Source organism: Pseudarthrobacter sp. NPDC092419 (assembly GCF_044755045.1).
GTDB lineage: Bacteria > Actinomycetota > Actinomycetes > Actinomycetales > Micrococcaceae > Arthrobacter.
The window spans coordinates 164472-256931 of record NZ_JBIVQF010000005.1 but is presented as its reverse complement, the minus strand read 5'-3'; the positions used below and the strand labels follow the sequence as shown (position 1 = coordinate 256931).

The window sequence follows — 92460 nt, the reverse complement described above, 5'->3', positions numbered from 1 at the left end:
GTCGATGACCACCACCTCGTGGCCGGCTTCCTGCAGGGAAAGAACAGTGTGGGAACCGATGTAACCGGTGCCCCCGGTAACCAGAATCTTCATGGACTTCCTTTGGTTGAACGGAGACTCCCCGCCGGTCCCATGATTAGTGGTACGGACCGGCGGGGCAGCCGCGGAGGATGCGGAGGCTAGAGTGCCGTGAACTTCAGCAGCAGCGCGTGTTCCGGGTTGAGGATGGGCATGGAGAGTCCTACCTCGGCCAGGAACTTACCGCCGGCGGTTGCGCCCTCGGCAGGCCAGGCCGGCGGCTGGGTCTGCGTGAAGGTGTGGCTGTAGTCGGTGTCGCCAGCGGTGGGGAAGACGGCCTCCACCCGGTAGTGCCGGTCCGGTTCCAGGCCCGGAATGCCAATCCGCCCCGGTTCCTCGGCTGCCGACGTGCGCGTGCTCACCAGGGCGAACAGCGCCGCCGTCGTCCCGGCCGCGGCAGGGGCGCCGGCCACCACGCCGTGCAGCAGCAGCGAGTCGTCGGACACGTCCGCGTGCACCCGGCGGCCGCTGTGGATGAGGTCCCGGTGCTCCTTGTACAGGGCCACCAGGCGCCGGAGTTCCTCGCGGTCCCTGCCCTGCACCTTCCGGACGTCCCATTCCATGCCGAAGTGACCGAACATCGCTGTGATGCCGCGGAAGGACAGGTCGTGGGTGCGGGCGGTGGTGTGGGAGGTGGTGGGCCCGATGTGGCTGCCCACGAGCTCGGGCGGTACCACGGCACCGGTCCAACGCTGGATGGTCTGCCGTTCCAGGGCGTCGTTGCAGTCCGACCCCCAGATCCGGTCCGTCCGTTCCAGGATGCCCAGGTCCACGCGCGCACCGCCGGAGGAGCAGCTCTCAATTTCGACGCCGGGATGCGCCTTGCGGAGCTCGTCGAACAGCCGGTAGGCGGCCAGGGTCTGCTCATGCACTGAGGACCGGCCCCCGTGGCCGTGCTCCAGCAGGTCGCGGTTCTGGTCCCATTTCAGGTAGCTGATGTTGTTGCCGGCCAGGAGCGCGTCGATGCGGTCGTAGATGTACTGCCAGGCTTCGGGGTTCACCAGGTCGATGACGTGCTGGTTGCGCCACTTCAGGGGCAGACGGCCGCCGTCTTTGTGCGCCACGGCGGACGGGCCCACAATCCATTCAGGATGCGCCCGGGCGATGTCCGAATCCAGGTTGACCATCTCCGGTTCCACCCACAGGCCAAACTCCATCCCGCGGGACGTGACGGCTTCGATGAGCGGGGTCAAACCGCCCGGCCACAGGGTCTCGTCCACGTACCAGTCGCCCAGGCCGGCATTGTCGCTCCGGCGGCCGCGGAACCAGCCGTCGTCGAGCACGAAGCGCTCCACGCCCAGGTCCGCCGCAGAATCAGCCAGCTCGATCAGGGTGTCCAGGTTGTGGTCGAAATACACGGCCTCCCAGGTGTTGAGCACCACGGGACGCGCCTTGCCGGCGGGCAGGCCGGTGGCGGTGGCAGGCAGCACATGGTGCGGCCTGGACCGGAACCAGCTGTAGAACGCCTCGGTGATGCCGTCCAGGCCGCGGTCCGAGTAGGCCGCGAACAGGGCTGGGGTGGTGTAGCTGCCGCCCGGGGCGAGGATAACCTCGGCAGGACCCAGGAGCTCGGAGCCGCCGATCATGGTGCGGCCGTCGCCGAGGGTATCGGCGAACTGTTCGTGGTTGCCGCTCCAGGCCAGGTGCGTTGCCCACACTTTTCCGTGACGGTTGCCGAAACCGGCCGTTCCGGCGGCAAACAGGAGGGAGGAATCGTGTCCGGTCCGGCCGTGCCGGCCGGTACGGACCCAGGTGCCCTGCTGGATGGGCCGTCGCTGCGGATGGCGTTCCCGGCACCAGCGGCCGGTCAGGTCCAGGAGTTCGACGGCGTCCGGCGCCACCGGCAGGACGGTTGCGAGTTCGTCCACCTGGAAGGGGGCAGTGCCGTCGTTGGTGATGGTGTGGCGCAGTTCCAGCAGGCCGCCGTCGTGAAGCGTCAGCGAGGATTCGACGCTGATGCCGGTGTCGTCGTCGGCCTGGACGATCGTGGCGGTGGTGCCGTCAGCCGTCACGGACGTGGTGCGGAGGCGGGAGGAGAAGTCGAGCCCGGCGGCACCGTCGGTGATCCGGTGGCCGCGCAGCCCCGGCCGGCCGCGCCAGGAGGAGGAAGCCTGCGGCAGCAGGCCGGCGGGGACGCGGGCGTCGATGGCCGAGTGCGGGACGGGTGCGGTGAGGATGGCCAGGTCCGGCAGCGTGGCGCCCAGGTCCGCGCCCCAGTGGATGACCTCAGCCTCCCCGCTGTCGAAGCTGATCACCAGGCTGGTGCCGGCGGAACGGAGGTGCAGGGGATCCATAGCTACTCCTACGAGGATGCCGAATGTGACGGCGGTTTTACCGGAAACAAGGTCACCATCCCCGCACCCGGCGGGGACGGTGACCTTTTTGGTGAGGGAGATAATCCCTTGTGGAGGTTCCCTTTAATTATTCCTTGACGGGGATCGACTGCGACTTGAGGGAGTCGATGGTCTTCTTTTCGCCGTTCTTGAGGGCGTCCAGGAGCGTGCCCTCGCCTCCGGAGGCCTTGCCGAATCCGTCCGAAACATCGGTGTAGGTCTGCGTCATGGTGGGACCCCAGGTGAAGTTCGGGTCGACGTTGGCTGATGCTTCGGCGAATACCTCATAGATCTTCTGGCCGCCGAAGTAGTCAACCCCGCCGGTGAATGCCTCAAGTTCCGTGGCCGACTTGGCTGCCGGGTAAAGCCCGCCCAACTTGTTGGCCAGAGCCAGGGCCTCAGGATCGGTATTCAGCCACAGCGCGAACTTCGCGGCTTCAAAGGGGTGCTTGGAACCCTTCAGCACTGCAGTGGAAGAACCACCCCAGTTGCCTGCCGTCTTGCCGCCGTCTTCCCACTGCGGCATGGGTGCCACGGCCCATTTTCCGGCGGTGTCGGGAGCGCCGCTGGCCAGGGTGGAAGCACCCCACACCGCGGAGACCCAGGTCCACTGCTGGCCCTTGTTGAAGGAAGCGTTCCATTCATCGGAGAAGGAAGGCAGTGTTGAGACCTGCTTCTTGTCCAGAAGGTCCTGCCAGTAATTGGCCACCTTTTCGGACTCCCCGCCTGCGAGATTCACTTCCCATTGATCGTTCTCGCTTGAGAACCACTGCCCGCCCGCCTGCCAGACGTTGCCGGCGAACCAGTTGACATCGCTGCGCGGGAAGTTCGTGATGTAGGAACCGCGGGCCTTGATCTGCTCTGCGGCTGCGGCGTATTCATCCCAGGTGGTGGGGACTTTGATGCCTGCTTCCTTGAAGAGGTCCGCGCGGTAGAACATTGCCATGGGTCCGCTGTCCTGGGGAATGGCGTAAACGGCGTCTTCCTCCCCAAAGGTGACCTGGCCCCAGGTCCAGTCAACGAACTTATCCTTGCCGTCAGCCACGCCTTCGCAGGCGGCGATGTTTTCGAGGCCGTCCTGTACCCGGAAGTTGGGGAGCGCGTCGTACTCGATCTGTCCGAGGTCCGGGGCATTGCCGGCCTGCAACTGGTTAAAGAAGTTCTGGTAGGTGCCCGAGTTACCGTTGGGGCCTGTCTGAACCTTCACCTGGATGTTTTCGTTTTCCTTGTTCCAGAGATCCACTACCTTGTCCATGCCCGGAACCCAGGTGGTGAAGGTCAGCTCGACCGGACCGGAGGACGGTTCACAGGTTGAGGTGGCTTCGGCTTCTGCGGTTCCGCCTCCGCTTGAGCATCCCGCGAGGGCCAGCGCTGAAGCGATGGCAAAGGCTGCAGTGGCTTTTCCGTAATGCGCGCGCATTTCTGTTCCTATCAAATGGGGTGGTGTCCCGGGCGGGTGCCGCGGAACGGTGAGTGAGGCAGCGGAAGAGGCTATTTGACGCTTCCGGCGCCCAACCCGCTGCTCCAGAAGCGCTGAAGTGCCAGGAACGTTCCGATGAGCGGGAGGATTGAGACGAGCGCTCCGACAATCACCAGGATGCGGAGCTCGGGGATTTGGCTGATCTGGCTGTTCCAGGCATACAGCCCGAGGGTTACGGGGAAGAGCACCTGATCGCGAAGCATGATGAGGGGCAGGAAGAAGTTGTTCCAGATCGCCACAAACTGGAACAGGAAGATTGTCACGAGCGCAGGTGCCATGAGCCGGGTGGAAACAGTAAAGAACGTCCGGACTTCCGAGGAACCGTCGAGCCGGGCGGCCTCCAGCAGTTCCGTGGGCACGCTTGCCGCAGCGTAAATACGTGCCAGATAGACGCCGAAGGGGCTGACCAGGCTGGGCAGGAAGACGGCCCATAGTGTGTTGGTCAGCTTAACTTCGCTGAAAATCAGGAACAGGGGGAGGGCAAGGGCTGTAGCGGGGACCAGTACGCCGCTCAGCACGACATTGAAGATTGCTTCCCGGCCGCGGAACTCGTACTTGGCCAAGGCGTAGCCGCACATGGCTGCTATGACGGTGCCCAGCAGGGCACCGAGCCCGGCGTAGAGCGCACTGTTCGCCAGCCATCGTCCAAAGACGCCATCGTTGTAGGTGAAGAGGTTTCCCAGGTTGGCGAAGAACGTGGAGACGGACTCCGCTGTGAACCACAGCGGGGCCGTGCCTGTGATCTGTCCGCCGGTCTTGGTGGAGGACACCAGGAGCCACCAGATGGGGGTGAGAAAGTACAGCGTAAAGACACCCATGACGAGCATGGCAGCTCCGCGGGACATGATGCTGTGCCGGGGTCCGCGGGAAGTGGCCTGTTCGAAACTCTGTGTCTTTGAAGTAGTCATTGCCGTGCTCATTGGGTGACCTTCCGCTGGGTTGCCTTGAGGAAGACGAAGGACAGGACGAACGTTGCCAGCGCCAGCACCACGGAGAACGCAGCGGCAAGGTTGTAGTTGGGGACAGACGCGGTGGTGTACACCGCCAAGTTGGGCGTAAACGTGCTGCTGATGGCGGAGCTGAAGCTGCGCAGGGTCTGCGGTTCAGCCAGGAGCTGGAGCGTTCCGATAATCGAAAACACGCCGGTGAGGATGATGGCAGGAGTGACGAGTGGAATCTTGATGCGCCACGCGATCTGGAAGTTGCTGGCCCCGTCCAACCGGGCCGCTTCATAGATTTCAGTGGGGATCGCCAGGAGGGATGAATAGATGATCAGCATGTTGTAGCCCACGTAGACCCAAGTGACGATGTTGGCCACAGCCCAGAGGACCAGTTCTGCCGAGAGGAAGTTGACTCCTGAGGTGACGGCCTCAAACGGGGAGAGCGTCGGCGAGTACAGGAACCCCCACATGATCGCGGCGATGACGCCGGGCACGGCATAGGGGGCGAAGAATGCGAGCCTGAAAAATTTCTTGCCTTTCAGCAGCGGGGAATCGAGCAGAAGGGCGAAGAGGAGGGCGAGGCCCAGCATGATGGGGACCTGAACCACACCGAAGAGGAGGACGCGGCCCACGGATTCCCAGAATTCTGTGTTCTGGAATACCTGTTGGTACTGCGCCAGCCCGCCGAAGACCTGCTGCGGGCGCCCGAAAGTTCCCTTGCGTTCCACGGTCAGCAGCGACTGCACCACGGCGAAGGTGATGGGGACTGCATAGAAAGCCAGGAAGAGAATGGCGAAAGGCGCGATAAAAAGGAAAACCGAGCGGCGCTGCGCGCCGGTTGTCTTCGGTTTCCGGCTTCGGGGCAACCCCGGCGCCGGGGCCGGAGCAATGGTTGGTTTAGTCACTTTCATCATCCTTTTGACCGGTGCGAAGGCCATGGGTTGGGGATTCGGGATTGGCAGTGCGGACAACCCGTACGGCGCCCGCAGGGATGGCGACGACGTGGGAGACGTCCTCGCCCGTAATGAGCTCGTGGCCGTGCACCGCGTACTTGTGCTCCTCATCAGAATGGTTGATGAGGAAGACATAGCCGTCGTCCGTGCTGGAGCGGACAACAACCTCGAGCCCTTGCGGAGAGTCCAATACTGAGATTCCCGACTCACCCGCGGCCTCGGCGACAACCTCGCGGATGCCGGCCGGATCAAGGGCGGTACCGATGTACCAGGCGGTTCCGGCACCATAGCGGTTGCGGGTAACAGCCGGCGTCCCTGCCCGGTGGCCCTCGCTGAACGACGCCCTGGCTTCCGCGCCCTCGAGGCGGGTGGCTTCTGTCCAAAGGGATGCGGTGGATCCGTTGTCCAGGGCCAGCGTCTGGCCCGGTGTCAGCGGATAGAACTCTTCGGACCGGATGCCCAGCAGGTTCCGGAACGCGCCCGGATATCCGCCAGTAAGGACCTTCTCGTTCTCGTCCACGATGCCGCTGAAGTACGTGACGACGGCGTGCCCGCCACTCCGCACGTACATCTCCAGCGCTGAAGCCTCGTCCTCGCGGACAAGATAGAGGCCCGGGACGACTGCGAGCTTGTATCCGGAGAGATCAGCACCGGGAGCGACGATGTCGACGGTGACCCCGGTCTCCCAGAGGGCCTTGTACAGGGCGTGGACCTGGTCCAGATAGCGCACGTCCGAGGACGGGTGTGATTCCTGGTCGTAGGCCCACCATGCCTCCCAGCTGAAGATCAGGGCGGCCTCTGATTGCACTTTGGTGCCAGCGACTTCCTTGAGCTTCGCCAGGATGCTGCCCAGTTCCAAGACCTCCCGCCAGATCCTTGAATCGGTTCCGGTGTGGGGCAACATGGCCGAGTGGAACTTTTCGCTGCCCTGGACGGAAGCGCGCCATTGGAAGAAACAGAGCCCGTCGGCCCCGCGGGCAAGGTGTGCAAGGGAGTTCCGGAGCATCTCGCCCGGGACTTTGGCGATGTTGCGGGGCTGCCAGTTCACGGCCGAGGTGGAATGTTCCATCAGCAGCCACGGCTGGCCCTGGGCAAGTCCGCGGGTGGCATCGGCGGCGAAGGCCAGCTCCACTATGGGGGAGTCGAGACGGTGGTCAAGGTAGTGATCGTTGGCAATGACATCCATGTGGGGCGCCCAGGACCAGTAGTCCAGGTTGCGGATGTGCGCCGTCACCATGAAGTTCGTGGTGACCGGAACCGTGCTGTGCTCTCTCAGGATCTCCGCCTCAGACCGGTAGTAGCCAAGGAGCTCATCAGAACTAAACCGGTGAAAGTCGAGCACCTGCGTGGGGTTGTTGGTGGAGACCGTGGTTCTCGGAGGCAGGATCTGGTCCCAGGCGGAGTAGCGCTGGGACCAGAACGCTGTGCCCCAGGCGCTGTTGAGTGCATCCAGGGTGCCGTAACGGGCGGCCAGCCAGTCGCGGAAAGCGGCGGCGGAGACGTCGCAGTAGCAGAGGGCGTTGTGGCATCCCAATTCGTTTGAAACATGCCATAGCCGCACTGCAGGATGCGAGCCATACCGCCGTACTACTTCGCCCACCAGCCGGAGGGCGTGTTCCCGGTACCGCGGTGAGCTGGGGCACCACGCCTGGCGCCCGCCGGGCCATGCCCGTACCCCTGCGGCCGACTCCGGGAGGATTTCCGGATGAAGGGTAGTCAGCCACGCAGGGGTGGACGAGGTGCCGGTGCCAAGGTTGACGCCGATTCCGTGTGCGTGGAGCAAATCCAGTACCTGGTCAAGACGGTCAAAGGAGTAGGTCCCGGGGGAGGACTCCAGTTCGGCCCAACCAAAAATGTTTACCGCAACGAGGTTGACTCCTGCCTCTTTCATGAGGCGGACGTCCTCCTGCCAGACGGCGGGATCCCACTGTTCAGGGTTGTAGTCGCAGCCGTAAACGAGCTGCCCGTTCCCGGAAAGCTCGGCAACTGACGTGTTGGTGGGGTTCAACCCTGCTCCTTCGGCTTGCGACGGACGCGCAAGACGGGGAAGCCCTGGTCTTGGACGCTGTTGTCTCAACGAACTCTGTGAACGCTCCCAGACCGACGCAAAAGTTGTGATGCGCATCATCTGGGAACGTTCCCAGAGTACGGTGCCACCTGAGGCCATGTCAATGCCGGCGGCCGGACATTCACCGTCCCGACTCCGCTAAAGTACAAATATGTCGCTGACACGCACCCGTGCCCGCCGCGCCACCATCAACGATGTCGCGGACGCCGCCGGTCTTTCCAGGGGGACCGTTTCACGGGTCATGAACGGGGAGAAGTACGTCTCCGATGAAGCCAAGCAGGCCGTGGAAGAAGCTATTGCACGGGTTGGATATGTCCGCAATAGCGCCGCACGCAACCTGGTTACCCAGGAATCCCGGGCCATTGGGCTGATTATTCACGAACCCCACTCGCTGCTGTTCGAAGACCCCAACATCGGCTCCATCCTGCTGGGCGCCAATGAGGTGCTGTCGAAGGCTGATTACCAGCTGGTTTCGCTCATTATTGATTCCGACCGGGACAGCCGGAGGGTGGCGGATTACCTGCGCGGTGGCCTGGTTGACGGTGCAGTCATCATCTCGGCGCGCGCTTCAGATCCCATTGCGGCAGCCATAGCGGAGATTGGTTTGCCCGCGGCGTTTGTCGGCCACCCGGAGGGAACTCCCGCGCTGCCATACGCAGCCATTGACAACGTTGAGGCCGCCCGCAGCATCACCAACAGGCTGCTGGAAACAGGGCGGGAACAGGTCGGCATGATCGCCAGTGCCTTGGACCGTGACTCGGGAAAGGACCGTCTTGCCGGCTTCCGGGTGGCGATGGGCGACCGCTTTGACCCGAACCTGGTGGTGGAATACCCCTTGTACACCTATGCCGCCGGTCTGGAAGGAATGCAGGAGCTGCTGAGGCGGGCCCCCCGCCTCGATGGGGTTTTCGCGGCGTCAGATGCCGTAGCGGCCGGCGCCATGACGGCATTACAGGAGGCGGGGCGGCGGGTTCCGGAGGATATAGGAATTGTGGGTTTCGACGACAGCAGTTGGGCCCTTCGCTGCAGGCCTCAGCTGTCCACCGTCCGCCAGCCGGCTGACCTCCTGGGGAGTACTGCCGCTGAACTGGTCCTGGCGCAGCTTCATGGGTTGCCGGGGACGCCCCGCGTCCTGGAGACGACCATCATGTGGCGGGGATCAGCATAACCGCGCCTAAGCGGGCACCACACGCAGCTTCGCCCGTTCGCCAACGACGCGCCGGGCTTCGGCGCTGAGCCCGGCATCGCTGATCACCTCGTCCACGTCGTCCAGGGCTGCGATGGTGCTGATCCCCAGCATGCCCCACTTGGTGTGGTCGGCCAGGACCACGGTCCGCCGGGCAGCGGCCATGAAGGCGCGGTCCGTCTCCGCCTCGAGCAGGTTGGGTGTGGTGAAGCCGGCACCGGCATCCATGCCGTGGACACCCAGGAACAACAGGTCAAGGTGAAGCTGCCTTAGCGCACCCGTCGCGATGGGACCAACCAGGGCGTCCGACGGCGTGCGTTCGCCACCTATCAGGATCACGGCAGATCCGCCGGGGTGGAAGAGATCGGCGATCCTCATCGAGTTGGTGACCACCGTGATGCGCGGCCCGCCCACCAGTTCCCGGGCCAGCGCCCACGTAGTGGTGCCCGCGCTCAGGCCGACGGCCATCCCTTCCTGCACAAGGGCGGCTGCGGCCACCGCAATAGCCCGCTTTTCGGCGGTCAATCGGGTGGATTTCAGCTCAAACCCGGGCTCGTGCGCGCTGGCGTCCCCGGGAAGTTTCGCACCGCCGTGGATGCGCTCAAGCTTCCCGTCCTCTTCCAGTTGCTCAATGTCGCGCCGCACCGTCATCAGCGACACGCCCAGCTGGGCAGCCAGATCCGAAATCCGCACCACCCGCTCCCGCTGGACAGCATCCACAATGGCCTGATGTCGGGCTGCTGCAAGCATGTGACCGGGTTCCTTAGGGCAGAGGCAGGGGCTGGTCCCAGTCTAGGGCCACCCAAACGCGAAGGAGTGGCAGTTATCCGGAAGCGTGCGTCAAAGGCAAGGAACGAGCCAGTACGCGTAGGATGACTGCCACTCGGCAGCCCCTACTTCCGCAGGGACGCCGCTATCTGGGACATGATGGTCGGGTCCGAGAGGGTGGTGGCGTCGCCGGGGTCGCGGCCTTCGGCGACGTCCTTGAGGAGGCGGCGCATGATCTTGCCGGAGCGGGTCTTGGGAAGTTCCGGCACCACCAGGATGTTCTTGGGCTTGGCGATGGGGCCGATTTCCTTGCCCACGTGGTTGCGCAGTTCCTGCACGGTGGCGTCGCCGTTGTTGACGGCGTCACCGCGGAGGATAACGAACGCGACGACGGCCTGGCCGGTGGTTTCGTCCGCGGCACCCACCACGGCTGCCTCGGCCACGGACGGGTGCGAGACCAGCGCGGACTCGATTTCCGTGGTGGAGAGCCGGTGGCCGGAGACGTTCATGACGTCGTCCACCCGGCCGAGCAGCCAGATGTCGCCGTCTTCGTCCTTCTTGGCGCCGTCGCCGGCGAAGTACATGTTCTCGAACCGGGACCAGTAGGTGTCCTTGAACCGTTCCGGGTCGCCCCAGATGCCGCGGAGCATGGCCGGCCACGGTTCGCGGATCACCAGGAAACCGCCGTGGCCGTCGGGTACGGACTCGCCGTTCTCGTCCACCACGTCCACGGCGATGCCGGGCAGCGGAACCTGCGCGGAGCCGGGCTTGGTGGCGGTGACACCGGGCAGCGGGGCGACCATCTGCGCGCCGGTTTCGGTCTGCCACCAGGTGTCCACGATGGGGGTCCGGTCTGCGCCGATGACCTTGCGGTACCACATCCAGGCTTCGGGGTTGATGGATTCACCCACGGAGCCCAGGACGCGCAGGGAGGAGAGGTCGTACTTGTCCGGAATCTCCCGGCCCCACTTCATGAAGGTCCGGATGGCGGTGGGGGCAGTGTAGAGAATGGAGACCTTGTACTTCTCCACGATCTCCCACCAGCGGCCCTGGTGCGGGGAATCGGGGGTGCCCTCGTACATGACCTGGGTGGCGCCGTTGATGAGCGGCGCGTAGGTAACGTAGGAGTGGCCGGTGACCCAGCCGACGTCGGCCGTGCACCAGTAGACATCCGTTTCGGGGTGGAGGTCGAAGACTGCCCTGTGGGTGTAGGCGCCCTGGGTGAGGTACCCGCCGGTGGTGTGCAGGATGCCCTTGGGCTTGCCGGTGGTGCCGGAGGTGTAAAGGATGAACAGCGGGTGCTCGGAGTCATGGCCAACGGCGGTGTGCTCGGTGGAGGCGGCATCGACGGTGTCCGCCCACCAGTGGTCCCGGCCCTCGGTCCAGTCCACGTCCTGCCCGTTGCGCTTGACCACCACCACGTTCTGCACGGTGTGGCCGGCGGCGGCGAGGGCCTCGTCTACGGCAGGCTTCAGGGCGCTGGGCTTGCCGCGGCGGTAGGTGCCGTCCGCGGTGACCACGAGCTTCGCTTCGGCGTCGTCGATCCGGGAACGCAGGGCATCCGCGGAGAAGCCCCCGAACACCACCGAGTGCACGGCACCGATCCGGGCACAGGCCAGGAGCGTGATGACGGCCTCGGGGATCATGGGCAGGTAGACGGCCACGCGGTCGCCCTTGGCCACGCCAAGGGATTCGAAGGCGTTGGCTGCCTTCTTGACCTCTTCGGTGAGCTGCGCGTAGGTGTAGGTGCGGGTGTCGCCGGGCTCACCCTCGAAGTAGATGGCAACCCGATCACCGCGGCCGCTTTCCACATGCCGGTCCAGGGCGTTGTATGCGGCGTTCACCTCCCCGCCGACGAACCACTTGGCGAACGGCGGGTTGGACCAGTCCAGGACCTGGTCGAAGTCCTTGCTCCAGGTCAGCAGCTCGCGGGCCTTCTTCGCCCAGAACGCGGGACGGTCCGCCGCCGCTTCCTCGTAGTCTGCGGCGGTGACGACGGCGTTCGCGGCGAACTCGGGGGACGGCGCAAAAGCCCTGGTCTCCTGCAGCAGGTTTTCGAAGGCGTCACCTTCCTGGCTGGACTGCGCCTGGACGGGAGCGGTAGCCGCGGAGCTGGTTGCGTGCTGGGACATGTGAACCTCATCATTCATCGATCTTTGCTGCGCGGACCTCCGCCATGGGCCGGGCTCCGCCGCTTGCATGGCAGGCGCCCGCCCGGCGGAATTTCCGCAAAGAGCTGTTCCGGGTTCAAGGGTAATGGCTGCAGCGGCCTGCGTGTGTGCCGTGTCACAAGGCAGCCCGTGAGCGGCGTTTATTAAGCGGTGAATGGTCCGCCGGGGGCTTCGGCGCAGCTTTCGGCCAGAGCAGCCGGGCGCCCGTTCAGCTAGTGATCATGCAGGCTCTTGGCTAGGGTGAAATGGAATTGTGACTTTACTTCGGACCGGCTGGGCCAGGAACCACGAATTCCTGGGACGGCCGGATCCGCTGTACGACGGCACAGTTTGACGGGGCCAAACAGCCCCGGTGCCGCCACGCTAAGGAGAGCAGAATGGACCAGCAGAGCCACGGCCGGACAACGGCCCCGGATACGGACGCAGTGTCTGATCCCGCAGCGTCGGATCCCGCCGCGTCGATCCCCGCAAAGTCCGGAGAGCCCGGAACGGCGACCCAGGGCGCGGAAGGCGCGCGCGGCAACAACTCCACAGCGGACGGTGTGCAGCAGGCTGTCCTCGGTCCTTTCACCGTCCGGGACCTGGCGGTTTTCGCCGCGACCCTCATCCTGTTCGCCGCCTCCCTGCTGCCCCTCTTCGGTGGCCGGTACAACCTGTGGAACCTTAACAACCAGTTCTTCCTGGGCCTCGGCATCATCCTGCCGCTGACAGTCTCCGCGCTGTTCGCGGCGCGCAGGCTGGCGCCGCAGACGAAGATCCGGATCGGTTCACTCTCAATCGACCAGTTCGCTTCCGTGACCGCATCGTTTGGGCTCGCCTTCTTCTTCCTGGCCACCGCAGCTGCGTTCAGCGCCAGCTTCCTGGTAGGCCTGATCGGTGCCGTGGTCCTCTTCGCCGCCACCGTCCTGGGCCGCTTCCTGCCCTACCTTTCCGCCGACTTCCAGGGCCGCGCCGAGGTGCCGGCCCATGTGGTGGCCCGCGAAGCGGCGGTGCCGTTGCGTAAGCCGCGTCCTCCGAAGGCACCCCGGCCCGCCACAGCGGGTGCCGGTGCTGGCGCCGGGAAATCGCCGCTGGGCGGCCGGCTCCTGGGTGGTCATACCGCAGGGTCGTCTGCGGTGAAGCCGGGTGCCCCTGCCGCCGGAGGTGCTGCGACCGGAAGTGCTGCCGCAGGCGCGTCCGCAGCACCCGTCTCCACCGCGCCCGAAGTTTTCGAGTGGACCGCCCAAGGGGCGCAGCTCCCGGCAACCCAGGCCACCGCCGTCGTACGTCCTGCCAACGCACCGGCCGAGGAACAGACCCAACTGGGCGACGCCGTCGCCCCCGCCGCGGCACCCGAAGCAGCGCACGACGGCGGCGCGCAGCAGGGTGCCCCCGCCGCCCAGGCTGCCCCGCGCGCGGCGGAGCCTCCGACGGCCACTGCCGTCCATCCTCAGGTCAGGACAGAGCAGCAGATCGGCGCCACCGTGGACCCTGCCAGCCGCCCGGACGACTCCGGCGAGCAGCCCGTCCCCGAGGCGTTCTGGTTCGCCGTGGCGCAGCACCGCACCGCCGTCGACCCGGAGACCGGTGCCCCGGCGTTCGTGATCGAGCCAGGCGGCTGGGTCCTGGCGCTTGAGGACCGTGGCCACGAATTCCTGGTCCAGCACACCGACGGACGGCTTGGAGTCCTGCGGGACCTCAGCAACATCGAACGCGGCTAGCCTGCCATGGTGGCGGTGAGTTCGGAGTCGGCCCTTGCGCTGAAGCGGCGGGCGCGGCGCATCAACCGGATCCTGGCGGAGAAGTACCCGTACGCGCATGCGGAGCTGGACTTCACCAACCCGTACGAGCTGCTGGTTGCCACCGTTTTGTCCGCGCAGACCACGGACGTCACGGTCAATCTGATCTCACCGCTGCTCTTCCGCACCTACCCTGACCCGCGCGCGCTGGCAGAGGCCGAGCCCGCGCGGCTTGAGGAAATCATCAAGCCCACCGGCTTCTTCCGCGCCAAGGCCCGGAATCTCATCGCCCTCGCCACGCGCCTCGTGGATGAGTACGACGGCGTGGTCCCCGGACGGCTGGAGGACCTCGTCACGCTCCCGGGAGTGGGACGAAAAACGGCGAACGTGGTGCTGGGCAACGCTTTCGGCGTGCCTGGCATCACCGTGGACACCCATTTCGGCCGGCTGGCCCGGCGTTTCGGCTGGACCCTGTCCGAGGACCCCGTGCAGATTGAGTCCGATGTGGCCGAGCTGTTCGAACCGCGCGACTGGACCATGCTTTCTCACCGGGTGGTTTTCCACGGCCGGAGGGTGTGCCATTCACGGAAGCCGGCCTGCGGGGCGTGCCCGGTGGCCAACCTCTGCCCGAGCTATGGCCTGGGCGAGACGGACCCGGCCAAGGCGGCCAAACTGCTCAAGTACGAGCTCGCGCCCGGCAGCGAGGAACTGCTGGCCCGGCTGCTGGCGGAGACGCACCGGGCCGCGGAAATCAGGATGGAATCCCGGCGGGCTGCCCCGTGAGCGCGCGGGGTGACCTGCAGGAGTTGGTCCGCAGGAACCAGGAGGGGATGGCGGGCGAGCCTGATCCGCTGTGGGCCGCACTCACCGTGGATGCCGCCACCGCCCGCAAGGCTGCAGTGTTGATGCTGTTCGGGGCGCTGGACCATGTTCCAGCGGCGTCGGAGAAGCCGCTCGCACCTGCTGATCTGGACGTGCTGCTGCTGGAGCGGGCGCATACGCTCGGTTCGCATCCGGGCCAGGTGGCGTTTCCGGGCGGACGGATCGATCCCGGCGAAACCGCGGTGGAGGCGGCGCTGCGGGAGGCCGAGGAGGAGACCGGGCTGGATGCCGGTGGAGTGGAGGTGCTGGGCACGCTCCAGGAACTCGGGTTGGCCCACAGCAATTTCCTGGTGACGCCGGTGCTGGGCTGGTGGCAGTCGCCGTCGCCCGTCCGGGTGGTGGACTACGGGGAATCCGCGCAGGTCTTCCGGGTGCCCGTGCGGGACCTGCTGGATCCGGACAACCGGGTCATGGCCACGGTGCGGCGCGTAGGGCGCACTTTCGACAGTCCCGCGTTCACCGTAAAAGGCGTGCTGGTGTGGGGTTTTACCGGGATCGTGCTGAACGGGCTGTTCGAGCAGCTCGGCTGGGCCGTCCCCTGGGACCGGACCCGGAAACATAAAGTGGGGGTGTAGGGCCTGGTTTATCAGGCCGGCCCTGTCAGGCCTGCTGTTGGCGCAGGTCCACCACGATCCCCGTGGCGGCGTTTTCGCGCACTGCCTTCACGCCTTCGCGCAGCGTGTGCAGGGACTTGAATCTTGGTGAGACGGCCACCGTGTTGCCGTCGGAGTCGGTGAGGCGGAGCCGATAGTCCTCGTCCCCCACCCGGTGAATCTCAAATCTGCCCGCCATACGGACCTCCCCTGAAATGCGTCGTTGCATCAAGTCATTATGGACCGGTCTGCATCAGTCGCAGTTATGACTGTAACGGCCATCACAGAAGGCCGTCGAGCTACCGTCGGGTAGGTTACTTTCCTTGAAGTAGCAGGCTTATTTGGCGTTGTCGTAGGAATCCACGACGGCGACGCTCACCGGGAACTCCACCGGAATCGGGCCGAACAGGAGCTCCTTCGCCGCATTGGCTGCCTCTTCAATGGCGCTGACGCAGGCGCCCACGGCATCCGCCGGGGCATGGACCATCACTTCGTCGTGGAGGAAGAAGACCAGCTCGGCAGGGGTGCCTGCGGCACGCAGGGTGCGGAGCCGCCGTCGTAATTCCGCCAGCCAGCACGCTGCCCAGTCCGCCGCAGAACCCTGCACCACGAAGTTCCGCGTAAAGCGCCCCCGCGCGCGTGCGATGGATTCGGCGCGGCGCTGTTCCTCAGCAGTCGCCGAGCGCTGACTCTGGTACCACCGGTCCGACGGCGGCGGGCTGCTGCGGCCCAGCCTGGTGGTGACTGTTCCGCCCTTCTCCCCGGCCCGCGCCGCCTGCTCCACGAAGTCCACCGCGCGGGGATAGGTGCGTGCCAGCTGGGGCATCAGCCGCCCGGCCTCCCCGGAGGTGGCTCCATACATCGCTCCGAGGAGGGCCATCTTCGCCTTGGCGCGGTCGCCGCCGAACCCCTTCGCCGCGATGCCCGCGTACAGGTCCTGGTCCCGGGCTGCCTCGGCCATGACGGTGTCCTGCGCCAAGGCCACCAGGACCCGGGGTTCGAGCTGCGACGCGTCCGCCACAATGAGTTTGTTGCCCGGAACCGCGTGCACAGCCCCGCGGACCTGCCGGGGAATCTGCAGCGCGCCGCCGCCCCGAGAGGCCCAGCGCCCGGACACCACGCCGCCCACCACGTATTCCGGCCGGAACCGGCCGCCGGCTACCCAGGCATCCAGCCAGGCCCAGCCGTTCGCGGTATGCAGCCGGGAGAGCCTTTTGTACTCCAGCAGGGGCACAATGGCCGGGTGACTGGATTCCCGCAGCTCCCACTTGCGGGTGCTTTTGACTTCGATGCCGTTCCGGTGGAGGGCGCGCATGAGTTCCTGGGGCGAGTCCGGATTCAGCCCTGGGGTATTCAGGAGGAGGCGCAGTTCGGCGGCCAGCGCCTCGAGTTTTTCGGGGCGCCGGCCGGCCGGAGGGCGGGGACCGAGATGGTCGGCGAGGATCCGTTCGTGCAGGTCTTCGCGCCATGGGACGCCGGCGTGCTGCATCTCCGCCGCGACCATGGCGGCCGCCGACTCGGCCGCCAGCAGCAGCTGCAGGCGGCCGCGCCGGTTCCCGCCGGGCTCCACCGCGGTCAGCGCAGCCTGTTGCGCGGCGAACTCGGCGCGGAGCTCCTCGGGTGTGAACCGCGGCGCGGGCCCGGAGGCATCAAACAGGGCCGCTTGCTCCGCCGGGGGAGCAGGCGGAAGGAGCGCCTTGGGAGGCAGGAGGTCTTCGTCGCTGGCCGTGACCACGGCGCTTTTGGCGTAGTCCGTTTGGGCCGAGAACTGTGAGTTCGCCAGGATGGTGCCGCACAGCGAGAGGTCATAGCAGCGTTCCAGCTCCACCCCCGCTGCCAGCAGATCCGGGTACCAGTCGCGGGTGCGGTGCCAGATCCAGCGCGGCGCCTGGCCTTCGGTGCGGCCGGCTTCCAAGCGGCGCACGACGGCGGGAAGTTCCGCTGCGCTGGCCAGCCGCGGTTCCGGGTTTGCGGGGAAGGGATGGCCCGACTGGGTCAGCTGCTGCAACACCGCACCGTCAGGGTGGGCGGCCAGCAGCAGGTACATGGTTCAATTGTGCCTTCTTTCCACAGCCGGACTTTTCCACATAGGGAAGGCTGCCCCTTACCGGCGGTCCTTGCCGCCGCAAGAGTTGGGCCATGAGCAGGCATGAGCTGACCCCGTCCCCGCCGACCGGCACGGCACCTCCGGCGAGGGAGGGCGGGGCATGGCTGCCGGACATGACACCTCCGGGTGCGCCGGCTTCCGGTGCATCACCTCGCGGGGCGCCGCGGGGCGAAGGGGGTGCCGGCGACGTGCTGCTGGTGACCGCCTCGACGGTCCTGCGCGGTGAGGTGGAACGGATCGTCGCCGCTGCAGGAGCCGGTCTTGTCGTAGCAGGCGACGCCGGAACCGCGGCCGGCTACTGGGACGAAGCCGCCGCGGTGCTCGTGGGCAGTGATGTGCGGGAGCTGCCGCCGCGCCGTCGGGCGCCCGCCGTGGTGGTGGGGCTGGACGGGGAGGGCGACAGTCTCTGGCATCTGGCCGCCGTTCTGGGAGCTGAACGGGTGGCCGTGCTGCCTGATGCGGCCGCGTGGCTGGCCGACCATCTAAGCCGCTCGCGGTCGCCCGACCCGGGGGGACTCGTCCTTGGTGTCACCGGCGGCTGCGGGGGAGCGGGTGCCACCACCGCGGCCGTGTGGATCGCCCAGGCGGCGGCCGGCCTCGGCGTACGGGTGCTGCTGGTGGACGGCGATCCATGGGGCGGCGGGCTTGAATTGGCGCTCGCCGCGGAGGAGGATCCCGGACTGCGGTGGCCGGACCTGTCCGGGGCAAGCGGCAGCGTCGACCCCCTGCAGCTGGCTGACTCCCTGCCTGTGGCCGGCGGTTTCTCCTTCCTGTCCTGGCCAGCCAGCCGTGACCAGCCCGTCTCCGTCCCCGCGGTGGCCACGGCGGCAGTGCTGGATGCTGCCCGACGCGGTTATGAGCTGGTGGTGGTGGATATCGGCAGGAGCGCCGAACAGCTGGCCACCCTCGGCTGGGACTGCGACCGGGTCCTGGTGGTTGTCCCTGCTCAGCTGAAGGCGGCCGTGGCCGCGGCCCGGCTCCTGAAGGAATTCCCGCCCGTGGAAGCGGGGCTCCTGGTGCGAGGAGGGACCGGAGCCGCCCTGGACGGGCCGCTGATCGCGGAAGCGGTCGGACTTCCCATAGAGGGACGAATGCCGGAACTGCGGAGCGTGGCAGCGGCCATGGAGGCCGGGCGCCTCCTGGAGCTTGGCAAGCGGCGGGCCGTGCGGCATTTCGCGGCGTCGGTACTGGATGCGTTGGGTGACGTGATGGCCGGCGGAGAGGTCGCATGAGCGGGGCGGGCGGACGCATGAGCGGGCCGGGCGGTTGGTCGGCCGGATGGCAGGGCCGGACCGCCGAAGGCGTACCCGGCGCGGATGACGCAGATGGCGGCGCTCTCAAGCGCCGGGATCTGCGTGCGGGGCAGCCAACCATGTCCCGTGGTGCCGGACAGCGAAGGACCGGGGCGCACGGCGCCATGGACGCTGGACTCCTCGAATCAGTGCGCGAATCGGTGCTGGCGGACGCAGGACAGGTGACGCCGTCCAGGGTTGCGGCAGCCGTCCAGGCGACCGGCAGGCTGCTGGGGACCGCCGGCTCACTTGCCGCCGTGGAGCGGATCAGCGCAGAACTGAACGGGCTTGGTCCGCTTCAGGAACTGACCAAGGACCCGGCCGTGACGGACATCTTCGTCAATGCCCCGGGCTCGGTGTGGCTGGACCGCGGGCGGGGGATCGAGCCCGCCCCAGTGGAGTTCGACAGCGAACCCCAGCTCCGTTCCCTTGCCTGCCGGTTGATCGCCGCTGGCGGGCGGCGGCTGGACGATGGATCACCCTGCGTGGACGTCCGGCTTCCCGGCGGTTACCGGGTTCACGCGGTGCTGCCGCCGGTGTCCACCGCCGGGACGCTGCTGAGCATCAGAATCCGGCGCGAGGGCGTGTTCACGATGTCCGATCTGGAAGAGAGCGGAATGTTCGGGCCCGACATCCGGCAGGTCCTGGAGCGGCTGATGGCGGGACGCCTGAGTTTCCTGGTCAGCGGCGCAACCGGCTCGGGAAAGACCACTTTGCTGTCCACGCTGCTGGGTCTTTGTGCCGAACAGGAGCGGCTGGTCCTCATCGAGGATGCGTCCGAACTCAACCCGGTCCATCCGCACATCGTGTCGCTCGAGTCGCGGCACGGCAACCTCGAAGGCGGCGGGGCGGTGGACCTCGGCGAGCTCGTCCGGCAGGCGCTGCGCATGCGGCCGGACCGGCTGGTGGTGGGCGAGTGCCGCGGCGCCGAGGTGCGGGAACTGTTGACGGCGCTGAACACCGGACACAGCGGCGGTGGCGGCACCATCCATGCCAACACCGCGGCCGCAGTACCTGCCCGCCTTGCCGCCCTGGGTGCCCTTGCGGGAATGGGGCCGGAAGCCGTCAGGCTGCAGGCCGCCAGCGCCCTCGACGCCGTCGTCCACGTTGAACGCACTCCCCTCGGGCGACGGGTCACGTGTATTGGTGTGATGGTAGACGTCGGGCATGGGCTCGCGGTGCGCCCGGCAGTCGAGTCCGGTCCGGCCGGCGTGCTCCGGCGGGGACCAGGTTGGGCGGCTCTGGCCGGTCGGCTCGGGCTGGAAACGGGCAGCACAGGATGACCGCCTTGACTGCTTTCCTCCTAGGCTTGGCCGCAGTCCTGGCTTTCGGCCATGCCCCGGGTGCCGCGGCGAGGCTCCGCAGGGCGGGCTTCAGGGCGGCAGCTGCTGCCGGACGGCCCCAGCAGAACGGGCCGCCCGGACCGTTCCCACGCCGCGGTGCGGGAGCTGCCGGCCTGGTGCGTTCCGGCCTGTCATGGACAAAGAGGGCGGGCCGGGACGGGAACGAAGGTGTCTCCCTCACCCTCGTGGCGCAGCAGCTGGCGGCACTTTTGAAGGGTGGTCGTTCCCCCGGGCGGCTGTGGGAGGAGTTGTGGCTCCTGTACGGCAGGCCCGTCGTCGGACATGGAGCAGAGCCGGTCGCGGGGAGCCTCCACCCGGCGTCCGTGGAGGTTCTCGCCGCCGCCCGGGCTGCGGCCGCCAACGGCATTCCCGTGTCGGCTGCGATCCGAAGGGTACTGTCCGGCGGGGGAGCAGGCAGGGCTTCGTGGCGGCACCGCGACTCGCGGGTCTGGGCCGACCTTGCGGCGTGTTTCGATATCGCAGAGGCCAGCGGCTGCCCGCTCGCAGACGTTCTCACCCGCTTCGCCGCCCAGCTCGAAGTCGAAGACGACGCCGACGCCGCCCGACAGACAGCGCTCGCGGGCCCCAAAGCCACAGTTGCGCTGCTCACCTGGCTCCCGGTCCTGGGGCTGGGCCTCGGGGCTGTCCTTGGCGTTGACCCCCTCGCTGTCCTGCTCGGAACGCCGCTGGGCCTGGCCGCGCTCGCCGCAGGGGCCGGACTCACGGTGGCAGGGCGCATCTGGTCCGCGAAGCTCGTGGCAGCGGCGGCCGCCGCCGGCATGCCATGACGGAAGCATGGCCAAGTCCGGCCGTGGCGTCCGCGGTGCAGCTGTTTGCCCTGCTTGCTGCGGCCGTGGTTCTCGCCTTGGCCGGCCTCTCCAACTCTGCCAAGAGACTCCGGTCCCTGGTACGGCAGGCGCCCGGAAACGAACAGAAGACTTCGGACCCTGCCGGGGACGCCCCGGGACTGCGGGACACCGCCATGATGCTCGAACTGGTGGCAGCCATGCTGAACGCCGGCGCGGGAATCGGCCGTTCCCTTGAACTGGTGGCGGCCGCTTCCTCGCCGCGGTACCGGGATACCCTGACCCCAGTGGTTTCGGCCTTAGCCATGGGTGCCGACTGGGAAACTGCCTGGCGCAGCTCGGCCGTGCGGCATCCCGGGATCCTGGAACTGCGCGACGCGCTGGCTTTCGCTGCGCTGACGGGCGCCCCCTCGTCCGCGATTCTCTACGCCCAGGCTGCCCGGCTCCGCCGGGAGCGGTTCAGGGCGGCGGAGAAAAGGGCAGCATCGCTGGGCGTGAAGCTTGTGGTGCCCTTGGGTCTTTGCTCGCTTCCCGCCTTCATCTGCCTGGGCGTAGTGCCCGTCCTGCTGGCACTGGTACCGGGGTAAGCCTGGACAGTGCCTTCCGGGACAGCTGGACACGTCATGTCGCGGCGTCCGGGCAGCTGTCTTGTCCTCCACAGCTGCCCGGTCTGGGTGGGTTGTCCACTTACACGCACAGCTGGCTTACCGCTGGGTGTTCTGGCCGGAAGAGTCAAGTCAGCCGGCAATCCAGGCCGGTCCAACGAAAGGAACCAGCACATGTACGCCCGTCATTACAGCCACCGCATTAGGGGCGCCGGAGCGCCGGCCGCCCCTCCGCATGCGGCCCGCACACAGGGTGCTCTCAACCCTGAGCGTTCAACGGATGCCGCCTGTCCTCCCGTCCTCCGGCTGGTGCCGCCCCTCGAAGAGGCACCAACTGGTGCCCCGTACCCTGCGGCCGGACCGGTGACCGCTCTTCCGGTCCGGCGCGTGGAGAGGCATCCCGCAGCGGAAGCCGGTATGGCCACCGCAGAATATGCCATCGCGACTCTGGCCGCCGTAGGGTTCGCCGGGCTGCTGGTATTCATCCTCCGGAGTGATGAAGTCCGTGGCTTCCTCCTGACGCTGATCCGTACGGCGCTGGCACTCCCATGAGCAGGCCGGCCGTGACTCCTTCCCCGGCTACGGGTGCCGTGACGGCGGAATTTGCCGTGACGCTCCCCGCCGTTCTGCTGCTCCTGGCCATGCTGCTTTCTGCTGCGGCCGCCGGTATCACGCAGGTACGGCTCGAAGAAGGAGCACGTGCCGGCGCCCGCGCCCTGGCCCGCGGCGAGGATCCCGCCGCTGTCCAGGACATCGTTGCCCGCCTCTCCGGCAGTACGGCAGCCGCGGTGATCTCGGCCGATGGGGGCTGGCTGGACGTGACGGTCACCGACAGAGTTGGTGGGCCGCTGGGGGCATCCATTCCGTGGACGCTTACCGCCCGGGCTTCCACGCGGAGCGAGGCATCCGAATGAGCCCCTCCGATATGCCGCGGGGTTCCGGAATTCAGCGCTCCAGCCATGGAGAGCGGGGCGCCGGAACAATCCTGGCGGTGGGGTTGGCGCTGACGGTCCTGATGCTTATGGCCGGGGCGCTCCTGTTCGCGCAGGCCGCCGTCTTTGCGGGCAGGGCAGCGTCAGCCGCGGACCTGGCGGCGCTGGCAGCAGCGGACGCCTTGCGGGGACTCACTGAAGGGGACCCGTGCACCGTGGCCCTCGAGGTGGCCACCCGGCATGGAGCAACCGTGGTCAGCTGTGTCGAAGGCACCGGCCAGACGGTGGAAGTCCGGACGGAACTCGTGGAGCGGACAGTGGCGGGTCCGGCCCGAGGCCATTCCCGTGCCGGACCACCGCCATAGCCTGCTACAGCCCGGCCGAAGAGCCAGCCGGAGTGGGGGCCGGGGCTGTGGCTGCGGCCGGGCTGTCAGTTGCGTGCCGCAGCAGGACATCCAGGAGTGTGACCGCCGCTGCTTTGTCCAAGGGGTTGTTCTTGTTGCCGCACTTGGGGGACTGGACGCAGGAGGGGCAGCCTGAGTCGCATTCGCAGGCCTTGATGGCGTCCCGCGTGGCCGCGAGCCAGACCTTGGCCTTATCGAACCCGCGCTCGGCAAAACCGGCCCCGCCGGGATGCCCGTCGTAGACAAAGATCGTCGGCACTCCGGTGTCCGCGTGGAGGGCAGTGGAAACGCCGCCGATGTCCCACCGGTCGCTGGAGGCCACCAGCGGAAGCAATCCGATGGCGGCATGTTCGGCCGCGTGCAGGGCACCTGGGAACTGGGCTTCGATGAGCCCGGCTCCCGTCAGGGAACGGTTGTCCACCACGAACCACACGGCTTTGGTGAACAGGTCCCGCGCACCAAGGTCCAGCGGTTCTTCCCCCAAAACCTCGTTGGAAATCAGCGCTTTCCGTTGAAAGGAGACAACTTGTGTGGTCACTTTGACGTCGCCGAAGTGCACGGTGACGCCGCCCCACTGCATGGTGCGCTGGGTTTCGAGCACCTCGATCTGGGTCACGTCCCGGGCCGTCGTGTAGTAGTCGGGATTCGCCCGGCGCACCATCACGCAGTGATCGTCCTCGTTCAGGTCCTCCACCACATAGGTGTCGCCCTGATGGACATACACTGCACCGGTGTGCGCCTGGTAATGCGTCTGCGGCGAATCCATCGTCCCCAACAGGGAACCGGTCTCGGCGTCCACGATGCTTACCGGACCGCCGCCATCCGCCCGCAGGTTCACCATCCCCGCCGCGCTCTGCGAATGCGTCCAGAACCACCCCGCGGGCCGGCGCCTCAGGTATCCCTGCGCCACCAGTCGGTCCAGCAGACTCTCCGCCGTGGAACCGAACAGGTCCAGTTCCGCAGGTCCCAGCGGGAGTTCCGCCGCGGCCGCACAAAGATGCGGGCCCAGCACATAAGGGTTCGCCGGGTCGAAGACCGTGGCTTCCACCGAGACGTCGAAGATGGCTTCCGGATGGTTGACCAGGTAGGTGTCCAGTGGGTCGTCGCTGGCCACGAAGGCGGCCACGGCGTCCTGGCCCGCCCGGCCCGCCCGGCCTATTTGCTGGAATAGGGATGCCCTGGTCCCGGGCCAGCCCGCAACGAGCACCGCGTCCAGGCCCGAGATGTCGATCCCCAGTTCCAGTGCCGAGGTGCTGGAGACCCCCAGAAGCTCCCCCGCACGCAGCGACCGTTCCACCTGGCGCCGTTCTTCGGGAAGATAACCTGAGCGGTAGGCAGCCACGCGCTGGGGCAGGCTGGGATCCACTTCGTCCAGCAGGCGCTTGGTTATCGAGGAGATTGTCTCCGCGCCCCGCCTGGACTTGATGAACGCGATGGTGCGGATCCGGGCGGAGACCAGGTTCGCGAGCAGGTCTGCGGTTTCCGCGACTGCCGTCCGGCGCTGTGGGGCGCCATTCTCTCCCCGGGCTTCCGTCAGGGCAGGCTCCCAAAAGGCGACGGTGGTGGAGCCGTGCGGCGAGCAGTCATGCGAAACGGCGGTGACCGGAGCGCCGATGAGGCGGGAGAAGGAGACATCGGGCTCGGATGCGGTGGCGGAAGCGGCGATGAAGACCGGCTCGGGGAACGTCCGACCCGCCCCGTAATACGCGCAGATCCGGCGCAGCCGGCGCATCAGGTTGGCCACGTGCGATCCGAACACGCCCCGGTAGCTGTGCGCTTCATCGACGATGACGTACCGCAACCGGCGGAAGAACGACGCCCACCAGGCATGGTTGGGGAGGATGCCGAAGTGGAGCATGTCCGGGTTGGCCAGGATGAAGTTGGCATGGTCACGGATCCAGCGGCGCGCCGCGGGGTCGGTGTCGCCGTCGTACGTTTCCGCACGGACGGTGGGGAGCTGCAGCGCCCGAATGGCGTTGAGCTGGTCGGCAGCCAGCGCCTTGGTGGGGGAAAGATAGAGAGTGACGGCCCCGTCGTCGTGGATCTTGCCCGGTTCGGCGAGGACACGAAGTTCAGAGCGGTGGATAGCGTCAAGTGCAGGCAGCTGGTACGCAAGCGATTTTCCGGAGGCCGTGCCGGTGGCCACGACGGTATGGATACCGCGGTGGGCAAGATCCGCGGCGTCGACCTGGTGCCGGAAAGGCTCATGGATGCCGAGCGACCCGTAAGCGGCAACCAGATCCGGGTGCACCCAGTCAGGCCACGGGCTGTGGACCGCATGGCGTGCCGGGATGGTGTGGACATGACGGAGCTGTTCCGGATCCGGACCGCGGCCCAGCAGGGAAATCAGGGAGTCATGGGGGTTCACCCCAATATTGTTTCACCCGGCGAAGACAGGCGCGGCCCGGTTCGCCGTGGGGATAACCGTCTCCGGTCAGGCAACCCGGTTCGGGCAGGAGCGGTTCAGCTCAGGGAGAGGTCGGCGCCGTCCTGCGAGGAAGAAAGCATCAGCACACGCGAGACCGTGTTCCAGCCGAGGTGGGAATACAGTTTCTGGCCGTCCACCGAAGCCAGGAGCAGGCCGCTCTGGACATCGTGCTCAAAAGCCTGCGCCGCCAGGGCCCGCATGATGAAACTGCCCAGGCCACGGCGCTGGAAGGCCGGTTCGGTGATGATCTTGTCGAAAACCGCGGTCTCGCCCACCACGAACACGCGTCCGCTGGCGGCCAGGGTGTCTCCGGAACGGACCTCCGCGAAGTGGACGCCGTTCTCGGTGGTGGCGGTCAGCGCGAGGTCATCATCCGAAAGCCATGGGTCCTCGGCGTCCTGCGTTTCCATGTCGACAATCATCATGGTCTGGGTGTCCGAGGTGACGTTCAGGCCGTGGCGGGCGGCGAGCGCCGCATACCGCGCGGGGTCGTTCGTGAGGATCGTCAAGCCACGGGCTGGTACCTCTGCGGTCTTGGCTGCCAGCGCCGCGAACTCGTCATCGGCAGGGTCCGAGGCGAAGTATTCCCACTCGCCGGTGGTATCCGACCGGAGCGCGGAAGGGAACCGCCCTTCCTTGGCCGTCTGGTACCCGCGACAGCCTGCCCAGCCGGCCACCCATACTTCGAGAAGGCCAGTGATGTCTTCAACCATGGTTTCCGGACTCATGGATTGAGACTATTCCAGCGCGCGCATCAGGAACAGGGCCCGGAAGAGAGCTTATGCAATTGTGATCCGGTCTCAGGGGTGCCGGTACCCTTAAACACGTGGCTTTGAACCGAATCGTGCTCTTTTACGGCTTTACCCCCATCGCGGATCCCGAAGCGATCCGCCTCTGGCAGCGTGCCCTGTGCGAGAAGCTGGGCCTGACCGGGCGCATCCTGATCTCCAAGGACGGCATCAACGCCACCGTGGGCGGCGAAATCGGCGCCGTGAAGCAGTACGTGAAGACCACCCGCGAATACAAGGGCTTCCACGGCATCGACGTTAAGTGGTCCGACGGCGGCGCAGACGACTTCCCGCGGCTCAGCGTCAAGGTGCGTGACGAGATCGTTTCCTTCGGCGCCCCGGGCGAGCTCAAAGTGGACGGCAATGGCGTGGTGGGCGGCGGAACCCACCTCAAGCCGGAGGAACTCCACGAAATGGTGGATGCCAAGAAGAAGAACGGCGAGGACGTGGTGTTCTTCGACGGCCGCAACGCGTTTGAGGCCCAGATCGGCAAGTTCAAGGACGCCGTGGTGCCGGACGTTGCCACCACCCATGACTTCATCAAGGAACTTGAGTCAGGCAAGTACGACGGGCTCAAGGACAAACCCGTTGTCACCTACTGCACCGGCGGCATCCGTTGCGAGGTGCTCTCCAGCCTCATGGTGAACCGCGGGTTCAAAGAGGTCTACCAGCTGGACGGCGGGATCGTCCGCTATGGCGAAACATTCAAGGACCAGGGACTTTGGGAAGGCTCCCTCTACGTCTTCGACAAGCGGATGCACCTGGAGTTCAGTGACGAAGCCAAGACCATCGGCCAATGCACCCGCTGCTCTGCGCCCACCAGCAAATTCGAGAACTGCTCCAACCCCAGCTGCCGGACCCTCACGCTCTATTGCGCCGATTGCGCCGCCAGTCCGGAAACGCTCCGCTGCCCCGACGGGTGTGCAGCCTGACGTTCCAAATCCCTGGAGTGAGAGCTTCCGTACCCGGTAGGCGTAGTTTGCTTCCGCCGACGCCTCCACCCGGACTTCCAGCGCGGTGTCTGCCGGCAGGTAGATGACGTTCTCGCGCGTGATGCCGCACCGCAGGCCCAGGTCCACCAGCGCCAACGTGTCGCTGCGGACAGTGAAATTCACCGGTTCCGTGCTCCGGCAGGCCAGCGAGAGCACATAGGAGCCGGGCGATAATGCCGGTGTGGTAGCCGTAGCAGTCTCCCCCGCCGCCAGCAACCCGGCGTCTACCTGCAACGCGGGCGGATCCGTTCCGGGCAGGGCCTCCACCACCCAGGCCCCCAGTGACTCCGCCGGGACCGCTTCCAGCGGCGGGTTCCGCGTGAACGCCGGACCCGGCGCGGCGGTGGCGTCTGGGCTGCTCCAGCCCCGGCCGTCGTCGTACGTATATTCGCAGCCGGCCACGGCGGCGGCCGCAATGAAGGCACTAAGGGCGACGACGGCGCCCGCCTTGGTTCCCCGGCCGGCCTTGCGGGACCGTCGCCCGGGCGGTGGGAGCTCCGGACCGCTGCGGTCCGTGGCGCCCGGGGAGGCGGCCATACTTCGACTCTAGGCCTGGCGGCCGCACGGGGCCAGCGCCCGCGCGCCACAGTTGTGGCTATCCTGCGGGCACTATGTGGTAGGCGTACAGGACGGGCGCGTCCACGCTGGAAATGCTGAATTCCAGGGGCCCGTCCGTGGCAAGGGTGACTTTCGCGCGCTCGGGCGTGCCGTAGCAGGCAGCTCCGAGGTCGGCCACATCCTTCTCGCCTGACCTGACGGCCAGGAAGGCCTTGCCGCCGCCCTCGCAGACCAGTGTCACGGCGTAGGCACCGGCCGGCAGCTCCTCCGTGCGGTCAACCGGCTCGGCGGAGAGAAGCTTGCCTGACTTTTCGGCCACCACACCGGCGGCGGATGGCATCGCCGTGGCCTGCCAGGCCGGAACGTCGGCGTCCTCCACGGAGAGCCGGGGCGCGCATCCAGTGCCGGCCAGGACGGCGGCGACTGCGGCGGCGGCCAGGGCGCGCGGGAATGAGGTGAAGGGTAGGGCCATGCCTCCAATTTACCGGGGCCAGTGGGGCCTCCTGTGCCCACCCTAGACTTGAGCCGTGCCTACCTCCTACGAATTCACCGCCGGCAACACCCCCGACGCCCCCCGCAGCGACCTTCCCCAGCAGCTTGCCGCCCTTGCCGCGGACCTGCGCGCGGTGGACTACACGCTGGACGGCGTGGCCGGCCTCCTCGGTGAGTCCGCCTACACCGCGCTCGACCGCGACCAGACGATCCCCGCCCTGCTGGCTACCGAAAGTGCGGCCCGCGGCGAGGGGCCCGCAGCGGCGCTTGCCGCCGTCGTGCGCCTGTGGCTGCTGGCCGAACCGCAGGAAGGTGAAACGCTCGACGCCGCCCTCCCGGGCATCCGTACCGAAGGCCTGGTGGAGCTGGGGCTGCTGCAGCCCGTGCCCGGCACCGGGAAATTCACGGCCCGGGCGGACCTGCGGCCTTACGGCTGGGACAAGAACGAGGACGGCAGCGGCGGGGCCGAACTGTGGGTGGCCAGCGACCTCGCCGCGCACCAGCAGGCCGGGATCCTGCGGCATGACCACGTGCTGGGCATCGGGCAGGCCTCCACTACGCTGGTCCAGGCCACCATCCGCCGCCACACGGAACGGGCGCTGGACCTGGGCACCGGCTGCGGCATCCAGACTTTCCATCTGCTGCACCATTGCCAGCACGTCACTGCGACGGACATTTCCGAACGCGCCCTGGCCTTCACGCGGTTCAACATCCTGCTTAACGCAGAGGCCCTGTCCGTGGACCCGGAACGGCTCTCGGAGCGGGTGAGCCTGCGGTGCGGGTCCATGCTGGAGCCCGTGGCAGGCGAGGAGTTCGGGCTGGTTGTCTCCAACCCGCCGTTCGTGATCACCCCGCGCACCGCCGGGGAGGACGCGGCGGGACAGTTCACGTACCGCGATGGCGGGCTGCCGGGGGACCAGATCGTGTCGTCGCTGATCCAGGACCTGCCGTCCGTGCTGGAACCGGCCGGAACAGCCCAGCTGTTGGGCAACTGGGAGGTGCCTGCGGGGATGGAATGGCAGGAGGGGCCGCAGAAGTGGGCCAGTCCGGACACCGACGCCTGGTTCATCCAGCGCGAGCAGGTCACCCCGGAGCAGTACGCGGAGACATGGCTGCGCGACGCTTCCGAAGGCCGCGACCGTGAACATTACCGGGACGCCTACGCCGCCTACCTCGCCGATTTCGCCTCCCGCAAGGTGGAAGGGATCGGCTTCGGGATGGTGTGGCTGCGGCGGCCGGCGGAACGGGGCGGGACACGCATCCGGCGGTTCGAGGAGATCACCTACCCCATCGAACAGCCCATCGGCCCCCATCTGGGCGCCCTGGTGGAGCGCGCCGACTGGCTTGCCGCGCACAGCATCGAGGACGCACACCTGCTCGTGGCCGGGGACGTCACCGAGGAAAGGCACCAGCGGCCCGGCGCGGAACATCCAGGGGTGATCCTGCTGCGGCAGGGCGCAGGGCTGCGCCGGACGAACCTGCTCAGCACGGAGCTGGCCGGCTTTGTGTCCGCATGCGACGGCGACCTGACCGCCGGGCAGATCGCCGGAGCCCTGGAAGCGCTGCTCGGCGGGGGAGAGGACTTCAACGCGGCGACGTTCCGGACGGGGCTGCTGGCCGAGGTGGAAAACCTGGTCCGTGACGGGTTCCTCATCCCCGCCGCCTGAGCGCCGGGAGGCCTTTCCACAAGCCCGCGCTTTTCCACAGGAATGCGCACAATCGGCCAAAATATGGTGAACTAGGCAAATATGGGCTCATCTGCCCGAGCAACCCTTTTCCGTAGGAGCACCGTGCCAAGCAAGGCCAAAACCGGCAAGAAACTCGTGATCGTGGAGTCTCCGGCCAAGAGCAAGACCATCGCCAAGTACCTCGGCGAGGGTTTCATTGTGGAGGCCTCCATCGGTCACATCCGTGACCTGCCCCAGCCGTCCGAGCTGCCTGCGGAACTGAAGAAGACCCCGGTGGGCAAGTTCGCCGTCGACATTGAAAACGGCTTCAAGCCCTACTACGTGGTCTCGCCGGACAAGAAGAAAAAGGTCACCGAACTCAAAGCGGCGCTCAAAGACGCCGACGAACTCTACCTCGCAACCGATGGGGACCGCGAGGGCGAGGCCATCGCGTGGCACCTGCTCGAAGTGCTCAAGCCCAAGGTCCCGGTGTACCGGATGACGTTCGGTGAAATCACCAAGGAAGCCATCCAGCGCGCCATGGGCAACCTGCGCGACGTCGATTCAGCCCTGGTGGATGCGCAGGAGACCCGCCGTGTGCTGGACCGTCTTTACGGGTACGAAATTTCTCCGGTCCTGTGGCGCAAGGTCGCCCGTGGCCTCTCCGCCGGCCGCGTGCAGTCCGTGGTCACCCGCATGGTGGTGGACCGCGAACGCGAGCGCATGGCGTTCAAGGCGGCGTCTTACTGGGACCTGACCGGGCAGTTCGGCGCGGGTTCGGCCTCGTTCAAGGCCAAACTTGCCGCGGTGGACGGCGCCAAGGTCGCCACCGGCCGCGATTTCAACGACGACGGCGAACTGACCTCGCGCAACGTGGCGCACCTTAATGAGGAACTCGCTGCGTCGCTGGCGGCAGGGCTGCAGGAGGCCTCCTTCGCGGTCCGCTCCGTTGACACCAAGCCGTACACCCGCCGGCCGGCTGCACCGTTCACCACGTCCACGCTGCAGCAGGAAGCCGGCCGCAAGCTGCGGTTCTCCTCGAAGAGCACCATGCAGATCGCCCAGCGGCTGTATGAAAACGGCTACATCACCTATATGCGTACGGACTCTTCGGCACTGAGCGATGAGGCCCTGACAGCTGCCCGCCGGCAGGCTTCGGAACTGTACGGCCCCGAGTACGTCCCGGGGTCGCCCCGGGTCTATTCCAACAAGGCCGCGAACGCGCAGGAAGCCCACGAGGCCATCCGTCCCGCCGGTGACTCCTTCCGCACTCCGGCCCAGGTGGCGTCGCAGCTGTCGGGCGATGAGTTCCGCCTCTACGAACTGATTTGGAAGCGCACGGTCGCGTCCCAGATGGCGGATGCCAAGGGCTCGACGGCCACCATCCGCCTGGGCGCCGTTGCCGCCGACGGCCGGGACGCCGAGTTCTCCGCGTCCGGCACCGTGATCACCTTCCCCGGCTTCCTGGCCGCCTATGAAGAGGGCAAGGACGAGACCCGCGGCGACGACGACTCGGATGAGGCCCGCCGTTTGCCCAACGTTGCCAAGGGTGACGCCCTGACGGCTTCGGACATTGTCGCCGTCGGGCACGAGACCTCCCCGCCGCCGCGGTACACGGAAGCGTCGCTGACCGCCGAACTGGAAAAGAAGGGCATCGGGCGCCCGTCCACGTACGCGTCCACCATTTCCACAATCCAGGACCGCGGCTACGTCCGGAAGCAGGGTTCCGCGCTGGTGCCCAGCTGGATCGCTTTCTCCGTGGTCCGCCTGCTGGAACAGCACTTCCACGACTACGTGGACTACGAGTTCACGGCTGACATGGAAGGCGACCTGGACAAGATCGCTAACGGCCAGGAGGTGGGCGCCGCCTGGCTGAAGCACTTCTACTTCGGTGAAGACTCTGACCCCGGCCTGCTGAGCATCGTGAACAACCTGGGCGAGATCGACGCGCGGGAGATCAACTCGGTGCCGATCACGGACGGTATCACGCTCCGCGTGGGCAAGTTCGGCCCCTACCTGGAGAGCACCGTGCCCACCGTTGACGCCAAGACCGGCGAGGTGGTGGAGAACGCCCGGGCCAACGTGCCCGAGGACCTGGCTCCGGATGAGCTCACTGCCGAGAAGGCCGTCGAGCTGATGGAGACGGCGGCGCCGGACGAACGCGTGCTGGGCGCCGATCCGCACACCGGCCACACGGTGGTGGCCAAGAACGGCCGGTACGGCGCTTACGTCACCGAGGTCATTCCCGAGATGACCGAGGAAGAGATCGCCAACCAGCCGGTGGAGTACTACAAGAACGGCAAGCCGAAGCCGCCCAAGAAACCGGTCAAAGCCAAGCCGCGCACAGGTTCGCTCTTCAAGTCCATGACCGTGGACTCGGTCACGCTGGACGAGGCGCTGCAGCTCATGAGCCTGCCGCGCGTGCTCGGCCAGGACGGGGAGGGCAACCCCATCACGGTCCAGAACGGGCGCTTCGGTCCGTACCTGAAGAAGGGCACGGACTCCCGGTCCATCGGGTCCGAAGAGGAGATTTTCACCATCACGCTGGAACAGGCCCTGGAGATCTACTCGCAGCCCAAGCAGCGCGGTGCGCGCGCAGCTGTGCCCCCGCTGGCCGAGTTCGGCCCGGATCCGGTGTCGGAGAAGAACATCGTGGTGAAGGAAGGCCGGTTCGGGCCGTATATTACCGACGGGATCACCAACATCACTGTGCCGAGGTCCACGTCCCTGGAGGAACTCACCCGCGAACAGGCAGTGGAGCTCCTCGCGGAGAAGCGCGCCAAGGGCCCGGTCAAGCGGACCGCCACCCGCAAGGCTCCGGCCAAGAAGAAGGCAGCCGCGAAGAAGTAGGGCGTTTGCGGTGCCGGGCGGTGCATGATCAGGTAGGTATATGACTGAACAGCCCGGCATTGCCGACACCACTCCGCTGAACGACCTCGAGGAGAAGCTCGCCAAGGGCGGACAGCCCGATGCCAGCCCTGTGGATGTGATCCTCTCGTTCCTGAACAACGAGGTCTACATCGTCAGCCCGGACGGGATCGAGGGCGAGGACTCCCAGGTGGAGCCCCTGGTTCTTGCCAACGCCGACGGCGACCCCGTCCTTGCCGTCTTCTCCCACCCCAGCCGCGTGGACGCCCAGTACCTCGAGGCGGCCCCGAACGTGCTGGGCACCCAGGGCGCCGCCATCATCGCCAACATCGGCGACGAACTGGGCATGGTGATAAACCCGGGCGCGGCCTACGGCTTCGAAATCAATCCCGAAGGCGTTGCCAACATCAAGCGCGACTTCAAGCGGGCCGACGAGCAATAATGGCTCCATGCGGCTAGGCGTCCTCGATATCGGGTCCAATACTGTCCATCTCCTGCTGGTGGACGCCCACCCGGGCGCGCGCCCGGTGCCGTTCGCCTCGCACAAACGGCCGCTGTCCCTGGTCCAGTACCTGGAGCCGGACGGCAGCATCAACGACGCCGGCCAGCACGAACTCACCGAATTCGTGCTGGAGGCGTGGGAATTCGCGGCGAGGCACAAGGCAGAAGACCTGCTGGCGTTCTGTACGTCCGCGATCCGGGAGGCCACCAACGGTCCGGAGGTCCTGGCCCGGGTGAAACATGAAACCACGGTCACCCTCCAGGAACTGACCGGCAGCGAAGAGGCGTCCATGACCTTCTTTGCGGTCCGGCGCTGGCACGGCTGGGGCGCCGGACCTATCCTGAACCTGGATATCGGCGGCGGGTCTTTCGAAATGGCCTTCGGCCAGGACGAGTTGCCGGAGGTGGCCACGTCCGTGCCGCTGGGAGCCAGCCGCCTGACACGGGATTGGCTGGCCGAGGACCCGCCCACGGCCAAGAGCGTCAAGGACCTGCGGCGCTATATCCGCGACACGCTCAAGCCCGCCGTCCGTGAGTTTGACGGGCTGGGCCGGGCCAATGTGGTGGCAGGGACCTCGAAGACCTTCCGCTCGCTGGCACGGATCGCCGGGGCGGCTCCCAGCGCAGCCGGGCCTTACGTCAAGCGCGAGCTACGGGCTACGGACCTGGGGGTGTGGGCACAGCGCATCTCCGCCATGAAATCTGAGGACCGGCTGCACCTTCCCGGCGTTTCGGAGGCCCGGGCCCGCCAACTGCTGGCCGGTGCGCTCGTAGCGGAGGCCGCGCTGGAGCTTTTCGAGTTCAAGAAGCTGAGGATCTGCCCCTGGGCGCTGCGGGAGGGCCTGATCCTGCGCCGCCTGGACCAGCTGGTATTTGCCGGGCCGCTGGAGCCGGCGCCGCACGTGGTTGCCCGCGTCTAGCTGGCGCATCGTGCACCGTGGGTTAAATGCGGGAGCACCGGGGTCCGGAGCCGGGAAAATGGGGGAAAACCCGGCAGGGACCTCCGGTGCCCCGGCAGACATCCCCATGCCTGCCGCATCACTCGCACCCTCAATGAGGTAGTTACTACGCTAGGACCCCAACTTGTGAGCAGCCTGCGTCCAACATGGGAGCGACCTGTGAATCGCTTTGTCGCCTGTAAGACCTGCACCGTTAACGCCGAACTGCAATGATGGAGCCATGAGCAACCGAATCGCATTCCTTGGCTGTGGGTCCATGAACGAAGCCATCCTGGCGGGGCTGGTGGAAGCCGGCACGGACCCGGCGGATATTGTGGCCACCGTCCGGCGGGCCGAGCGCGCCGCGGAACTGGCCGAGCGCCACCACGGAATCACCGCCATCGCCGGTGAGGAGGAACCCGACAACAACAGACAGGCCACCAAGGGATCCGCCGTCGTCGTGCTTGGTGTCAAACCCGTGGGAATCGTAGACCTGGCCCGCGAGATCAGTAGCTCCCTCTCCCCGGACACCGTGGTGGTCAGCGTCGCCGCCGCCGTCTCCATTGCGCAGCTTGAGGCGGCGCTGCCCGCCGGCCAGCCTGTGATCCGCTCGATGCCCAACACGCCCGCGAAGCTGGGCCGCGGCGTGGTGTCGGTATCACCGGGAACCAATTGCAGCCCCGAGCAGCTGCAGAAGGTGAAGGAGATCCTCAAGGGGGCAGGCACCGTGGTGGAGGTACCCGAAGGGCAGGTGGATGCGCTGTCGGCCATCAGCGGCTCCGGCCCGGCCTACGCGTTCTACCTGGCGGAAGCCATGGCCGCCGCGGGCGTCGAACTGGGGCTTGACGCCGAACTTTCCCTGCTGCTGGCCCGCGAAACCGTGGCCGGCGCAGGCTTCATGCTGGCCGAGCCCGGCGCGGACCCGGCGGCGCTCCGCAAGGCCGTAACCAGCCCCAACGGAACCACCGAACGGGCCATCGCCACGTTCGACGAGCAGGGCATCCCCGCCATCATCGCCGCCGGTGCGCGGGCCGCGGCGGACCGGGCGGCGCAGATCACCCGCCAACTGGGCTGATTTTGGGAACCACGGGTGCGCTGAGGGACTAGGGGCGGGCGGCGAAACGCTCCAGCAGGTCCACGTGGCCGGAGACGATCAGCATGTCGCGCGAGGACACCTTGGTCTCCGGCCGGGCGTAGGTGAAGTCCTCGCCCGGGGACTTCACGCCAACAATCGTCACGCCGTACTTGGAGCGCACCTTGGATTCGTCCAGCGTGAAGCCCACGGTCTCGCGCGGCGGGTACATCTTGACGATCGCAAAGTCGTCGTCGAACTCGATGAAGTCCAGCATTCGGCCGGATACCAGGTGGGCCGCGCGCACGCCGGCGTCCGCCTCCGGGTAAATGACGTGGTTGGCACCGATTCGGGTGAGGATCTTGCCATGCGAGGGGGTGATCGCTTTCACCCACAGGTGCTCGATGCCCAGGTCCACCAGGTTGACGGTGATGAGCACCGAGGATTCGATGGACGTCCCAACGCCCACGACGGCGGAGCTGAACTCCTGCGCCCCGAGCTGGCGGAGGGCGTCGATATTCGTGGCATCGGCTTCCACCACGTGCGTCAGCAAGGGTGCCCATTTCTGGACCAGGGACCGGTCGCGTTCGATGGCCAGGACCTCTCGGCCCTGCTTGACCAGCTGTTCCGCGGTGGAGGAACCGAACCGGCCCAGCCCGATGACCAGCACCGGGGCGTTATGGGCAGGGCGCCGGGGAGCGTCTGAGGAACTAGCCAATGATGGGCCTCTCTTCGGGGTAGTGGTACAGCTGGCTGCGCTGGCGCAGGGCCAGCGCGGCGGCGAGGGTGACGGTACCGACGCGGCCGGCGAACATCAGGGCCGTCAGGACATACTTGCCCGCAGGCGCCACCTCGGCGCTCAGGTTGGTGCTGAGGCCGCAGGTGGCGAAGGCGGAAATTGTTTCAAAGAGTACCCGGTCCAGTGATTCCCCGCTGATGTGGAGCAGGAGGAAAGCTCCCAGGGAAACGAGTGTTGCGCCGGCCACGATCACCGAGATGGCAACGCGCATGGCGCCCTCCGGGATGGTCCTGCCGTAGATCTTGACGTCGGTGTCGCCCCGGGCCTCCGCCATGATGGCCAGGAACATGATGGCGATGGTGGTTACCTTGATGCCGCCGGCCGTCGACGCCGAGCCGCCGCCGGCGAACATGAGCGCGTCCGTCAGCAGCATGGTGGTGGATTCCATCTGGTTCTGGTCCACCAGGTTGAAGCCGCCGGAGCGCATCTGGATGGACGCGAACAACGAGTGCATGACTTTGTCGCCGGTTCCCATCCCGCCGATGGTGGAGCCGTTCTCCCACTCCATGGCCGCCCAAGACAGCGCGCCGGCCAGGAAGAGGATCAGCGAAACCTGGATGGTCAGCTTGGTGTGCAGGTTCCAGCGTTTCCAGTTCAGCCCGTTCTGCTGCAGGACCATGACCACGGGAAAGCCCAGGCTGCCCACGAACACGCCCACCATGATGGGGACCAGGATCCACAGGTCATTCTCGAACGGGATGATGCCATCCGCGTGGGCAGTAAAACCGGCGTTGTTGAACGAGGAGATGGCATAAAAGACCCCGTGCCAGAGCGCCTGGCCGGGGCTCTCGCCGATCATGAGAAATCGGGGCACCAAGATCACGGCCAGAGTCGCTTCGATGACAACCGAGGTGGTGATGACGATCCGCAGCAGCGTGCCCACCTCGCCCAGGCGGCCGGCGTTGTTCATGGACTGGGCCGCGATCAGCTTGCCGCGCACACCCAGCCTCTTGCTGACCATCAGCGCCAGCAGGGAGGCAAGGGTCAGGGTGCCCAGGCCGCCCACGAAAATCGCGATCAGGATGATCAGCTGCCCGAAGAAGGACCAGTGCGTGGCGGTGGTGACCACGGTCAACCCGGTCACGCACACCGCCGAAACTGCGGTGAACATTGCATCGTGCAGAGGGGTGGACTGGCCGTTGGCTGCGGCGGCGGGCAGGGACAGCAGGCCCGTGAACAGCAGAACCACCAAGCCGAACGCGGTCAAGGCCAAGCGTGCCGGTGAAGTGTTGGCCACCGTATCGATGAAGTCGCGGAGCCGCGTCAGGACCCAGAGCCCCGTGTGCTCGCCGGAGCCCTGCTGCCAGTCTGCCTGGGTGGCGGGCCTCGACTCGCGCTGCGTCATGTGGCTTTCCTCGGTTGAAACGGCTTCCTTCAGTAGTAAACCACTAATGCCGCGTAATGGCCGGGCAGTGCGATGGCCGTGCTCGGGTAGCCTGTGATTGATGACATACCTCCCCGGCCTCGCCCAGCCCGCGCCGCCGACCCTGGTGGTGTGGAGCCCGGACATGACGGCCTACAACTTCGGGCCAGGCCATCCGATGGCACCGGAACGCATGGACCTCACCGCCCGGCTGGCCCGCAGCCTGGGCCTCTTCGACCTGGCGCACGTCACGGTGGAGGCTCCGGACGTCGCTTCGGACCCCGAACTGGAAACGGTCCACTCGGCCGACTTCGTGGCCGCGGTCCGCCGTGTCAGCGCCGACCCGGAAGAACCTGACCTGGAACGGGGCCTGGGCACCGAGGACGACCCCGCCTTCGCCGGCATGCACGAGGCCGCTGCCCGGCTTGCCGGCGGTTCGCTTCTGGCGGCCACCAGCATCCTGGCCGGGTCGGCAGTCCACGCAGTCAATTTCGGCGGCGGCATGCACCACGCCTCCCGTGAACGCGCCAGCGGTTTCTGCATCTACAACGACGCTGCCCTGGCCATCCAGCGGCTGCTCGATGGCGGTATCCAGCGCGTGGCGTATATCGACGTCGATGCGCACCACGGCGACGGGACGGAAAGCATCTTCTGGGACGACCCCCGGGTCCTCACCATTTCGCTGCACGAGAGCGGCCTGACCCTCTTTCCCGGCACCGGATTCGCCAATGAGATCGGCGGTGGGCAGGCGGAGGGGACAGCGGTCAACGTCGCCCTTCCCGCGGGAACGGGCGACGCCGGCTGGCTGCGCGCGTTTTACGCGGTGGTGCCGCAGCTGGTCGCCGCCTTTGCTCCCGAGGTGATCGTCAGCCAGCACGGCTGCGACTCGCACCGTGATGATCCGCTCACACACCTTAACCTGAGCGTGGACGGCCAGCGGGAGGCCGCCACCGCCGTGAAGAACCTCGCGGAACGCCATTGCGGCGGCAGGTGGATCGCGACCGGCGGGGGCGGATACAGCGTGCTGGACGTGGTGCCCAGGTCCTGGAGCCATCTGGTGGCGATCGCTGCGGCGCGGCCGGTGCCGGTGCGCACCCCAGTCCCGCAGGACTGGCGGCAGTACGTCGGGGAGAAGTTCGGGACCGCCGCGCCTGCCCTGATGGGCGACGACGTGGAGCTGTGGTGGCGGTCCTGGGAGGTGGGTTTCGACCCGAACGATGCCGTGGACCGCACCGTGATGGCCACCCGCAAGGCTGTCTTCCCGCTGCACGGACTGGATCCCTGGTTCGACTGACCGGGGCCGCTCGTTTTACCGCCTGCACCCCGCGAAATAGTTGATGCCTTTCGGCGTATATGTCGCTAGGGTGGAGGCATGGTGACAGACGACGTATTTGCCGTCATTGCGGAATCGACCCGGCGGGACATCCTGGTGGCCCTGCGCGCGGGGGACAAGGCTGTTGGCGAGCTGGTGGAGGAGCTTGCGGCAAGCCAGCCCACGATTTCGAAGCACCTGAAAGTGCTCCGCGAGGCGCAGCTGGTGAGCATGCGCGCCCAGGGCCAGAAGCGCTACTACGCGCTGAACCGGGAACCGCTGGAGGGCATTTCGCACTGGCTGGAGACGTTCGACGTCGGCAGCGCAGCCGCCGCCCGCACCGCGCCGGCCGCACGGGAAACCCACGCGAAGCCCGGTGCAGGCCGTCCGTCGTCGGGAACCGCCGCCCGTTCCACTGCTGAATCGTCGGCCGGTGCGCCGGACGAGGTTGCTGCCGAGGCCGTTTCTGCTGGCGTCCTGGCGAGGGACGGTGCGGAACTGAGTCCCGCCGTCGTGATTCCCGGCGGAACTGCTGCCGCGCTGAGTGACGACACCGTGCCCCAGCAGATTGGCCGCAGCGTAGGCCGCGCCGCCACGAAGGCAGCGGACCTGCTGGCGAACCTCCCCAAGTTCGGCCGGAAGAAGTAGCCCGCGAGCCTATTTTCCTAGCAGGCGCACGTGATCCGGGGTGAGCTCGGAGATCCGGCTCGTGCCCAGCAGCGCCATGGTGCGGGCCATGTCCTTTTCGAGGATCTGCAGGGTGCGGTCCACGCCGGCCCGGCCACCGGCCATCAGCCCGTACAGATACGCCCGGCCGATCAGCGTGAAGTCCGCGCCGAGTGCCAGTGCGGCCACGATGTCAGCACCGCTCATGATGCCGGTGTCGAGCATGATCGCCGCGTCCGTGTTGTCCCTGGTAAAGGCTTCCTTGACCTCCGGAAGCAGGTGGAACGGAATCGGCGCGCGGTCCAGCTGGCGGCCGCCATGGTTCGACAGGATTACGCCGTCCGCGCCATGGTCAACAACCCGGCGGGCATCCTCGACGGTCTGGATGCCCTTGACCACGAGCTTGCCCTTCCACGTTTCACGGAGCCAGTCGAGGTCCTCGAAGGTAAGCGTGGGGTCGAACATCGAGTTGATCAGGTCCGCCACCGTGCCCGTGTAGCGGGACAGGGAAGCGAAGGTCAGCGGCTCGTGGGTCAGGAAGTTGAACCACCAGGCCGGGCGGTAGGACGCGTCCAGGACGGTCTTGAGGGTCAGTGCCGGCGGGATGGTCATGCCGTTGCGGACGTCGCGGAGCCGGGCGCCGGCCACCGCGGTATCTACCGTGACCATGAGCGTGTCGTTTCCGGCCTTGGCGGCCCGTTCGATCAGTTCCAGGGAACGGTCACGGTCTGTCCAGAGGTACAGCTGGAACCAGTTACGGCCGTTCGGCGCGGCCGCGGCGACGTCCTCGATCGAGGCAGTGCCCATCGTGGAGAGGGTGTAGGGGATGCCGGCGGCCTCCGCAGCCTGCGACCCCGCGTACTCGCCCTCAGACTGCATCATCCGGGTGAATCCGGTGGGCGCGATTCCTACGGGAAGGCGCGACGGCTTGCCGAGGATTTCCGTGCTGAGGTCGATGGTCGACACGTTCCGCAGGATCCCGGGACGGAATTCGATGTCCAGGAACGCCTCGCGTGCGCGGCGGAGCGTGATTTCGCCTTCCGCGGCGCCGTCCGTGTAGTCGAACGGTGCCTGCGGCGTGCGGCGCTTGGCGATGTCCCGGAGTTCCCAGATGGTGCTGGCGCGCTTGAGCCTGGCGTCCTTGCTGAACTCGGGCTTCTTGAACTGCATCAGCGGCGCGAGGTCCGAGTACTTGGGGATCCGGCGCTTGAGGGCGGCGGGGACCTTGGCGGCGGGACCTTTGGAGCCGGAAGCAGCGGACGACGCCGGCGCGCCAGCAGGTGCCGGCGCTGCGGGAATGTCCGTGGTTTCCGGAGCGGGGGTCGCCTCGGGGTTGCTGGGCTGGAGCGTGTGCGTCATGGCGTCCTTCGTTGGGCGTGCTGGCGTGGTCTGCCTCACACTGTACGTGATGTGGTCGGACCACATCAACCCCCGAATGTTACGGCGTGATTTTTGCCGATGGCGTGGGCCGCGGTTATCGTCTTTCCATGACTAACCGTTGGTATGCGTATTTTTCGTTGGCTCTGGAGGGGCCCGCGTCTAACTGACACGCATCCAACTACCTTCAGAGCCAACAGGGCAGAGATCACTCTCTGCCCTTCGCCGTTTCTCCGGCGGGTTCTGAATTCCGGGCCCGCTTCCCATCTGGAACAGGACCCCATCACATGAACACCGCAACAGCCCAGAACTCCACATCAAACCTGCGAGTCAGCGAATTCACCGCCCTCCCCACGCCCCAGGACCTCATCGCGGAACTGCCCCTGGACGAAAAGGCGGCAGGCGTCGTCGAACGCGGACGTGACGAAGTCCGCGCCATCATGGACGGCGTGGACGACCGCCTCCTGGTCATCGTCGGCCCCTGCTCCATCCACGATCCGCAGGCCGGGTTGGAATACGCCCGCCGGCTGGTGAGCCAGGCCGAGAAGCACAAGGAAGACCTCCTGGTGGTCATGCGCACGTACTTCGAAAAGCCGCGCACCACCGTGGGCTGGAAGGGCCTGATCAACGATCCCCGCCTGGACGGCAGCCACGACATGGTCACTGGCCTGCGCACCGCCCGGCAGTTCCTGCAGCAGGTCACCGCACTGGGCCTGCCCACCGCCACCGAATTCCTGGAGCCGATCAGCCCGCAGTACATGGCAGATTTGATCGCGTGGGGCGCCATCGGGGCCCGCACCACCGAAAGCCAGATCCACCGCCAGCTTGCCTCCGGGCTGTCCATGCCGATCGGCTTCAAGAACGGCACCGACGGCGACCTCCAGGTGGCGATCGACGCCTGCGGTGCCGCCGCCGCAGCCCAGTCGTTCCTGGGGATCGACGGCGACGGCCGGGCCGCCCTGGTGGCCACCGCCGGAAACCCGGACACCCACGTGATCCTCCGCGGCGGCCGCAAGGGACCGAACTACTCGGCAGCCGACGTCGAACGTGCTTCCGAAAAGCTCGCCGCCAAGCACCTGAACCCCCGCCTGATCGTGGACGCAAGCCACGCCAACAGCGGCAAGAGCCACCACCGCCAGGCCGAGGTGGCCCTGGAGATCGGGGCGCAGCTGGAGGACGGCGGAACGGCGGCCCAGGCGGTGGCCGGCGTCATGCTGGAGAGCTTCCTGGTAGGCGGCGCGCAGAACCTGGACGTGGCGGAGAACGCGGCGGGGCAGGCTGACCTTGTGTACGGCCAGAGCGTGACGGACGCCTGCATGGAATGGGACGTTACGGTTTCCGTCCTGGACCAGCTGGCGGCGTCGGCCCGGAAGCGCCGGACCGCGTAGAGAAAGTGCCCGCCGGCACTTTCACTTCTGCCACAGGAACAACTAGAGTGTCCAAATAGGTGGTTGGTGGATGGCTCAGCATCAGAACACCGCATTGGCATTACATGGGGTCACTGTGTCCATCCGTCAGCAAAGGAATTCAAGGAAATGTCGGCAGAGCAGAACTTCTCCAACGCGAAGTTCCTGACCGTGGCTGAGGTAGCCCAGGTCATGCGGGTCTCCAAGATGACGGTCTACCGTCTGGTCCACGCCGGTGAACTGCCGGCCGTCCGCTTCGGCCGCTCTTACCGGGTACCGGAAACCGCCGTCGAACAGTACCTGCAGGGTGCCGTGGTGGAAGGGCACACGGAGACCGCCTGAGCAGGACTGTCAGGAGCCGCTCCGGATAAGCGGTACCCTGTTAAGGAACGTTTTACGTCATTGTAAGAATCTGTCAGTTGTCAGTTCGTTGCTCAGTCCGCGAACCATTTCCATCAGACAGGTACTGCATCTAGTTTGGTAAGGAACTTTCGTGGGTTCAGTTATTAAGAAGCGTCGCAAGCGTATGGCCAAGAAGAAGCACCGCAAGCTGCTTCGCAAGACCCGTCACCAGCGCCGCAACAAGAAGTAAATACTTCGCACAGCGTAGAACTGCCCGTCGCCTTCATGGCGGCGGGCTTTTCTTTTGCCGCGGTCCTGGGCTTGTTCGCGGAACCGGGCCTTGAAGGGCCGGATCCGCTAAGAAGCTTAGGACGGAAGAGGGACCAACCTTAGACGCGGGGGCCGCGTATGCGGGCGAAGCCTTTCCAGAGTCCGTACACCGCGCCGCAGACGGTGGCGGCCTTGAGCCCGAGCGTTGCGGCACGCCGTCCGGCCCGGAAATCGTAGACGGGCCAGTTGTTGTCGCGGGCATGCCTGCGCAGCCGGGAGTCCGGGTTGATTGCCACCGGGTGGCCCACCAGAGTCAGTAGTGGAATGTCGTTATAGGAATCGCTGTAGGCCCAGCAGCGCTTCAGGTCCAGGCCTTGGGCGTGCGCAAGTTCCTGGACAGCCACGGCCTTGGCGGAGCCGTGAAGGATGTCGCCCACCAGCCGGCCGGTGTACAAGCCTTCCGAAATCTCCCCCTCCGTGCCCAGCGCTCCGGTCAGGTCCAGCCGCGTGGCGATCACCGTCGCCACCTCGATGGGGGTGGCGGTCACCAGCCATACCCGGCGTCCGACGCGCAGATGCTGTTCGGCGAGGGCCTTGGCGCCCGGCCAGATCCGCGAGGCGATCATCTCGTCGTAGACCTCCTCGCCCAGGATCCTGACGTCATCGACGCTGATGCCCACCGCCAGGCTGAGAGCCGAATCGCGGACGGCATGCACGTCATCCATGTTTTCCCCGCGGGCCATGAACATGAACTGCTTCCACGCCATCCCGGCCGCCTGCCGCAGCGTGAAGGCCCCGCGCTGGTGCATCTTGCGGGCCACGTGGAACAGGCTGGCCCCGCGCATCAGGGTGTTGTCCACATCGAAGAACGCCGCCTCGCCGGGCTGCGGCGCCGCAACCGGCTTGGTGACTACGGCGACGTATTTCTCCTCGGGCATGGTGTCGAGTCTAGTTGTTATGTCCGCCGACGTTAGGGAGGCCCGGAAGCTGGCGGCCCGCCGCTTCCCGGACCTACACTGGGTGGAGGCAAAGGAGCGGCGGCGATGGATGCTGAAGGTCGTCATTCAGGGAGTCAATCCCGCGCGCGGCGGTCCGGGAAGCGGTCCCTGACGGCCGTGCTCGTGTTCCTCGCGCTCCTCCTGGCTTCCGTCCCCGGCACGCCTTCGGCGCAGGCTGCATCGCTCAGTGGCCACGATATTTCGTGGCCACAATGCCCGACGGCGGTGGGCGGCTATGGCCTGCCCCTACCGCCCGCGTCGTCCCAGTTCGTTATTATCGGCCTCACGAAGGGGCTCCCCTTCACCGAGAACCCGTGCCTGGCGAGCCAGGTGGACTGGGCCAGGACCAACGGCAAGCCGGCGCACGCGTACACCATGGCGGCTTTCCCCACGCCTGCCCAGCTCGCCACCTACGGGACGCGGGGGCCCTGGTCCGCCGCCACCCGCGCAGGCCAGCTCTCCAACGTGGGATACGCCGAAGCCCGGTTCGCCATCGACAGCCTGGCCCGCGTGGGCTTCGCGCCGCCGGTGGTGTGGATCGACGTCGAACCCCGGCCTGCCCAGCCCTGGCCCACGGCCAGCGCAGCGCAGCAGCGCGATAACCGGTACATCATCGAAGGCATCATGCGCGCCCTGCGGGACGCGAAATTCTCATACGGCCTCTACTCCTACGAGTCCGGGTGGGCCGGCATCACAGGCTCCTGGCGCCTGCCGGGCGTCCCGGTGTGGGCAACGGCCGGCCGGCTGGACTATCCCGGCGAGGCACTGGACCGCTGCCGCCAGCCGAGTTTCTCCGGAGGACGCGTCTATATTTCACAGTGGTACGACGACACCCGGGACTACGACCTGACCTGTGATCCATACGCTTTCACGCCACTGCCCATCCCGGCATCGACGCTCTCGGGGTCCACCGGTGATTTCAACGGCGACTGGAACACGGACATCCTTGCCCGCCTGCCCGCCACGGGCGAGCTGCGCATGTACCCCGGGAACGGCCGGGGAGGCCGGCTTCCCGGCGTGGTGATCGGCAAAGGCTGGAACATCTTCAATGCGCTCGAGACACCCGGGGACTTCAACGGGGACGGCGCACTGGACATCATCGCCAGGGAGACTTCCACCGGCTACCTGTGGCTCTATCGCGGCAACGGTACCGGCGGCTTCCTGCCCCGGATCCGCATCGGCAACGGATGGAACATCTTCAGCGCCATCGTCGGCCCCGGTGACTTCAACGGCGACCAGCGGGTGGATGTCCTCGCCCGTGAGCGCGCGACGGGTTACCTCTGGCTGTACCGCGGGAACGGCACCGGAGGCTGGCTGCCCCGGATCAGGGTCGGCAGCGGCTGGAATATCTTCAACGCCATCGTCGGCCCGGGGGACATGAACGGCGACGGTGCCGCCGATCTCCTGGCGCGGGAAAGCGCGACGGGTTACCTGTGGCTGTACCGCGGGAACGGTGCGGGCGGCTGGCTGCCCCGCGCCCGGGTGGGCAGTGGCTGGAACGTAATGACCGCCGTCGTAAGTCCCGGTGACTTTAATGGCGACCGCCGCCCCGACTTGCTGGCCCGCGACGGCACCGGCGTCCTGTGGCTCTACCCCGGCAGCGGCACCGGCGGCTTCCTTTCCCGGATCCCAGTGGGGCCGGGCTGGAACGGGCTCTCGCCGCTCTTCTGACGGCATTCTGTCGGGCGGGGCCTGGGACGCGCCCGTCCGTCACCGCGTCCCCGCGAACGGGGCTACCGTTAATGCATGGTTACCCCGCGCGTCGTACTGATCACCAAATCCGAGTGTCACCTTTGCGAAGAGGCGCGCGACGCCGTCGGACGCGTTACTGCCTCGCTGGGCCTGGACTGGACGGAGGAATCCGTGGACCAGCGCCCGGAACTGCGGGACCGCTACGCCGAGGAGATTCCGGTCGTGCTGGTGGACGGTGTCCAGCGCGACTTCTGGAAGATCGACGAAAACCGCCTGCAGCGCGTGCTGGAGCGCGCCATGGCGCAGTAAGGGAGCCGGTTCACGTGATGGCGGCTGCTTTGTTGGCACCGGCGGAGGGGCCCTAGAGTGGAGTCACGACGCAGCACAAAGGAGGGGATGGCCGCGATGGACCACACTCCGCATCCGGTTGCGGACCTTCCGGGCGCGCCGGGGAAGGAAATTCCCCCAGCCGCCGTGGCGCGGCTGACCATCTACCTGCGCGCGCTGAACTCTTTAATGGCCGACGGCGTGGAGCGGGTTTCGTCTGAATCCCTCGCCGAAGTCTCCGGCGTGAGTTCGTCCACGCTGCGTAAGGACCTATCGCACGTTGGGTCCTACGGGACGAGGGGCGTCGGCTACGAGGTTCAGTACCTCAGCCGCAACATCGCCGCGGCCCTCGGCCTGACCCATGACTGGAAAGTGGCGATTGTGGGTGCCGGCAACCTGGGCAAGGCCCTGGCCCGGTATGGCGGGTTCGAATCCCGCGGTTTCGACGTAGTGGCCATCTTTGACGCCGACCAGATGGTGGTGGGCAATGAGGTGGGCTGGCTGCGGGTCAGCGACGTGGCGGATCTGGAGCCAGTCCTGCAAAGGACCGGAGCCAACATGGTGGTGCTTGCGCTGCCCGCGGCCGTCGCCCAGGACGTCTGCGACCGGGTGGTCGAGGCCGGAGTCCACAGCATCCTTAGCTTTGCCCCGGTCATCCTGCAGGTGCCCGACGGCGTCAACCTCCGCAAGGTGGACATGGCCACCGAACTTCAGATCCTGGCGTACCACGCGCAACGGGCGCAGGCTCCGGAACAGACCGCCTAGTTCCGGCTGTGTCCGGGGCTGCGCCCGTTGCTGTGCGCGGGTGACGCCGCGTGCAGATGCTGTGTGGTTACCGGCCGTACGGGTTGCCCATGCCGCCGCCGTATGGGTTGGCGAAAGGCTGCCGGCGGAAGTAGGGGGCGGTGGCAGGCAGGTAGAGCAGGACGATGGCCGCGATGCCCAGCAGCGTGCCGAGGGTTCCGATGGTGAGTCCCGCAAAGAGCCCGGGAACGGAGAACGCCGCGAGAACTGTTCCCAGGATGCGGGCCCAGTTCTTGCCCTTCCGGACAAAGACAGCGACCAGCAAGTACAGCGCCGCCCCAATGATGCCCAACACCACCATGGTGCCGGCGATGATGCCCTTGATGTCGTTGTAGCTGACCTGGTTGCCACTGCCCTCGAGCTGCCGTTCAAATTCCTGGCGGAACACGGGGTTGTCCAGGTCCCCCAGGCCCATGAGCAGCGAAATGACAAAGATGGCGCCCGATGCAATCAGCAGCCAGAAGGACACGTTGACCAGCTGCGGCACCTCACCCTTGCCGCCGCCAGGCTGCTCGGACGGGTACTGGGTGTAGGGGGACTGGCCGTACCGCTGCTGGCCGTAGGGGGACTGGCCATAGGACGGCTGGCCGTACTGTGGCGGGTTCTGGCCATACGGTACCGGGCCGCCCGGCTGCTGACCGTAGCCGGGAGCCGGGGGCGGGTTCTGGCCGTACTGCGGCGCATTCTGTCCATACTGGGGCGGGTTCTGGCCGTATTGCGGCGCATTCTCACCGTAGCGGGGCGGCTGATTCGCTGAACCGCCCGGGTTCCCCGCACTGTTTCCCTGCTGGGGATCGTTCGGTCCGGGCGGCGGGGGGACAGGGGGAGTGCTCATGGGCGGTCCTTTTCCAGAAGTGCTTCCAACGGTACTGCCGGGATCGGTCCTGCCCTTCCCCCGGCATGGCTTAGCTCAACCGTACCCCCGCGCGGGCGCGTTGTGGGGACAACGGGGCTTAAAACAGCACCCCGGCGCCGGGCTGCCGGAGCCGGGTGCCGGGGCGCGGGTGTGGTGGAAGCTAATGCCTATGCTGCTGGGGCAATGAAGGCCAGTTCCAGGTTGATGGCAACCTTGTCGCTGACCAGCACGCCGCCGGTCTCCAGGACAGCGTTCCAGGTCAGGCCGAAGTCCTTGCGGCTGATGGTGGTCTCAGCGGAGACGCCGGCGCGGGTATTGCCGAACGGGTCCACTGCAACGCCGTTGAATTCGGTTTCCAGGACCACCGGACGGGTAACGCCCTTGATGGTCAGGTCGCCGGCGAGCTCGTAGCTGTTGCCCTTTGCCACGAGGCCATTGGAGACGAAGGTCATCTCGGGGAACTTCTCCACGTCGAAGAAATCTTCGCCCTTGACGTGGCCGTCGCGGTTGACGTCTCCGGAGTCGAAGCTGGCGGTCTGGATGGTGGCGTTGACCTTGGAATCGGCAACGTTCTCGGCGACCTCAAGGGTGGCCGCTGCCTCGGTGAACTGGCCGCGGACCTTGCTGATGCCTGCGTGACGGACGGTGAAACCGATCTCGCTGTGGGACTTGTCCAGTGTCCAGGTGCCGGTGGTGACGTCTGCGGGAAGTGCCATGATGATGCTCCTTGTATGGAAGTGCTGTGCGGTTGTGCGGTGCGTTCTGGCCGTTGACGCTTCATCTGTTGAAGTCTCAACTAACTGCTGCAATTAGTATAAACATGCGTTTGCATGTTTTGTTCCCTCCGGCGGGAACTTTTTTCGAAAATCTCCGGTTCTACCGGATGTAGAAGATTTCGGATCGCACGCCATCTTTGAGAAACTGGTAAACATGCCCCAATCCACTGTCCATTTGCTCCGCCATGGCGAGGTCCATAATCCTGACGGCGTGCTGTATGGCAGGCTGCCCGAATTCCACCTCTCGGAGCTGGGCCGCCGGATGGCTGAGATGCTCGCGGAACACTTCGTCCGGCGCGCGGCCGCAGGGGCCCGGATCACCTACCTGGCCGCGTCCCCGCTGGACCGGGCGCAGGAGACCGCCCGCCCCACGGCGGAGGCGCTGGGTCTGGAGATCCACACGGACGGACGGATCATCGAGGCGGAAAATTACTTCGAGGGCCTGAAGGTCACCAAGGCCGAGCTGCGCAAGCCCAAGCACTGGCCCCACCTCGTCAACCCCCTCCGCCCGTCCTGGGGTGAACCGTACAAGGAGCAGGCGGCCCGGGTCATGGCCGCGGTCCAGGAAGCACGGCTTCGTGCCATCGACCTGGCCGGCAGCGATTACGGCGCGGCGGGTCCCGAAGCCATCATGGTCAGCCACCAGCTCCCCATCTGGGCTACCCGGCTCAGCGCTGAGGGCAAGCCCCTCTGGCATGATCCGCGCAAGCGCGAGTGCACGCTGACCTCCATCACCTCGTTGGTGTTTGACGACGGCGGCTCGCTTCTGCGCGTCGAGTACACCGAGCCGGCAGCCTCCCTTCTTCCCGGTGCGGCCAGCACGCCGGGAGCCTGATCGTGATGACTGAGGGTAAGTAGTGAGCGAGACGAACAACGGCAATCACGGCACCGGGCGCGCGCCTTCGGCGCCGGCCGCCTCCCGGCGCAGCATCCTGGCTGCCGGCGGCCTCACGCTCGCGGCCCTGACCCTGGGCCTGTCCGCCTGTGCGCAGGAAGACGCGCTGGCCAAGCAGGCCCGTGCCGGGGACAACAAGAACTACGTGGCCGGAGATGGCTCCGTCACCGAATTCGCTGCGACGGACCGCAAGGCCCCGGTGCAGGTGACCGGAACGCTCTTCAACGGCACGGCAGTCACCCCCGCGGATTTCCAGGGCAAAGTCACCGTGCTGAACTTCTGGTTCGCAGCCTGCGCCCCCTGCCGGGTGGAAGCCCCCATCCTTGAAGACCTGCACCAGGAGTTCAAGGATCAGGGCGTCCAGTTCTTTGGCGTGAACCTGCGCGATGAGAAGGCCACCGCCGAAGCGTTCGACAAGACGTTCGGCCTGACCTACCCCAGCTTCGACGACAAGGACGGCGGCGTGCTGCTGGCCGTCTCCGGCATCGTCCCGCCCGGAGCTGTTCCCACCACCCTGGTCCTGGATAAGCAGGGCCGCGTGTCCGCCCGCGTGCTTGGCGAGATCGAGCGCGGCACCCTGAAGGCCCTCATCGCCGCGGCCGTGGCAGAGTAGCCAGCCGTGAACAGTCCATTCGCCGAAGCAATCCTCAACGGTTCGCTGCTGCTGGCCATCCCGGTGGCGCTGCTGGCCGGGCTGGTCTCTTTCCTGTCCCCCTGCGTGCTGCCGCTGGTTCCCGGATACCTGGGCTACGTCACGGGCCTGAGCGGCGTTGACCTCCAGAAGCAGAAGCGCGGCCGGATGCTGGCCGGGATCGGCCTGTTCGTCCTGGGGTTCTCCGTCATTTTCGTGCTGTTGGGCGGCGCGTTCGGGCAACTGGGGACGCTGATCACGGGCAGCCAGAACGCCTGGATCACGCAGGTCCTTGGCATCCTGGTCATAGTGATGGGCGTGGTGTTCATGGGCGGCTTCGGCTGGCTCCAGCGGGACGCCAAAATCCATGCCAAGCCGCCGGCGGGGCTGTGGGGCGCGCCGCTGCTGGGCCTGACCTTTGGCTTGGGCTGGGCGCCGTGCATCGGCCCCACCTATTCCGCCGTTCAGCTCCTGAGTCTCTCGGGCGGGTCCTCCGCGGCCAAGGGTGCGTTCCTCGCCTTCGTCTACAGCCTGGGCCTGGGCATCCCGTTCCTCCTGATCGCCCTGGGTCTCCGCCGCGGCATGGGCGTGATGGCATTCTTCCGTGAACACCGCGTGGCCATCCAGCGCACCGGCGGCGGCATCCTGGTGCTGCTGGGCCTGCTGATGGCCAGCGGCGTGTGGGGCGCCTGGGTCACCGAGCTGCAGTACTGGTTCCAAACCGACGTGAAGTTGCCGATCTGATGAGCGAGCGTGTGAACGAAGAAGCGAAATCCGCCGTGACAGAGGCGAAACCCGAGTCCAAGGCCAGCGGCAACGCCGGCGCGAAGGCCGAGGCCGCCCTGCCGGTACTGGGTCCCCGGGAGATGCTCCGCTGGGCCTGGACCCAGCTGACCAGCATGCGCACGGCGCTGTTCCTGCTGCTCCTGCTGGCCGTGGCCGCCGTGCCGGGTTCCCTGTTCCCGCAGCGGCCCGCCAACCCCTCCGTGGTGACCCAATACATCAAGGACAACCCGGACTACGGCAAGATCCTGGATTCGCTGCAGCTGTACGACGTCTACTCGTCTGTCTGGTTCTCCGCCATCTACCTGCTGCTCTTCACCTCGCTGATCGGCTGTGTGGTGCCCCGCGCCATAGCCCATTACAAGGCCATGCGCTCCCAGCCGCCGCGCACCCCCAAGCGCCTCTCCCGCCTGCCCGAGTACGGCACGCTGGCCATTCCCGCACGCGCCGGGATCCCGGCGTCGGACGCCATCAACGGTGCCGCCGCACTGCTGAGGAAGCGCGGCTACCGCGTTGAGGTGAGGGACGACGGCGGCGCGGAGCCATCTTTAGGGGCCGAGCGCGGCTTCCTGAAGGAAGTGGGCAACCTGGTGTTCCACACGTCGCTGATCGGCGTGCTGGTGTCCGTGGCCGCCGGCGGCCTGTTCGGCTACAGCGGCCAGCGCATCCTGGTGGAGGGTGACACGTTCGTCAACACCCTGGTGGGTTACGACCAGTTCACGCCGGGCACCAACTTCCAGTCCAGCCAGCTGGAGCCGTACTCGGTCCAGCTGGACAAGTTCGACATCACGTTCGACCGTGAATCGCAGGGGAAGTTCGGCCAGCCCATCGACTTCTCCGCCGCGGTGACCACCAGGGAAAGCCCGGACGCCCCTGCCAGGCAGGAAGTCCTGAAGGTCAACGATCCGGTCACCCTGGGCGGCACCAGCATCTACCTGACCGGCAACGGCTACGCGCCCGTGGTGACCATCCGCGATGGTGAGGGCAACGTGGCCATGCAGGGGCCCGTGGTGGCCAAGCTGCAGGGCGACAACTACTACTCCTCCGTGGTCATCAAGGTCCCGGACGCGAAGCCCGACCAACTGGGTTTCGTGGGCTTCTTCCTGCCCACGGCGTTCGTCACCGATGAGGGCGTGTCCTTCAGCGGCGATCCGGACCTGTTCAACCCGCAGCTGACCCTGAACTCGTTTTACGGCGACCTCGGCCTGGACGCCGGCGCCCCGCAGAACGTCTTCGAGCTGGACGTGGCGGACCTGACACCGCTCAACGCCCGCAACCTGGACGCCGGCGGCATCACCCTGGCTCCGGGCACCAGCTACACCCTGCCGGACGGCAAGGGCAGCATCAGCTTCGACGGCGTGAAGCGGTACATCGGCGTGGACATCCACCACAACCCCGGCCAGCTGTATGCGCTGATCTTCGCGCTGCTGGCCGTGGCCGGCCTGGTCGCCTCGCTGTACATCAACCGCCGCCGCGCCTGGGTACGCACCGGAACCTCCGACGACGGCAGCACCACGGTGGAGTACGGCCTCCTCGCCCGCGGCGAAGACCACCGCCTGGCCGGCGAGGCCGCCGCCATCCGCCGGCTCCTGACCACCGAATGGCAGCTGGACAACGACTCCGACGCTCCGCAATCCCAGCAACCCCCCAGCAGCCCCAGCGATAATGACGCAGGCAGCCCCACCCCAGCAAGCCCCGCCGGGCCCGAAAAGGACCACTAATGCCGTACGGAATCAACGAAACCATGGGCCAGTACAGCGAGCTCTTCATGCTGCTCGCGGCAGGCACCTACACCGTTGCCTTCATCGCCTTCGCCTGGGACCTGGCCAAGAGCAGCAAGGCCCTGCGCGCCATCGACCTCAAGGCGGCACAGGCCGGGGGACAGGTGGCGGTTCCGGCCGTCGTGGGCGCCGGCGCGTCCGGTGAGCCGGCAGCCGCCGGTGACCCGGACTCAGGCGCGTCCCGCCTGGACGGGCCGGCGGGGCGGGCCGAACGTCCGTCGTCGTCCGCGGCCAAGGCGTCCGGGACGGGCGGGGCGGTCATGGCCGACGCCGATATGAAGTACGCGGGCGAACGCCGCGCCCCGGCGCGGGTCGCCGTCGCCCTGACCATCCTGGGCGCCGTCATCCACGGCGCCGGCGTGGTCACCCGGGCGCTCGGTGCCGGCCGCGTGCCGTGGGGCAACATGTACGAGTTCCTTACCACCGGCGCGTTCGTGGCCATCGCCGTTTTCCTGCTGGTGCTGATCCGCCGCGACCTGCGCTTCCTGGGCACCTTCGTGGTCGGCCTGGGCATCATCATGCTGGTAGCCGCCTCCGTGGCGTACTGGACCCCCGTGGGACACCTCGTTCCGGCTCTGCAGAGCTACTGGCTGATCATCCACGTGTCCATCGCGGTGCTCTCGTCCGCCCTGTTCACGCTGACATTCGCCATGTCCGCACTGCAGCTGGTCCAGGCGCACCGGCAGAAGACCGTGGCCGCGGGCGGCCCCGACAAACTCGGCTTCATGCGCCTGGTCCCCTCCGCACTGAGCCTGGAGAACCTCTCCTACCGCATCAACGCCATCGCCTTCATCGGGTGGACGTTCACGCTGATGTTCGGCGCCATCTGGGCCGAGAAGGCCTGGGGCCGGTTCTGGGGCTGGGACACCAAGGAAGTCTGGACGTTCGTCATCTGGGTGGTATACGCGGGCTACCTGCACGCCCGCGCCACGCGCGGCTGGACGGGGACCAGGGCGGCCTGGCTGTCGATCGTGGGCTACCTGTGCGTGATCTTCAACTTCACCATCGTGAACCAGTTCTTCAACGGGCTGCACTCGTACTCAGGGCTCTAAAGCTCCTGCAGGTTTAGGGCTCCTGGGGGCCCGGAGTGCCGGTGTCGCGGCCGCCCGTGTCGCGGGGGTCGTGGCCGTTGCGCTGTTCCCGCGCCTTCGCTTCCAGCTCATCCTTCAGCTTCTGCAGCCGGGCCGCCTCGGCCTGGTTGCGGCGGCGGGCCTCAAGGTTGCGGAGGAAATCAGGATCGTCGTCGGGCGCCGTCGGGTGCCGGTAGGTCTGCGGCTGGGCCGAACCGCCGCGGGGCCGGCCCATCAGCAGCCACAGGATTGCGCCCAGTACGGGCAACACGATCATGACCACGATCCAGGCGGGCTTGGAGATGCCCCGGGTGAGGCGGGCATCAGTGCGGATCACGTCCACCAGGCCATACACGAAGATGACGAGGACTGCGACGGCCAGAGCCACACGGAGGAGCATGCCATCAAGTCTATAGCCCGCGGGAGCAGGGGCTTCCGGCGGAGGCGGCTAAACTTGAATAGTGGCCGTTTTGAAATATTCCCTGATCCGTTTGGCACTCTTTGTGCCCCTGTTCGTGCTCTTCCTGTTCCTGCAGCTGGGCGCATTGATGTCTGTGGTGGCGGCTGCACTCATCGCCTTCGCCGTAAGCTACCTGTTCTTCCAGAAGCAGCGGGATGAAGCTGCTGCCGCCCTGCACCACCGCTTCTCCGGCAAGGCCAAGCCCATACGCTCCGCCGGCGAGGTTCAGGATGCAGACGCCGAAGATACTTTGCTGGACGCCAACCCGGACGCCACCATCCGCAACGACGCCACGGAGCGCAAGAACCCGTAGCGCCCGGTTCCGTGGCTGGACCCGTACTGCTGGATCCCGTACCGCTAGAGCCCGTGGCTGAGCACAAGTCCCGCTGAGAACAGCACGCTGTACCCGAGGTTGATCAGGCCCGTCTGCTTCAGGACGGGGATCAGGCTCTTGCGCTTGCGGCCGTTGATCATGAGCCAGGCCGGCATCAGGCAGGCGGGGATGAGCAGCAGGACGATCAGCATCCACGGCCGTCCCGGAGCCAGCACCACCACCAGCAGGATGGCCACGGCGAGCATCAGGACGTAGCTCTCGCGGGCGTGCTTGTCGCCCAGACGGACGGCCAGGGTCTTTTTGCCGGCCTGGATGTCCGTGGGAATGTCACGGACGTTGTTGGCCATCAGCAGCGCTGTGGCAATCAGGCCGGTGCCCACCGCACCGATGATGGCGGGCAGGTTGATCTGGCCGGCCTGCGTGTAGGTGGTGCCCAAGGTGGCCACCAGGCCAAAGAAAACGAACACGAAGACGTCGCCCAGTCCCAGGTAGCCGTAAGGGTTCTTGCCACCGGTATAGCCCCAGGCGGCCATGACGCAGCCCAGCCCCACCAGGATCAGCCACCAGCTCTGGGTGATGACAACGAGGATGAGCCCGCAGGCCATCGCCGCGGCGAAGGCGCCGAACGCGGCATATTTGACGTGGTCGGGTTCGGCGGCGCCCGAGCCCACCAGCCGCAGCGGGCCCACCCGGTCGTCGTCGGTTCCGCGGATGCCGTCCGAGTAATCATTCGCGAAGTTCACGCCCACCTGCAGCAGGAGCGCCACCAGCGCCGCCAGGATTGCATTCAGCAAAAGGAATGAATCCATCTCATAGGCTGCGGCGGAACCGATCAGCACCGGCGCGATCGCCGCCGGAAGCGTGCGAAGGCGGGCGCCCTTGATCCATTGTGCGGCTGTGGCCACGGTCAGTACCTCGTGTTGGCTCGGAAGTGCGGCAGGACGGGGGATGGTGCTTCCGCCGCTATGGTGCAGATCCACTTTACTTTCCCCGGTGCAGTGCATTCAGTTTCGCGGTCATGGCCAGGCGGTCCGGCTTCCCGTTCGGGAGCATGAGCAGCTCCGGCGCGGGCAGGACGGTCTTAGGGGCCAGGAGACCCAGCGTGCGGTGCCACTGCTCCTCCAGCGCGGCACCACGCTCTGCCAAACCTGCGCTCTGCAGCTCCGGTCCGGTTCCCGGCTGTTCCGGGACGGCGCCCGGCGCCAGCGCCACATAGGCAGTCACGGCCTGGCCCCATTCGGCGGACGGTACGCCGGCCACGAAAGCTGCGCTCACGCCGTCGGACTTTTCAAGCTCTTCCTGGACCCGCGCCGCGGACACCTTGATGCCTCCGGTGATGATCACGTCGTCGGCGCGGCCCAGCACGGTGAGCCGGCCGTCGTCGTCCAGGCGGCCCAGATCACTGGTGCGGTACCAGCGGACGCCGCCCTCCTCGAAGAAGATGCCCGTTTCCAGGTCCGGCGCCTCCAAGTAACCGGCAGCGATGGTGTCGCCGCCCAGGAGGATCCGGCCGTCCGGGTCCACGCGCACGGAGACGCCCTCCAGCGGGTAGCCGTCATAGACGCAGCCGCCGCAGGTTTCCGCGGAGCCGTAGGTGCTGATGACCCGCACACCGGCATCGCGGGCGGCCGCCATGAGCGGTGCCGGTGCCGGGGCTCCGCCCAGCAGCACCGCGTTGAAGCGGCGCAGTACGGCGAGCGTGTCCGGCGCAGGGTCCTGCAGGAGTCGCTGGAGCTGGGTGGGGACCAGCGAGGTGAAACGGATGGTGTCCGTCAGTTCCAGTGCCGCCGCCGTGAAGGCCTGTGGGGTGAACCCGCCGGACATGTCCATCACCCAGGGCCGGGTCCCTGCAAAAAGCGACCTGACCAGCACCTGGACGCCGGCCACATACTGGATAGGCAGCGCGAGCAGCCACTGGCCCTCGCCCTTGAGTGCGATCGCGGTGGCCATCGAGGACGCGGCCAGCGACTCCACGGTGAGCACGGCGGCTTTGGGCGCGCCTGTGGAACCGGAGGTGCGGACCACCACCACGGCGTCGTCGCAACCGGGCGTCTCCACATGCCCCACCATCAGTTCCCCGGTGGCATCGACCGAGAGTTCGACGGCGGGACCCTCACCGTGGAGGGCGGCCGAGAGAGCCTTCAGCGCGGGTTCGACATTGAGGGGGACCCCGGCGGACGGTTCGCTGTTCATATGCCGCTCCTGACTTAGAAGTAGTGCGGGAAGCTGGACCAGTCTGGGTCGCGCTTCTGCAGGAAGGCCTCCTTGCCCTCCACGGCCTCATCCGTCATGTAGGCCAGGCGGGTGGCTTCGCCGGCGAAAACCTGCTGGCCGGCCAGTCCGTCGTCGGCCAGGTTGAAGGCAAATTTAAGCATCCGGATGGCCTGCGGCGACTGGCGGGCGATGTCCGCCGCATACTCCAGAGCGACCTCTTCGAGCCGGTCGTGGTCCACGGATTCGTTCACGGCACCCATCCGGACCATGTCCTCGGCGGAATATTCGCGGGCCAGGAAGAAGATCTCGCGGGCGGCCTTCTGGCCGATCTGCCGGGCGAGCAGGGCCGAGCCGTAGCCAGCGTCAAAGCTGCCCACCGTGGCATCAGTCTGCTTGAATTTACCGTGCTCGCGGGATGCGATGGTCAGGTCGCTGACCACGTGCAGCGAGTGTCCGCCGCCGGCGGCCCAGCCGTTGACGACGGCGATGACCACCTTGGGCATGGTGCGCATCAGCCGCTGGACTTCCAGAATGTGTAGGCGACCGGCACGGGCCGGGTCGATGGTCTCCTGGGTTTCGCCGTCTGCGTAGCGGTAGCCATCCCGGCCGCGGATCCGCTGGTCGCCGCCGGAGCAGAACGAGTGGCCGCCGTCCTTGGGGGAGGGGCCGTTGCCGGTGAGCAGCACGGTGGCAACGTCCGGCGTCATGCGGGCGTGGTCCATGGCGCGGTAGAGCTCGTCCACGGTTCCCGGCCGGAAGGCGTTCCGGACTTCGGGCCGGTTGAAGGCGATCCGGACCGTGGGCAGGTCCCGGACCCATTGGCCATCGCTGTCCCGTTCCACCTGGCGGTGGTAGGTCATGTCCTGGAAGTCCTCAAATCCGGACACCAGGCGCCAGCGGGTGGGATCGAAAATGTCGGACACTTTGGACGGGATTTGGTTGCTCACCGTCCAAGTCTAGTAATCGGCCTCAACTGATGCAGAACTCGTTCCCTTCGGGGTCTGCCATCGTGTGCCACGAATGCGGCCCCTGGCTGGCGGACCAGAGGTACGTGGCGCCTCGGGCTTCGAGCTCCCGCCGGGCTTCGTCCTTGTCCCGGCCTGCGAGATTGACGTCCCAGTGCACCCGGTTCTTGACGGACTTCTCCTCCACGCCGGACTGGAAGAGGATGCGCCGGGCGGGGGCTTTGGCGTCGATTTCCTCCGGCGGACGGATGGCCGCACCGTCCTTCCACACCAGGTTGCCGCGATGGGTCATGGTCTGGTCCTCCGTGGCGTACCCCTGGCTGACCATGGAGCGAATGAAGGCCTCATCCTGCGGCTCCACCGACCACTGCAGCGTCTCCGCCCACCAGTCCGCGAGCTGGTGCGGCTGCCGGCAGTCAACGACGATCTGGATAGTGAGTCCCATGTGCCCACGCTACGGCCGCCCAGCCCGGCGCGGAACCCTTTCGGCACCCTCATGTTGGGCGTGAGCCTGGCTTAGGGCTGGACCTGCTGCAGCTGGTCGAAGACCTCCGGCGGGATGGCATAGAGGAAGACCACGGCCAGCAGGTTCTTCGCGGCGTGCACGAAGTAGGAGAACATCAGGTTCTTTCCGGTCCAGACATACACGAAAACCAGTGTGGCCCCCATGGCGATATACGGCATGAGTGCTGTCAGGGTGATGGCTTCCTGGCCGGCGATGTGGATGCCTGCGAACAGGATGACGGACAGGGCGCAGCAGAGCCAGGTGTTCAGGCGCCGGCTCAGCTTGCCGATCAGCAGGTGCCGGAAGATGTATTCCTCCACGAACGGACCCACCACCACCAGCAGCGGCACCATGAGCCAGGCCGGGACCTGCTGCATGAGCTCCTGCAGGCCTTCCTGGTTGGCGGACGTCTGGCTTTCGCCTACCCAGGAAACCAGGAGGGCAGTCAGGATGAGCATTCCGACGACGGCGGCGGGCACCATCAGCAGCGTGAACCAGGGGCGGGTGGCCAGGACCTGAAGGTCACGGTGCACTACCTTCCGGGCTGCGAGCAGGGCCAATATTCCCACGGAGGCATAAAAGAACAGGTTCACGACGTAGGAGAGGGCCGCGGGGGACGGGGCCAGGCTGCGCAGGAACGGTTCCAATAGTCCCGCCGCGATCCCGAACACTACCCCGATGGCGACATAAGCACCGAGTGCCGAGTAATCCAGGCGCGAGAAACGGTACATCCGGGGATCGGGTGCCGGCGGAAGCCGGCGGGCGGTACGCATATGTCCACCCTATCTCCCAACCAGGTCGCGCTAAGTGCCGTTTTGAGGGTCCAAAGCGGCACTTGGCGCTACCTGGTTGGGAGGCGGTGGAGCGTTGCAGGGCGAATCGGACATCCACTAGAATATTCGGTATGCCTAAAAATTTGTTTCGGTGCGCCAAAGTAGCTGCTCCGAATCCTGCGCCCCACGCTCGCCCTCGTCCGAGGGTTCTCCTGCGCGCCGCAGCCGCTGCCGCCGTCGCGCTTTCCCTCTTCCTCACCGCCTGCGGCGGGGGCCCCGAGGTGGGCGGGAGCGGCAAGCCGGTGGTCCTCACCACCTTCACCGTGCTGGCCGACGTCGCCCGTAACGTTGCGGGGGACAAGCTGACGGTGGAATCGATCACCAAGGTGGGCGCGGAAATCCACGGCTACGAACCTACCCCCGGCGACATCCGGAAGGCTTCCAAGGCTGACCTGATCCTGGACAACGGGCTGAACCTGGAAGCCTGGTTCGCCCAGTTCGTGGAGGGCCTGGACGTGCCCCACGCGGTGGTCAGCGATGGTGTGGAAGTGATGGACATCAGCGAGGACTCTTACGAGGGCAAGCCGAACCCGCACGCGTGGATGTCGCCGCTGAACGTGCAGATCTACGTGGACAACATGGTCAAGGCGTTCTCCGACCTGGACCCGGAGAATGCGGATACCTTCAAAGCCAACGGGGAGGCATACAAGGCCGAGCTGCAGGCTGTGCAGGACCAGTTGACCACCAGGCTCTCGGCCCTGCCCAAAGCGCAGCGCGCACTGGTCACCTGTGAGGGTGCCTTCTCCTACCTGGCGCGGGACGCCGGGCTCAAAGAGGTGTATATCTGGGCTGTGAACGCCGAGCAGCAGGCTACGCCGCAGCAGATCGCCCGAGCCATTGAATACGTCAAGGCGCACCGGGTTCCGGCCGTCTTCTGTGAGTCCACGGTTTCCGACGCGCCCATGCAGCAGGTAGTGGGCGCCACCGACGCGGCATTCGGCGGCACGCTCTACGTCGACTCGCTGTCCGAAGCGGACGGGCCCGTTCCCACCTATCTCGACCTCATCCGCCATGATGCGGACGTAATCGTCCGGGCACTGACCGGGGCGGCATCATGACCTCCCCCGCCATCCTGGTCGACCGCGTCACCGTCCATTACGGCGATGTCCTGGCGCTGGACTCGGCATCGCTCTCCCTGGAACCGGCGCGGGTCTGCGGGCTGGTGGGGATGAACGGCTCCGGCAAGTCCACTCTCTTCAAGGCCATCATGGGAATGGTGAAGCCCGACGCCGGCACGGTCCGGATCCACGGACAGCCGCCCTCCGCGGCGCGCAGGGAAGGGGGGATCGGCTACGTGCCGCAGAGCGAGGACGTGGACTGGCAGTTCCCGCTGTCCGTCCGGGACGTGGTGATGATGGGCCGATACGGGCATCAGGGCTTCACCCGCCGCGCGTCCAAGGCGGACCGGGAGGCGGTGGACGACGCGTTGGAGCGGGTGGAACTGCAGGACTTTGCAGGGCGGCAGATCGGGCAGCTCTCCGGCGGCCAGAAGAAGCGCGCCTTCGTGGCCCGCGGGATCGCCCAGGGCGCCACGACCATGCTGTTGGACGAACCCTTCGCCGGCGTGGACAAGCGCTCCGAAGCCACCATCACCCGGCTGCTGCGCGAGCTTGCGGCGGACGGCTGCACCATCCTGGTGTCCACCCACGACCTCCATGCACTGCCGCGGCTGTGCGACGAGGCGGTGCTGCTGATGCACCGGGTCCTCATGCACGGCCCGCCCGAAGAGGTGCTCCAGCCCGAAAACCTCGCCATGGCGTTTGGACTTGATGTCCTGGACCAGGAAGCCCACCGCACGGAAGGTCGGACTGCCTGATGGAACTGCTCCTGGAACCACTTGGCTACGACTTTATGGTCCGGGCCCTGCTGACCACGGTGCTTGCCGCCGTTGTCTCCGCTGTCCTGAGTTGCTGGCTGGTGCTGATCGGCTGGTCCCTGATGGGCGACGCTGTGTCCCATGCGGTCCTCCCCGGCGTAGTCCTCGCCTACATTGTGGGCGCACCGTTCGCGCTGGGGGCGCTGGTGTTCGCACTGGTGGCCGTGACGCTGATCGGGGTGGTCCGCAATACCTCCAGGGTCAAGGAGGACGCTGCGATTGGGATCGTGTTCTCCTCGTTGTTCGCGCTGGGCCTGGTGCTGATCTCCGTCACGCCAAGCCAGACGGACCTGAACCACATCATCTTCGGCAACCTGCTGGGCGTGAGCGTCCCGGACCTCATCCAGGTGCTGGTGCTGGGTGCTGTGGCCCTGGTCATCCTCATCCTGAAGCGCCGCGACCTCACCCTGTATGCGTTCGACCCCACGCACGCACACGCCATCGGGCTCTCGCCCCGGCGGCTTGGTGCGCTCCTGCTGGGCCTGCTGGCGCTCACCTCCGTAGTGGCACTGCAGACCGTGGGCGTGGTGCTGGTGGTGGCCATGCTGATTATTCCCGGTGCCACGGCATATCTGCTGACGCACAGGTTCTCCAGGATGCTGCTGATCGCGCCCTCGATTTCCGCAGTATGTTCGGTGGCGGGCATTTATCTCAGCTACTACCTGGATACCGCATCCGGCGCCATGGTGGTGCTCGCGCAGGGCACGGTGTTCGCGCTGGTGTACCTTTTCAGCCCCCGCCAGGGGCTGATCGGGACCCGGATTGCCAAAGCGAAGCGGCGCCGGCAGGCGGTTCCGGCACGCGCCGCGTGAGCCCAGCCACCGCAGGCTGTAGCCCCGGTCACGGTGGCATACGAAATTTCTTGTAGGATGGATAGGCCGCTCGAGCTTCGGCGGTGTGCCCAATTGCGCTTATAAACGGATGCCTCACGAGCAAAATTCCGAATATGTGAGCCAGGTCATACTATCACCGAATGCGGCGAAAATCCCAACCCACAAGGAATAGTTGTGTCCCAAACTCCAACAGAACTCAAGAACGCCGCGGCGCCATCCACAGCCCTCGATTCTTCCCTCAGCGCTGAGGGCTACGCGAAGGCCCTGAGCGGCCGCCAGGTCACCATGATCGCCATGGGCGGCGCAATCGGCGTCGGACTCTTCATGGGTGCAGGCGGCCGGCTGGCCTCCACCGGCCCCGCGCTGATCTTCTCCTACGCCATTGCGGGCGTCATCGCCTACCTCCTGATGCGCGCCCTCGGCGAGCTCATCATGTACCGCCAGACCTCCGGGTCCTTCGTCAGCTACGCCGGCGAAATGTTCGGCAAGAAGGGCGCGTACCTGTCGGGCTGGATGTACTTCATCAACTGGGCCATGACCGGCATCGCCGAGCTCATCGCCATCGGCCTGTACTTCCAGTTCTTCTTCCCCAACGTGCCGGTTGAAATGTCTGCGATCGCGGCGCTGCTCCTCCTGGTGGGCGTGAACCTCCTGAGTGTCAAGGCGTTTGGCGAGTTCGAATTCTGGGCCTCCTGCCTCAAGGTGGGCGCCATCGTCATCTTCCTGGCCGTGGGTAGCTTCATGGTCATCACCAACGCCCAGGTGGGTGACGGCAACGCCTCGGTGGCCAACCTCTTCGCTGCCGAAGGCGGCATGTTCCCCAAGGGCGCACTGGTCATGATCCTGGTGCTCAATGCGGTGATCTTCGCCTACAACGGCATCGAGCTCGTCGGCATCACCGCCGGCGAAATGCAGGATCCGGCGAAGGAAGTGCCCAAGGCGATCCGCGCCGTCGTGCTCCGCATTGTGGTGTTCTACGTTGGTTCCGTCACCCTGCTGGCGATGCTGCTGCCCTCTGACCAGTACGTGGCCGGCACCTCGCCGTTCGTCACCGTGTTCGGCCAGATGGGCCTGGCGTGGATGGGTGATGTCATGAACATGATCGTCATCACCGCCGCGCTCTCCTCCTGCAACTCGGGCCTGTACTCGATCGGCCGGATCTTCCGCACCATGGCCAATAACGGCCACGCGCCGGAATGGCTGACCCGCATGTCCAAGAACCACGTGCCGTATGCCGCCATCCTGGCCATCGGCGCTGTGTACCTGGTGGGCATCATGCTGAACATCTGGCTGGGCGGTTCCCACGCGTTCGATCTCGCCCTCAACTCCGCGTCGATCGGCGTGATCTTCACCTGGGGTGCCATCTTCGCGAGCCAGATCGCGCTGCGCACCAAGAAGGGCAAGGTTTCTGCCCTGCCCGCACCGGGCGGTGTGTGGAGCAGTTGGGTGGGCCTGGCCTCCCTGCTGGTGATCACCATCCTGATCGGGTTCGACACGATGACCAGCAAGTCCGGCGAGGTCTTCCACCTCGGCCTCTGGACCCTGGCCACCATTCCGCTGTTCTCGCTGCTGCTGTGGCTGGGCTGGCAGAAGGTCAGGAACAACGAACCGAAGTCGGAGCTGTTCAGCTAACGCTTTCGGCAATGACGACGAACGGCGGGCCGCCCTTCCCGGGTGGCCCGCCGTTGGCGTTTGTACAGGTTGGCGGTGGCTAGGATTCGACCTTGATCGCGGAGATTTCAAACTCGAGCGTGATCTTGTCCGAGACCATGAGCCCGCCGGAGTCCAGTGCGGTGTTCCACCGGACGCCGAACTGCTGGCGGTCGATCCGGCGCGAACCCTCGAAACCGGCGCGCAGGGAACCGAAGGCGTCCCGCTCCACACCGAGGAATTCGATGGGGAGGCTGACTTCCTGAGTGACGCCGCGGATGGTCAGGTCGCCGCTGACGATGAAGTTGCCCTCTTCGATCTGGTCCACCCGGTTGCTCTCGAACGTGATTTCGGGGTGGGTGGGCGCATCGAAGAAATCATTGGTCCGGAGGTGCTCGTCGCGCTGGGCGTTACGCGTGTCGATGCTGTCTACCTTGACGGTGACCTTCGCCGACGACTTAAGGGGATTCTCGGCGTCGGCCATGATGGTTCCGTCGATCTCATTGAAGGCGCCGCGGACCTTGGTGACCATGGCGTGGCGGGTGGAAAACCCGATGCGCGAGTGGTCGGGGTCGATGCGCCATTCCCCGGAGAGGGCGGGTGTGAGTTCCGGCATGCGGAGGGCCTCCTGTAGCTGTTGCCAGGCACCGTCAAGGGGGAGTGGCGGGTGCTTGGGCGTTTTGCCCTGCGGCCGCGGATCATCGCTGCTCAGGGCTTGGGCGTAGGGAAGATCCTACCTTCCATGCCCGTTCCGTGCCGGATGCGCGGTGTCCCGGGCGGAGCCCCTCCTGCCGCCCTGCCAACGAAAATCGGCGGGCACCCCCGCAGGGGTGCCCGCCGTGCTGCCTTCATAGCGGCCGCAGCCGCTGGCGGGAAGGCCTTAGTCTCGTTTGAACTCGTCCTTGACGTCCTCGCCGATCTTCTTGGCGTCCGCCTTGACCTGGTCGGCCTGGCCCTCTGCCCTCAGGCGGTCGTTGTCCGTTGCGTTGCCAGCAGCTTCCTTGGCCTTGCCGCCGAGGTCTTCTGCTTCGTTACCGATCTTGTCTCCGAGGCCCATGGTGGTGGCCTCCTTTCGTTTCCGGTGATCAAACAATGCGGTTTCACCATAACACGAAGCTTGCTTACTATTTCAAGCCCGCCAGGCGGAATCAGACTAGGCTCAAAGCTATGGAACATGCCACCACCCTCACCCAGCACATTCAGGCGTCGCCGGAGAGCGTATGGGCCGTGATCACCGACATTCCAGGCTCCGCCGCGACGCTCAGCGGTGTGGAATCGGTGCAGCTGCTCACCGATGGCCCCTACGGCGAGGGCACTCGCTGGCGCGAGACCCGGAGAATGTTCGGCCGTTCTGAAACCATGGAGATGTGGGTGGCATCGGCGGAACCCGCCCGCAGTACGGTGGTCAAGGCTGTGCAGGGCGGCGCCGATTACACCACCCGGTTCAGCCTGTCCCCGCGCGACGGCGGCACCGACCTGACGCTGACCTTCGGGGCGGAGATCATTAAGCCCACTGCCGCCAGCCGCATCCTGATGGCACTCTTCGGCAAGCTGGGCATGGCCGCAACGCGCAAGGCGCTGGCCAGGGACCTGGCGGACATAGCGGCCAAGGCCGAATCAGCCTAGCCTGCGGCCGGGGTGTCTTGCGGCGGCGGGGCGTGTACTATTTACAGAACGAACGGTCGGTAAGTGGGTCATGCCCGCGGTGCCGCCCGCCGAGACAGTGCTGTTGATCGCGTGAAGGGTGTTTCCATGGCTGCAACCGCAGGGCCGCAGGCTTTCCTTGTTGGCGGAGTACGTACTCCGGTGGGCCGGTACGGAGGGGCGCTCTCGTCCGTCCGACCCGATGACCTCGCCGCCCTGGTGGTCCGCGAGGCCGTCACCCGGGCAGGGCTGGATCCGGACAGCATCGACGAGGTGGTCCTCGGAAACGCCAACGGAGCCGGCGAGGAAAACCGCAACGTCGCCCGCATGGCCATCCTTCTTGCCGGACTTCCCCTCCACATCCCGGGTATCACCGTGAACCGGCTGTGTGCCTCCGGCCTCAGCGCCATCATCCAGGCCAGCCAGATGATCAAGGCAGGCGCCGCGGACATCGTCATCGCCGGCGGCGTCGAGTCCATGAGCCGCGCGCCTTGGGTCCAGGAAAAGCCCGCCACCGCCTTCGCCAAGCCCGGCCAGATCTTCGACACCTCCATCGGCTGGCGCTTCGTCAACCCGAAGTTCCAGAAGGGCGAACTCGCCCGCGACGGCAAGATGACCTACTCCATGCCGGAAACCGCCGAGGAGGTGGCACGGGTGGACAACATCTCCCGCGAGGATGCCGACGCGTTCGCCGTCCGCTCCCACGAGCGTGCGCTGGCGGCCATCGAAGCCGGACGCTTCAGGGACGAGATCGTCCCCGTGACCGTGAAGACCCGGAAGTCCGAGACCCTGGTGGACACCGACGAAGGTCCGCGCCAGGGCACCACCATGGACGTCCTCGCCGGGCTCCGCCCCGTCATTCCGGGCGGCTCCGTAGTTACCGCAGGCAATTCGTCCACCCTGAACGACGGCGCCTCGGCGATTATCGTCGCCTCCGAAGCTGCCATCGAGCGACTGGGCCTGGTGCCGCGGGCCCGCATCATCGACGGTGCCTCCGCCGGCTGCGAGCCCGAAATCATGGGTATCGGCCCGGTTCCGGCCACGCAGAAAGTGCTCAAGCGGAGCGGCTACAGCGTTGGCGACCTTGCCGCCGTCGAACTTAACGAAGCTTTCGCCACCCAGTCGCTGGCGAGCATGCGGCGCCTGGGCCTGGATCCGGAGATCGTGAATAACGACGGCGGCGCGATCGCCCTGGGGCACCCGCTGGGTTCCAGCGGGGCCCGGATCGCGATCACGCTGCTGGGGCGGATGGAGCGCGAGGATGCCCGCATCGGCCTGGCCACCATGTGCATCGGCGTGGGCCAGGGCACGGCCATGCTGTTGGAGAAGGTCTGATGGCCGGCGCCGTGGACCTGGCCGCGGAAAAGTTTGAGGCGCTGCTGGTCGAAGAGCGCCCGGACCGGGTGGTGGTGCTGCTGAACCGCCCGCAGGTGCGCAACGCGATCGACCAGCAGATGGTGGATGAACTCCATACTGTTTGCGCCGCGCTGGAGCAGGACCCGAAGGTCCTGATCATCGCCGGTGTTGAAGGGGTCTTCGCCTCGGGCGCGGACATCGCCCAGCTCCGCGAACGCCGGCGCGATGACGCGCTGCAGGGAATCAACTCCACCATCTTCGTGCGGATCGCGAAGCTGCCCATGCCCGTGATCGCGGCCCTGGACGGCTACTGTCTCGGCGGCGGCGCCGAGCTGGCCTACGCCGCGGACTTCCGGATCGGCACGCCCTCGGTCAAGATCGGCAACCCCGAGACCGGCCTGGGCATCCTGGCCGCGGCAGGCGCGAGCTGGCGGCTCAAGGAACTTGTGGGGGAGCCGGTGGCCAAGCAGATCCTGCTGGCCGGCCGGATCCTCGGCGCCGAGGATGCCCTCGCGGTCAACCTCATCACCGAAATCCATGACGCGGACGGACTCATGGCCGCTGCCCATAGCCTGGCCGACCGGATTGGCCGGCAGGACCCGCTGGCCGTGCGGATTACCAAGTCCGTGTTCCACGCCCCCGCGGAGGCCCACCCGCTGATCGACCAGCTGGCCCAGGGAATCCTTTTTGAGTCCCAGGCCAAGTTCGACCGCATGCAGGCGTTCCTGGACAAGAAATCACAGAAGAAGGACCAGCAATGACCAACTCGGAATTCCCCGCAGGCCTGCCCCACGCCGTCGGCGTCCTCGGCGGCGGCCGGATGGGGGCCGGCATCGCGCATGCGTTCCTCATCAAGGGCGCGGCGGTGCTGGTAGTGGAACGCGACGAGCAGTCCGCCGAAGCCGCACGCGAGCGGGTGGAGTCCGCCGCTGCCAGAAGCATCGAGCGCGGCGCCACGGATGCCAACCTCGACGAGATGGTGTCCCGGCTGGCCGTCGGCGTGGACTACGACGCCTTCAAGGACCGGCAGCTGGTCGTGGAAGCCGTTCCCGAGGACTGGGACCTGAAGGTCGCCTCGCTGCGCGGCATCGAGGAGCGGCTGGCCGCGGATGCGTACCTGGCCTCCAACACCTCGTCGCTGTCCGTCAACGGCCTCGCCGCGGAACTGGCCCGGCCGCAGAACTTCCTGGGCCTGCACTTCTTCAACCCAGTCCCCGCGTCCACCCTAATCGAGGTGGTGCTGGGCGAGCGCACGTCTCCCGAACTCGCTGCCGCGGCAAAGGGGTGGGTCGGGGCGCTCGGCAAGACCGCCGTCGTCGTCAATGACGCTCCCGGCTTCGCCTCCTCGCGACTTGGCGTTGCCATTGCGCTGGAGGCGATGCGGATGGTGGAGGAAGGCGTGGCATCCGCCGAGGACATCGACAACGCCATGGTGCTGGGCTACAAACACCCCACCGGGCCACTGAAGACCACCGATATCGTAGGGCTGGATGTCCGCCTCGGTATCGCTGAATACCTGCACTCCACCCTGGGCGAGCGGTTCGCCCCGCCGCAGATCCTGAGGGACAAGGTGGCCCGAGGCGAACTCGGGCGCAAAACCGGCAAGGGGTTCTTCGACTGGCCGGCGGCCGGCAGCTAGCCGAACAGCCCCACGATGTAGCCGATAAAGAACAGCAGGAACAACAGCACTCCGCCGCCGATGGCGGCTATCCAGAACACCTGCTGGCCCTTCCCGGAACCGGGCTGGCGCGGCTCCTGGGTGCCCGCCACAGAGCCTTCACCCGGGGGTGTTTCGCCCGGCGGCACTCCGCCGCCGGGTTCCAGGCCGGTAATCTTGTCGTCGTCCGGGTCCGGGTTGGTACCTGACATCTGAACTCCCTTGGCTCGCGCTGCTGGTGTTGTGCCCAGCGTAGCCGGGGATGGCGTTCCCTCCTAGGACCGGCTACGCCCGGGCCAGCTGCTTCAGGCTGACTGAGGCCAGCAGTGCGTCTGCATACCCGTTATGTCCCGCCACGTTCGGATGGAAATTTCGGGGATCGAACAGGTTTCCGCTGTCGAGGAAGATCCACGGATCCGCTGAGTTGACGGCGTGGCCTGCAAACCGGGCTGTGACGTCGACGTATTGGACCTGCGTGCCGAACAGGTTCTTGGCGGTTGCCGCAGCGGACGCGATGGTCAGGTTGAGCCCGGCCGTTCCGCTGTTGACCAGGGTTTGTGCCGCCGGAGAAATGAGCGGCGCCCTCGATGCATCAAAAAGCATCGGGTAGCCCAGCACCGCGATCCTTGCCCGGGGTGCGTAGCTCTGGATGGCGGCGAAGGTTTGGACCAGGTTGGCGTGGACGGCGGGGAGGGCAGCCGCCGCAGCGGAAGTGGCAGCGGTGCAGGCCTCCGGAGTTGAGGTGGCGCAGGCGTAGAGGATGGTGCTGACCCCGATGTCGTTGGCGCCGGCGGTGACGCTGACCAGCTCGGTGTCCCTGGAGAGCCGGCCGCTCGCCACCAGGCCGCCGAGCTGGGCCTGGACGCTGGTAACGCCGTTCGACGAATCCACGAGCAGTGCGCCGTGGCAGGCCGCGTTTCCGGCGAGGGAAACCGGGTCCACGGCGTCGAGAAGGTCGACGTAGCCGCCGGCCGTCTGCGTGCACGGCGCCGACGGGACAAAGGCGCCCGCACCCGTCCCTGCTGTATAGGAATCGCCGAGGGCCACATAATCCACGTCCTTCGGCGGGGGTGCCGCTTCCGCCGGAATGGCCGTGGAGCCAAGTGCCATGGCCAGGATGGCGAGGAAGGCCGCTAAGGCCGGGCGCCGCCGTCGTACGTTGTCCATCGGGTTCTCCTTTGACGTCTGGGGGGACAAGGGGGTGTCCGATGTAGGCTACGCCTGCCCGGCGCGGCCGTCACGAGTACTAAGTACCCTACTTTTTGGGCGTGCGCCTCTCCATCAGGAGGTTGGTGATGCGGAGCGTGCAGAGGCGCTGGCCGGCTTCGTTGGTGATGAGCACCTCGTGCGTGGTGAGGGTGCCGCCCAGGTGGATGGGGGTGGCGGTGATGGTGATCTGGCCTTCGCGCGCGGACCGGTGGTGGGTGGCCGAAACGTCCACGCCCACGGCGGTCTTGCCGAGGGTGCTGGCGTGGATGACGGCGGCCCAGGAGCCCACTGCCTCGCCCACGGCGAGGGACGCCCCGCCGTGCAGCAGGCCGAACGACTGCCGGTTCCCCGCCACCGGCATGGTGGCCACCACCCGCTGGACGGATTCCTCGACGATCTTCACGCCCATCTTCTCGTCGAGCTCGCCGAGGGTAATTTTCCACAGCTCGGCGTCTGTGGGGGAGTGGTGCGCGGTCATGGGTTCTCCTCGGCCTTGGCGGAACGTCCGGTGTGCGAATTCCTAGTGTGCACCACGGCGCATTCATGTACTGTAGATATATTACCGAACGGCCGGTCAGTAATGATCGACCGTCTTCGTCTGCCCCCATGTTGGAAGGACCCGTCAACGATGACCACCACTGCCACAGCTCCCCAGGCCACGGTCGACACCGTCGAGACCGTCCCCAGTTTCGTCCAGGACCGCTGGTGGACGCCCGACGCCGGTTCGGCAGCTTCCGCTGTCCCCGTCCGTGACGCCAGCACGGGTGAGCTCCTGGCCCGGGTCAGCACGGGAGGCCTGGACCTTGCCGCCGTTGTAGAGCACGGCCGCACCGTCGGCCAGGCCGAACTTGGCAAGCTGACCTTCCACCAGCGCGCGCTCAAACTCAAGGAGCTGGCGCAGTACCTCAACGCCCGCCGCGAGCACTTCTACGCTTTTTCGGCGCAGACCGGCGCCACCAAGATCGATTCCATGATCGACATCGACGGCGGCATCGGCGTCCTCTTCACCTTCGGCTCCAAGGGCCGCCGCGAGCTCCCTAATGCGCAGGTGGTGGTGGACGGCCCCATGGAGGTCCTGTCCAAGGACGGTTCGTTCGCCGGCGAGCACATCTACACGCGCATCCCCGGCGTTGCCGTACAGATCAACGCGTTCAACTTCCCGGTCTGGGGCATGCTCGAGAAGCTGGCGCCCGCCTTCATCGCCGGCGTCCCCACCATCGTCAAGCCCGCCACCCCCACCGGCTACGTTGCCGCCGCTGTGGTGAAGGCCATCATCGAATCCAACATCCTGCCGAAGGGCTCGCTGCAGCTGGTCTCCGGCTCCGTTCGTGGCCTGCTGGACGTCCTGGACTACCGCGACCTCGTGGCCTTCACCGGCTCCGCGTCCACCGCGCAGTCGCTGAAGTCGCACCGCAACGTGGTGGAGGGCGGTGTCCGCTTCACCTCCGAGACCGACTCCCTGAACGCCGCCATCCTTGGCCCGGACGCGGTCGAAGGGACGCCGGAGTTCGACGCCTTCGTGAAGTCGGTTGTCACGGAAATGACGGCCAAGGCCGGGCAGAAATGCACCGCCATCCGCCGCGCCATCGTGCCGCAGGAGCTGGTCCCGGCCGTGTCCGCGGCCATCGGCAAGCGGATCTCCGAGCGCGTTGTCCTGGGCGATCCGCGGGCCGAGGGCGTCACCATGGGCGCGCTCGCCTCGGTGGAGCAGCTTAACGATGTCCGCGCGGCCGTGCAATCCATGCTCGACGCCGGCGGTGAGCTTGCGTACGGAACGCTCGATTCGCCGTCGGTCACCTCCGCTGACGGTGCCACGGGCGTTGTGGAGGAAGGCGCCTTTATGTCCCCGGTGGTACTGAACTGGCAGGACCCCGAGGCGGAAGCGATCCACTCGCTGGAGGCCTTCGGGCCGGTTTCATCGGTGATCGGCTACGAGGACCTTTCCGACGCCGTCCGCCTCGCCGCCCGGGGCGGCGGCTCCCTGGTGGCGTCCGTGTGCACGAACGACCCAGATGTGGCGCGTGAACTGGTCACCGGCATCGCAGCGCACCACGGCCGCGTGCTGATGCTCAACCGCGAGGACGCCCGCACCTCCACCGGCCACGGCTCACCCGTGCCGCACCTGGTCCATGGCGGCCCCGGGCGTGCCGGCGGCGGTGAAGAGCTCGGCGGCATCCGCTCCGTCATGCACCACATGCAGCGCACCGCCATCCAGGGTTCGCCCAACATGCTCACCGCCGTTACCGGCATCTGGCACACCGGGGCGGACCGAAACTTCACTGTGGAAACCGAGGGCACGCACCCGTTCCGGAAGCACCTGTCCACGCTCCGCATCGGCGACGCCGTCCGGTCCGAGCTGCGCCAGGTGACCCTGGAGGACATCACAGCGTTCGCCAACTCGACCGGAGACACCTTCTACGCCCACACCAACCAGGAAGCGGCGGAAGCCAACCCGTTCTTCCCGGGCATCGTGGCGCACGGGTACCTGCTGCTCAGCTGGGCCGCGGGGCTGTTCGTGGAGCCCGCTCCGGGCCCCGTCCTGGCCAACTACGGGCTGGAGAACCTGCGGTTCATCACGCCGGTGGCCGCGGGCGACTCCATCCGGGTCACGCTCACCGCCAAGAAGATCACCCCGCGCGAGACGGATGAGTACGGCGAGGTCTCTTGGGATGCCGTCCTGACCAACCAGAACGACGAAATCGTGGCCACCTACGACGTCCTGACCCTTGTGGAAAAGTAACCCACCCCCGCCCCCCTCGCTCTATCACTTATGGTCCCTAACACCCGGTGTTAGGGACCATAAGTGATAGAGCATCCCGGGGGTTTTTGGGGGCGGACGGGCGTAAAATTTTGCCCGTAGGAGGTGGCCACATGACATTGAGATTGAACACAGCCACTACCATCCTGCCAGTCGATGATGCAGCCCGCGCCCACAGTTTCTACACGGAGAAACTTGGACTCCCGCACCGCGGTATGACAGACGATGGAAGCGAATTGCTCGGCACTGACGGCGGCCCGATGCTGCAGTTGATGCCGGTTACGGACGGCAAGCATTCGGAGCACACGGCTCTCAGCTTCGAGGTGACGGACATTGAACGGACCGTCCGTGAGATGGAAGACAGGGGAGTGCAGTTTCAGGACTACGATCTGCCCGACCTGAGGACTGAAAATCACATCTGCACCACGGACTCCGAGAAGTGCGCCTGGTTCATGGATACCGAGCACAACATCCTCTGCGTCCACGAAACCCTGGGGACGCAGGCGGAGTACCAACTCTGACCGGACGGAGCTGATCCGGGCCGGCAAACCAAAAAAATAGCTTAGGGGGTGCCCTGGAAGATTCCAGGGCACCCCCTAGGCGTTTATGGGATGGTCAGGACTCGGCTCCGGCGTGCAGTCCGTCGTCGCTGCTGTCGTCCTCGGGGCCCGTGCCGTGGTCGGTGCTGCTCTGGTCAGAGAGGTCCATGTTGCCGCGGGCCTCCTCCATGGTGGGGCCTCCGGACGGAACGCTGTAGGTGTCCGGGCGGAGCCCGTGGGACTGCTCCTCGATCAGCGCCTGCTCTTCGCTGAACCGGATTGCGTTGGCTTCGTCGCCGGCGTCGCCGGGGATGTCCTCGCGCAGCTTGGACGGGTCCGGGACGATGAAGCCTGCGTCTGCGTCTTCCTTGGGGTGGCTCATGTTCTGACCTTCCTATCGGGTGGTTCTACTGGTGGGCCGTTCCGCGAGGTCCGCCTGGATGTCCAGGCTCTGGTCCCCGCGTTTGATCTTGAAGCCTACGGTATCGCCGGGGTTTCGGCCGCGCAGTTCAGCCAGGAGCTTTCCTGCGCCGTCAGCTGCACGCCTTCCCTGGACTCCAGCGGCGGCAACCTCCTGCGTAAGTGGTCTTTGTCCCACCGTAACCGGCAGAGGCATTGATACCAAGTACGCTTAGTATTCTCGTGGGAGAGGACGTAGGAATGCGCCGGTCCGTGCTAGGAGTGCCCGTGCAATCCGTCGAACGCCATGGTGATGACGTCGTCCGCCAGCTTGTCCGGGGACAGCGAACCGCCCGGCTTGTACCACTCGACAATCGAGTTGATCATGCCGAAAAGCAGCCGGGTGACGGTGCGCGGATCGATGTCCTGGCGCAGCGTGCCTTCATCGCGGGCAGCCGAGATCAGGGCGGCGACCTTGTGGTCGAAGGTGCGCCGCCGTTCCAGCGCATCCCGCTCGATCTCCGTGTTGCCGCGCAGGCGCAGCAGCAGCGTGACAAACGGAAGCCGGTCCACCAGGACCGCCACCGTCTGCCGCAGCACAAATTCCAGCCGGGCGTCCGCCGCGCCGGAGGTGGCCTGCGGCTGCTCCAGGATGGATTCCAGTCCGCCCAGTGCGTGGTCCAGGGCGAGCTTGAGCAGGTCGCCCTTGGACGGCACGTGGTGGTAGATCGCGGACTTGGAGATGCCAAGGTTCTCCGCCAGAATGCCCATCGAGGTGGCGTCATAACCGTGCCGGTTAAAGACGTCCACCGCGATGCGGAGCACCGACTGCTGGTCGTAGCCTGGCCGGCCCCGCTTGGTACCCGCGGGGGCGGCGGCTGCTGTGCTTGCTGTGCTGGGCATAGAGGCTAGTTTCTCACGAACGGTCGGTCGTTTATCCCTTGGGGCGCAGGTCGTAAATGCGGCGCAGCTTCCCGTTGGACCGCTCAAGCGATCCCGGATCCACCACGTCCACGGCGCACGAAGAACCCACGTGGATCTTGATCTGCTCCTTCAAAACGCGCGCCGCCGTCGCGCTCTGCTCGGGCGTGACGGCGTCCCGCCGCTCGATCCGCACGGTCAGCTGGTCCATCCGCTGGCCTTCGGGGCGGGTCAGCTCGAGCTGGAAGTGCGGGCTCAGTTCGGGGATGCGCAGGGCGATCTCCTCGATCTGGGACGGGAAGAGGTTCACGCCGCGGAGGATGATCATGTCGTCGCTGCGGCCGGTGATGCGGCCCATGCGGCGGTGCGCGGGGCGGGCCGTGCCGGGAAGCAGGCGGGTGAGGTCCTTGGTGCGGTAGCGGATGATGGGCAGCGCTTCCTTGGTGAGCGAGGTGAACACGAGTTCGCCGTGTTCGCCGTCGCGCAGGACGTTCTCCTTGCCCACCACGGGGTTGTAGGCGTCGATGATCTCCGGGCGGAAGTGGTCCTCCCAGATGTGGCTGCCGTCCTGGGTTTCCACCGCTTCTCCGGCAACGCCCGGGCCCATGACCTCGGACAGGCCGTAGATGTCGCAGGCCTTGATATCCATGGTGACCTCGAGCTCGTGCCGCATCTCTTCGGTCCACGGCTCGGCGCCCAGGACCGCGTACTTCAATGAGGTGGAGCGCGGGTCGATGCCCATGTGCGCCATGGCGTCGGCGATGGTCAGCAGGTAGGTGGGCGTGGCCAGGATGGCGTCCGGCTGGAAATCCTGGATCAGCTGGATCTGGCGTTCGGTCTGGCCGCCGGACATCGGGATGACGGTGCAGCCCAGCGCTTCGGCGCCTGCATGGGCGCCCAGGCCGCCGGTGAACAGGCCGTAACCGTAGGCGTTGTGGACCTTCATGCCGGGCCGGACGCCTGAGGCACGGAGGGAGCGGGCCACCAGTTTGGCCCAGTCCGCCAGGTCCTGCTTGGTGTAGCCGACGACGGTGGGCCGGCCTGTGGTGCCCGAGCTGGCGTGGATGCGGGCTACTTCAGCCTGCGGGACGGCGAACATGCCGAAGGGGTACTCCTCGCGGAGGTCCTCCTTGGTGGTGAAGGGGAAGTTGCCCAGGTCGCTGAGTTCCCGGAGGTCGCGCGGGTGGATGCCGGCGTCGTCGAACTTCCGTTTGTACAGGGGGACGCGGTCGTAGGCGTACTGAACGGTGTGCTGCAGGCGGCTCAGCTGGAGCGTTTCGAGCTCGTCGCGGGAGATGGTCTCCTCGCGGTCCAGGACGGCGTCCGAGCCTGTGGCGTCCGCTGACGCGGTGGAGGTGACGGGGGTTTCGGGGGCATGCAGGGACATGGTTTTCCTACTTCTTGGGGATGGTGCGGCTGCGTCCGCGGAACTCGGCGATGAGCTGGCCGTACTGGGGCGCGGAAGGGTCTGCGGAGGAATCGGAAGGCGGGGTGCCGGCGTCGGCGGCGAAAATCTGGATGTCGTACAGTCCGCTGCGGCCCGCGCTGGAGCGGCGGTCCGCCACTGCCGTGAGCACCTGGCCGCGGAAGGCGGGCTTGAGGAAATTGATGTCGACGCCGGAGGCCACGGTGATGCTGTTCTCTTCCCCGGGTGCCGGAACGGCCGGGTTGCACGCGAGGGCGAAGGCCGTATCACCGAAGGCGAAGATCATTCCGCCGTGGGCCATCCCGAAGCCGTTGAGCATCTCCTGCCGGAGGGTCATCCGGATGGTGGCGTGCCCGTCGCTGAGCGCGATGACGTCGATGCCCATCCACTCGGAGGCGTAGTCGTTCTCCAGGATTTGGTGCGGTGGGCCCGAGAGGGTTGTTCCAGCCATGCGTCATTGCCTCCAGCTTTATTTACCGAATGTTCATTAGGTAATCCCATGAAGGGGGTCGGTGTCAAGAGTTGGGCGTCGAGCCAGCCGCGCCTTCGTGCCCAGTTGCTTTGGCGAGGAGTCCGCTTTTCGAGGGAACACGCCGTCGGGCACGGCGCGCCGCGTCCATGCCGCGCGGAGCAACCGGGCGGGAACGCACGACGGCGGCGGGCGCTTTGCCACTTGGGGTGCCCCGGGTGAAAGACTGGGGTGGACCTGCATCACCACTACCTAAGGGCGGACCATGGCCAAGGGGATCTACGTCAGCGCAACCACACCCGGATCGGGCAAGTCACTCGTGGCTTTGGGCCTGGCGGACACCCTCCACCGGCATGCGGACCGGATCGGATTCTTCAAGCCGGTGGTCCAGGGCCCCGGGGACGACCCCATGGTGGCGCTGATGAAGAGCCGGTTCGAGCTCGACGACGAGCGCTGCCGCGGCGGCCTGACGTTCCAGGAGGTCCGCGAGCTGCTGGCCGAGGGCAACCGGGCCGAGATCGATGCCCGTTGCGTGGAAATTTTCGCCGAAATCTCCCGCCACTGCGACGTGGTGATCGTGGAGGGGACGGACCTGACCGGCCAGGACGCCGCCGTCGAATTCGACCTGAACGCCCGGCTGGCCAACAACCTCGCCGCCTCCGTGGTGGCCGTGGTCGGCGCGAAGGGACGGACCGTCGAGGAGGCGACGGCCGCCGTCGAGGTTGCCCGCAAGGAGCTTTCCGCGGAGAAGTGCTCGCTGCTGGCCATCATGATCAACCGCGCAAATCCGGACGACGTCGGTGCTATCGCCGCCGCTGTGAAGCCCGGCGCCTCCGGGCGTCCCGTCTACGTTTTCCCCGAGCTGGAGGACATCGCCCGGCCCACCACCGGCGAGGTGGCGGCGGCGCTGGGCGTGCGGCAGATCGCCGGCCGGGCGGACATGGAGCGCGACGTGAAGGACGTCAAAGTCGCGGCCATGAGTGTGGGCAATTTCCTGAATGTGCTGGACGAGGGTGCGCTGGTGATCGTTCCCGGGGACCGGGCGGACGTGATGGTCGCGTGCCTGGCCTCCTCCTTCTCGCCGGAATTCCCGGTGCCGTCCGGGCTGATCCTGACGGGCGGCCTGGCCCCGGATGCCAACATCTATCCGCTCCTGGCGCAGGCCCCGTTCCCGGTTTTTGCCGCCGAGGAGGACACCTACGGTACCGCCAAGCGCATCTCCGAGGTCCGGAGCGAAATCTGGTCCGGGCACCGCCGCAAGGTGGCCTCCGCCCTGGGCCTGTGGTCCCGCAGCGTGGACGAGGCTGAACTGGTGGAACGGCTGCATCTGCCGCGGGCCGAGCGCATGACGCCGCTGCGGTTCCTGCACGACCTGATCGAGCGGGCCCGGTCGCAGCGCCGCCATGTGGTCCTGCCCGAGGGCACGGACGTCCGGATCCTGCGCGCCGCGGAAATCCTGCACCGCCGCGATGTCTGCGACCTCACCATCCTGGGCCCGGAACCGGACGTGCGCGAATTGGCATCCGCCAGCGGCATCGACCTGACCGGGATCAGCATTGTGGACCCCGCCACCTCGGACCTGCGGCAGAAGTTCGCGGAGAAGTACTCGGAGCTGCGCGCGCACAGGGGCGTGGACCTGCCCAAGGCCCTGGAAATCATGCAGGACGTCAGCTACTTCGGCACCATGATGGTCCAGCTGGGCGTCGTGGACGGGATGGTCTCCGGTGCCGCGCACACCACCGCCCACACCATCCGGCCGGCCCTGGAATTCGTGAAGACGCGCGAGGGCGTGAAGATCGTGTCTTCCGTGTTCCTGATGCTGATGCCGGACCGCGTGCTGGTCTACGGCGACTGTGCCGTGAACCCGGATCCCAACGTGGAGCAGCTCGCGGACATCGCCCTGGCGTCCGCCGAGACCGCGGCGCAGTTCGGTGTGGAGCCGCGGGTGGCCATGCTTTCCTACTCCACCGGCGGATCCGGCTCCGGCGAGGCCGTGGACCGGGTGCGGCAGGCCACGGACCTGGTCCGCGAACGCCGCCCGGATCTCGCCGTCGAAGGCCCCATCCAGTACGACGCGGCCGTGGACGCCTCCATTGCCGAGTCCAAGATGCCGGGTTCGTCCGTGGCAGGTCAGGCGACCGTCTTCATCTTCCCCGATCTGAACACCGGCAACAACACGTACAAGGCCGTGCAGCAAAGCTCCGGTGCGGTCGCCGTCGGCCCTGTCCTGCAGGGGCTTCGGAAGCCGGTGAATGACCTGTCGCGCGGCTGCACGGTGGAGGACATCGTGAACACCGTGGCCATCACGGCGATCCAGGCGCAGGGTTAGAACTGGCGCCCGCCTTCCTGCCCATCGTCAAGCTCGACGGCGGACGCCGGGTCTGAGGGTGGCCCTGGATGACGCGGGCTGCCCGCGCACCCTGTTACGCAAGCGCTTGCGTAAGCGCCGTCCGGGGCATACCGTGGTTTCCCGTGGGTGCAGGAATAGACGAGGTCGCTGAACGCGCGGGCGTGGCGGCCTCCACAGTGTCGCGAGCGCTGCGCGGGCTGCCAGGAGTTTCGGAAGGGACCCGTGAACGCATCCGCCAGCTGGCTTCCGAGCTTGGATATCAGCCGTTGCCCAGTGCTGCCCGGCTTGCCACGGGCGTGACGGGCACAGTTGCCGTGGTGGTGCCCGACGCTACCAAATGGTTCTTCGGGCAGGTGGTTTCCGGTGCCGCCGGGGCCGTCCGCGCGGCAGGGCGGGACGTCCTGCTCTTCGAACTCGGCGACGGCGAGGGCCGCCGCAGGTTCTTCAGCGGCGGGGTTCTGCGGGGCCGCGCGGACGCCGTGCTGGTTCTGTCGCTGAAACTGTCACAGGCAGAGGTGGGAATGCTGCGCGCCCTGGACCTGCCCGTCGTCGTCCTGGGCCAGTCCTCTGAAATCTTCGGCAGCGTCAGGGTGGATGAACGTGCGGCGGCCAGGGCGGCGGTGCGGCACCTGCTGGACCTGGGGCACCGAAGCATTGCGATGGTCGGCATCGACGACGAAGCCGAAGTGACCGCGGGAAGTGCCGCGCCGCCGTCGCGCGTTGCCGGATACCGCCAGGCGCTGCTCGCGGCGGGCATTACGCCGGCGGCGGACTGCGAGCAGTCCGCCCCGAACAGCGTGGCAGGGGGCCGGACGGCAATGCGGCGGCTCCTTGCAGCGCCGGTCCCGCCCACGGCTGTGTTCGTCGGCTCGGACGAAATGGCGTTCGGTGCCATGCGGGAAGCAGAGGCGGCCGGGCTGGAGATCCCGCGGGATATCTCGTTCGTAGGCTTCGACAACCACGACTTCGCGCCGGTCATGGACCTGACCACGGTGGACCAGGATGTCCGGGGCCAGGGGGCGGCCGCCGCGGAACTGCTGGTCGCTGCCCTCGAGCGCCGCGTGGCCGGGGCACCCGGCTCGGAATCCGAGCGTGGCACCCGGACGGTAAAAACCCGCCTGGTGGTGCGCGGCAGCACAGCCGCCCCGGCCAGGACCAGCACCAATCCAACAACAGCAAAGGCAGGCAACTGATGGAATACCGCAAACTTGGATCATCAGGCATGTACATCAGCGCCCTCGCGTACGGCAACTGGGTCACGCACGGCGAACAGATCGACCAGGAGGCGGCCACCGCGTGCGTCCGGAAGGCGCTCGAGTTGGGGATCACCACGTTCGACACGGCGGACGCCTATGCCGGAACCCGTGCGGAGACCGCGCTGGGCGAGGCGCTGGCCGGAACCCGCCGCGAGAGCATTGAAGTGTTCACCAAGGTCTACTTTCCCACCGGGGAAGGAAAGAACGACCGCGGCCTGTCCCGGAAGCACGTGATGGAATCCATTAACGGTTCGCTGCGCCGGCTGCAGACCGACTATGTGGACCTCTACCAAGCCCACCGCTACGACTACGAAACGCCGCTGGAAGAGACGATGCAGGCTTTCGCTGACATCGTCCGGGCGGGCAAGGCGCTGTACATCGGCGTATCCGAGTGGACCGTGGACGAGATCCGTGCCGGGGCCGCCCTGGCCAAGGACCTGGGGATCCAGTTGATCTCCAACCAGCCCCAGTATTCGATGCTGTGGCGGGTCATCGAGGAGGAGATCGTCCCCGTCAGCGAGGAACTGGGCATCGGCCAAATCTGCTGGTCTCCGCTGGCGCAGGGCGTGCTCACCGGCAAGTACCTGCCGGGCCAGACCGCCCCGGCGGATTCACGATTCGCCGCGGACGACGGCTCGTTGAAGGAAAACCGCTACCTGACCGAGGACATCCTCACGCGGGTGCAGCAGCTCAAGCCGCTGGCTGACGAGGCCGGGCTCTCTCTGGCCGGGCTCGCCGTCGCATGGGTCCTGCAGAACCCGAACGTCTCGGCCGCGATCGTGGGTGCGTCGCGGCCCGAGCAGCTGGAGGACAACGTCAAGGCCGCCGGGGTGAAGCTTGATTCTTCGCTCATGGCACGCATCGACGAGCTCATGCTTCCCGTCGCGGAGCGCGATCCGGCCAAGGTGGAGTCCTTCAAGGAGCGCGTCTGACTCTCACGGCTTAACCGCCTCCAGCCCGGGGCACTGCGACGCAGCCCCCTGGTTAGCTGTTGTCCGGTTTGGCCAGGCTTTCAGGGTCTTCCTCTTTGGCGGGCTCGTCGGACAGTCCCTGGGGGCTGAGGTCCAGGCCCTCGGTGTCTTCCGGGGCTTCGGGGGCCTCACCGGTTTCCTTGGCCTTGAGGGCGCCGGTGTCGTCGAGCGCCGGGTTGGCACCCTCGACGCCGGTGGGATCCTTGGTGCCGGAGCCGCCAGAGCCGGCGCCAGCTCCGCCGTCGTGCGTTCCGCCTGTTCCTTCGGGGAGCGGGGCGGTGCTGCTGGATCCGGTGTTGGTGGGGTCGTTGTCCTCGGCGGGTGTGGGCTCGTTGGTCATGCGATGTCCTCTCGGCGTGGTCCGGCCTGTCCGCTGACTGTAGGCACAGCGCCCAGGGATCCGCAAGAATCCCGCCCCCGCACCCACCCGCGAGGTGGCACTCAACGGCACTCCCGGCGTCGGGCATTGGCGTAGTGCCGTCTCGCGGAGGGGCAGCCGATAGGGTGGAACTGAACCGCGGAAGCTCAGGCTCAGGAGGCCCTTCATGCTCGTGCTCGTCATCAACTCCGGCTCGTCCTCGCTCAAGTACCAGGTGCGCGACGTCGCCGCCGGATCCGTGCTGACCGAGGGGCTGATCGAGAAGATCGGCATGGGCAACGGCGGGGATGGCGACGGCGAGATCGAAGGCCCGCGCGACCATGCCGAGGCGCTGGAGCAGGTGGATGCCGCCATCCACGAGGACCTGGGCGACCTGCAGCTCGGCGCCGTGGGGCACCGGGTGGTGCATGGTGGTGAACGCTTCGCGGAGCCCGTGCTCATTGACAACGAAATCACCCGCGCCATCGAACGGCTCAACCCGCTGGCACCGCTGCACAACCCCGCCAATGTGCTGGGCATCCGCGCCATCACCAGGAAATGGCCGGACCTGCCGCAGGTGGCCGTCTTCGATACCGCCTTCCACCGCAGCATCCCCGAGCACGCCTGGCGCTACGCCGTCCCGGACGAGCTCTACACAAACCACGGCATCCGGCGCTACGGGTTCCACGGGACCTCGCACGAGTACGTCACCCGGCAGGCCGCCGCGCTGCTGGACATCCCGGCGGAAGAGTTCGACGGCGTCATCGCCCACCTGGGGAACGGCGCCTCAGCCACGGCGATCCAGGGCGGCCGGTCGGTGGACACTTCGATGGGGTTCACGCCGCTCGAGGGCCTGGTGATGGGCACGCGCTCCGGCGACCTGGACCCCTCGATCCTCGTTTTCCTCGGCCGGGCCGGCTGGACGCCCGAGGACCTGGACACCATGCTCAACCGCGAATCCGGACTCAAGGGACTGGCCGGCAACAACGACATGCGCTCCGTCGTGGAAGCCGCGGAGTCCGGCGACGGCCGGGCTGCCATGGCGCTCGCCGTCACGTCGTATCGCCTGGCCAAGTACATCGGCGGGTACCACGTGGCTGTCGGCGGGGCGAAGGCCCTGGTGTTCACTGCGGGCATCGGCGAGAACTCCCACCAGTTCCGGGCGCTCGTCGCCGACCGCCTGGGTGCGCTGGGCGTGGAGCTCGACGGCGGCCTGAACCGTCAGCGGTCCAAGGAACCACGCGTCATTTCCACGCCACAGTCCGGGTTGCCCGTCCTGGTGGTGCCCACCGACGAGGAGCGCGCCATCGCGGAGGCGACGGCCGCCGTCGTTTCTTCATCGAGTGCTCCTTAGATGCCGTTTAGCGGCCGCAAAACGGCATTATCGGAGCAATCGATCGGGGTTGTCCTAGGCGCGGCCCTTGAGGATGAGGTTCCAGTAGATCTTCGGGAAGATGTCCCGGTCCACCACCCATGAGAGCCGGCTTTCGTTCCACGTGGGCACGCGCGGGATGGTGGGCATGGGGCGATAACGGTCGTCGAACTCGGCGAAGACCACGGTGTCGCGCGAGACCGTAAAGGGGCACACGGAATAGCCGTTGTACTTGGCGGAAAGGCGCTTGCCCTTCCGCGCGGCCACCAGGTTTCTTGCCAGGACCTTGGTCTGTTTGCGCAGGGCGCCGCCGGACTTGGAGTTGGTGGTGCCTGCGGCGTCGCCCAGCGACCAGACGTTGGGGTACCGGAGATGCCGCAGCGTCTGCCGGTCCACCTCCACGAAGCCGCCGTCGTCCCCGGCGGCCGGGAGGTCCGTTGCCTTCAGCCAGTCCGGTGCTGACTGCGGCGGGACTCCGTTGAGCACGTCGTAGCGGAGCTGTTCCTCGTTGCCGGTCTCCAGGTTGCGGATAGTGGCGGTCTGGGCAGCCGCATCCACGGCCACGAGTTCGCTGTTCGTGCGCAGTTCGATGCCGTACTCCGCGATCTTCCGGTCCAGTTCCCGGTCCACCTCCGGCACGCCGAACACAGTGGGATAGGGCTGGACCATGACCACGCGGATCTTGTCGAGGACGCCCTGCTGGCGCCAATAATCGCAGGCGAGGTACATGGGTTTCTGGCTCGCACCTCCGCACTTGATGGGCCCGGCCGGCATGGTGAACACCGCGGTGCCGGAGGTCATCCCGCTGAGCAGGGTCCACGCCTTGGGCGCCAGGTCGAACTCGTAGTGCGAGGCGCCATGGGGGGAGTGGACGGCCTCGGCCAGCCCCGGCACGGTGTCCCAGTCGTACTGCAGGCCGGGGCAGACCACCAGTTGCCCGTAGGCCACCGTTGACCCGGACGCGAGCGTGACCGTGTTGGCGTTGGCATCCACATCCACGGCGCTGTCCCGGATCCAGGTGACACCGGCGGGGGTCACGGACTCCTGCGTGCGGACCGCCTCCTGGGCCGTCGCCCGCCCGCCGGCGATGTGCGAAAACAGCGGCTGGTAAAGGTGGTGGTCCTTCGGCTCGATGAGCGCCACGTCTTTGACCCCGTACCGCTGCAGCCGGGCCGCCAGCGACACACCCGCGTTGCCGCCGCCGATGACCACCACTTCGAAGCTTTTCATGGCTCTCCTTCGCCTACGGTTTCGTACGCTCAGCTGCCGCCGATCTTACTTCAGCCCGGCGCCCGGCAGCAGTTCGGTAGCGCCCAGGGCATCGGCGATGAATGCGTAGTCCCACGCACGCTCCCGCCACTGCACGTACCGGCCTGACGCACCGCCGTGCCCGCCGTCCATCTCGATCTTCATGACGATCGGCTCGGACCCGGTGGTCTTGTTCCGGAGTTCCTGCACCCATTTGGCCGGCTCCACGTAGAGGACCCGGGTGTCGTTGAAAGAGGTAACGGCAGCGATCTTGGGGTAAGCCGCGGCGCGGACGTTTTCGTAGGGGGAGTAGGACTTCATGTAGCCGTACACGTCCGGGTCCGTGATGGGATTGCCCCACTCCTCCCACTCGAGGGCGGACAGCGGCAGGTCCGGGTCCAGGATGCTGGTCAGCGGATCCACGAACGGTACCTGCGCCACGATGGCGGCGTACTTCTCCGGCGCCAGGTTGGCCACCGCACCCATCAGCAGGCCGCCCGCCGAGCCGCCCAGCGCCGCGATCCGCGCCGGATTCACCCAGCCAGAGGCCGCCAGCCAGTCGGTGGCGTCGATGAAGTCAGTGAAGGTGTTCTTCTTGGCGAGCTTCTTGCCGTTGTCGTACCACTTCCGGCCCAGCTCACCGCCGCCGCGCACGTGCGCAATCACGAACACCACGCCGCGGTCCAGCAGCGACAGCCGGGCGATGCCAAACCCCGGGTCCATGCTCATCTCGTAGGACCCGTAGCCGTAGACCAGGCCCGCCGCCGTCGAATCCTGCCGCACACTCTTGTGCCGCAAAACGGACAGCGGAATGCGCGTGCCGTCCGCCGCCGTCGCCCATTCCCTGGTGGCGACGTAATCGCTGCCGTCGTAGCCTCCCAGCACCGGGCTTTCCTTGCGCAGCAGCAGCTCCCCGGCGGGGCGTTCCGCGGTGGGCAACACAAAATCGTAAACGCGCGACGGCGTGAAGTAGGACGTGTAGCCCAGCCGGATCACCGGGGCGTCGTAGTCCGATCCGCCCACGCCGGCCGTGTAGAGCTCCTCGTCGAACGCCGGCTCGACGGGCTCTTCCTGCGCCGGCGTCCCCAGGCCGGTGAGCCCCATCACCTGGACCCGCTCAATGGTGTCCTTGCGGATGGACACGACCAGGTGCGTGGCGGTGACGCCCGCGCCGTTGACGCGCACGTCCTCGGAATGCCCGACGACGGTCTGCCAGTTCTGCTCGGCCAGCGGCTTTCCCAGCCCGGCCGGGTCAGCCAGGGAGACCATGGAGTTCACGGCACCGCGGTTGTGGGTGAGGAGGATGCGCTCTGTCTTCTGCCCGTCCGGGCCGTCCAGCAGGAAGGGCTCGGCCTCGTAGAGGATGCGTTCATCGCGGGAAATCACGGTGGTCAGGGCGCCGGAGGGGTCGTCGAAGCGGAGCAGGCGCGTCTCGCTGTACTCGGAGCAGCCGATGCCCAGCACCAGGTGCCGCCGGTCCGAGGAGAGCTCGAAGCCCAGCCACATGGCGGCGTCGTCCTCCTGGTAAATGACCACGTCGTCGGCGACGGGCGTGCCCAGGACGTGCGCCTTCACCTGGTAGGGGCGCCACGTCTCGTCCACCACGGTGTAGAAGATGCGCGTGCCGTCGGGAGAGAAGGCAACCCCGTAGAAGATGTTCTCGATGACGTCCGGGAGCAGTTCGCCGGTGCGCAGGTCCTTGATGCGGAGGGTGAACCGCTCGTCGCCGGAGTTGTCCACAGCGTAGGCGTAGAGGTTGCCGTCCACGGTCACGGCCGAACCGCCCACGGAGAAGAAGGGCTTGCCCTCCGCCTCCACGTTGCCGTCCAGCAGGACTTCCTCGCCGGGGATTTCGGTCCCGGGTTCAACCGCCGGAGGGGTCCAGTCGGCGATCTTGTCCTCGGTATCGCTGGCCCGGACGCGGCACTGGATGCCGTACTCCTTGCCCTCCACCGACCGGCTGAAGTACCACCAGCCGTCCTTCCGGTGGGGGACGGACAGATCAGTTTCCTGGGTCCGGCCCTTGATCTCCTGGAAGATCGCCTCCCTCAGCGGTTCCTGGTGCGCGGTGATGGCTTCCTGGTATGCGTTTTCGGCTTTCAGGTGCGCCACGACCTCCGGAGATTCCTTGTCCCGCAGCCACTCGTAGTTGTCCACGAAGGTGTCTCCGTGATGCTTCCGCTCCACGGGATTCCGCTTGGCGACAGGCGGCGTGGGCGCCGCGGCGGGGGCAGTGCTGGCGGGATCCTGCAGGGGAGTGGAGGTCATGCCTTCAATATATAGACCCCCTCGGAAAATAGGGCGCCGCGTTCGCTACCGGGAAACCCGCCCCCCGATGCTCTCTCACTTCCCGCAGGATTCTCCCCAATGCTCTATCACCTAAGGTCCCTATCCAGGGGGTTTAGGAGCTACAACTGATAGAGCATCGGGGGGCGGCGTACCGATGCCCAAGGCGGGGGCGTATTCTGACACTTCAGGCACATCCGCCCAGCGTGAGAGGGGAAGTTCCATGACCATCCCGCCAGTGCACGAACCCGAGCCGTTCCCCGAACCGGGGCCCGACCCCACCCAGCCGGATCCCACGCAGCCGCATCCGCCCGGGCCGCCGTCGCCATTCCCTACCCCGGAACCTCCCGGACCGTTGCCTGTTCCGGACCCGGGCCCGGCGCCGCTCCGCCCGGACCCGACCAGAAGCTAGCGACAGCGCGAAAGGGGCTCTTGCCTGGCTGAACCGATCCAGGCAGGGAAGGGCCCTTGCCGCATGCGTCGACAGCCCAAAAAACGTTCAAAAAATCTCTTTCGAACCGCTTGAAGATCTCCCCTCGCAGTGCTAAAAAATCTATATCAGCCACCACAGATCGGCTGAAAAAGAAGACTGTTTCTTTCGAGGAGGGAAGCCATGTTGATGCGAACCGATCCGTTCCGCGAGCTGGACAGGCTGGCCCAGCAGGTCCTCGGTACGACAGCGCGCCCGGCTGCGATGCCCATGGACGCGTGGCGGGAGGACAAGGAATTCGTCGTCGCCTTTGACCTGCCTGGGGTTGCGGTGGATTCTGTGGACCTGGATGTGGAACGGAATGTCCTGACCGTTCGGGCCGAACGCCCCGAACCGGCCGGAAAGGACACCGAGTTGATCGCCTCCGAGCGGCCGCGCGGCGTATTCAGCCGCCAGCTGATCCTCGGGGATACCCTCGACGCGGAAAACATCAAGGCCAATTACGACGGCGGCGTCCTCACCTTGCGGATCCCCGTCGCCGAAAAGGCGCAGCCGCGCAAGATCGAGATCGAAACCAAGGGGTCGAAGCAAGAGATCGCCGCATAGTTCCACAGGATAATTCCATAGGATCGGGAGGCCGCGCCCCTTCTGTTGGCTGCCTTTTTGGGGCGACTCGCCATTCTGTGCACGCCACAGCGCCAGACAGCGCACCGACAGCGTATGCGCGACCTTCCCGTACGGTGGCCCCCGGCTCCAGCCGGGGGCCATCCACTTCCCCCGTTGGGTCAGGAGCCGAGTTCCAGCATCAGCGCCGGAAGTTCGTCGGCGAGCTCGCGGGCCAGGAATCCGAGCGGGCCCATCCTGCTGGCCAGTCGGTCCGCAGCCGCGGCATGAAGATGCGTTCCCCAGCAGGCGGCCTGCGGGCCGGTGGTCCCGCGCGCCCGCAGCCCCGCAATCGCCCCGGCCAGCACATCACCGCTGCCCGACGTCCCCAAACCCCCGTACCCGGTCGTAATCTTCCACAGATCCGGTTCGCCGCGGCCGTTCCCCGGCGGACGTGCAATTACCCCCTGGCAGCTCACCACCGCGTCATACCGGGCAGCCACCTCGGTCACGGCCGCCTCAAGGGTGTCGGCACCAAGATCGCCGGCATCCCGGCCCAGCAGGACCGCTGCCTCGTTCGGGTTCGGGGTGAGGATCAGCCGCCCGCGCCAAGGGTCCAGCTTGTTTTCCAACCGCAGCAGGGCGCCCAAAGCGTAGGCATCGAGTACGACGGCGGGGCCCCCGTCCCGCCCGGCGTCACCATCAGGTTCCTCCCGCGCGGCCGAATCCCGCTCCAGCATTGCCGCCAGCAGATCCTCGGCGAGGTCCAGGTCGTCCAGGCCGGGTCCCACCAGGACCGCGTCGGCCCGCTCCAGGTAGCTGGAAATGCGGTCCAGGCCGCTGGCCAGGACTGACCCATCAGAGTTCTCGGGCAGCCCGATCGACCCGCACTCCGGCAGGGCCACTCCCACGTGGACAGCCGCCGACTCGGCCACGGCCAGCGTGAGTTTCCCGGCCCCCGCCCGCAAAGCCGCAGTCCCGGCCAGCAGCACCGCACCGGGGGTTGCCCGCGCCCCGCCCACCACCAGCACCGAGCCGCGCGAGTACTTGTCCTCACCGGCGGCCGGCAGCGGCCAGTCGCGGAGGAAGGAGGGCGTGACCAGTGTGGGCTGTGCTTCGGAAGCCGCGGCACCGCCGTCGTAATTACCGGGGGTGGACACTGGCATCCCCGGCGTGCTCCGTGACCTCGACGCCCTGCTCGGTCAGGTGGTCCGCCACGTTGAAGCTCTCCAGCGTCCACGGACCCGCGCCGGACGGGCGGACGTAGCGGGTGATGGAGGCGTTCAGGACGGACGTGCTGGCGGCCAGGTCGAGCAGTTCCTCTTCGGAGAGGCCCTCCATGACGTAGCGGAACAGCATGATCACGGCGTCGTGGCACACCAGCATGACCCGGTGGCCCGTGCCCAGGTTGTTCAGCTCGCCCAGCACGGACCGCAGCCGGAGCGCGACGTCGGCCCATGACTCCCCGCCCGGCGGACGGTAGTACAGCTTGCCCAGCCAGAGCCGCCGCTCCGCCTCCTCGGGGAACCGGTTGTCCACGCCGAGGCGGGTCAACCGGTCCAGGATGCCGAGTTCCCGGTCGCGGAGCCGTTCGTCGGTGACCACCTTGGCCGGCCAGCCCGCCGTTTCCACGGCGATTTCCGCCGTCTGCCGGGCGCGCGCGTAGGGCGAGGAAACTACAGCGTCGGCGCGGAACTCCTCAGCGATCCGGGCCAGGGCAGTCCCCAGTGCCCTGGCCTGCTCCTGCCCTGTCGTGGAAAGCTTCACGTCCGCGTCCCGCGCCGGCACATCGATGACTTCCGCCCCGGCCAGCCGCGCCTCCGTGGCCGCAACGTTGCCCTCACTCTCGCCGTGCCGGACCAGGAGCAGTTCCACCGCCCCGGCCTCCTGCACAGCCTCCGTCAGTCCGTCGTCGTTCAAGACAATCACTCCCGTCCGCGTTCGGTGCCGAATGCAGGAACACTATCAGCGCCCTTACCCACCGGACGGCCAAAATAACGCACGACGGCGGCACGGGCCCGCGTGCGTTGCCTCACCACTTAGGTTGTGACACTATCTAGTTATGAGCATCGAGAAGCGGTGGCCGAGCGACTGGGTCAGGGCCGTCCTTCCCGTTGGCATCCTCCGCGCGATCGCCGTGGGCGGCGAGGCCTATGGGTACCAGATTATCCAGCTGCTGCGGGCGTCCGGTTTCGAGGGGTTGAGCGGCGGAACCGTCTATCCGGCGCTGAACCGGCTGGAGTCGGACGGGCTTGTCAGCTCCCAGTGGCGCCAGGGAGACGCCGGGCCGGGGAAGAAGTTCTATGTACTGACCCCGGAAGGGCGGGACCGGCTGCAGGAATCAACCCGGGACTGGACCGAATTTACCGAACTGATCACGAACCTGCTTCACGAGAGACAAGGCTAAGCGATGACCACGCAGGAATACCTTCAGGCTCTGGCCTACGAACTGCGCCAGCGGAAGCAGGACGAACAGATGGTCCGCAGCACGCTGCGGGAAGTAAGCAGCCACCTGGCCGAGAGCGGGGAAAGCGGCGTCGAGGCCTTCGGGCAACCGCGCGACTACGCCGCCTCACTCGGTGCAGGCACAACCACGTCTAGGGGCTCCCGGGTGGGAACCCTTGCCGGGCTTGTTGTCATCGTGACACTCGCTGCGTATTTGGTCCTTCGGGGGACCTTCGACATAAGCTTCGGCATACTCGGAACGCTCAGCTATTTTGGCGCTGTGGTTGCCGCCACAGCTGCCCTGATAGTGACCGGCCAGCACCTGGACAGACGCCTGCCGGATCTCCGCTAGGACCACAACTGCTAACTTTCCCGACAGCCGCTGCGGATCCGGACAAGCGCAGCCCGGGTCCGAGGGGCGCTTGTCCGAATCCGCAGCGGAAGTCCGGCGGCGGTCAGCGTTCCGGGGTCAACACCTTGGAGAACACCGTTGTGCCGTTGGCATTGCGCAGGCTGACAGCGAACGTGTCCGAATCAAGCTGGACGTGACCGAAGAACTGGTTCTCGCCGTCGCGCGGTGATTCGCCGGGGAAGCGCCCGGCCTTGGAGAACACCACCTCGGGCCCGAACGTGCCGTCCATCTTGTTCGGTCCAAAGGATCCAGCGGCAATCGGCCCGGCCACGAACTCCCAGAACGGGTCGAAGTCCGTGAATGCCGCCCGCTCAGGGGAGTAGTGGTGTGCCGCGCAGTAGTGCACGTCGGCCGTCAGCCACACCACGTTCTTCACCCCGTTGCGCCTGAAGGCACTCAGCACCCCGGCGATCTCGAGTTCGCGGCCCAGCGGAGCGCCGGGGTCGCGGTTTGAAACGCTTTCCTGGTTCACCGGGCCGTCCGGCACGATCACGCCCAGGGGCATGTCCGCGGCGATCACCTTCCACGTGGCCTTGGATTTGCTGACCTCGCGGATCAGCCAGTCCACCTGCTCCTGGCCCAGGATGTTGGTGGTGTAGGCCTCCTTGCCGTCCGTATTGGGCGACTTGAACGTGCGCATATCCAGGCTGAAGATGTCCAGCTGCGGGCCGCGGGAAATCTTCCGGTAGATGCGCGCCGGCTGGTACTGCCCGGCGTCGTCAAACGTTCCTGGCCGCCACAGGGCAGACGAATCAGCGATGGGCATGTTCTCCTGCCATGCCTGCCGGCCCCGGGCTGCGAGCGTGTTGACGTCGCGGACCGTGTAGCGGGGGTCCTCCAGGATCTCGCCGGGGTACCAGTTGTTGGTGGTTTCGTGGTCGTCCCACTGGGCGATCACGGGAACGTCGGCGAACATGGCGCGCATGTTGGCGTCCAGCTGGTTGTACCGGTGGCGGCCGCGGAACTCGGTGAGCGTTTCGGCTACCTTGGACACCTCCTCCGTGACCAGGTTCCGCCACACCTGCCCGTCCTTCTCCACCACGGTCTCGGCGATGGGCCCGTCGGCGTACACGGTGTCCCCGGCGTGGATGAAGAAGTCCGGCCGCGTCTGGTGCATGGCACGGTAGCCGCGCATGCCGCCGATCTCTTCGTTGATGCCCCAGCCCTGCCCGGCCGTGTCGCCGGTCCACACGAAGCTCTGCGCGGACGACGGCGGGACCTCGCCTCCGTTGCTCGTCCCGCCGGTGCGTCCCTCGCCGTTGTACGTCCCGGTGTCGGGGGCGGTGCGGAAGGTGCCGTGGACGCTCTCGCCGGCTGCGCCGCCGTCGTCCTCGAAGCTGATCTCCAGCGCAAACCGGGTGTTGGAGGGCAGGTTGCAGGCGTGGATCTTGGCGGTGAAGTCGGACGCCTGGGTGGCGCGCGGGCCGCGGAGGATCCGCTCAAACGCGCCGCGCCCGCGGAGGATGTCGCCGCCGTCGTCCACGGCCCGCAGGACCGCGGTCATCCGCCCGGTGCCGGAAGAACGCGACCACAGGACCGCCGAGTCAGCGGTGACGTCGCCGGTGGCGATGCCGCTGGGCAGGGTCAGCCGGTTCCGGACCAGCGCGACGCCGGCAGGAGACGTCGCGGGGCCCGCATTGGCTGCGGCCGGGACGGAAGCCATTGCGGCCGCGAGGACTGAGCCGCGGACCATCGTGCGGCGGGAAAGTGTGCGGCGGGAAAGGTCAAGGCGTGAGGTGTCAGTCATGGGTTCAGGATGCCGCGGTGCGGGGCACGGCCGTTGACAGAACGGTGAACGCCGGGTGAGGGCCCGCTGAACCCTGCCACAAGCTCGGCTGGACCAGTCCTGTATCCGCACGAGCGGCCGCGACCCGCATAAGCGTGGTTGGGCAGCAGCGGTCAAGCGGGCCAGGGCCGCTCATGCGGGCGGGGCGGGGCCCTAGCCGGCGAGCTGCGCCACCCGCCCGGACCGCAGCGCCGCCCCGACCCTGGCGATGGCGTCGTAGTCCGGGAAGATCACGGACTGTTCGCCCACGTACCCCATCCCGGCGTTGGGCAGCGTCATGCTCCGGACCGCCTTCACGTCGAGGTTGCGCAGGCTGTAGGCCAGGATCGCCACCTGGGCCGGGTCGAAGCCCTTGTTTACGGTGAGGCAGCAGCTGGCCATGTCCACGAGCGCGCGTACGGCCGTGACGTTGTTCAGCGCGCCGCGGGCGGTCAGCCGGGCCAGGATGGCGCTGAGCAGGGTCTGCTGGTTGCGCACCCGCTGGAAGTCGCCGTCGGCAAAGGCGTAGCGCTCGCGGGCGAACTCCAGCGCCGCCTGCCCGTTGAGGTGGTTCACCCCGGCCTTAAAGACGTGGCGGGTCTCATGGGTGGATTGGAACGGCGTGGCCACGTTGACGTCGATCCCGCCCAGCCGGTCTGTGAGCACCCTGAACCCGTGGAAGTCCATCATCAACGTGTGCGCGATCCTGATTCCCAGCAGCTGCTCCACCGTCCGCTGCACCAGGTCGATGCCGCCGCGTTCCAGGCTCGCGTTGATCTTCGCGCCGCCGACCCCAGGCACTTCCACCCAGGTGTCCCGGTTGATCGAAATCAGGGTCAACGAGCGCCGGTCCGCCGGGACATGGACCACCATCAGTGTGTCCGCCCGCTGGTCCGACGCCTCACCGGTGGCCGCCGTGTGCGCCGCCTGCTTGCGTGCGTTCGCCCGGCTGTCGCTGCCGATCACCAGCACGTTCATGGGTACGGCCCGCAGCTCCGGGATAGGTGCAGGGGCGGGCGGCTTGGTCTTGGTGGGGGTCGCCGACGGCGTGGCGCTGGGCGTAGCCGTCGCGGTGGGGCTGGCGGCCGGTGCGGCCCCGGTGCCGGCGCGGTTCAGGTTGAAGATGACGACGACGGCGGTGGCCACGAGTGCCACGGCAAGCAGTGCCGCAATCCAGCGCCTCCGCCCGTGGAACATTTGGTGCCAGGCGTCGCCATGCGGGTGTGACTCCGGGCTTGGCTGGGATTCCGGGCCGGGGCCAGCGGGATCGCTCATGTCTGCCTCCACCTCATCGTGCTTGGTGGGATCAGTCTCCGCCCGCCAATCCCCTGTTGGCTACGAACGTATCCAAACTGTCACCTGCCAGTGCCTGCCCCATGGCGGCAACGGCGTCCCAGTCCGGCAGCACGATCGACTGGCCGTCCGAGGACGTGCCGGTTCCCGTCGTCGGAAGCGTGAAAAAGACCAGGTCGCCGGGACCCACTCCACGCAGCTCCAGGGCAAGCCGGGCCAGGGCCGCCGCGTTCAGCCCGCTGTCGACACTGATGAACGGCGATATGGCTGACAGTGCCTCGCTGACCTTGAAGGGGTTGAGCAGCGTGCCGGCGCTGAGGTTTTTGGCCAGGAGGGCTTTGACGAAGGCCTGCTGGTTCCGCACGCGCTGGTAATCGCCGTCGATGAACGCGTACCGCTCGCGGACAAACGCCAGGGCATGCTCGCCGTCCAGAACCGCCGGGCCCTCGGTGAACGTGAACTTCCCATGCAGTGACACGAAGGGCTGGGTGATAGTGACTTCCACCCCGTC

91 protein-coding genes (1 of these 91 cut by a window edge) are annotated in these 92460 nt (G+C 66.8%); 48 read left to right on the top strand and 43 right to left on the bottom strand.

What is annotated here, in order from left to right; all coding sequences use genetic code 11:
- The 6 genes from ACIQC0_RS10740 to ACIQC0_RS10715 all read right to left on the bottom strand — a co-directional run.
- The coding region (locus ACIQC0_RS10740) for an NAD-dependent epimerase/dehydratase family protein (protein WP_400534842.1) at positions 1 to 93 on the bottom strand (93 nt) is incomplete at its 3' end.
- 86 nt (positions 94 to 179) lie between these two features.
- Positions 180 to 2372, bottom strand: coding sequence for an alpha-galactosidase (locus ACIQC0_RS10735; protein ID WP_400534826.1), 2193 nt, complete (start codon positions 2370 to 2372; stop codon positions 180 to 182).
- 127 nt (positions 2373 to 2499) lie between these two features.
- On the bottom strand, positions 2500 to 3831 hold the full coding sequence (locus ACIQC0_RS10730; RefSeq protein WP_400534824.1) for an ABC transporter substrate-binding protein: 1332 nt from the start codon (positions 3829 to 3831) through the stop codon (positions 2500 to 2502).
- Positions 3832 to 3902: 71 nt separating this feature from the next.
- Positions 3903 to 4736 carry a carbohydrate ABC transporter permease gene (locus ACIQC0_RS10725; protein ID WP_377214912.1) on the bottom strand — a complete coding sequence of 278 codons (834 nt, stop codon included), beginning with the start codon at positions 4734 to 4736 and terminating at the stop codon, positions 3903 to 3905.
- 71 nt (positions 4737 to 4807) lie between these two features.
- Positions 4808 to 5743 (bottom strand): carbohydrate ABC transporter permease, encoded by a 936-nt coding sequence (locus ACIQC0_RS10720; protein ID WP_400534822.1) that lies wholly within the window; start codon positions 5741 to 5743, stop codon positions 4808 to 4810.
- Positions 5730 to 7793 (bottom strand): beta-galactosidase, encoded by a 2064-nt coding sequence (locus tag ACIQC0_RS10715; RefSeq protein ID WP_400534820.1) that lies wholly within the window; start codon positions 7791 to 7793, stop codon positions 5730 to 5732. Before ACIQC0_RS10715 ends, ACIQC0_RS10720 begins: the two co-directional genes overlap by 14 nt.
- Positions 7794 to 8004: 211 nt before the next feature.
- On the opposite strand from ACIQC0_RS10715, the gene ACIQC0_RS10710 reads away from it, so the two are divergent.
- The gene (locus tag ACIQC0_RS10710) at positions 8005 to 9021 is read left to right on the top strand and encodes a LacI family DNA-binding transcriptional regulator (RefSeq protein WP_400534818.1); all 1017 of its coding nucleotides are present in this window, start codon (positions 8005 to 8007) and stop codon (positions 9019 to 9021) included.
- 6 nt (positions 9022 to 9027) lie between these two features.
- On the opposite strand, the gene ACIQC0_RS10705 is transcribed toward ACIQC0_RS10710, so the two are convergent.
- Both ACIQC0_RS10705 and acs read right to left on the bottom strand, forming a co-directional pair.
- Complete coding sequence (locus tag ACIQC0_RS10705) at positions 9028 to 9789, bottom strand: DeoR/GlpR family DNA-binding transcription regulator (protein ID WP_400534816.1); 762 nt, start codon at positions 9787 to 9789, stop codon at positions 9028 to 9030.
- Between the two features lie 143 nt (positions 9790 to 9932).
- On the bottom strand, positions 9933 to 11939 hold the full coding sequence (acs, locus tag ACIQC0_RS10700; RefSeq protein WP_400534814.1) for an acetate--CoA ligase: 2007 nt from the start codon (positions 11937 to 11939) through the stop codon (positions 9933 to 9935).
- Between the two features lie 416 nt (positions 11940 to 12355).
- Between acs and ACIQC0_RS10695 the strand changes: the two genes are divergently transcribed.
- The 3 genes from ACIQC0_RS10695 to ACIQC0_RS10685 are packed head-to-tail and all read left to right on the top strand — an operon-like array spanning position 12356 to position 15153.
- Positions 12356 to 13678 (top strand): hypothetical protein, encoded by a 1323-nt coding sequence (locus tag ACIQC0_RS10695; RefSeq protein WP_400534812.1) that lies wholly within the window; start codon positions 12356 to 12358, stop codon positions 13676 to 13678.
- A 6-nt stretch (positions 13679 to 13684) separates the two neighbouring features.
- Positions 13685 to 14479, top strand: a complete 795-nt coding sequence (gene nth, locus ACIQC0_RS10690) for an endonuclease III (RefSeq protein WP_377214361.1) — start codon at positions 13685 to 13687, stop codon at positions 14477 to 14479.
- The gene (locus ACIQC0_RS10685) at positions 14476 to 15153 is read left to right on the top strand and encodes an NUDIX hydrolase (protein WP_400534810.1); all 678 of its coding nucleotides are present in this window, start codon (positions 14476 to 14478) and stop codon (positions 15151 to 15153) included. Before nth ends, ACIQC0_RS10685 begins: the two co-directional genes overlap by 4 nt.
- 25 nt (positions 15154 to 15178) lie before the next feature.
- Here ACIQC0_RS10685 and ACIQC0_RS10680 read toward each other — a convergent pair whose 3' ends face one another.
- On the bottom strand, positions 15179 to 15370 hold the full coding sequence (locus ACIQC0_RS10680) for a YegP family protein (protein WP_377214913.1): 192 nt from the start codon (positions 15368 to 15370) through the stop codon (positions 15179 to 15181).
- A 138-nt stretch (positions 15371 to 15508) separates the two neighbouring features.
- A complete protein-coding gene (locus ACIQC0_RS10675) occupies positions 15509 to 17218 on the bottom strand; it encodes a bifunctional 3'-5' exonuclease/DNA polymerase (RefSeq protein WP_400534808.1) in 1710 nt (569 codons plus the stop codon).
- A 92-nt stretch (positions 17219 to 17310) separates the two neighbouring features.
- Here ACIQC0_RS10675 and ssd point away from each other — a divergent pair, with 92 nt between their 5' ends.
- The 7 genes from ssd (at position 17311) to ACIQC0_RS10640 (ending at position 22621) form a co-directional block, all read left to right on the top strand.
- The gene (gene ssd, locus ACIQC0_RS10670; RefSeq protein ID WP_377214364.1) at positions 17311 to 18510 is read left to right on the top strand and encodes a septum site-determining protein Ssd; all 1200 of its coding nucleotides are present in this window, start codon (positions 17311 to 17313) and stop codon (positions 18508 to 18510) included.
- Between the two features lie 140 nt (positions 18511 to 18650).
- Entirely contained in the window at positions 18651 to 19853 is a 1203-nt protein-coding gene (locus ACIQC0_RS10665; protein WP_400534839.1) for a TadA family conjugal transfer-associated ATPase, read from the top strand.
- Positions 19850 to 20701 carry a hypothetical protein gene (locus ACIQC0_RS10660; RefSeq protein WP_377214366.1) on the top strand — a complete coding sequence of 284 codons (852 nt, stop codon included), beginning with the start codon at positions 19850 to 19852 and terminating at the stop codon, positions 20699 to 20701. The genes ACIQC0_RS10665 and ACIQC0_RS10660 overlap by 4 nt, the downstream gene beginning before the upstream one ends.
- The gene (locus tag ACIQC0_RS10655; protein WP_400534806.1) at positions 20698 to 21306 is read left to right on the top strand and encodes a type II secretion system F family protein; all 609 of its coding nucleotides are present in this window, start codon (positions 20698 to 20700) and stop codon (positions 21304 to 21306) included. The genes ACIQC0_RS10660 and ACIQC0_RS10655 overlap by 4 nt, the downstream gene beginning before the upstream one ends.
- A gap of 192 nt (positions 21307 to 21498) precedes the next feature.
- Complete coding sequence (locus ACIQC0_RS10650) at positions 21499 to 21876, top strand: DUF4244 domain-containing protein (protein ID WP_400534804.1); 378 nt, start codon at positions 21499 to 21501, stop codon at positions 21874 to 21876.
- Between the two features lie 11 nt (positions 21877 to 21887).
- Entirely contained in the window at positions 21888 to 22238 is a 351-nt protein-coding gene (locus ACIQC0_RS10645) for a TadE family type IV pilus minor pilin (protein ID WP_400534802.1), read from the top strand.
- On the top strand, positions 22235 to 22621 hold the full coding sequence (locus tag ACIQC0_RS10640) for an Rv3654c family TadE-like protein (RefSeq protein ID WP_400534800.1): 387 nt from the start codon (positions 22235 to 22237) through the stop codon (positions 22619 to 22621). Before ACIQC0_RS10645 ends, ACIQC0_RS10640 begins: the two co-directional genes overlap by 4 nt.
- Before the next feature lie 4 nt (positions 22622 to 22625).
- On the opposite strand, the gene ACIQC0_RS10635 is transcribed toward ACIQC0_RS10640, so the two are convergent.
- Positions 22626 to 25028 carry a DEAD/DEAH box helicase gene (locus tag ACIQC0_RS10635; RefSeq protein WP_400534798.1) on the bottom strand — a complete coding sequence of 801 codons (2403 nt, stop codon included), beginning with the start codon at positions 25026 to 25028 and terminating at the stop codon, positions 22626 to 22628.
- Between the two features lie 95 nt (positions 25029 to 25123).
- On the bottom strand, positions 25124 to 25816 hold the full coding sequence (locus tag ACIQC0_RS10630) for a GNAT family N-acetyltransferase (RefSeq protein ID WP_377214372.1): 693 nt from the start codon (positions 25814 to 25816) through the stop codon (positions 25124 to 25126).
- Between the two features lie 98 nt (positions 25817 to 25914).
- On the opposite strand from ACIQC0_RS10630, the gene ACIQC0_RS10625 reads away from it, so the two are divergent.
- On the top strand, positions 25915 to 26808 hold the full coding sequence (locus tag ACIQC0_RS10625) for a rhodanese-related sulfurtransferase (RefSeq protein ID WP_400534796.1): 894 nt from the start codon (positions 25915 to 25917) through the stop codon (positions 26806 to 26808).
- Between the two features lie 655 nt (positions 26809 to 27463).
- On the opposite strand, the gene ACIQC0_RS10620 is transcribed toward ACIQC0_RS10625, so the two are convergent.
- Positions 27464 to 27898 (bottom strand): hypothetical protein, encoded by a 435-nt coding sequence (locus ACIQC0_RS10620; protein ID WP_400534794.1) that lies wholly within the window; start codon positions 27896 to 27898, stop codon positions 27464 to 27466.
- 55 nt (positions 27899 to 27953) lie between these two features.
- Between ACIQC0_RS10620 and ACIQC0_RS10615 the strand changes: the two genes are divergently transcribed.
- From ACIQC0_RS10615 to proC, 5 genes are all read left to right on the top strand, one after another.
- Positions 27954 to 29585, top strand: coding sequence for a methyltransferase (locus ACIQC0_RS10615; RefSeq protein ID WP_400534792.1), 1632 nt, complete (start codon positions 27954 to 27956; stop codon positions 29583 to 29585).
- Positions 29586 to 29708: 123 nt separating this feature from the next.
- Entirely contained in the window at positions 29709 to 32435 is a 2727-nt protein-coding gene (gene topA, locus ACIQC0_RS10610) for a type I DNA topoisomerase (protein WP_400534790.1), read from the top strand.
- Between the two features lie 40 nt (positions 32436 to 32475).
- Complete coding sequence (locus tag ACIQC0_RS10605; RefSeq protein ID WP_377214377.1) at positions 32476 to 32895, top strand: SseB family protein; 420 nt, start codon at positions 32476 to 32478, stop codon at positions 32893 to 32895.
- 7 nt (positions 32896 to 32902) lie between these two features.
- Positions 32903 to 33874, top strand: a complete 972-nt coding sequence (locus tag ACIQC0_RS10600) for a Ppx/GppA phosphatase family protein (RefSeq protein WP_377214378.1) — start codon at positions 32903 to 32905, stop codon at positions 33872 to 33874.
- 259 nt (positions 33875 to 34133) lie between these two features.
- Positions 34134 to 34967: a pyrroline-5-carboxylate reductase gene (gene proC / locus ACIQC0_RS10595; protein ID WP_400534787.1), complete on the top strand. Its 834-nt coding sequence runs from the start codon at positions 34134 to 34136 to the stop codon at positions 34965 to 34967.
- Positions 34968 to 34995: 28 nt separating this feature from the next.
- On the opposite strand, the gene ACIQC0_RS10590 is transcribed toward proC, so the two are convergent.
- Together ACIQC0_RS10590 and ACIQC0_RS10585 are read right to left on the bottom strand one after the other, a co-directional pair.
- On the bottom strand, positions 34996 to 35634 hold the full coding sequence (locus ACIQC0_RS10590) for a TrkA family potassium uptake protein (protein WP_171059109.1): 639 nt from the start codon (positions 35632 to 35634) through the stop codon (positions 34996 to 34998).
- A 40-nt stretch (positions 35635 to 35674) separates the two neighbouring features.
- Positions 35675 to 37108: a TrkH family potassium uptake protein gene (locus ACIQC0_RS10585; RefSeq protein WP_377214381.1), complete on the bottom strand. Its 1434-nt coding sequence runs from the start codon at positions 37106 to 37108 to the stop codon at positions 35675 to 35677.
- Between the two features lie 100 nt (positions 37109 to 37208).
- Here ACIQC0_RS10585 and ACIQC0_RS10580 point away from each other — a divergent pair, with 100 nt between their 5' ends.
- Positions 37209 to 38420, top strand: a complete 1212-nt coding sequence (locus tag ACIQC0_RS10580) for an acetoin utilization protein AcuC (protein ID WP_400534784.1) — start codon at positions 37209 to 37211, stop codon at positions 38418 to 38420.
- Positions 38421 to 38498: 78 nt separating this feature from the next.
- Entirely contained in the window at positions 38499 to 39086 is a 588-nt protein-coding gene (locus tag ACIQC0_RS10575) for an ArsR/SmtB family transcription factor (protein WP_377214383.1), read from the top strand.
- 9 nt (positions 39087 to 39095) lie between these two features.
- Here the strand turns inward: ACIQC0_RS10575 and ACIQC0_RS10570 are convergent, their stop codons facing one another.
- On the bottom strand, positions 39096 to 40463 hold the full coding sequence (locus ACIQC0_RS10570; protein ID WP_400534782.1) for an alpha-hydroxy-acid oxidizing protein: 1368 nt from the start codon (positions 40461 to 40463) through the stop codon (positions 39096 to 39098).
- Between the two features lie 305 nt (positions 40464 to 40768).
- Here ACIQC0_RS10570 and ACIQC0_RS10565 point away from each other — a divergent pair, with 305 nt between their 5' ends.
- The 3 genes from ACIQC0_RS10565 (at position 40769) to ACIQC0_RS10555 (ending at position 42479) form a co-directional block, all read left to right on the top strand.
- Positions 40769 to 41869 (top strand): 3-deoxy-7-phosphoheptulonate synthase, encoded by a 1101-nt coding sequence (locus tag ACIQC0_RS10565; protein ID WP_400534780.1) that lies wholly within the window; start codon positions 40769 to 40771, stop codon positions 41867 to 41869.
- A 147-nt stretch (positions 41870 to 42016) separates the two neighbouring features.
- Positions 42017 to 42229, top strand: coding sequence for a helix-turn-helix domain-containing protein (locus ACIQC0_RS10560; RefSeq protein WP_377214386.1), 213 nt, complete (start codon positions 42017 to 42019; stop codon positions 42227 to 42229).
- A 151-nt stretch (positions 42230 to 42380) separates the two neighbouring features.
- Entirely contained in the window at positions 42381 to 42479 is a 99-nt protein-coding gene (locus ACIQC0_RS10555; RefSeq protein WP_003792170.1) for a 30S ribosomal protein bS22, read from the top strand.
- A 139-nt stretch (positions 42480 to 42618) separates the two neighbouring features.
- Here the strand turns inward: ACIQC0_RS10555 and ACIQC0_RS10550 are convergent, their stop codons facing one another.
- A complete protein-coding gene (locus ACIQC0_RS10550; RefSeq protein ID WP_400534778.1) occupies positions 42619 to 43437 on the bottom strand; it encodes an HAD family hydrolase in 819 nt (272 codons plus the stop codon).
- 105 nt (positions 43438 to 43542) lie between these two features.
- On the opposite strand from ACIQC0_RS10550, the gene ACIQC0_RS10545 reads away from it, so the two are divergent.
- The 3 genes from ACIQC0_RS10545 to ACIQC0_RS10535 all read left to right on the top strand — a co-directional run bounded on the left by ACIQC0_RS10545 (position 43543) and on the right by ACIQC0_RS10535 (position 46281).
- Positions 43543 to 45168, top strand: coding sequence for an FG-GAP-like repeat-containing protein (locus ACIQC0_RS10545; RefSeq protein ID WP_400534776.1), 1626 nt, complete (start codon positions 43543 to 43545; stop codon positions 45166 to 45168).
- Positions 45169 to 45243: 75 nt separating this feature from the next.
- The gene (locus tag ACIQC0_RS10540) at positions 45244 to 45498 is read left to right on the top strand and encodes a glutaredoxin family protein (protein WP_377214389.1); all 255 of its coding nucleotides are present in this window, start codon (positions 45244 to 45246) and stop codon (positions 45496 to 45498) included.
- A gap of 87 nt (positions 45499 to 45585) precedes the next feature.
- A complete protein-coding gene (locus ACIQC0_RS10535) occupies positions 45586 to 46281 on the top strand; it encodes a redox-sensing transcriptional repressor Rex (protein WP_377214390.1) in 696 nt (231 codons plus the stop codon).
- A gap of 67 nt (positions 46282 to 46348) precedes the next feature.
- Here ACIQC0_RS10535 and ACIQC0_RS10530 read toward each other — a convergent pair whose 3' ends face one another.
- Positions 46349 to 47155 (bottom strand): hypothetical protein, encoded by an 807-nt coding sequence (locus tag ACIQC0_RS10530; RefSeq protein WP_400534774.1) that lies wholly within the window; start codon positions 47153 to 47155, stop codon positions 46349 to 46351.
- Positions 47156 to 47343: 188 nt separating this feature from the next.
- Positions 47344 to 47892 (bottom strand): YceI family protein, encoded by a 549-nt coding sequence (locus ACIQC0_RS10525; RefSeq protein ID WP_400534772.1) that lies wholly within the window; start codon positions 47890 to 47892, stop codon positions 47344 to 47346.
- Positions 47893 to 48106: 214 nt separating this feature from the next.
- Between ACIQC0_RS10525 and ACIQC0_RS10520 the strand changes: the two genes are divergently transcribed.
- The 5 genes from ACIQC0_RS10520 to ccsB all read left to right on the top strand — a co-directional run bounded on the left by ACIQC0_RS10520 (position 48107) and on the right by ccsB (position 53094).
- On the top strand, positions 48107 to 48787 hold the full coding sequence (locus tag ACIQC0_RS10520) for a histidine phosphatase family protein (RefSeq protein ID WP_377214393.1): 681 nt from the start codon (positions 48107 to 48109) through the stop codon (positions 48785 to 48787).
- A 94-nt stretch (positions 48788 to 48881) separates the two neighbouring features.
- Positions 48882 to 49460, top strand: a complete 579-nt coding sequence (locus ACIQC0_RS10515; protein WP_400534837.1) for a TlpA family protein disulfide reductase — start codon at positions 48882 to 48884, stop codon at positions 49458 to 49460.
- 6 nt (positions 49461 to 49466) lie between these two features.
- Entirely contained in the window at positions 49467 to 50222 is a 756-nt protein-coding gene (locus tag ACIQC0_RS10510; protein WP_377214394.1) for a cytochrome c biogenesis CcdA family protein, read from the top strand.
- A complete protein-coding gene (locus ACIQC0_RS10505; RefSeq protein ID WP_400534769.1) occupies positions 50222 to 51982 on the top strand; it encodes a cytochrome c biogenesis protein ResB in 1761 nt (586 codons plus the stop codon). The genes ACIQC0_RS10510 and ACIQC0_RS10505 overlap by 1 nt, the downstream gene beginning before the upstream one ends.
- Entirely contained in the window at positions 51982 to 53094 is a 1113-nt protein-coding gene (ccsB, locus tag ACIQC0_RS10500) for a c-type cytochrome biogenesis protein CcsB (RefSeq protein ID WP_400534767.1), read from the top strand. Before ACIQC0_RS10505 ends, ccsB begins: the two co-directional genes overlap by 1 nt.
- Positions 53095 to 53107: 13 nt before the next feature.
- Here ccsB and ACIQC0_RS10495 read toward each other — a convergent pair whose 3' ends face one another.
- Entirely contained in the window at positions 53108 to 53512 is a 405-nt protein-coding gene (locus ACIQC0_RS10495; RefSeq protein ID WP_377214397.1) for a PLDc N-terminal domain-containing protein, read from the bottom strand.
- Positions 53513 to 53573: 61 nt separating this feature from the next.
- Between ACIQC0_RS10495 and ACIQC0_RS10490 the strand changes: the two genes are divergently transcribed.
- A complete protein-coding gene (locus tag ACIQC0_RS10490; RefSeq protein WP_377214398.1) occupies positions 53574 to 53885 on the top strand; it encodes a DUF4229 domain-containing protein in 312 nt (103 codons plus the stop codon).
- Between the two features lie 44 nt (positions 53886 to 53929).
- Here ACIQC0_RS10490 and ACIQC0_RS10485 read toward each other — a convergent pair whose 3' ends face one another.
- The 5 genes from ACIQC0_RS10485 to ACIQC0_RS10465 form a co-directional block, all read right to left on the bottom strand.
- Complete coding sequence (locus ACIQC0_RS10485) at positions 53930 to 54811, bottom strand: 1,4-dihydroxy-2-naphthoate polyprenyltransferase (protein WP_377214915.1); 882 nt, start codon at positions 54809 to 54811, stop codon at positions 53930 to 53932.
- Between the two features lie 76 nt (positions 54812 to 54887).
- Positions 54888 to 56099, bottom strand: coding sequence for an AMP-binding protein (locus tag ACIQC0_RS10480; protein ID WP_377214399.1), 1212 nt, complete (start codon positions 56097 to 56099; stop codon positions 54888 to 54890).
- A 14-nt stretch (positions 56100 to 56113) separates the two neighbouring features.
- Complete coding sequence (locus ACIQC0_RS10475; protein WP_377214400.1) at positions 56114 to 57067, bottom strand: 1,4-dihydroxy-2-naphthoyl-CoA synthase; 954 nt, start codon at positions 57065 to 57067, stop codon at positions 56114 to 56116.
- A gap of 22 nt (positions 57068 to 57089) precedes the next feature.
- Positions 57090 to 57530 (bottom strand): VOC family protein, encoded by a 441-nt coding sequence (locus ACIQC0_RS10470; protein ID WP_377214401.1) that lies wholly within the window; start codon positions 57528 to 57530, stop codon positions 57090 to 57092.
- Positions 57531 to 57601: 71 nt separating this feature from the next.
- On the bottom strand, positions 57602 to 58363 hold the full coding sequence (locus ACIQC0_RS10465; protein ID WP_377214402.1) for a CPBP family intramembrane glutamic endopeptidase: 762 nt from the start codon (positions 58361 to 58363) through the stop codon (positions 57602 to 57604).
- Between the two features lie 131 nt (positions 58364 to 58494).
- On the opposite strand from ACIQC0_RS10465, the gene ACIQC0_RS10460 reads away from it, so the two are divergent.
- The 4 genes from ACIQC0_RS10460 to ACIQC0_RS10445 all read left to right on the top strand — a co-directional run bounded on the left by ACIQC0_RS10460 (position 58495) and on the right by ACIQC0_RS10445 (position 62764).
- Complete coding sequence (locus ACIQC0_RS10460; RefSeq protein WP_377214403.1) at positions 58495 to 59481, top strand: metal ABC transporter substrate-binding protein; 987 nt, start codon at positions 58495 to 58497, stop codon at positions 59479 to 59481.
- Positions 59478 to 60239, top strand: coding sequence for a metal ABC transporter ATP-binding protein (locus tag ACIQC0_RS10455; protein WP_377214404.1), 762 nt, complete (start codon positions 59478 to 59480; stop codon positions 60237 to 60239). Before ACIQC0_RS10460 ends, ACIQC0_RS10455 begins: the two co-directional genes overlap by 4 nt.
- A complete protein-coding gene (locus ACIQC0_RS10450) occupies positions 60239 to 61111 on the top strand; it encodes a metal ABC transporter permease (protein WP_400534762.1) in 873 nt (290 codons plus the stop codon). Before ACIQC0_RS10455 ends, ACIQC0_RS10450 begins: the two co-directional genes overlap by 1 nt.
- Before the next feature lie 189 nt (positions 61112 to 61300).
- Positions 61301 to 62764 carry an amino acid permease gene (locus ACIQC0_RS10445; protein ID WP_400534835.1) on the top strand — a complete coding sequence of 488 codons (1464 nt, stop codon included), beginning with the start codon at positions 61301 to 61303 and terminating at the stop codon, positions 62762 to 62764.
- 79 nt (positions 62765 to 62843) lie between these two features.
- On the opposite strand, the gene ACIQC0_RS10440 is transcribed toward ACIQC0_RS10445, so the two are convergent.
- Positions 62844 to 63398, bottom strand: a complete 555-nt coding sequence (locus ACIQC0_RS10440) for a YceI family protein (protein ID WP_377214406.1) — start codon at positions 63396 to 63398, stop codon at positions 62844 to 62846.
- Positions 63399 to 63662: 264 nt separating this feature from the next.
- The gene (locus ACIQC0_RS10435) at positions 63663 to 63839 is read right to left on the bottom strand and encodes a CsbD family protein (protein WP_377214407.1); all 177 of its coding nucleotides are present in this window, start codon (positions 63837 to 63839) and stop codon (positions 63663 to 63665) included.
- 110 nt (positions 63840 to 63949) lie between these two features.
- Here ACIQC0_RS10435 and ACIQC0_RS10430 point away from each other — a divergent pair, with 110 nt between their 5' ends.
- The 4 genes from ACIQC0_RS10430 to ACIQC0_RS10415 all read left to right on the top strand — a co-directional run bounded on the left by ACIQC0_RS10430 (position 63950) and on the right by ACIQC0_RS10415 (position 67421).
- Positions 63950 to 64408, top strand: a complete 459-nt coding sequence (locus tag ACIQC0_RS10430) for an SRPBCC family protein (RefSeq protein WP_377214408.1) — start codon at positions 63950 to 63952, stop codon at positions 64406 to 64408.
- 126 nt (positions 64409 to 64534) lie between these two features.
- A complete protein-coding gene (locus ACIQC0_RS10425) occupies positions 64535 to 65761 on the top strand; it encodes a thiolase family protein (RefSeq protein ID WP_377214409.1) in 1227 nt (408 codons plus the stop codon).
- Positions 65761 to 66543 carry an enoyl-CoA hydratase/isomerase family protein gene (locus ACIQC0_RS10420; protein ID WP_377214410.1) on the top strand — a complete coding sequence of 261 codons (783 nt, stop codon included), beginning with the start codon at positions 65761 to 65763 and terminating at the stop codon, positions 66541 to 66543. Before ACIQC0_RS10425 ends, ACIQC0_RS10420 begins: the two co-directional genes overlap by 1 nt.
- On the top strand, positions 66540 to 67421 hold the full coding sequence (locus ACIQC0_RS10415) for a 3-hydroxyacyl-CoA dehydrogenase family protein (RefSeq protein ID WP_377214411.1): 882 nt from the start codon (positions 66540 to 66542) through the stop codon (positions 67419 to 67421). Before ACIQC0_RS10420 ends, ACIQC0_RS10415 begins: the two co-directional genes overlap by 4 nt.
- Here the strand turns inward: ACIQC0_RS10415 and ACIQC0_RS10410 are convergent.
- The 3 genes from ACIQC0_RS10410 to ACIQC0_RS10400 form a co-directional block, all read right to left on the bottom strand.
- Entirely contained in the window at positions 67418 to 67651 is a 234-nt protein-coding gene (locus ACIQC0_RS10410; protein ID WP_377214412.1) for a DUF6480 family protein, read from the bottom strand. The genes ACIQC0_RS10415 and ACIQC0_RS10410 overlap by 4 nt on opposite strands.
- Positions 67652 to 67724: 73 nt before the next feature.
- Positions 67725 to 68606 (bottom strand): SGNH/GDSL hydrolase family protein, encoded by an 882-nt coding sequence (locus tag ACIQC0_RS10405; protein WP_377214413.1) that lies wholly within the window; start codon positions 68604 to 68606, stop codon positions 67725 to 67727.
- 88 nt (positions 68607 to 68694) lie between these two features.
- The gene (locus ACIQC0_RS10400) at positions 68695 to 69126 is read right to left on the bottom strand and encodes a PaaI family thioesterase (protein ID WP_377214414.1); all 432 of its coding nucleotides are present in this window, start codon (positions 69124 to 69126) and stop codon (positions 68695 to 68697) included.
- Between the two features lie 150 nt (positions 69127 to 69276).
- Here ACIQC0_RS10400 and paaZ point away from each other — a divergent pair, with 150 nt between their 5' ends.
- Positions 69277 to 71388: a phenylacetic acid degradation bifunctional protein PaaZ gene (paaZ, locus tag ACIQC0_RS10395; protein WP_400534757.1), complete on the top strand. Its 2112-nt coding sequence runs from the start codon at positions 69277 to 69279 to the stop codon at positions 71386 to 71388.
- 131 nt (positions 71389 to 71519) lie between these two features.
- Entirely contained in the window at positions 71520 to 71927 is a 408-nt protein-coding gene (locus tag ACIQC0_RS10390; protein WP_377214416.1) for a VOC family protein, read from the top strand.
- Between the two features lie 94 nt (positions 71928 to 72021).
- On the opposite strand, the gene ACIQC0_RS10385 is transcribed toward ACIQC0_RS10390, so the two are convergent.
- Genes ACIQC0_RS10385 through ACIQC0_RS10365 form a run of 5 tightly spaced genes read right to left on the bottom strand, consistent with a single transcriptional unit; the run spans position 72022 to position 75142 of the window.
- The gene (locus ACIQC0_RS10385) at positions 72022 to 72327 is read right to left on the bottom strand and encodes a hypothetical protein (protein ID WP_400534755.1); all 306 of its coding nucleotides are present in this window, start codon (positions 72325 to 72327) and stop codon (positions 72022 to 72024) included.
- A 12-nt stretch (positions 72328 to 72339) separates the two neighbouring features.
- The gene (locus tag ACIQC0_RS10380) at positions 72340 to 72570 is read right to left on the bottom strand and encodes a hypothetical protein (protein WP_400534753.1); all 231 of its coding nucleotides are present in this window, start codon (positions 72568 to 72570) and stop codon (positions 72340 to 72342) included.
- Positions 72571 to 72620: 50 nt separating this feature from the next.
- Positions 72621 to 73247 (bottom strand): TetR/AcrR family transcriptional regulator, encoded by a 627-nt coding sequence (locus ACIQC0_RS10375; RefSeq protein ID WP_377214418.1) that lies wholly within the window; start codon positions 73245 to 73247, stop codon positions 72621 to 72623.
- Between the two features lie 31 nt (positions 73248 to 73278).
- Positions 73279 to 74652: a phenylacetate--CoA ligase PaaK gene (paaK, locus tag ACIQC0_RS10370; protein WP_400534751.1), complete on the bottom strand. Its 1374-nt coding sequence runs from the start codon at positions 74650 to 74652 to the stop codon at positions 73279 to 73281.
- A gap of 7 nt (positions 74653 to 74659) precedes the next feature.
- Positions 74660 to 75142 (bottom strand): hotdog fold thioesterase, encoded by a 483-nt coding sequence (locus ACIQC0_RS10365; protein WP_400534749.1) that lies wholly within the window; start codon positions 75140 to 75142, stop codon positions 74660 to 74662.
- Positions 75143 to 75425: 283 nt separating this feature from the next.
- Between ACIQC0_RS10365 and pta the strand changes: the two genes are divergently transcribed.
- The 3 genes from pta to ACIQC0_RS10350 all read left to right on the top strand — a co-directional run bounded on the left by pta (position 75426) and on the right by ACIQC0_RS10350 (position 79698).
- On the top strand, positions 75426 to 77489 hold the full coding sequence (gene pta / locus ACIQC0_RS10360; RefSeq protein WP_400534747.1) for a phosphate acetyltransferase: 2064 nt from the start codon (positions 75426 to 75428) through the stop codon (positions 77487 to 77489).
- Positions 77490 to 77632: 143 nt separating this feature from the next.
- On the top strand, positions 77633 to 78703 hold the full coding sequence (locus tag ACIQC0_RS10355) for a LacI family DNA-binding transcriptional regulator (RefSeq protein WP_400534745.1): 1071 nt from the start codon (positions 77633 to 77635) through the stop codon (positions 78701 to 78703).
- Positions 78703 to 79698 (top strand): aldo/keto reductase family protein, encoded by a 996-nt coding sequence (locus ACIQC0_RS10350; protein WP_400534743.1) that lies wholly within the window; start codon positions 78703 to 78705, stop codon positions 79696 to 79698. Before ACIQC0_RS10355 ends, ACIQC0_RS10350 begins: the two co-directional genes overlap by 1 nt.
- A 52-nt stretch (positions 79699 to 79750) precedes the next feature.
- On the opposite strand, the gene ACIQC0_RS10345 is transcribed toward ACIQC0_RS10350, so the two are convergent.
- Positions 79751 to 80077, bottom strand: a complete 327-nt coding sequence (locus ACIQC0_RS10345; protein WP_377214424.1) for a hypothetical protein — start codon at positions 80075 to 80077, stop codon at positions 79751 to 79753.
- Between the two features lie 205 nt (positions 80078 to 80282).
- Here ACIQC0_RS10345 and ACIQC0_RS10340 point away from each other — a divergent pair, with 205 nt between their 5' ends.
- Positions 80283 to 81449 (top strand): acetate kinase, encoded by a 1167-nt coding sequence (locus tag ACIQC0_RS10340; RefSeq protein ID WP_400534740.1) that lies wholly within the window; start codon positions 80283 to 80285, stop codon positions 81447 to 81449.
- 54 nt (positions 81450 to 81503) lie between these two features.
- Here ACIQC0_RS10340 and ACIQC0_RS10335 read toward each other — a convergent pair whose 3' ends face one another.
- Both ACIQC0_RS10335 and ACIQC0_RS10330 read right to left on the bottom strand, forming a co-directional pair.
- Positions 81504 to 82697 carry an NAD(P)/FAD-dependent oxidoreductase gene (locus ACIQC0_RS10335; protein WP_400534738.1) on the bottom strand — a complete coding sequence of 398 codons (1194 nt, stop codon included), beginning with the start codon at positions 82695 to 82697 and terminating at the stop codon, positions 81504 to 81506.
- Positions 82698 to 82742: 45 nt separating this feature from the next.
- On the bottom strand, positions 82743 to 84983 hold the full coding sequence (locus tag ACIQC0_RS10330; RefSeq protein WP_400534736.1) for a S9 family peptidase: 2241 nt from the start codon (positions 84981 to 84983) through the stop codon (positions 82743 to 82745).
- Positions 84984 to 85614: 631 nt separating this feature from the next.
- Here ACIQC0_RS10330 and ACIQC0_RS10325 point away from each other — a divergent pair.
- Positions 85615 to 86037 carry an Hsp20/alpha crystallin family protein gene (locus ACIQC0_RS10325; protein WP_377214428.1) on the top strand — a complete coding sequence of 141 codons (423 nt, stop codon included), beginning with the start codon at positions 85615 to 85617 and terminating at the stop codon, positions 86035 to 86037.
- Between the two features lie 179 nt (positions 86038 to 86216).
- Here the strand turns inward: ACIQC0_RS10325 and ACIQC0_RS10320 are convergent, their stop codons facing one another.
- Both ACIQC0_RS10320 and ACIQC0_RS10315 read right to left on the bottom strand, forming a co-directional pair.
- Positions 86217 to 87200 (bottom strand): NAD(P)H-hydrate dehydratase, encoded by a 984-nt coding sequence (locus ACIQC0_RS10320; RefSeq protein WP_400534734.1) that lies wholly within the window; start codon positions 87198 to 87200, stop codon positions 86217 to 86219.
- The gene (locus tag ACIQC0_RS10315) at positions 87178 to 87963 is read right to left on the bottom strand and encodes a histidine phosphatase family protein (RefSeq protein WP_377214430.1); all 786 of its coding nucleotides are present in this window, start codon (positions 87961 to 87963) and stop codon (positions 87178 to 87180) included. Before ACIQC0_RS10315 ends, ACIQC0_RS10320 begins: the two co-directional genes overlap by 23 nt.
- A 133-nt stretch (positions 87964 to 88096) precedes the next feature.
- Between ACIQC0_RS10315 and ACIQC0_RS10310 the strand changes: the two genes are divergently transcribed.
- Both ACIQC0_RS10310 and ACIQC0_RS10305 read left to right on the top strand, forming a co-directional pair.
- Positions 88097 to 88441 (top strand): PadR family transcriptional regulator, encoded by a 345-nt coding sequence (locus tag ACIQC0_RS10310; protein WP_377214431.1) that lies wholly within the window; start codon positions 88097 to 88099, stop codon positions 88439 to 88441.
- 3 nt (positions 88442 to 88444) lie between these two features.
- A complete protein-coding gene (locus tag ACIQC0_RS10305; protein ID WP_377214432.1) occupies positions 88445 to 88831 on the top strand; it encodes an HAAS signaling domain-containing protein in 387 nt (128 codons plus the stop codon).
- Positions 88832 to 88934: 103 nt separating this feature from the next.
- On the opposite strand, the gene ACIQC0_RS10300 is transcribed toward ACIQC0_RS10305, so the two are convergent.
- The 3 genes from ACIQC0_RS10300 to ACIQC0_RS10290 form a co-directional block, all read right to left on the bottom strand.
- Complete coding sequence (locus ACIQC0_RS10300) at positions 88935 to 90638, bottom strand: alkaline phosphatase D family protein (protein ID WP_400534731.1); 1704 nt, start codon at positions 90636 to 90638, stop codon at positions 88935 to 88937.
- 192 nt (positions 90639 to 90830) lie between these two features.
- Positions 90831 to 91931, bottom strand: a complete 1101-nt coding sequence (locus ACIQC0_RS10295; RefSeq protein ID WP_400534729.1) for an LCP family protein — start codon at positions 91929 to 91931, stop codon at positions 90831 to 90833.
- Positions 91932 to 91962: 31 nt separating this feature from the next.
- Positions 91963 to 92460 carry the 3' portion of an LCP family protein gene (locus tag ACIQC0_RS10290; protein WP_400534727.1) on the bottom strand. It continues 675 nt past the right edge of the window, so the window shows 498 of its 1173 coding nt (coding positions 676–1173); its start codon lies off the right edge, out of view — the gene reads right to left on this strand; it ends in the stop codon at positions 91963 to 91965.

Excerpts from the sequence above, each read along its gene's own strand:
- ACIQC0_RS10735 (WP_400534826.1), bottom strand. The coding sequence starts at position 2,372 with ATGGATCCCCTGCACCTCCGTTCCGCCGGCACCAGCCTGGTGATCAGC.
- ACIQC0_RS10730 (WP_400534824.1), bottom strand. The coding sequence starts at position 3,831 with ATGCGCGCGCATTACGGAAAAGCCACTGCAGCCTTTGCCATCGCTTCA.
- ACIQC0_RS10725 (WP_377214912.1), bottom strand. The coding sequence starts at position 4,736 with ATGTCCCGCGGAGCTGCCATGCTCGTCATGGGTGTCTTTACGCTGTAC.
- ACIQC0_RS10720 (WP_400534822.1), bottom strand. The coding sequence starts at position 5,743 with ATGAAAGTGACTAAACCAACCATTGCTCCGGCCCCGGCGCCGGGGTTG.
- ACIQC0_RS10710 (WP_400534818.1), top strand. The coding sequence starts at position 8,005 with ATGTCGCTGACACGCACCCGTGCCCGCCGCGCCACCATCAACGATGTC.
- ACIQC0_RS10705 (WP_400534816.1), bottom strand. The coding sequence starts at position 9,789 with ATGCTTGCAGCAGCCCGACATCAGGCCATTGTGGATGCTGTCCAGCGG.
- acs (WP_400534814.1), bottom strand. The coding sequence starts at position 11,939 with ATGTCCCAGCACGCAACCAGCTCCGCGGCTACCGCTCCCGTCCAGGCG.
- ACIQC0_RS10695 (WP_400534812.1), top strand. The coding sequence starts at position 12,356 with ATGGACCAGCAGAGCCACGGCCGGACAACGGCCCCGGATACGGACGCA.
- nth (WP_377214361.1), top strand. The coding sequence starts at position 13,685 with ATGGTGGCGGTGAGTTCGGAGTCGGCCCTTGCGCTGAAGCGGCGGGCG.
- ACIQC0_RS10680 (WP_377214913.1), bottom strand. The coding sequence starts at position 15,370 with ATGGCGGGCAGATTTGAGATTCACCGGGTGGGGGACGAGGACTATCGG.
- ACIQC0_RS10675 (WP_400534808.1), bottom strand. The coding sequence starts at position 17,218 with ATGTACCTGCTGCTGGCCGCCCACCCTGACGGTGCGGTGTTGCAGCAG.
- ssd (WP_377214364.1), top strand. The coding sequence starts at position 17,311 with ATGAGCAGGCATGAGCTGACCCCGTCCCCGCCGACCGGCACGGCACCT.
- ACIQC0_RS10665 (WP_400534839.1), top strand. The coding sequence starts at position 18,651 with ATGTCCCGTGGTGCCGGACAGCGAAGGACCGGGGCGCACGGCGCCATG.
- ACIQC0_RS10660 (WP_377214366.1), top strand. The coding sequence starts at position 19,850 with ATGACCGCCTTGACTGCTTTCCTCCTAGGCTTGGCCGCAGTCCTGGCT.
- ACIQC0_RS10655 (WP_400534806.1), top strand. The coding sequence starts at position 20,698 with ATGACGGAAGCATGGCCAAGTCCGGCCGTGGCGTCCGCGGTGCAGCTG.
- ACIQC0_RS10650 (WP_400534804.1), top strand. The coding sequence starts at position 21,499 with ATGTACGCCCGTCATTACAGCCACCGCATTAGGGGCGCCGGAGCGCCG.
- ACIQC0_RS10640 (WP_400534800.1), top strand. The coding sequence starts at position 22,235 with ATGAGCCCCTCCGATATGCCGCGGGGTTCCGGAATTCAGCGCTCCAGC.
- ACIQC0_RS10630 (WP_377214372.1), bottom strand. The coding sequence starts at position 25,816 with ATGAGTCCGGAAACCATGGTTGAAGACATCACTGGCCTTCTCGAAGTA.
- ACIQC0_RS10620 (WP_400534794.1), bottom strand. The coding sequence starts at position 27,898 with ATGGCCCTACCCTTCACCTCATTCCCGCGCGCCCTGGCCGCCGCCGCA.
- ACIQC0_RS10605 (WP_377214377.1), top strand. The coding sequence starts at position 32,476 with ATGACTGAACAGCCCGGCATTGCCGACACCACTCCGCTGAACGACCTC.
- ACIQC0_RS10600 (WP_377214378.1), top strand. The coding sequence starts at position 32,903 with ATGCGGCTAGGCGTCCTCGATATCGGGTCCAATACTGTCCATCTCCTG.
- proC (WP_400534787.1), top strand. The coding sequence starts at position 34,134 with ATGAGCAACCGAATCGCATTCCTTGGCTGTGGGTCCATGAACGAAGCC.
- ACIQC0_RS10585 (WP_377214381.1), bottom strand. The coding sequence starts at position 37,108 with ATGACGCAGCGCGAGTCGAGGCCCGCCACCCAGGCAGACTGGCAGCAG.
- ACIQC0_RS10580 (WP_400534784.1), top strand. The coding sequence starts at position 37,209 with ATGACATACCTCCCCGGCCTCGCCCAGCCCGCGCCGCCGACCCTGGTG.
- ACIQC0_RS10575 (WP_377214383.1), top strand. The coding sequence starts at position 38,499 with ATGGTGACAGACGACGTATTTGCCGTCATTGCGGAATCGACCCGGCGG.
- ACIQC0_RS10570 (WP_400534782.1), bottom strand. The coding sequence starts at position 40,463 with ATGACGCACACGCTCCAGCCCAGCAACCCCGAGGCGACCCCCGCTCCG.
- ACIQC0_RS10565 (WP_400534780.1), top strand. The coding sequence starts at position 40,769 with ATGAACACCGCAACAGCCCAGAACTCCACATCAAACCTGCGAGTCAGC.
- ACIQC0_RS10560 (WP_377214386.1), top strand. The coding sequence starts at position 42,017 with ATGTCGGCAGAGCAGAACTTCTCCAACGCGAAGTTCCTGACCGTGGCT.
- ACIQC0_RS10550 (WP_400534778.1), bottom strand. The coding sequence starts at position 43,437 with ATGCCCGAGGAGAAATACGTCGCCGTAGTCACCAAGCCGGTTGCGGCG.
- ACIQC0_RS10545 (WP_400534776.1), top strand. The coding sequence starts at position 43,543 with ATGGATGCTGAAGGTCGTCATTCAGGGAGTCAATCCCGCGCGCGGCGG.
- ACIQC0_RS10540 (WP_377214389.1), top strand. The coding sequence starts at position 45,244 with ATGGTTACCCCGCGCGTCGTACTGATCACCAAATCCGAGTGTCACCTT.
- ACIQC0_RS10535 (WP_377214390.1), top strand. The coding sequence starts at position 45,586 with ATGGCCGCGATGGACCACACTCCGCATCCGGTTGCGGACCTTCCGGGC.
- ACIQC0_RS10530 (WP_400534774.1), bottom strand. The coding sequence starts at position 47,155 with ATGAGCACTCCCCCTGTCCCCCCGCCGCCCGGACCGAACGATCCCCAG.
- ACIQC0_RS10525 (WP_400534772.1), bottom strand. The coding sequence starts at position 47,892 with ATGGCACTTCCCGCAGACGTCACCACCGGCACCTGGACACTGGACAAG.
- ACIQC0_RS10520 (WP_377214393.1), top strand. The coding sequence starts at position 48,107 with ATGCCCCAATCCACTGTCCATTTGCTCCGCCATGGCGAGGTCCATAAT.
- ACIQC0_RS10505 (WP_400534769.1), top strand. The coding sequence starts at position 50,222 with ATGAGCGAGCGTGTGAACGAAGAAGCGAAATCCGCCGTGACAGAGGCG.
- ccsB (WP_400534767.1), top strand. The coding sequence starts at position 51,982 with ATGCCGTACGGAATCAACGAAACCATGGGCCAGTACAGCGAGCTCTTC.
- ACIQC0_RS10495 (WP_377214397.1), bottom strand. The coding sequence starts at position 53,512 with ATGCTCCTCCGTGTGGCTCTGGCCGTCGCAGTCCTCGTCATCTTCGTG.
- ACIQC0_RS10480 (WP_377214399.1), bottom strand. The coding sequence starts at position 56,099 with ATGAACAGCGAACCGTCCGCCGGGGTCCCCCTCAATGTCGAACCCGCG.
- ACIQC0_RS10470 (WP_377214401.1), bottom strand. The coding sequence starts at position 57,530 with ATGGGACTCACTATCCAGATCGTCGTTGACTGCCGGCAGCCGCACCAG.
- ACIQC0_RS10465 (WP_377214402.1), bottom strand. The coding sequence starts at position 58,363 with ATGCGTACCGCCCGCCGGCTTCCGCCGGCACCCGATCCCCGGATGTAC.
- ACIQC0_RS10460 (WP_377214403.1), top strand. The coding sequence starts at position 58,495 with ATGCCTAAAAATTTGTTTCGGTGCGCCAAAGTAGCTGCTCCGAATCCT.
- ACIQC0_RS10455 (WP_377214404.1), top strand. The coding sequence starts at position 59,478 with ATGACCTCCCCCGCCATCCTGGTCGACCGCGTCACCGTCCATTACGGC.
- ACIQC0_RS10450 (WP_400534762.1), top strand. The coding sequence starts at position 60,239 with ATGGAACTGCTCCTGGAACCACTTGGCTACGACTTTATGGTCCGGGCC.
- ACIQC0_RS10440 (WP_377214406.1), bottom strand. The coding sequence starts at position 63,398 with ATGCCGGAACTCACACCCGCCCTCTCCGGGGAATGGCGCATCGACCCC.
- ACIQC0_RS10435 (WP_377214407.1), bottom strand. The coding sequence starts at position 63,839 with ATGGGCCTCGGAGACAAGATCGGTAACGAAGCAGAAGACCTCGGCGGC.
- ACIQC0_RS10430 (WP_377214408.1), top strand. The coding sequence starts at position 63,950 with ATGGAACATGCCACCACCCTCACCCAGCACATTCAGGCGTCGCCGGAG.
- ACIQC0_RS10425 (WP_377214409.1), top strand. The coding sequence starts at position 64,535 with ATGGCTGCAACCGCAGGGCCGCAGGCTTTCCTTGTTGGCGGAGTACGT.
- ACIQC0_RS10420 (WP_377214410.1), top strand. The coding sequence starts at position 65,761 with ATGGCCGGCGCCGTGGACCTGGCCGCGGAAAAGTTTGAGGCGCTGCTG.
- ACIQC0_RS10415 (WP_377214411.1), top strand. The coding sequence starts at position 66,540 with ATGACCAACTCGGAATTCCCCGCAGGCCTGCCCCACGCCGTCGGCGTC.
- ACIQC0_RS10410 (WP_377214412.1), bottom strand. The coding sequence starts at position 67,651 with ATGTCAGGTACCAACCCGGACCCGGACGACGACAAGATTACCGGCCTG.
- ACIQC0_RS10405 (WP_377214413.1), bottom strand. The coding sequence starts at position 68,606 with ATGGACAACGTACGACGGCGGCGCCCGGCCTTAGCGGCCTTCCTCGCC.
- ACIQC0_RS10400 (WP_377214414.1), bottom strand. The coding sequence starts at position 69,126 with ATGACCGCGCACCACTCCCCCACAGACGCCGAGCTGTGGAAAATTACC.
- paaZ (WP_400534757.1), top strand. The coding sequence starts at position 69,277 with ATGACCACCACTGCCACAGCTCCCCAGGCCACGGTCGACACCGTCGAG.
- ACIQC0_RS10390 (WP_377214416.1), top strand. The coding sequence starts at position 71,520 with ATGACATTGAGATTGAACACAGCCACTACCATCCTGCCAGTCGATGAT.
- ACIQC0_RS10385 (WP_400534755.1), bottom strand. The coding sequence starts at position 72,327 with ATGAGCCACCCCAAGGAAGACGCAGACGCAGGCTTCATCGTCCCGGAC.
- ACIQC0_RS10375 (WP_377214418.1), bottom strand. The coding sequence starts at position 73,247 with ATGCCCAGCACAGCAAGCACAGCAGCCGCCGCCCCCGCGGGTACCAAG.
- paaK (WP_400534751.1), bottom strand. The coding sequence starts at position 74,652 with ATGTCCCTGCATGCCCCCGAAACCCCCGTCACCTCCACCGCGTCAGCG.
- ACIQC0_RS10365 (WP_400534749.1), bottom strand. The coding sequence starts at position 75,142 with ATGGCTGGAACAACCCTCTCGGGCCCACCGCACCAAATCCTGGAGAAC.
- pta (WP_400534747.1), top strand. The coding sequence starts at position 75,426 with ATGGCCAAGGGGATCTACGTCAGCGCAACCACACCCGGATCGGGCAAG.
- ACIQC0_RS10350 (WP_400534743.1), top strand. The coding sequence starts at position 78,703 with ATGGAATACCGCAAACTTGGATCATCAGGCATGTACATCAGCGCCCTC.
- ACIQC0_RS10345 (WP_377214424.1), bottom strand. The coding sequence starts at position 80,077 with ATGACCAACGAGCCCACACCCGCCGAGGACAACGACCCCACCAACACC.
- ACIQC0_RS10340 (WP_400534740.1), top strand. The coding sequence starts at position 80,283 with ATGCTCGTGCTCGTCATCAACTCCGGCTCGTCCTCGCTCAAGTACCAG.
- ACIQC0_RS10335 (WP_400534738.1), bottom strand. The coding sequence starts at position 82,697 with ATGAAAAGCTTCGAAGTGGTGGTCATCGGCGGCGGCAACGCGGGTGTG.
- ACIQC0_RS10330 (WP_400534736.1), bottom strand. The coding sequence starts at position 84,983 with ATGACCTCCACTCCCCTGCAGGATCCCGCCAGCACTGCCCCCGCCGCG.
- ACIQC0_RS10325 (WP_377214428.1), top strand. The coding sequence starts at position 85,615 with ATGTTGATGCGAACCGATCCGTTCCGCGAGCTGGACAGGCTGGCCCAG.
- ACIQC0_RS10320 (WP_400534734.1), bottom strand. The coding sequence starts at position 87,200 with ATGCCAGTGTCCACCCCCGGTAATTACGACGGCGGTGCCGCGGCTTCC.
- ACIQC0_RS10310 (WP_377214431.1), top strand. The coding sequence starts at position 88,097 with ATGAGCATCGAGAAGCGGTGGCCGAGCGACTGGGTCAGGGCCGTCCTT.
- ACIQC0_RS10305 (WP_377214432.1), top strand. The coding sequence starts at position 88,445 with ATGACCACGCAGGAATACCTTCAGGCTCTGGCCTACGAACTGCGCCAG.
- ACIQC0_RS10300 (WP_400534731.1), bottom strand. The coding sequence starts at position 90,638 with ATGACTGACACCTCACGCCTTGACCTTTCCCGCCGCACACTTTCCCGC.
- ACIQC0_RS10295 (WP_400534729.1), bottom strand. The coding sequence starts at position 91,931 with ATGAGCGATCCCGCTGGCCCCGGCCCGGAATCCCAGCCAAGCCCGGAG.